This window comes from Pedobacter xixiisoli (assembly GCF_900215335.1).
Taxonomy (GTDB): Bacteria; Bacteroidota; Bacteroidia; order Sphingobacteriales; family Sphingobacteriaceae; genus Pedobacter; species Pedobacter xixiisoli.
In genome coordinates this window covers 1-115,343 of record NZ_OCMT01000005.1, presented here as the reverse complement: position 1 = coordinate 115,343, position 115,343 = coordinate 1, and the positions used below count along the sequence as shown (strand labels likewise).

At 36.5% G+C, this 115,343-nt stretch carries 92 protein-coding genes (1 of these 92 running past the window's edge); 37 read left to right on the top strand and 55 right to left on the bottom strand.

Annotated features, from left to right (window positions below):
* From CRO54_RS20085 to CRO54_RS20070, 4 genes are all read left to right on the top strand, one after another.
* On the top strand, nucleotides 1-2,188 hold the 3' end of the coding sequence (locus CRO54_RS20085) for a BspA family leucine-rich repeat surface protein (RefSeq protein WP_171047978.1). 3,917 nt of this gene lie to the left of the window's left edge; only the last 2,188 of its 6,105 coding nucleotides appear in the window; its start codon lies beyond the left edge, outside the window; the stop codon is at nucleotides 2,186-2,188.
* Nucleotides 2,189-2,472: 284 nt separating this feature from the next.
* Nucleotides 2,473-3,252: an SDR family NAD(P)-dependent oxidoreductase gene (locus tag CRO54_RS20080; RefSeq protein WP_097133901.1), complete on the top strand. Its 780-nt coding sequence runs from the start codon at nucleotides 2,473-2,475 to the stop codon at nucleotides 3,250-3,252.
* Nucleotides 3,253-3,321: 69 nt separating this feature from the next.
* On the top strand, nucleotides 3,322-5,298 hold the full coding sequence (locus tag CRO54_RS20075; protein ID WP_097133900.1) for an alpha-ketoacid dehydrogenase subunit alpha/beta: 1,977 nt from the start codon (nucleotides 3,322-3,324) through the stop codon (nucleotides 5,296-5,298).
* Between the two features lie 269 nt (nucleotides 5,299-5,567).
* Complete coding sequence (locus CRO54_RS20070) at nucleotides 5,568-5,864, top strand: helix-turn-helix domain-containing protein (protein WP_097133899.1); 297 nt, start codon at nucleotides 5,568-5,570, stop codon at nucleotides 5,862-5,864.
* Here CRO54_RS20070 and CRO54_RS20065 read toward each other — a convergent pair.
* From CRO54_RS20065 to CRO54_RS19960, 22 genes are all read right to left on the bottom strand, one after another.
* Nucleotides 5,852-6,454: a SprT-like domain-containing protein gene (locus CRO54_RS20065; protein WP_240775178.1), complete on the bottom strand. Its 603-nt coding sequence runs from the start codon at nucleotides 6,452-6,454 to the stop codon at nucleotides 5,852-5,854. The genes CRO54_RS20070 and CRO54_RS20065 overlap by 13 nt on opposite strands.
* A 69-nt stretch (nucleotides 6,455-6,523) precedes the next feature.
* Nucleotides 6,524-8,650: a ferrous iron transport protein B gene (gene feoB / locus CRO54_RS20060; RefSeq protein WP_097133898.1), complete on the bottom strand. Its 2,127-nt coding sequence runs from the start codon at nucleotides 8,648-8,650 to the stop codon at nucleotides 6,524-6,526.
* A 1-nt stretch (nucleotide 8,651) separates the two neighbouring features.
* The gene (locus tag CRO54_RS20055; RefSeq protein ID WP_097133897.1) at nucleotides 8,652-8,867 is read right to left on the bottom strand and encodes a FeoA family protein; all 216 of its coding nucleotides are present in this window, start codon (nucleotides 8,865-8,867) and stop codon (nucleotides 8,652-8,654) included.
* Nucleotides 8,868-9,113: 246 nt separating this feature from the next.
* The gene (locus tag CRO54_RS20050) at nucleotides 9,114-11,906 is read right to left on the bottom strand and encodes an outer membrane beta-barrel family protein (RefSeq protein WP_097133896.1); all 2,793 of its coding nucleotides are present in this window, start codon (nucleotides 11,904-11,906) and stop codon (nucleotides 9,114-9,116) included.
* A 266-nt stretch (nucleotides 11,907-12,172) separates the two neighbouring features.
* On the bottom strand, nucleotides 12,173-12,583 hold the full coding sequence (locus CRO54_RS20045) for a VanZ family protein (protein WP_097133895.1): 411 nt from the start codon (nucleotides 12,581-12,583) through the stop codon (nucleotides 12,173-12,175).
* A gap of 1 nt (nucleotide 12,584) precedes the next feature.
* Entirely contained in the window at nucleotides 12,585-12,965 is a 381-nt protein-coding gene (gcvH, locus tag CRO54_RS20040; RefSeq protein ID WP_097133894.1) for a glycine cleavage system protein GcvH, read from the bottom strand.
* A gap of 111 nt (nucleotides 12,966-13,076) precedes the next feature.
* Nucleotides 13,077-20,249, bottom strand: coding sequence for a T9SS outer membrane translocon Sov/SprA (gene sov, locus CRO54_RS20035; RefSeq protein WP_097133893.1), 7,173 nt, complete (start codon nucleotides 20,247-20,249; stop codon nucleotides 13,077-13,079).
* A 10-nt stretch (nucleotides 20,250-20,259) separates the two neighbouring features.
* Nucleotides 20,260-20,844, bottom strand: a complete 585-nt coding sequence (gene ruvA / locus CRO54_RS20030; protein ID WP_097133892.1) for a Holliday junction branch migration protein RuvA — start codon at nucleotides 20,842-20,844, stop codon at nucleotides 20,260-20,262.
* Nucleotides 20,845-20,936: 92 nt separating this feature from the next.
* Nucleotides 20,937-23,246 carry an NADP-dependent malic enzyme gene (locus CRO54_RS20025; protein WP_097133891.1) on the bottom strand — a complete coding sequence of 770 codons (2,310 nt, stop codon included), beginning with the start codon at nucleotides 23,244-23,246 and terminating at the stop codon, nucleotides 20,937-20,939.
* A gap of 406 nt (nucleotides 23,247-23,652) precedes the next feature.
* Nucleotides 23,653-24,054, bottom strand: a complete 402-nt coding sequence (locus CRO54_RS20020; protein ID WP_138765876.1) for a hypothetical protein — start codon at nucleotides 24,052-24,054, stop codon at nucleotides 23,653-23,655.
* A 13-nt stretch (nucleotides 24,055-24,067) separates the two neighbouring features.
* Nucleotides 24,068-25,468, bottom strand: coding sequence for a LysM peptidoglycan-binding domain-containing protein (locus CRO54_RS20015; protein ID WP_097133889.1), 1,401 nt, complete (start codon nucleotides 25,466-25,468; stop codon nucleotides 24,068-24,070).
* A 62-nt stretch (nucleotides 25,469-25,530) separates the two neighbouring features.
* On the bottom strand, nucleotides 25,531-26,982 hold the full coding sequence (gene gatA / locus CRO54_RS20010) for an Asp-tRNA(Asn)/Glu-tRNA(Gln) amidotransferase subunit GatA (protein ID WP_097133888.1): 1,452 nt from the start codon (nucleotides 26,980-26,982) through the stop codon (nucleotides 25,531-25,533).
* Between the two features lie 30 nt (nucleotides 26,983-27,012).
* On the bottom strand, nucleotides 27,013-27,207 hold the full coding sequence (locus CRO54_RS20005) for a Sec-independent protein translocase subunit TatA/TatB (RefSeq protein ID WP_097133887.1): 195 nt from the start codon (nucleotides 27,205-27,207) through the stop codon (nucleotides 27,013-27,015).
* A gap of 26 nt (nucleotides 27,208-27,233) precedes the next feature.
* On the bottom strand, nucleotides 27,234-27,599 hold the full coding sequence (locus CRO54_RS21640) for a Sec-independent protein translocase subunit TatA/TatB (protein WP_097133886.1): 366 nt from the start codon (nucleotides 27,597-27,599) through the stop codon (nucleotides 27,234-27,236).
* Between the two features lie 49 nt (nucleotides 27,600-27,648).
* Complete coding sequence (locus CRO54_RS19995; RefSeq protein WP_097133885.1) at nucleotides 27,649-28,926, bottom strand: murein hydrolase activator EnvC family protein; 1,278 nt, start codon at nucleotides 28,924-28,926, stop codon at nucleotides 27,649-27,651.
* A 19-nt stretch (nucleotides 28,927-28,945) separates the two neighbouring features.
* Nucleotides 28,946-29,740: a lipoprotein insertase outer membrane protein LolB1 gene (gene lolB1 / locus CRO54_RS19990; protein ID WP_097133884.1), complete on the bottom strand. Its 795-nt coding sequence runs from the start codon at nucleotides 29,738-29,740 to the stop codon at nucleotides 28,946-28,948.
* A complete protein-coding gene (locus CRO54_RS19985; protein WP_097133883.1) occupies nucleotides 29,718-31,409 on the bottom strand; it encodes a tetratricopeptide repeat protein in 1,692 nt (563 codons plus the stop codon). The genes lolB1 and CRO54_RS19985 overlap by 23 nt, the downstream gene beginning before the upstream one ends.
* Before the next feature lie 67 nt (nucleotides 31,410-31,476).
* Entirely contained in the window at nucleotides 31,477-31,911 is a 435-nt protein-coding gene (gene dut, locus CRO54_RS19980; protein ID WP_097133882.1) for a dUTP diphosphatase, read from the bottom strand.
* A gap of 46 nt (nucleotides 31,912-31,957) precedes the next feature.
* Complete coding sequence (locus CRO54_RS19975; RefSeq protein WP_240775177.1) at nucleotides 31,958-33,445, bottom strand: lipopolysaccharide biosynthesis protein; 1,488 nt, start codon at nucleotides 33,443-33,445, stop codon at nucleotides 31,958-31,960.
* A 117-nt stretch (nucleotides 33,446-33,562) separates the two neighbouring features.
* Complete coding sequence (locus CRO54_RS19970; RefSeq protein ID WP_097133880.1) at nucleotides 33,563-33,847, bottom strand: acylphosphatase; 285 nt, start codon at nucleotides 33,845-33,847, stop codon at nucleotides 33,563-33,565.
* A gap of 213 nt (nucleotides 33,848-34,060) precedes the next feature.
* Entirely contained in the window at nucleotides 34,061-35,008 is a 948-nt protein-coding gene (locus CRO54_RS19965; RefSeq protein WP_097133879.1) for an NAD(P)H-dependent flavin oxidoreductase, read from the bottom strand.
* A complete protein-coding gene (locus CRO54_RS19960; protein WP_097133878.1) occupies nucleotides 35,008-36,171 on the bottom strand; it encodes an amidohydrolase family protein in 1,164 nt (387 codons plus the stop codon). Before CRO54_RS19960 ends, CRO54_RS19965 begins: the two co-directional genes overlap by 1 nt.
* Before the next feature lie 228 nt (nucleotides 36,172-36,399).
* Between CRO54_RS19960 and CRO54_RS21295 the strand changes: the two genes are divergently transcribed.
* The 3 genes from CRO54_RS21295 (at nucleotide 36,400) to CRO54_RS19940 (ending at nucleotide 39,538) form a co-directional block, all read left to right on the top strand.
* Nucleotides 36,400-36,969 carry a hypothetical protein gene (locus CRO54_RS21295; RefSeq protein WP_179747352.1) on the top strand — a complete coding sequence of 190 codons (570 nt, stop codon included), beginning with the start codon at nucleotides 36,400-36,402 and terminating at the stop codon, nucleotides 36,967-36,969.
* Between the two features lie 596 nt (nucleotides 36,970-37,565).
* Nucleotides 37,566-38,141, top strand: a complete 576-nt coding sequence (locus CRO54_RS21290; RefSeq protein ID WP_179747351.1) for a hypothetical protein — start codon at nucleotides 37,566-37,568, stop codon at nucleotides 38,139-38,141.
* 77 nt (nucleotides 38,142-38,218) lie between these two features.
* A complete protein-coding gene (locus tag CRO54_RS19940; protein WP_097133877.1) occupies nucleotides 38,219-39,538 on the top strand; it encodes a sigma-54-dependent transcriptional regulator in 1,320 nt (439 codons plus the stop codon).
* 63 nt (nucleotides 39,539-39,601) lie between these two features.
* On the opposite strand, the gene CRO54_RS19935 is transcribed toward CRO54_RS19940, so the two are convergent.
* Nucleotides 39,602-40,390, bottom strand: coding sequence for a Cof-type HAD-IIB family hydrolase (locus CRO54_RS19935; RefSeq protein ID WP_097133876.1), 789 nt, complete (start codon nucleotides 40,388-40,390; stop codon nucleotides 39,602-39,604).
* Nucleotides 40,391-40,518: 128 nt separating this feature from the next.
* Complete coding sequence (locus tag CRO54_RS19930) at nucleotides 40,519-42,996, bottom strand: hybrid sensor histidine kinase/response regulator (protein WP_171047977.1); 2,478 nt, start codon at nucleotides 42,994-42,996, stop codon at nucleotides 40,519-40,521.
* Nucleotides 42,997-43,122: 126 nt separating this feature from the next.
* Here CRO54_RS19930 and CRO54_RS19925 point away from each other — a divergent pair, with 126 nt between their 5' ends.
* The 6 genes from CRO54_RS19925 to rlmN all read left to right on the top strand — a co-directional run bounded on the left by CRO54_RS19925 (nucleotide 43,123) and on the right by rlmN (nucleotide 49,302).
* Nucleotides 43,123-43,812 carry a helix-turn-helix transcriptional regulator gene (locus CRO54_RS19925; protein ID WP_097133874.1) on the top strand — a complete coding sequence of 230 codons (690 nt, stop codon included), beginning with the start codon at nucleotides 43,123-43,125 and terminating at the stop codon, nucleotides 43,810-43,812.
* 429 nt (nucleotides 43,813-44,241) lie between these two features.
* Nucleotides 44,242-44,739 carry a DinB family protein gene (locus tag CRO54_RS19920; protein ID WP_097133873.1) on the top strand — a complete coding sequence of 166 codons (498 nt, stop codon included), beginning with the start codon at nucleotides 44,242-44,244 and terminating at the stop codon, nucleotides 44,737-44,739.
* A 202-nt stretch (nucleotides 44,740-44,941) separates the two neighbouring features.
* The gene (gene rluF / locus CRO54_RS19915) at nucleotides 44,942-45,928 is read left to right on the top strand and encodes a 23S rRNA pseudouridine(2604) synthase RluF (RefSeq protein ID WP_097133872.1); all 987 of its coding nucleotides are present in this window, start codon (nucleotides 44,942-44,944) and stop codon (nucleotides 45,926-45,928) included.
* Between the two features lie 136 nt (nucleotides 45,929-46,064).
* Nucleotides 46,065-46,631 carry an NfeD family protein gene (locus CRO54_RS19910; RefSeq protein WP_097133871.1) on the top strand — a complete coding sequence of 189 codons (567 nt, stop codon included), beginning with the start codon at nucleotides 46,065-46,067 and terminating at the stop codon, nucleotides 46,629-46,631.
* A gap of 3 nt (nucleotides 46,632-46,634) precedes the next feature.
* Nucleotides 46,635-48,170 carry a flotillin family protein gene (locus CRO54_RS19905; RefSeq protein ID WP_097133870.1) on the top strand — a complete coding sequence of 512 codons (1,536 nt, stop codon included), beginning with the start codon at nucleotides 46,635-46,637 and terminating at the stop codon, nucleotides 48,168-48,170.
* Between the two features lie 82 nt (nucleotides 48,171-48,252).
* Nucleotides 48,253-49,302, top strand: a complete 1,050-nt coding sequence (gene rlmN / locus CRO54_RS19900) for a dual-specificity RNA methyltransferase RlmN (RefSeq protein WP_097133869.1) — start codon at nucleotides 48,253-48,255, stop codon at nucleotides 49,300-49,302.
* 84 nt (nucleotides 49,303-49,386) lie between these two features.
* On the opposite strand, the gene CRO54_RS19895 is transcribed toward rlmN, so the two are convergent.
* The gene (locus tag CRO54_RS19895) at nucleotides 49,387-51,330 is read right to left on the bottom strand and encodes a PQQ-binding-like beta-propeller repeat protein (RefSeq protein WP_097133868.1); all 1,944 of its coding nucleotides are present in this window, start codon (nucleotides 51,328-51,330) and stop codon (nucleotides 49,387-49,389) included.
* A 763-nt stretch (nucleotides 51,331-52,093) separates the two neighbouring features.
* Between CRO54_RS19895 and CRO54_RS19890 the strand changes: the two genes are divergently transcribed.
* The 7 genes from CRO54_RS19890 (at nucleotide 52,094) to CRO54_RS19860 (ending at nucleotide 57,910) form a co-directional block, all read left to right on the top strand.
* On the top strand, nucleotides 52,094-52,684 hold the full coding sequence (locus CRO54_RS19890; RefSeq protein WP_097133867.1) for an REP-associated tyrosine transposase: 591 nt from the start codon (nucleotides 52,094-52,096) through the stop codon (nucleotides 52,682-52,684).
* Between the two features lie 337 nt (nucleotides 52,685-53,021).
* On the top strand, nucleotides 53,022-53,519 hold the full coding sequence (locus CRO54_RS19885; protein ID WP_138765875.1) for a hypothetical protein: 498 nt from the start codon (nucleotides 53,022-53,024) through the stop codon (nucleotides 53,517-53,519).
* Nucleotides 53,520-53,617: 98 nt separating this feature from the next.
* Nucleotides 53,618-54,169, top strand: coding sequence for an REP-associated tyrosine transposase (locus tag CRO54_RS19880; protein WP_097133865.1), 552 nt, complete (start codon nucleotides 53,618-53,620; stop codon nucleotides 54,167-54,169).
* A 104-nt stretch (nucleotides 54,170-54,273) separates the two neighbouring features.
* Entirely contained in the window at nucleotides 54,274-54,870 is a 597-nt protein-coding gene (locus tag CRO54_RS19875) for an SH3 domain-containing protein (protein ID WP_097133864.1), read from the top strand.
* A gap of 5 nt (nucleotides 54,871-54,875) precedes the next feature.
* Nucleotides 54,876-55,541, top strand: a complete 666-nt coding sequence (locus CRO54_RS19870; RefSeq protein WP_097133863.1) for a hypothetical protein — start codon at nucleotides 54,876-54,878, stop codon at nucleotides 55,539-55,541.
* Between the two features lie 208 nt (nucleotides 55,542-55,749).
* Nucleotides 55,750-56,448: a ComF family protein gene (locus CRO54_RS19865; RefSeq protein WP_097133862.1), complete on the top strand. Its 699-nt coding sequence runs from the start codon at nucleotides 55,750-55,752 to the stop codon at nucleotides 56,446-56,448.
* Nucleotides 56,449-56,524: 76 nt separating this feature from the next.
* Nucleotides 56,525-57,910: a hypothetical protein gene (locus CRO54_RS19860; protein ID WP_097133861.1), complete on the top strand. Its 1,386-nt coding sequence runs from the start codon at nucleotides 56,525-56,527 to the stop codon at nucleotides 57,908-57,910.
* A 113-nt stretch (nucleotides 57,911-58,023) separates the two neighbouring features.
* Here the strand turns inward: CRO54_RS19860 and CRO54_RS19855 are convergent, their stop codons facing one another.
* Both CRO54_RS19855 and glyA read right to left on the bottom strand, forming a co-directional pair.
* Complete coding sequence (locus tag CRO54_RS19855) at nucleotides 58,024-60,783, bottom strand: PAS domain S-box protein (protein WP_097133860.1); 2,760 nt, start codon at nucleotides 60,781-60,783, stop codon at nucleotides 58,024-58,026.
* A gap of 27 nt (nucleotides 60,784-60,810) precedes the next feature.
* Nucleotides 60,811-62,082, bottom strand: coding sequence for a serine hydroxymethyltransferase (glyA, locus tag CRO54_RS19850; RefSeq protein ID WP_097133859.1), 1,272 nt, complete (start codon nucleotides 62,080-62,082; stop codon nucleotides 60,811-60,813).
* 184 nt (nucleotides 62,083-62,266) lie between these two features.
* Between glyA and dxs the strand changes: the two genes are divergently transcribed.
* Nucleotides 62,267-64,195: a 1-deoxy-D-xylulose-5-phosphate synthase gene (gene dxs / locus CRO54_RS19845; protein WP_097133858.1), complete on the top strand. Its 1,929-nt coding sequence runs from the start codon at nucleotides 62,267-62,269 to the stop codon at nucleotides 64,193-64,195.
* Between the two features lie 221 nt (nucleotides 64,196-64,416).
* Complete coding sequence (gene fcl / locus CRO54_RS19840; protein ID WP_097133857.1) at nucleotides 64,417-65,343, top strand: GDP-L-fucose synthase; 927 nt, start codon at nucleotides 64,417-64,419, stop codon at nucleotides 65,341-65,343.
* Between the two features lie 145 nt (nucleotides 65,344-65,488).
* Here fcl and CRO54_RS19835 read toward each other — a convergent pair whose 3' ends face one another.
* The 22 genes from CRO54_RS19835 to CRO54_RS19730 form a co-directional block, all read right to left on the bottom strand.
* A complete protein-coding gene (locus tag CRO54_RS19835) occupies nucleotides 65,489-67,108 on the bottom strand; it encodes a gliding motility protein RemB (protein ID WP_097133856.1) in 1,620 nt (539 codons plus the stop codon).
* A gap of 6 nt (nucleotides 67,109-67,114) precedes the next feature.
* Nucleotides 67,115-68,989 (bottom strand): polysaccharide biosynthesis protein, encoded by a 1,875-nt coding sequence (locus CRO54_RS19830; RefSeq protein ID WP_097133855.1) that lies wholly within the window; start codon nucleotides 68,987-68,989, stop codon nucleotides 67,115-67,117.
* Between the two features lie 125 nt (nucleotides 68,990-69,114).
* Complete coding sequence (locus CRO54_RS19825; protein ID WP_097133854.1) at nucleotides 69,115-70,089, bottom strand: MraY family glycosyltransferase; 975 nt, start codon at nucleotides 70,087-70,089, stop codon at nucleotides 69,115-69,117.
* A gap of 73 nt (nucleotides 70,090-70,162) precedes the next feature.
* The gene (locus CRO54_RS19820) at nucleotides 70,163-71,107 is read right to left on the bottom strand and encodes an NAD-dependent epimerase/dehydratase family protein (protein ID WP_240775176.1); all 945 of its coding nucleotides are present in this window, start codon (nucleotides 71,105-71,107) and stop codon (nucleotides 70,163-70,165) included.
* Entirely contained in the window at nucleotides 71,076-72,104 is a 1,029-nt protein-coding gene (locus CRO54_RS19815) for a WaaS/CpsH family glycosyltransferase (RefSeq protein ID WP_097133853.1), read from the bottom strand. Before CRO54_RS19815 ends, CRO54_RS19820 begins: the two co-directional genes overlap by 32 nt.
* Nucleotides 72,105-72,108: 4 nt before the next feature.
* Nucleotides 72,109-73,242, bottom strand: a complete 1,134-nt coding sequence (locus tag CRO54_RS19810) for an NAD-dependent epimerase/dehydratase family protein (protein WP_097133852.1) — start codon at nucleotides 73,240-73,242, stop codon at nucleotides 72,109-72,111.
* A 16-nt stretch (nucleotides 73,243-73,258) separates the two neighbouring features.
* Nucleotides 73,259-73,849 carry a DapH/DapD/GlmU-related protein gene (locus CRO54_RS21635; RefSeq protein WP_097133851.1) on the bottom strand — a complete coding sequence of 197 codons (591 nt, stop codon included), beginning with the start codon at nucleotides 73,847-73,849 and terminating at the stop codon, nucleotides 73,259-73,261.
* A 65-nt stretch (nucleotides 73,850-73,914) separates the two neighbouring features.
* A complete protein-coding gene (locus CRO54_RS19800; protein ID WP_097133850.1) occupies nucleotides 73,915-74,904 on the bottom strand; it encodes a glycosyltransferase family 2 protein in 990 nt (329 codons plus the stop codon).
* A gap of 4 nt (nucleotides 74,905-74,908) precedes the next feature.
* Nucleotides 74,909-75,994, bottom strand: coding sequence for a glycosyltransferase (locus CRO54_RS19795; protein ID WP_097133849.1), 1,086 nt, complete (start codon nucleotides 75,992-75,994; stop codon nucleotides 74,909-74,911).
* Nucleotides 75,995-76,028: 34 nt separating this feature from the next.
* Entirely contained in the window at nucleotides 76,029-76,973 is a 945-nt protein-coding gene (locus CRO54_RS19790; protein WP_097133848.1) for a nucleotide-diphospho-sugar transferase, read from the bottom strand.
* A 32-nt stretch (nucleotides 76,974-77,005) separates the two neighbouring features.
* A complete protein-coding gene (locus tag CRO54_RS19785) occupies nucleotides 77,006-78,085 on the bottom strand; it encodes an EpsG family protein (protein ID WP_097133847.1) in 1,080 nt (359 codons plus the stop codon).
* Nucleotides 78,086-78,991, bottom strand: a complete 906-nt coding sequence (locus CRO54_RS19780; protein ID WP_097133846.1) for a glycosyltransferase family 2 protein — start codon at nucleotides 78,989-78,991, stop codon at nucleotides 78,086-78,088.
* 4 nt (nucleotides 78,992-78,995) lie between these two features.
* Nucleotides 78,996-80,090 (bottom strand): glycosyltransferase family 4 protein, encoded by a 1,095-nt coding sequence (locus tag CRO54_RS19775; protein WP_097133845.1) that lies wholly within the window; start codon nucleotides 80,088-80,090, stop codon nucleotides 78,996-78,998.
* The gene (locus CRO54_RS19770; protein WP_097133844.1) at nucleotides 80,087-81,580 is read right to left on the bottom strand and encodes a lipid II flippase MurJ; all 1,494 of its coding nucleotides are present in this window, start codon (nucleotides 81,578-81,580) and stop codon (nucleotides 80,087-80,089) included. Before CRO54_RS19770 ends, CRO54_RS19775 begins: the two co-directional genes overlap by 4 nt.
* Entirely contained in the window at nucleotides 81,581-82,684 is a 1,104-nt protein-coding gene (locus CRO54_RS19765) for a Wzz/FepE/Etk N-terminal domain-containing protein (RefSeq protein ID WP_097133843.1), read from the bottom strand.
* Nucleotides 82,685-82,708: 24 nt separating this feature from the next.
* Nucleotides 82,709-83,761, bottom strand: coding sequence for a Gfo/Idh/MocA family protein (locus CRO54_RS19760; protein WP_097133842.1), 1,053 nt, complete (start codon nucleotides 83,759-83,761; stop codon nucleotides 82,709-82,711).
* Between the two features lie 20 nt (nucleotides 83,762-83,781).
* On the bottom strand, nucleotides 83,782-84,360 hold the full coding sequence (locus CRO54_RS21630; protein ID WP_097133841.1) for an acyltransferase: 579 nt from the start codon (nucleotides 84,358-84,360) through the stop codon (nucleotides 83,782-83,784).
* Complete coding sequence (locus tag CRO54_RS19750; RefSeq protein WP_097133840.1) at nucleotides 84,350-85,486, bottom strand: DegT/DnrJ/EryC1/StrS family aminotransferase; 1,137 nt, start codon at nucleotides 85,484-85,486, stop codon at nucleotides 84,350-84,352. Before CRO54_RS19750 ends, CRO54_RS21630 begins: the two co-directional genes overlap by 11 nt.
* Nucleotides 85,473-86,750, bottom strand: a complete 1,278-nt coding sequence (locus tag CRO54_RS19745) for a nucleotide sugar dehydrogenase (protein WP_097133839.1) — start codon at nucleotides 86,748-86,750, stop codon at nucleotides 85,473-85,475. Before CRO54_RS19745 ends, CRO54_RS19750 begins: the two co-directional genes overlap by 14 nt.
* A gap of 2 nt (nucleotides 86,751-86,752) precedes the next feature.
* Complete coding sequence (locus CRO54_RS19740) at nucleotides 86,753-89,185, bottom strand: SLBB domain-containing protein (RefSeq protein ID WP_097133838.1); 2,433 nt, start codon at nucleotides 89,183-89,185, stop codon at nucleotides 86,753-86,755.
* A 41-nt stretch (nucleotides 89,186-89,226) separates the two neighbouring features.
* Nucleotides 89,227-90,363, bottom strand: a complete 1,137-nt coding sequence (gene gmd, locus CRO54_RS19735; protein ID WP_097133837.1) for a GDP-mannose 4,6-dehydratase — start codon at nucleotides 90,361-90,363, stop codon at nucleotides 89,227-89,229.
* A 462-nt stretch (nucleotides 90,364-90,825) separates the two neighbouring features.
* Nucleotides 90,826-91,344 (bottom strand): 5' nucleotidase, NT5C type, encoded by a 519-nt coding sequence (locus CRO54_RS19730; RefSeq protein ID WP_240775175.1) that lies wholly within the window; start codon nucleotides 91,342-91,344, stop codon nucleotides 90,826-90,828.
* A 500-nt stretch (nucleotides 91,345-91,844) separates the two neighbouring features.
* Here CRO54_RS19730 and CRO54_RS19725 point away from each other — a divergent pair, with 500 nt between their 5' ends.
* The 3 genes from CRO54_RS19725 (at nucleotide 91,845) to CRO54_RS19715 (ending at nucleotide 93,743) form a co-directional block, all read left to right on the top strand.
* Nucleotides 91,845-92,420, top strand: a complete 576-nt coding sequence (locus CRO54_RS19725; RefSeq protein WP_097133835.1) for a 30S ribosomal protein S16 — start codon at nucleotides 91,845-91,847, stop codon at nucleotides 92,418-92,420.
* 111 nt (nucleotides 92,421-92,531) lie between these two features.
* A complete protein-coding gene (rimM, locus tag CRO54_RS19720; protein ID WP_097133834.1) occupies nucleotides 92,532-93,059 on the top strand; it encodes a ribosome maturation factor RimM in 528 nt (175 codons plus the stop codon).
* Between the two features lie 90 nt (nucleotides 93,060-93,149).
* On the top strand, nucleotides 93,150-93,743 hold the full coding sequence (locus CRO54_RS19715; protein ID WP_138765874.1) for a hypothetical protein: 594 nt from the start codon (nucleotides 93,150-93,152) through the stop codon (nucleotides 93,741-93,743).
* Here the strand turns inward: CRO54_RS19715 and CRO54_RS19710 are convergent.
* Complete coding sequence (locus CRO54_RS19710; RefSeq protein WP_097133832.1) at nucleotides 93,740-96,967, bottom strand: chondroitinase-B domain-containing protein; 3,228 nt, start codon at nucleotides 96,965-96,967, stop codon at nucleotides 93,740-93,742. The genes CRO54_RS19715 and CRO54_RS19710 overlap by 4 nt on opposite strands.
* Before the next feature lie 139 nt (nucleotides 96,968-97,106).
* Between CRO54_RS19710 and trmD the strand changes: the two genes are divergently transcribed.
* The 4 genes from trmD to CRO54_RS19690 all read left to right on the top strand — a co-directional run bounded on the left by trmD (nucleotide 97,107) and on the right by CRO54_RS19690 (nucleotide 100,799).
* Nucleotides 97,107-97,781, top strand: a complete 675-nt coding sequence (gene trmD / locus CRO54_RS19705) for a tRNA (guanosine(37)-N1)-methyltransferase TrmD (RefSeq protein WP_097133831.1) — start codon at nucleotides 97,107-97,109, stop codon at nucleotides 97,779-97,781.
* Between the two features lie 150 nt (nucleotides 97,782-97,931).
* The gene (rplS, locus tag CRO54_RS19700) at nucleotides 97,932-98,279 is read left to right on the top strand and encodes a 50S ribosomal protein L19 (RefSeq protein ID WP_097133830.1); all 348 of its coding nucleotides are present in this window, start codon (nucleotides 97,932-97,934) and stop codon (nucleotides 98,277-98,279) included.
* A 150-nt stretch (nucleotides 98,280-98,429) separates the two neighbouring features.
* Nucleotides 98,430-99,656: a Glu/Leu/Phe/Val dehydrogenase dimerization domain-containing protein gene (locus CRO54_RS19695; protein WP_097133829.1), complete on the top strand. Its 1,227-nt coding sequence runs from the start codon at nucleotides 98,430-98,432 to the stop codon at nucleotides 99,654-99,656.
* A gap of 3 nt (nucleotides 99,657-99,659) precedes the next feature.
* The gene (locus tag CRO54_RS19690; RefSeq protein WP_097133828.1) at nucleotides 99,660-100,799 is read left to right on the top strand and encodes a mechanosensitive ion channel family protein; all 1,140 of its coding nucleotides are present in this window, start codon (nucleotides 99,660-99,662) and stop codon (nucleotides 100,797-100,799) included.
* A 343-nt stretch (nucleotides 100,800-101,142) separates the two neighbouring features.
* Here the strand turns inward: CRO54_RS19690 and CRO54_RS19685 are convergent, their stop codons facing one another.
* The gene (locus CRO54_RS19685) at nucleotides 101,143-101,802 is read right to left on the bottom strand and encodes a phosphatidylserine decarboxylase family protein (protein WP_097133827.1); all 660 of its coding nucleotides are present in this window, start codon (nucleotides 101,800-101,802) and stop codon (nucleotides 101,143-101,145) included.
* Nucleotides 101,803-101,908: 106 nt separating this feature from the next.
* On the opposite strand from CRO54_RS19685, the gene CRO54_RS19680 reads away from it, so the two are divergent.
* Nucleotides 101,909-102,886 (top strand): Fic family protein, encoded by a 978-nt coding sequence (locus CRO54_RS19680; RefSeq protein WP_218840077.1) that lies wholly within the window; start codon nucleotides 101,909-101,911, stop codon nucleotides 102,884-102,886.
* Here the strand turns inward: CRO54_RS19680 and hpt are convergent.
* Together hpt and CRO54_RS19670 are read right to left on the bottom strand one after the other, a co-directional pair.
* On the bottom strand, nucleotides 102,883-103,422 hold the full coding sequence (gene hpt, locus CRO54_RS19675) for a hypoxanthine phosphoribosyltransferase (protein WP_097133825.1): 540 nt from the start codon (nucleotides 103,420-103,422) through the stop codon (nucleotides 102,883-102,885). The genes CRO54_RS19680 and hpt overlap by 4 nt on opposite strands.
* Nucleotides 103,412-105,571 (bottom strand): transglycosylase domain-containing protein, encoded by a 2,160-nt coding sequence (locus CRO54_RS19670; RefSeq protein ID WP_097133824.1) that lies wholly within the window; start codon nucleotides 105,569-105,571, stop codon nucleotides 103,412-103,414. Before CRO54_RS19670 ends, hpt begins: the two co-directional genes overlap by 11 nt.
* A 151-nt stretch (nucleotides 105,572-105,722) precedes the next feature.
* On the opposite strand from CRO54_RS19670, the gene CRO54_RS19665 reads away from it, so the two are divergent.
* From CRO54_RS19665 to CRO54_RS19635, 7 genes are all read left to right on the top strand, one after another.
* Nucleotides 105,723-106,802, top strand: coding sequence for an Mrp/NBP35 family ATP-binding protein (locus CRO54_RS19665; protein WP_171047975.1), 1,080 nt, complete (start codon nucleotides 105,723-105,725; stop codon nucleotides 106,800-106,802).
* Between the two features lie 35 nt (nucleotides 106,803-106,837).
* The gene (locus CRO54_RS19660; protein WP_097133823.1) at nucleotides 106,838-107,083 is read left to right on the top strand and encodes a NifU family protein; all 246 of its coding nucleotides are present in this window, start codon (nucleotides 106,838-106,840) and stop codon (nucleotides 107,081-107,083) included.
* 69 nt (nucleotides 107,084-107,152) lie between these two features.
* On the top strand, nucleotides 107,153-107,794 hold the full coding sequence (locus CRO54_RS19655; protein ID WP_097133822.1) for a peptidase associated/transthyretin-like domain-containing protein: 642 nt from the start codon (nucleotides 107,153-107,155) through the stop codon (nucleotides 107,792-107,794).
* A 701-nt stretch (nucleotides 107,795-108,495) separates the two neighbouring features.
* Nucleotides 108,496-109,059 (top strand): RNA polymerase sigma factor, encoded by a 564-nt coding sequence (locus tag CRO54_RS19650; protein ID WP_097133821.1) that lies wholly within the window; start codon nucleotides 108,496-108,498, stop codon nucleotides 109,057-109,059.
* A complete protein-coding gene (locus CRO54_RS19645; protein WP_097133820.1) occupies nucleotides 109,049-109,819 on the top strand; it encodes a HEAT repeat domain-containing protein in 771 nt (256 codons plus the stop codon). The genes CRO54_RS19650 and CRO54_RS19645 overlap by 11 nt, the downstream gene beginning before the upstream one ends.
* A gap of 8 nt (nucleotides 109,820-109,827) precedes the next feature.
* Nucleotides 109,828-110,835: a DUF4097 family beta strand repeat-containing protein gene (locus CRO54_RS19640; protein ID WP_097133819.1), complete on the top strand. Its 1,008-nt coding sequence runs from the start codon at nucleotides 109,828-109,830 to the stop codon at nucleotides 110,833-110,835.
* A 125-nt stretch (nucleotides 110,836-110,960) separates the two neighbouring features.
* Nucleotides 110,961-113,051, top strand: coding sequence for a family 10 glycosylhydrolase (locus tag CRO54_RS19635; protein WP_097133818.1), 2,091 nt, complete (start codon nucleotides 110,961-110,963; stop codon nucleotides 113,049-113,051).
* A gap of 33 nt (nucleotides 113,052-113,084) precedes the next feature.
* Here the strand turns inward: CRO54_RS19635 and def are convergent, their stop codons facing one another.
* Together def and CRO54_RS19625 are read right to left on the bottom strand one after the other, a co-directional pair.
* The gene (def, locus tag CRO54_RS19630) at nucleotides 113,085-113,642 is read right to left on the bottom strand and encodes a peptide deformylase (RefSeq protein WP_097133817.1); all 558 of its coding nucleotides are present in this window, start codon (nucleotides 113,640-113,642) and stop codon (nucleotides 113,085-113,087) included.
* A gap of 117 nt (nucleotides 113,643-113,759) precedes the next feature.
* Complete coding sequence (locus CRO54_RS19625) at nucleotides 113,760-114,989, bottom strand: M16 family metallopeptidase (protein ID WP_097133816.1); 1,230 nt, start codon at nucleotides 114,987-114,989, stop codon at nucleotides 113,760-113,762.
* Between the last annotated feature and the right edge of the window lie 354 nt (nucleotides 114,990-115,343).

Genomic DNA, 115,343 nt, shown 5'->3' with positions numbered 1-115,343 from the left:
TGTTCCTAACTTAGCAAAAGTGGCATCAATGGCCAATATGTTCCAAAATTGTACCAGTTTAAACAGCCCAAGTAATATTAATTCTTGGAATACCGCTAATGTAAGCGATATGTCCGGTATGTTTTACGGAGCAACGGTATTCAACCAAAGTCTCAATAACTGGAATGTTTCCAATGTTAGTTTGATGAACCTAATGTTTCGTAATGCTTCCGCATTTAACCAAAACATTGGGAACTGGAATACTATCAGCGTAACTAATATGGCTAACATGTTTCAGAATGCTGTTGCCTTTAATCAGAACATAGGAAACTGGAATACTGCTAATGTAACCGATATGGGAAATATGTTCAATGGAGCTACTGCATTTAATGAAAATATTGGTAATTGGAATACGGCTAGTGCTACCAATATATCCAGCATGTTTGCCGGGGCTACTGCATTTAACCAGGACATTGGTAACTGGATTACTACTAGCGCAACCACTATGGCCAATATGTTCAATGGGGCTACAGTCTTTAACCAGAATATCGGAAATTGGAATACCGCTAATGTGACCAACATGACCGGCATGTTTTACGGAGCAATTGCATTTAATCAAAACCTTAATACCTGGGATGTATCGAAAGTAGTTTTAATGAACCTAATGTTTCGTAACGCCAGAGCATTCAATCAAAACATTGGAAACTGGAATACCTCTAGTGCAACCAATATGGCTAACATGTTTCAAACCGCTGTTGTATTTAACCAGAACATTGGTAACTGGAATACGGCCAGCGTAACCGATATGGGAAATATGTTTAATGGGGCTATAGCCTTTAACCAGAACATTGGAAACTGGAATACCGCTAGCGCAACTAACATATCCAGTATGTTTGCCGGCGCTACAGCATTTAACCAGAATATAGGGAACTGGAATACTGTCGCCGCAACCAATATGGCTAACATGTTGAACGGGGCTACAGCATTTAACCAAAACCTTGGAAACTTGCAATTAGCAGCAACTGTTAACTTAACAAATATGTTAAATAACTCAGGCATGTCTTGCACCAACTACTCCAAAACATTAATTGGATGGAGCAGCCTATCGGTAACAGGACGTACACTTGGTGCTACAGGCATCAAATATGGTACCAACGCAGATGTAGCTCGCACTACTTTAACTACTGCTACGGGCAGTGGCGGCAAGGGTTGGACAATTACAGATGCAGGCAGTAGCGGAGCTAATTGTGATAACGTGGCTAGTCCTATAGTAACAACTAGCGCAGGAAGCACAACTTATAATGCAACTGTTGATGTAATCATAGACAACACAGTAACAGTTACAGATGCAGACAATATCTCACTAGCCAGCGCCAAAGTGAGTATTACCAACAATTTTGTTGCCGGAGATGTCTTGACATTTACTGATGGTGCCGCTTATGGCAATATTACCTCAGCTTACAACAGTACTACAGGTGTATTAACACTCAGCTCGGTAGGTGTTACTGCAACCTTGGCAGAGTGGCAAGCGGCATTACGTTCGGTAACTTTTAGGGCAGCAAGCGGTACAACTACAAAAACAGTTAGCTTTGAAGCTTTCGACGGCGATATTTATAGCAACATTGCTACCAAAACACTAGAAGCAGAATCGGTGTTGTCGGTTAATTTGGTGAGCTTTACGGCTACAGCACAAACTAACAAAGCCCTGCTACAGTGGTCTACCAATGCTGAACTAAACAATAACTACTTTGAAATAGAAAGAACCACAGATGGGGTTAATTTCATTAGTATTGCTAAGGTTAATGGAAAAGGTACTACCAACCAAACCAGCAGATATAGCACATACGATTTGACGCCAATAAATGGCGTAAATTACTATCGCTTAAAGCAGGTAGATTTAGATGGTAAAGCTACCTTATTGGAAACTAGAGAACTTCGTTTCAGCTTAGATAAGCAACTAACAGTAACATTGTATCCTAATCCAGTTTCTGAAACAATCAACTTAGTGTTTTCTGGATATGGGGACATCAATACCAAAGTAGTAATCACCAATATCTTAGGACAGGTGGTGCATCAGGAAGATTTGAAAATAAATGCTGCACAAAGTGATTACAGACTAAATTTAATTAAAGCTTTAAACCCAGGACAATATATCTTAAGGGTAAATGGAAAAGGGTTAGCACAAACAATTAAACTTATTGCAAAATAGTTAATTAAGAAGACAAACTCTTCCATTACAAAACGCCGAGTTTATGCTGGTATCCAGCTAACTCGGCGTTTTTTTTATACATTAGCATTAACTACCTGAATTTGAAAGCAGTTAAAGCAGAACTACAAAATCTTTCAAAATTATGGTAGATTCTGTTCGTTGAGATTTGCAATCCCGATTTATCCAACCGTGGATTGTAATGCATTTTTCAAAAAACAAAAGTTCATACTAGCTAATTCCAACCACAATTATTATTTTGTAACTATAACTGATATCATCAAATAATGACTTTCGATTTTAAAGGAAAAGTTGCGCTTATTACTGGCGGAGAATCTGGGATTGGAGCTAGCATAGCTACGGAATTGGCCCATCTTGGCTGCAACATTATCATCGCCTACTTTAAAAAGTATGAATTAGCTGAAAAAGTTTTAGACCAGCTGAACAAAAATGGGCTTCAAAATTTAATGGTCAATTGTGATGTTCGAGATGAAACTTCAGTTATCAATCTATTTAGGCAGGCAAGAAATATATTTGGGAAAATAGACTTTCTCATCAATAGTGCTGGCATTAGGAGTTATGACAAGCCACTTATTGAACTCTCTTTTGCTAAGTTTAAAAACACTGTAGAAACTAATCTCTTTGGTGTGTTTCTGTGCTCCAAATATTTCATCAACCAAGAAGAACATATGATGGATGGTCGTATCATCAATATCACCTCCATACATCAAGATGTGGTAAGTGCAGGCAAAACGGATTATTGCGCTTCTAAATTTGGAGTTAAGGGTTTTAGTAAAGCGCTTTCTTTAGAACTAGCTGAGAAAGGCATCACCGTTAACTGTATTGCGCCAGGCATGATTTTAACGCCAATGAATGAAAAAGCAATGAACAATTCTGATTATCGCATTGAACAAGAAAAACGAATTCCCCTACAATATGCTGGCCTACCTAAAGATGTAGCAAACATGGCCGTTTTTCTATGTTCACCGCAAGCTAAGTATATTACAGGAAGCACTCAAATTATAGATGGAGGGTTAAGCCTAAATAGGTCTAAAGGTGCAAAATAAAAACTGACCACTGATTCCCAACGACTGATTACTTAATTACTATCTTTACTGTAAACCAATATTAAGCCCATGCAGTTCGACCGTAAGCAAAAAAGCGATTCAGAGTTATTGGATATCTATAAGCGTTTACTTTTCCCACGTTTGGTAGAAGAAAAAATGCTGATTTTACTACGACAGGGTCGAATTGGCAAATGGTTTTCGGGAATTGGCCAAGAAGCTATTGCTGTTGGTAGTACATTAGCAATGCAAAGCGATGAATACATCTTACCAATGCATCGAAACCTCGGTGTTTTTACTACACGAGACATTCCACTTAAAAAGCTAATGGCACAATGGCAAGGCAAGTTAACAGGCTTCACCAAGGGCCGGGATAGGTCTTTTCATTTTGGTACGCAAGAATATAAAATCATCGGAATGATTTCCCATTTAGGTCCTCAAATGGCATTGGCCGATGGAATTGCATTAGCGGATATCATTGCCGAAAAACCAAAAGCAACCTTAGTTTTTACTGGAGAAGGCGCTACCAGTGAAGGCGATTTTCACGAAGCAATTAACGTTGCCTCAGTTTGGAATTTGCCAGTGATTTTCTTAATTGAAAACAATGGCTACGGCCTTTCTACTCCCATCAATGAGCAATTTAAATGTAAGCATTTAGTCGATAGAGCTATTGGTTATGGCATAGAAGGTGTTCAATTAGATGGCAACAACATCTTAGATGTTTACGATAAACTAAACGAGCTTATAGGAGATATTCGCAAAAATCCTAGACCAATATTAGTAGAATGTTTGACCTTTCGGATGCGTGGCCACGAGGAAGCTTCGGGCACCAAATATGTTCCTCAACAGTTATTTGACGAGTGGTCGCAAAAAGATCCAGTAAAAAACTTTGAAGATTATCTTTTAGATGAAGCTGTCTTAACCGAGCAGCTCATTTCCGAAATCAGGATTAGTTTCAAAAAACAGATTGACAGTGAAATTGAAGCAGCTTTTTTAGAACCAGAACCCCAAGCAAATGCCGAGCAAGAACTGAATGATATGTATTATCCTTATGATGTTGCTCCAATTGCTCCAACTGCTGCTGCTAGCGAAAAAAGATATTTAGATGCGATTACAGATGGCTTGAGGCTAGCCATGCAACGTCATCAGAACTTGGTACTGATGGGACAAGATATTGCCGAATATGGTGGTGCCTTTAAAATAACCGAGGGTTTTGTTGCGGAGTTTGGTAAGGATAGAATTCGTAATACACCTATTTGCGAATCGGCTATTGTTGGCGCTGGTTTAGGTCTTTCTATTAACGGCTACAAATCTGTAGTCGAAATGCAGTTTGCGGATTTTGTAAGTGTAGGCTTTAATCAAATTGTGAATAATTTAGCCAAAACACATTATCGTTGGGGCGAAAAAGCAGATGTGGTAGTACGAATGCCAACGGGAGCAGGAACTGGTGCAGGACCTTTTCACTCTCAAAGTAACGAGGCCTGGTTTACTAAAACTCCGGGGCTAAAAATAGTTTATCCCGCTTTTTCTTATGATGCTAAAGGTTTGTTGTTAGCTGCAATTGAAGACCCTAACCCTATAATTTATTTTGAACACAAATACCTGTATCGCAGCTTATCTGGCTTGGTGCCTGAAGGTTTCTATACGATCGAAATTGGCAAAGCAAATACCCTACAGCACGGTGAGCAAATTACAATCATCACCTATGGTTTAGGCGTACACTGGGCACTAAACTATCTAAAAATACATCCAGAAATTTCTGCTACCTTAGTAGATTTGGTGAGCTTACAGCCTTGGGATAAAGCAACGGTGAAAGCTGCAGTAAAAGCTACTGGAAGGGTTTTGTTATTACATGAGGATACGTTGACAGGAGGTTTTGGTTCTGAAATTTCTGCTTGGATCAACGAAAATTGCTTTGAATTTTTAGATGCTCCAGTAATGCGATGTGCTAGTTTAGACACGGCCATTCCAATGAATAAGGCTTTAGAAGATGATTTTTTAGCAAAGGCCAGATTGGAAGAAAGCATCAACAAGTTGTTAGCTTATTAAGCGTATTTTTTTGAATCAAATAATATTCTTTTTGGGAGAATGTAGGCCCGCCAAGCCCGCAACATTTGAATACAGAGAGCGCTAATCAAATGATGGGGCTTTAAAATTTAAGCGTGAGAGCGCCTACGAGCGTTTATTTAAATGACGGACCTTAATTGTTAGGGCAAAATTATTCATTTACAGTGTTTAACGAGAAAATGTGACTTTTTTTCCCATTTTCTCTATTAATGAAGTTGTATCTTTAGTTGATTTACTACAAAAACGCTTTTATGAATGTTGGTAAAATCTTAAGGAAGCTTCGAAAATTAAAGGGAGTTACACAGGAAAACATTGCTACTTTTTTAAATTTGGAACGAACCAGTTACGCCAAGTTAGAAAAAGACAAAACTATGTTACGACTTGATACGGCTAAACTGATTGCGGTTTTCTACGGCTTTGAGTTACACTATCTTATTCTGTGTATGGAGTACGACCAATACGTAAATAATGCCACTACCCTTAGGTTAATCAAAGCTCAAAAAGAGAAAGAAGCACTATTTGAAAAACAGGAAGCTCACTCGGCATGAACTTCGGCCAGTGGATTAAATAGGTAAATTTTCCCGTTATCTAAGCAAGCACAACGATAACGCTTTCTAATCCTCTCCCCTTTTTGAAATTTCCTTCCATCTTTTAAAGTGAATATAGCATTTAACGGTAATTGCTCTACGTGTACGGTTTCTTCCTGCTGATCGTATTTCTTTAATGCTCTGGCCAAATGTAAATCTGTACAGCTAGAGGCCGCAGGGTTATTTAAATAAGCAGTAATGCTTTGATTTACATCCGGAGGGAAAACTTCTAAATCGAAGAAAGGCTTCATCATCCGCTTGAAATTAATTTTCCATTCAGCACCATGAGGTTTCACCTTATTTTTATGGTCATTCCAAGTTAGCAGATGTGCAAATTCATGCACAGTAGTCACTAAAAAGGCATAAGGATTTAAGTCGTTATTAACCGAAATTTTGTGTCCTTTTTCCTTAAATGGATGTCGATAATCTCCAAGTTTAGTGCTCCTATTTTTCGAAATCTTAAACTCACACTGAAAGTAATCTATCCATTTAGCAATAATAGGAGCTGCCAATGGAGGCATATATTGTGCCAGTACTTCTTTCTTGTCCAATGAATGAATAAGTTTTAAATGATTGAATATCCTTTAAGCAATTCAACAATAATAAAGCAATATAGCAATTTACTTTAAAAACTGATAAGCAATTAACGCAGCAACATAGGCCATTACGGTCATGTATACCAATTGTATTACCGGCCATTTCCATGATTTGGTTTCCCTGTAAACAATAGCGACCGTACTCATACACTGCATCGCAAAAGCGTAAAATAGCATTAAGGAGAATGCAGCTGCAAAAGTAAATATAGGCAACCCCGTTTCTGGGTCTTTGGCAGCAGCAATCTTATCTCTCAATCGCAATTCTCCATTTTCATCATCTACACCTTCTACACTGTAAATAGTTGCCATGGTACCAACAAAAGCTTCACGAGCCGCAAACGAAGTGATTAATGCAATACCTATTTTCCAGTCGTAACCCAACGGCTTAATAACCGGCTCTATTGTTTTTCCGATAATACCAGCATAAGAGTTTTCTAACTTCTCTGCCGACCTGTCTCGCTCCAAAGAAGCCAGCTGAACTGTATCAGTAGAGGTAGCTTCTATTGTGTCATATTTCTTATCAATGGCTTCGAAACGAGAGCTTGGGCCATAAGTAGACATTACCCATAAAATGATGGAAATGGCGATAATCACCTTACCAGCTTCAATAACGAAGGTCTTAGATTTCTCGTACATCGTGTATAATACGTTTTTCCAACGCGGCATACGATACACAGGCAGTTCCATGATAAAATATGAACGCTCTTTTGCTTTAATGATGAACTTGAAAACCAAGGCTACCAACACAGCGGCAATAATACTGATCAAATACATCGCCATCAAAGTTAAACCTTGAAGACTGAAGAAGCCCAAAACTTTTTCATCTGGTACAACCAAAGAAATTAACAAAGTGTACACAGGAAGCCTTGCCGAACAACTTACCAAAGGCGTTACCATAATAGTGATGATACGATCTTTCCAGCTTTCAATATTTCTGGCACTCATGATAGAAGGCACCGCACAAGCAATACCGCCAATCATTGGCACTACAGATTTACCACTTAAGCCAAACTTACGCATGATTTTATCCATCATGAAAGTAACACGTGCCATGTAGCCCGTATCTTCCAAAATGGAAATCAGTGCAAATAGAATAGCAATCTGCGGAATAAAAATCACAATTCCTCCCAAACCAGCAACCACACCGTCTAACAATAAATCGGTAAGTACGCCAGCTGGCAAATATTCATGTCCCCATTCGGTTAATGTTGCAAACGAACCTTCAATCAAATCCATTGGCATAGAAGACCAAGAGAAAATTGCATTGAAAATGAAAAATAAAATGAAGATAAAGATGATAAAACCCCAGACTTTGTGGGTTAGTATCGAATCTAATTTATCTGTTAATGTAAATTTCTTTTCAGCTCCCGTATCTGTAACTACATCGGTTAAAACCTTGCTCAAATGCTTATATCTAGCAACAGTTTCCTCACCTTGCAGCTTTACGGTATCAAATCCATTTCCTATTTCTATGGCTTCAATTTCTTCTTGCTCTTTTTCGGAAAAGAATGCCAAATGCTCATGCTGGTGCAAAACTTGCAAAGCATAGTAATCATTATCTGTACCTATTTTTTGTTTAACGGCATCAACAGCCGTTGGAGCTAAATCTTTAGCAGAAATACTGGTAGTTTGGGTCGCAATAGTGGTAGTCTGGGCAATGGCTTGTTTCAATTCGCTTAATCCCTCGCCTTTTCTAGCAGAGATATTTACCACTTGTACACCTAAACGTTCTGCTAATTTATTTGTATCGATATTGATGCCTTCTTTCTTAGCCATATCGGCCATGTTAAGCACCAATAGCATCGGAATACCTAAATCGGCAACTTGTGAGAACAACAATAAATTACGACGTAAATTGGTAGAATCTGCTACCAACACAATCATATCTGGATGACTGGCATTGCTTTCATCGGCCAAAACCTGAAAAACAATACTTTCATCTTTACTTTTTGGGTAAAGACTGTAAGTTCCCGGAAGGTCGATAATTTCGGCAGTTTTACCTGTTGGCAATTTGCTATAACCTGTTTTCTTATCTACGGTAATCCCTGGAAAGTTCCCGATTTTTTGATTTAATCCGGTTAGGAGGTTAAACAGGGTAGATTTTCCGGTATTCGGATTCCCAACTAATGCTACTTTTAAATCAGCCAAAATACTATTGAATTATAATTACCGCCGCTTCGGTTTTACGTAAACAAAGTTGATATCCAGCTACACGAATAGCGATTGGATCTCCAAGCGGCGCACATCTTTCTACTTCTACCACTTCGCCAGGAAGACAACCCATCTCCATTAATTTCACCGCCATTTCTGGATCAGTAAATGAAACGATTGTGCCTTTTTGACCAGGATTTAATTCAGAAAGTGTCATACAAAAATCTTTTATTTAAGGGTTAAAAACAACGATTTGCATGCCCCTTAAAACGATTGCAAGTTAGGCCTTATTTATATTAAATACAAATAAGATAGTGTAACAAAAAGGTAAAAGGATAATTCGAAAAGATAGCCAGAAGCTTATTTTTAAGCAATAAAAATTAGAGATATATGAGTTCAGGCAAATATTTAGGCATAAAAAAGGAACCAATCGGTTCCTTTTTTATTTCTACTGATTAAACTCTTACATTCTTCCTGGACCGCCCATTCTAAAATTGCCTGGGCCTCTTCCTTGTTGCTGCTGCGGGCTCATACCTGCAATAGTACTTAATGAGTAAGTGAACGAGAACATAAAGTAACGTTTCAACACGTTGAAGTTTTTATCTACGATCTCGTTAGCTGTCGCCGTACGTAAAACACCAGTATTTTCATTAAACAAGTCGTTTACAGACAATTTGAATGTACCCTTATTTTTAAAGAACTGACGGCTTATGTAAGCGTTTACTTGTGTATAGTCTGCGTTAGCTGTTCCTCTGCCTGTTAGGCTGTTGTAAGTAACATCTGTTTGCAAACGGATATTTCCTGGAAACATGTAACTAATATCAATATTTGGTGATATCGTATAGAAGTTAGTTTCTTGGCCAACTGTATATGTTCCATGATCCCATCTTCCAGAAACACCAGCGATTAAATCTAGTTTATCCATGTTAGAAACCAATTTATAACCATTTCTCACACCAAAGTTCTTTGTTACATTTTCTATACCTGCAGTAATGTTAGTGCCTTTACTTACGTTCACACCCCCATCAATTTGAAGATTTAGTTTATTGCCTTTAATAATTGGCAACCCTAAATTACCAAACAGGTTAGCGTTGTAATTCCCTTTCACATTAATAAAACCATTTTCAATCTTACCAAAATCGTCTGATGCTGCGTCTGTGATTACTCGTTGTGTGTTTCCAAAATCGTTGAAAGTTTGGGTAATGAATGCGCCTAAGAATAAAGTACGGTAACTCGCAAAATCAAAATTATTATAGAAAATCCTCAAATTATTAGAGAAAGACGGCTTCAAATCTGGATTACCCAATGGAATACTCCTAGTATTTGTATTATCTCTTACTGGTTGAATTTGATCTATACTCGGCTGATTTGTTCTACCATCGTAACGAATATTTAAACGTTTGGTGTTACTAAAGTTATACCTAAACTGTGCAGAGGGAGTAATGTTTACAAACTCTTGTTTCAACAGCTTGCCAGTAGTAAGATTATCGTTTTTACGATTGGTAAGTTGTCCCGCTACACCTACATTCCAATTATATTTCTTCTCATTTTTGTTGAAACTAAAGCCTACTGAATTAGTTAACGTTGTGTTTTCAAATTCGTTACTATAATCTAAATCAACAACATCATATTGCTGTGTTAGGGTATTGAAATCATAAACAAAACGCTTCCTATTATCTTTTGCATAACCATTTTGATAGTTCAACTCCAAGCTCAAAGTTTTAGAAAGAGGCTCTGTGTAAACCAGCCTTGCTGTATTACTAAATGAATTTACGTTATTATCATTTAGCTGATCTAAATCTTCAGTAGTAACACCTGTAGGCCTAGTTAGAGTCCATGGGTTTCTATTGAAGTTATTGGCATCACTATCATTAATATTTGTATTAACATTTAAAGATAAAGTACGCCCTCTACGTAAAAACTTTCTTCTAAGCAATAAGTTATTACTAATTGAAGGAGCCGTAGAACCTGTAATAGAACGCTGATATCCTACTTCCTTTCCAGCTACAGTGTTTTGCTCATATTCTTTTAAACTGTTTGCAGAATTATCAGTGTATGAAATATTCGGTTGAATTCTAATTGATGTTGCAGAATCCAACTTTGTATCAATCATGAAGTTTAAGCGATGATTTAAGCGCTTGGTAGTACTTTCAGTATTATCAAAACTGCTCGCAACATCATTACCAATAAAGCTTTGTGAATTTGTAGTACCTGTATTAAACAACGAGGTCTTGTTAAAGAAATAACTTCCGTTAAACTGCATGCCATCATCAAAAGTATCTGCAAAATCAATACCGGCAGCACCAGTGGTGGTGATACCTTGTTGCTGTTGTCCGCCACCAGCACCACCAAACATCTGACCACGACCACCGCCACCGCCGCCAACTCCGCCACCAAAGTTTTGCTTGTTAACGTTATTAAACTGCCCTAAAAGTGAAATCCTTTGGGAACCATCAAAACGATTTACATTGATATTTACATCATGACGTTCATCAGTACCATAGCCAAAGGTACTATTTCCCACATAGCCTTTATTTTTTACTCCATTCTTTGTTACGATATTCAAAATCTTCTCACGGTTGCCATCATCAACTCCCGAGAATTTTGATTGCTCAGACATGTCGTCGATGATCTGGATTTTATCTACCATATCAGCTGGCAAATTTCTGGTAGCCAACAAAGGGTCGTTACCCATAAAATCTTTGCCATCTACCCTCACTCTTTTGATGGTTTCGCCTTGTGTGGTTACTGTACCATCTTTAGAAACTTCTACACCAGGTACTTTTTTCAAAAGATCTTCAACTACCGAGTTTTCTTTAACTTTCAAAGTAGCTGCGTTGATTTCCAAGGTATCTTTTTTAACAACTACTGGCGGAGTTTCACCTTTAATCTCCACCCCTTTAAGCGTTACTCCAGTATCCTCCATTAAAAGTTCACCAAAGTTAATGCTAGGCTTAGCGGCAGTTAATTCGAAATCTTTGTTAACAGTTTTCAAACCTAAGTAAACTACATATAGCCTGTATTTACCTACTGGAATATTGTTAACAGAGAAAGCGCCACTTGCATTGCTCGAAGTAGCACCGGCTACGCTCGAGTCTGCAGTTAATTTTTTAATAGCAATAGAAGCGTAATCTATAGGTTGTTTATCTTTTTGACTCAATACTTTTCCGCTTACAGTTCCCTGCGCTTGCACAAAAGCAACATTGGCTATGCAAAACATGGCCAACAATAAAATTCTTTGTAAATGTTTGTTCATTCGATGTTTTAAAATATTTTTTTGAATTAACTATCAGACTTCAAAAAGCTATAAAGGTTTGTTAGATACGAGCAAAAGCGTGGTAACATTTTAAATACAACTAACTTTGTCGTTACAAAGCTTTATTGATTAAAAGTTAATTTTGAGATTGAAAACGTGATTATCTGCTCTTATAGCTAGAATAAGAGACTTTGGGGCATTTGCAGCTAGGTTTAAATATGCTACAAGATTGCAGCATAAAAAGAAGAAAAAAAATCAATATTAAATTAAACCTTAGTTTCATTGTAGTTTGATAAGTGTAAAAGGATATAACTAAATACTGCCATTAAACATCCAATCATGTCGCAAGCGAAATCCCACCACTCTGCAGAACGATAGGTAAACACCTTCCATTGCAAAAGTTCTATACCTCCGCCAACAACTACCGAAATCATGATGACCTTAAAGATCGTAAGAGAGCGAAAACTATAATTGTGTTGATATTTGATTTTTCCGTAAAAAAGTAAAATAGTAAGTACGTAGAAAAAACCTAAATGAGCAAGTTTATCAAAGCCATTAAAGAAAAATCCAGCACTACTTTCGCTAGCACTGGATAAATCTATATTGCAAAGCACTAAAGTAATTATCGTCCATAATATGGCCCAACCTTGGTATTTTAGTGCTTTGAACTGGGCCATATTATGCGCCTATTAAAGCTTTGTAATCGTCTGCACTTAATAGCGCATCTACGTCTGCAGCGTTAGCTAAAGTAACTTTAACCATCCATCCTTCTCCATAAGGATCAGAGTTTACCAATTCTGGGTTATCGTTTAAAGCCGAATTAAATTCGCTTACAGTACCTGCAACGGGCATGAAAAGATCTGAAACTGTTTTTACCGCTTCTACAGTACCAAACACTTCTTCAGCAGCAACTTCAGAACCTACAGTGTTGATGTCGATATAAACAATATCTCCTAGTTCTCTTTGTGCAAAATCAGTAATACCGATAGTGGCCTCATTACCTGATACCGATACCCATTCGTGATCTTTTGTGTACTTCAATTCTGATGGAAAATTCATTTTTATATAATTAAGTTTTTTTGTTGTTGATGAATTGCAAAGTCAAAGTTAATGATTTTTGTTGGGGCGGAAAATTTTGTACGGGCGAATTATTTTTCGCCCGTATTAAAATTAGTTTAACGTTGCTCTTAAGCTGAATCCGAAGTTACTGAACGACGTATTAAATGACTGCGACGTATATGGTTTAGTGATATTTGAATCGTAGAACAAACGCACATTAAAGCGTTGGTTAAGCACATAATCTACACTAGGTCGCAAAGTGATGTTTTTAGCGCCAGAAGAAACCTCTGCTTCAGTAATGTCTGCTCTGTAGATTACCGTTTTATTATCTCTAACCGATACATCTAACTTAAAGTCCATATTATTATCCATTTTCATTTGCTTAAACAAACCAAAAGGGAACCTGAATTTTGTAGTTCGATAACCCAAACCAAACACCACATTGTTTTCAGAAAGGTGAGCCAGTTGACTATTGGCTAAACTTAAACCAAGCAATCTCGTCTTATTGATTTCGAAGTTAAGCGTCATGTTATTTTTCAAGCGAGTATCTACACCAATCAATGGTGCAAACTGCTCGGCGATACTCACTTGACCAAATTGATACAATGGCAAGAAATTCCCGTTTACATCTTTACTATACGCAGCACCATTTCTTTCTTCATATTTCAACAAACTGTTAAATCCGTTAATGCTATAAGTAGAACGATAACCATGTCTAACACTCAATTCTGAAAAACGATCAGCAATAAAAGGATATTTGGTTAATCCAGAATAGGTTAAACGCCAGTTTGGCAAAGGTATTTTAGGCATACTGTTTAGGCTCGATGAATTAGCATCTTTACCAGTATAAGCTGCAAGGAATGCCAATACTGCAACATCTTGTGAGCTTTTATCATACCCTGCAGCATAACCACCAACAACTCCACCAGAGTTAGGATTTAATGCTCCCAAACGACGAGAAATTACCGCTCTATTGCTCATAAACTCAGTAAAAACGCTTGATAAAGTGCTACCGCTTTTGTCTCTAAACGCTGTACCAAAAGTGATGGTAGAAATACTGTAATCTCCTGTTGTGTTAGGGCTTAAATTAGTAAATCCTCCAGTAGGTGTATCGTACTTAAAGTTTGTAGAGTAATTTAACGTACGGTTTTTATTAGCAGTTAAGGTTACCTTCAAATCCTTAATTGGCTCTATCGTACTGGTTAGCTGGAAGTCTTCTCTAAGTGTATTTACATACAACTGCATCTGTTCTTCGTCTACAGTAATCCAGCCGTTATTAACTGCCATTAACCTAATATCTCGTTGACTACCGAACACGAAACCAAGACCTGGCGCACCTGTAAGTCCATCTATACCAAAAAACTTGGTTTTAGGCAAATACCCTGGCAAGAAAGTACCTTTAGTTTGTGTAAACGCTACATTGATATTCTTGATACTCGTTAACAAACCAACTGCGAAATTAGAAAATTTAAAAGTAGTATCTCTATTATTAAGTTTTCTTCTTACAAATCCAAACTTGTTGTACAACGAGGCCATGTTTAAGGTAGGATTTATCTGAACTGTTTTAGAGTTTTGGATGGTATTTCCTAGATCAATTTCTGAGCTTTGTAAGGTTGCCAACGGCTCTGTTTGCCAAGTAAAGGTAGTACCGTAAGTAGTGGCTAAGGTTACCCAATCCATTCCAGGTATTTTACCGATTGGCCAATTATACCTCACATTAAGACTGTGGTTATAATCAGTTGTACGTCCCAAGCTTTTCAAGTTATTCCATAAAATCTCTCTTTTGATTCCTTCTATTTTCCCTTCAGGTTCGTCAATAATAGAGTAGTTGGTAGCATCAAAATCTAAGCTTAACGACTTGGTCAAATCCCATGCAATGCCATAAACTCTGGTTACCTGAAAATTCTTATTGAATGTAGTATTAATTGGAATCGCATTCTGAGGGTCATTATTCCTCAATGTATTCTCCGCATAAAAACGATCAAAGTCTATTCTAAAGTTGATGGAATTAGGTAACAAAGAAAAATTGAAATCTTTCAATAGCTTCAAAGTATTCGACTTAATTATCTTTTCAAATGGCTGATAGCTTTTCGAATTATAGCTATAATTATAAGCTAAGGAAGCTTTGTAAGTATTTTGTATAGTTACCTCGTTAATAAAATCGCGGTGCGATAACTTACTTTGCGCATAAGAAACATTAAAGTTTTCAATATCCCAAAGCCTCACTTTTGCATCTTCTTTTACGCGGTCTTTACGCACATTTGTAAAAGCTAAGCTACTACGAGTGGTATAATCTTGCGCAAAATTAAGGATAGAGTCTCTTTGTGCTTTTGTAGAATTATCCAAAGCTTTTGACAGCTCGATATCTGGAGTACGTGGGTCAAATTGAGGTGTAGCAACTTGCTTAGAGTAACTTACAAACATTGGAATTTTAACACCACTTTTTTGAGGTAAAAACTTACCTAGTTCCATGTTCGAAGAAATATCGAAAGCCACATTATCAGCTCTGCTACGTTCACTTACTTTACTATCAATAGATCCAAAACCTATGGTTGATTTGGTTCCTGAAACATTTACATCTGCAAAATCAGCCAATTTCATGCTCACCCTTCCAGTTGCTGCCCAACCTCCACGTTCGTCAAACTCAGTTAGACGTAACTCGTTAAACCATGCTTGTGCAGATTTTTCGGCACCATCATCATTTGCTGGCGAGCCTAATGCGCCTTTTAATGGATTTTTTAAACCCAACATGTAAACCCTAACCTTACTCATATCAGGCTGACCTTTTACAATGATGGTGTTTACGCCATCGCTATATCTAAAAGGTTCATTAATAGGCCATGGCCCAGCACCTCTACGGGCATTGTTACGGGCAATTTTTGCTTTTTGGAACAACTCTAGTTCTATCACCATCTTGTTCTCTTCTGGCCAAATTGCATAAGGGTCGCTTGTACCCACGTTGGTTACTCTTAGAGGTTGGTTATATTCGTAATAGTTATCGTTATTATCTGTTCCAATCCTTAAAAAGGCATTTAGTTCATTATTCTCTAAAGGAAGATTTTCTAATGCCTCTAAATGGACATACATTTCTAACTTTTTATATGACCTAAAATCGTTAATGGCAGTTTTAAAGGCCGCCCTTCCATAACCATCTTTTAAGCCTTTAACAATTAAGGAAAGCGATTGCTCATTTTGGCGGGTATCTCCTCTATAATTACTAAAATCACGTTCTCTTTCAATACCTGGAGGTACTACGTAAGGAATAGGAACTCTCCTACCATTTTCTTCAATATTTACAGTTCCCAATTCCAACACCGAATTATCCGCCGGCGGCGCCAATCCTAAATCAAGGTCGGCGATAACTTTGTTGCTCTCGTTTTTAGCATTATATTGTCTCCACTCGCCTCTTACAAACTGTATTTTTGCGAACCTCAATACCGTAGTATCTGCAAAGTCCGTCATAAACATTCTTACAAAACGAATAGATTTAAAATCTTGGATGCCTCCTCTAGGCGATCCATCGTGTTGAGCTAAAGGAACCCTGATTTGATACCAAGTAGCATTTTGCGTTTGTCCATTGGCTAACTTAACCGCCGAAACCACCTTATCCGTTACAAAACCACGTCCCACTTCTAAATCTCCAGGACGCATAGATATTTTGTACTGAAAATACTCATCAGACTGGGTCATGTTATTATCACGGTTAATGTCTTCTCCGTCTGGCAAAGAAGTAGAGGCAGAATTTTCTAATCCCAGCTCTTGTTGAGATTGTTGCGAAGTTTTTGAATTGCCCTCCAATCCGTTAAAATTCATGTAACGCTTCAAGATACCGGCATTAGCCTGATCCAAATCACTACCTCTAAAATACGAGTAATCATCTGATGCAGGGTCATTGTCAAAAGCTGCTGCTGCACTCGGATTTAGTATTGCCTTAATTTGAGCTATATTGGGTGCAAAAAATTGATAAGTGCGCTCATCGGCACTAGAAAGTCCATCTAAACCAACATCTTGCGTTCTCCTTGCATTTGGGTCATTATCGAAAGACTGAATTACAGGCTGCAATCTAGCCACTCTCCCCCAAGTCTTTTCTTCATATTTTGATGGATCACCATTACCAGGCATTCCATTTTCAATAGATTTACGACCATCCTTTAAAATATCTTCTGAGATATTTCCAATATTAAAGTATAAATCCCCACCTTGTGAGCCTGGCTTGTACATGAAAGGATCTAACAACCACATCTCAATGTACTCGATATTTTGAGCTTCAAAATCATTCACATCTACCCTGCGCATTAAACCACCCCATCTACTTCTTGGATTTTGTAGCGTTCCATCTGGGTTGAAGCCAGTAGGTGTAAAATTGTACGGACCTCTTAACGTTGGGTAATAAGCCAAGTCTAACGTTTGTAAGGTGATTGCCTGTCCTGTACTAATTTGCTTAAATGGAAACACTTCTGTCTCCAAAACCTCTCTCACATAGTGATTAGAAAGTTCATTTTTATTATTAGTCAAATTACTTGGCAACTGTCCCTGTCCACCTCTACCGTAAAAAATAGGGTCAATATTATAAAAAGCTACTTTAGCACGGTTGTAACCATAAGCTAAGTCATCACTAAACTGATATTCTGGAAACATTTGTGGTGTTCCAGAAATTTGCCAAGCAATAGCACTTTTCAAATCTATTACAGAACGTGAAGCCTCAAAATCATCGATATAACTAGAGCCACCTCTACTACCTCCCATATTTAATGCCGAAGGATGACCTGGAATTAACTGCGCAAACTCACCATAAAAGGTAATATTAGATTTTTCCTTAGTGGATATAAATGGCAACTTATCCACCATCTTAGTTAAAAATCTAGACGAAGAAGTATAGTTCACATCCATTCCCCAAATAGAGTTGGATATTGGCTCTTCTCCGAAATTAACTTTCGGTGTAATTGGACGTTCGGTGAGGTTCATAAACGTACCTCCGATATTTAATTTATTGTTTACCCGATAATCTCCACGAACACCAAATAAAGAGCGCTGCTGCAGACCAAAGAGTTCATTGTTTTCAGTAGAAATACGGATAGACTGTCCAGAACTTAGTAATGCGGTATTCAAAATCTTCACACGCCCACTCATGTAATCAACCGTATAGTCATTTCCTTCCATTAAAGGAATGCTTCCCATAAATACTTTTACCGAACCTTCTGGTACGTTGATTGCATTTAAGCTAAACTCTGAGGATATCTCTGACTGATAATGACCTTTGATGATATACCTATCTTTACCAGGAAATAACTGTTGCGCATCAACTTTTGTGTCGCTATATAATTGAGGGTAAGTATATTTATCGATTAAGTTTGTTTCACCTGGTTGAAATTGAGCCGCTAAATCTTTACCAAATGGCTCTATTACTGGAAAAATAATACGTCCATTTTGTGGATCTATAGTAATATAGCCACTAACGGTATTGGTTAAAGATGTTGCCGAAGTACCCGTTCCAAAAGTTGGGTTGTTTGTGGTACCGATGTTGCTTTGTGAAGAAGCAAATGGACTACTTTGTGCCTCAAAATCAAAAACTCCATCTGGTTTTGGTTCTTTTTGAGGATTTAAACGGTCCAAGCCCAATGCTTGAAGCCAAATTCTATTGAGTGTATTAGCTCCTTCGGTTATTACCGCACGCTCTACACCTGCAGTTTCATCGACTCTAAGTACATCTAATCTAAAATTTTGATTACTGATTTGATACCCACCTATGTTATAGATGTTCTTCATCATCAAATTCCAAATTGGCAAATTAGGCTTAGTCGTTTCATTTTTTAACAACTTAGCAAATAATACATTAGGCGCAGCTTGATTAAAAGGCACATCAGTTGAAAACTCTCCCACCTGATACTCTGTACCTTTCTCAGTATAACGATAAGCTACTGCCAATAATTCATCTGTGTTTAGCTGTATATTTAAAGAGACATAACCCAACTGCGGATGTAGGGTAAATTCCCTATCGGTGAGTTTACGAGCATAAGTAATTTTAGCATAGTTATCTGTAGCGCCTGAGCTCGCAAAGAAATTTGCTAAAGCCGGATCAGTAGATAATCTAGCATTAGCTGGTATTTTACTTAATAAATCGTTAGACCAGCTAGGAAAATTTGGATTATCAAATGCCGAAGGTAAACTGTCTACTGGTCTGGTACGCACAAAATTACTATTGTAAGGTGCGTATTCCCCTAAATCCATAAAACCTACCACATCTCTAGAATCCGTGGTATTTCCTGTCTTATTAGTTACCCAAACCTCTATCTTCGTGATATTTACACCAGAACGAATTACTGGTGCTGTTCGTTGGGCTTTATTATACTGGTCTCTAAAGTATTGCGCTAAGAAATAATGCTTGTTGGCTTCGTACTCGCTACCACTAACACGGTAGTCGCTCTGCTGCGCACCATTGCTTATTTCTATTTGTTTAGATTGAGATTTTTGCTGCGTGAAAACAGTAGTTAAACCTAATTTACCGAACTGCAGTTGTGTTTTAATACCGAATAAAGCCTGCGTACCCGTAATTAAAGAAGTATTTAATGGCAAACTTACGTTACCCGCTTCAATCTTTCTAATGATATCATCTGGTCCGCCAGTGTAGTCTAATTTAATCTGGTTTTCAAAATCGAACTGCGCTTCGGTATTGTAGTTCATTTTGATTTTCATCTTGGTACCGATGTTACCTACCACATCCATTTGGATACGTTGCGTGAAATCGAAATTACTCTGAACTCTTTGACGTTCGTTAAAAAGCGGATTTTCGTTTTTGTTAATACGTCCCAAGAAGGTAAGCTCTGCCTCTCCGCTTGGTTGAATATCAATGGTAGTTCCACCAAAAATCTTTTCAAAAACACGGCTATTGATTTTTACCTCCGGAATAATTCCAGTTTTACGGATATCATCTATCTCTTGATTAGAGAATAAACGCCAGTTTTCACGCTTAATATCACTATTAACCAAGCGCAGATATTGCTCTACCGTTAGGTATTGCGGAGGCGTATAAAGTTTGTCACCAATACGTTCTGTAATGATGTAACGGTTGTTGTTGGCGTCGTACTCTACTTCCCGTTTAATATTTTCGGGAAGTTTAAAAAATGGATTGCTATAGTTACGTAAGCCCATCCATTGTTTTTCTTTTAGGTTAAATGTGTTTTTTGCAGAGTCTATTCTAGATCCTGCACTATTTACCTGTGAGAACGATTTTTGGCCCACGCATAGGCCTACCAATAAAACAAAATAGGTAAGTTTGTTTGTCAATCTGGTTTATTTATAAATTCTTCAAAGCTTGTTTGATCATTTGCTCGACAGTTAACTCACTATCAGCTCTTTTAATCACATTTTCTAATGCTTTATCTGCCACTTGTTTACCAAAGCCAAGCATGATCAAAGCTGATAACGCTTCATCTTTAATTGTATTGTGGATCGGCATAGAAATTAATGACTCTATACCCTCCTTTTTCAATTTATCTTGTAGCTCTAGCACAATACGTTGTGCAGATTTGGCACCTATTCCTTTTATTTTTTGTATCAATGCCACATCGGCATTAACAATAGCTTGTTGTATTTCTGCTGGAGTGATAGACGAGAGCATCATTCTGCAGGTGGTTGGGCCAATGCCCGAAACTGAAATTAAATGAAGAAACAACTTTCGTTCGCCTTCATCTGCAAAACCATATAACGTGTGTGCATCTTCTTTTACATGCAACCAAGTATAAATTTTACATCGCTCTGCGCTACCTAGGGCAGCGTAAGTGTTTAAAGATATATTGATGTGATAACCAACACCGCCTGCTTCGACAACAATAAAGGTTGGACATTTAAACGTGAGCTTACCATCAATATATGCGTACATAGTTCTAAGTTAAAATTAAAAAGCTAAAGGTAGTAAACAATTAGCTTTTTAACTTTCTTAGACTCAGAAATTCAACACGTAAAAGTGTTAAACTATTTCTTTTTGAATAAACCTTTCTTTTTTGGTTCAGCTTCTTCTTCTTTTGCTTGTACATCAAGCACTGCAATGGTCACCATGTTCACAATCTCTCTTACCGAGCTACCCAATTGTACAATGTGAACTGGCTTTTTAAGTCCTAACAAAATTGGACCTACTGCTTCTGCACCACCAAGCTCTTGTAAAAGTTTGTAAGCAATGTTTCCAGACTCTAGATTAGGAAAAACCAACGTATTTGCCGGTGCATCTGCTAACCTACTGAAAGGGAAATTATCTTGTAACATCGCATTGTTAATCGCAAAGTTTCCTTGCATCTCTCCATCAACAATAACTTCAGGATATTTTTCGTGAAGAATTTTAACCGCTTTTCTAGTTTTTTCTGGAACCACACCGTCGTTAGAACCAAAATTAGAGTAAGAAAGCATAGCAATACGAGGTGTAATGTTGAATCTTCTTACCGATTTCTCCAATAGCAAGGTCAAATCCACCAATTCTTCTGCAGTTGGGTCAACATTTACTGTGGTATCACCAAAGAAAACTGGACCTTTTTCGGTCATCATCATGTACATACCAGCCACACGTTTCACACCTTCTTCTGTACCAATTACCTGTAAAGCAGGCTTAATCGTAGTGGCGTAGTTTTTAGTCAAACCAGAAATCATGGCATCAGCTTCGCCAAACTCTACCATCGAAGAACCGAAGTAGTTCCTGTCACGCATCATTTTCGCCGCTTCAGCTAATGAAGTAACGCCTCTTCTTTGTCTTTTTTCGTATAACGACTTTGCATACTTCTGAGTTCTTTCTGGCTCTAATGCAGGGTCGATAATTTGAACACCTTCTAATTCTAGTGCACTTTCTTCAATAATTGCTTGGATTTTCTCTTTGTTACCCAATAAAATTGGAATAGCGATATTGTCATCCTTAACAATTTGGGCAGCTTTTAAGATCTTATAGTTATCCGCCTCTGCGAAAACCACACGCTTAGGATCTGATTTTGCCTTGTTGGTGATGGCACGCATAATCGCATCATCTGTACCCAAACGTTTTCTTAATTCTTCTGCATAAGCATCCCAGTCGGTAATAACTTTACGAGCCACACCACTTTCAATTGCCGCTTTTGCCACCGCCATAGAAACGTTGGTCATCAAACGGAAATCCATTGGTTTTGGAATGATATAATCTTTACCGAATTTGATATTTTTAGCATTATAAGCCATGTTTACCGCTTCCGGAACAGGCTTTTTAGTCAGCTCTGCAATAGCACGAACCGCAGCAATTTTCATCTCTTCGTTAATTGCCGTAGCTCTTACGTCTAAAGCTCCTCTAAAAATGTAAGGGAAACCCAACACATTGTTCACCTGGTTAGGATAATCAGAACGTCCAGTTGCCATAATGATATCCTTACGAGAATTGATAGCTAAATCGTAAGCAATTTCTGGGTTAGGGTTAGCCATTGCCATTACGATAGGGTTTTTCGCCATCGATTTTAGCATATCTACCGAAACGCAATCTGCAGATGAAAGACCGATGAAAACATCAGACTCTTTCATTGCTTCTTCTAAGGTATGTAAGTCGCGAGTGGTAGCAAATTCTGCCTTAATTGGATCTAATTTTTCACGGTCAGCACGAATTACACCGCTTCTGTCACACATCACGATGTTCTCTTTCTTAGCACCAATAGCTTCGTAAAGTCTCGAACATGAAATAGCCGCAGCACCCGCTCCATTTACAACAATCTTGATTTTATCTAGTTTCTTTTTCTGTAGCTCACAAGCATTAATTAATGCTGCCGCAGAGATAATTGCCGTACCATGTTGGTCATCATGCATTACCGGAATGTTCATTTCTTCTTTAAGTCTACGCTCAATTTCGAAACATTCTGGGGCTTTGATATCTTCTAAGTTTACACCACCAAAAGTTGGCTCCAATGCTTTTACGATTTTCACAAAATCGTCTACATTTTTAGTGTCTAACTCAAGGTCAAAAACATCGATATCAGCAAAAATCTTAAATAAAAGGCCTTTACCTTCCATTACCGGTTTACCAGCTTCTGCGCCAATATCCCCTAATCCTAAAACTGCAGTACCGTTACTAATTACGGCTACCAAGTTTCCTTTCGCGGTGTATTTATATACGTCTTCTTTGTTCTCTGCAATTTTTAAACAAGGCTCTGCCACACCTGGTGAGTAAGCCAACGTTAAATCTCTTTGCGAAGAGTATGGTTTAGTTGGTATTACTTGGATTTTCCCAGGTCTTCCCTGCGAGTGATAATCTAAAGCATCTTGTTTTCTGTTAATCTTGCTCATCTTTTAATGAATTTATAGCCGTCAAAGTTACAATCTTTTTTGAGGATACAGCTTGTTTTTTGTGAATCAACGCTGAAGGGTAACCAATTGTAGCGGCATTTAAAATAGTCTCTGTAAATAAGCGAAAGGACCGATAAATTTAATGCGATTGTCTAATTTTAAGAAAAGCTAATGCTAGCTACTATTTATGGGAAGCCCCTCTTTCGGCTGTAGTCCTCGCTCGCTGAAGCTCGCTGTGGGCTGCCGCCTCAATAGGGTTTAGAGAGCTAAAGCATTCCCACATGCACGTCATTTCGACGAGGTACGAGGAGAAATCTAACATGCTACTATAAATTTTCTTCGCCGCTACCACACTCACGTGGCGTGTACTGATAAATTAGTCTAACAAATAGAATAAGCGCATGCATTATTTCGAAACTTTTACTACTCGTCCTATGGCATAGGTCTTGTCGTATCGGCATTGATTTATTGAAAAAACAAGATGTATTTTGTCCTTTTCTGCAAATCTCTGACTATGCACCCCAATACGAGCTACATTATCCTGCTTATTAATTTCAAATTCCAATGCTTTTCCATTCAACTCTAATTTGGTTACTTTCAAGTTATCGTCTCCAAGGTTTTTTATCGTTATTGCTTCGCTCGTATTTACAAGTGATTTTGAAAAGAAAAGTTCAAAATTATTTCCATCGCATGTTAATTTATCATTCAGCGAGTTATTTAGCATATAAAGTCTTGGGGTGTCACAAGATAATAAGCAAATTACCAATTTAATTGCAAATATTTTCTTGGATATGATAATGGCTCTCATAACATCATTGAGCTTACATCACTTTCAACACCATTCCCTCAGTAATTTTAGCAGACTTTAAACCGTTAGCGGCTTTTAAACTTGCTACGGTAATGCCGTCAAATTTTTCAGCGATGCTAGATAAAGTATCGCCTTGCTTTACTTTGTAATTTGCAAAGCTAACTTTAGCTTTCGGTGTAAACTTAGCGACAACAGTGTCTCTATATACCTTCAACCTTTGTCCAGGAACGATAGTAGAAACTTTGAGTTCATTCCAAACTTTTAAATCTTGCACTTCTACTCCGTATTTATTGGCAATAGCATTTAGGCTTTGACCAGGCAAAACCTTATGCAATAAAATTTTTGAAGCAGCTTGTTTTTTTGGCAGCATCTTTTTCCTTAAATCCCTTACATCATCGGTAGACGCCAAGAAAATCTGCTTATCCATTTCTACATCATTATTTAAAACCTCAAAAAGTGGTTCGTAAAACTGCAATTCTGGTTTGGGAATAACGATGCGTTTGGGTAGCAAATCTGTTCCATTCACTATCTTTTTCTTATAACTAGGGTTTAATGCTAATAAAGTTTCTTCTTTATGATTTATCGCAAGTGCAACATCATTTAAAGCCACAAAATTTTTAACCAAAACTGTGTCCGTTTTAAAAGCAAAGTTGTTTGGTTTGATAGTAATTTGATGGTTTTTGGCATACTTCATCACGTAAACCGCAGCAATAAATGCAGGTACATAATTACTGGTCTCTTTAGGCAAAAACTTTCTGATTTCCCAAAAATCACGAGAACCAGCTTTATCAATTGCCCTATTTACATTTCCTTTGCCACAATTGTAAGCCGCAATGGCCAACAACCAGTCGCCAAGCTCTTCATAAGCATCTCTAAAATATGCCGCCGCCGCATAGCTTGCTTGTATAGGGTCTTTGCGTTCATCAACAAAGTTATCCATATTTAAACCGTAGGCTTTTGCGGTGCCAAACATAAACTGCCAGATACCCGTAGCGCCAACCCTAGAAACCGCATGTGGATTTAAAGAAGATTCTACAATCGCTAAGTACTTAATTTCGGTGGGAATGTTATAGCTCTTTAGCGCTTTCTCGAAAATTGGGAAGTAATACGAAGATAGCCCCAGCATATCGCCATACATACTTTTACGTTTAGTATAAATATCAATATAGCTTTGTACGTATTCGTTATAATCTAATGGAACGGTTTGTTTGATGGAATCTAACCGTAATTTATACAACAAACTTTGCCCGAAAAGCAAGGGCTGTTCTATTACGGGCATTGCAACAGTATCTGAGGGTAGAGCGGTGGTTAACCTTTTTAAAATGGTATCGCTTTGTATTACTTTAACAGGAATTTGAGCTTGAGCGCTTAAAATAACTACAAAACTCAAAATAGTAAGTATCAATTTTCTCATAAGCCGTTTTTTAACCACACAGAAACATAGATAACTTACCTAAACTTGTATTTTCTATGTGTCTATGTGTTATTATTTTTATGCGATGAATTCGCCTTCTCTAAAAAACTATGTGATAACGAGAGCAAAGCTTGCTCATTAAAATGCTTGGTCATTAACTGGATACTTAACGGCAAACCTGCTTTATTATTACCCAAAGGCAATGCAACCGCCGGAATTCCTGCTAAGGATGCCAATACCGTGTAAATATCTGCCATATACATCACCAAAGGATCTTGTACATTTTCGCCAATTTTAAACGCCGGCGTAGGCGCAACTGGACTAACCAGCACATCGTGAGATTGCAATAGCACCTCAATTTTTTCTCTAATTAAACGACGTACTTTTTGAGCCTTTTGATAATACGCATCGTAATATCCAGCACTTAAAACAAAAGCACCTAGCATGATACGACGCTTAACTTCTTCTCCAAAACCTTCTGCCCTTGAGCTTTTGTATAATTGGTTTAAGCTTTGTGCCTGCGTATTACGATAACCGTAATGTACACCATCGTAACGCGATAAATTAGAAGAAGCTTCTGCTGTAGTTAGAATATAGTAAGTAGGCACCAAGTATGCCAACAAATCGAAAGACACATAACTAACCTCGTGTCCATCTTCTTTAAATTTTTCGATAGCTGCAAGAATCGCTTCTTTGGTTTCTACATCCAATGCATCGCTTTCTATCGTTTCTTTTAAAACGGCAATTTTCTTTTTTGCTGTGGAAGATAATACTTCTGAATATTTAGGAACTGGCAACGAAGAAACGGTACTGTCGTTTTCATCAGCACCTGCTAAAACTTCTAACAACAAAGCGGCATCAGAAACTGATGAAGTAAGTGTTCCTACTTGGTCGAATGAAGAGGCATAAGCAATGACACCGTAACGAGAAATGCGTCCGTAAGTTGGTTTAAAACCAATATTACCACAAAAAGCAGCTGGTTGACGAACAGAACCACCGGTATCGGTACCAAGTGCAGCCAAACACATATCGGCCTGTACTGCAACTGCCGAACCGCCAGAAGAGCCACCAGCAACACGCTCTTCATCGGCAGCGTTTTTAACTGTTCCGAAGTACGAAGTCTCATTGGAACCGCCCATTGCAAACTCATCGCAATTTAAACGACCAATAATAATGGCATCTTCCGTTAACAACCTTTTAACTACAGTTGAAGAATACGGAGAAACAAAATTCTCTAGCATTTTAGAAGAAGCACTAACCACATGGCCTTCGTAGCAGATGTTATCTTTAATACCGATAACCATACCCGCTAATTTACCTGCCGAACCTTTTTCAAGTTTAGCTTGTATTTCTTCAGCTTGTTTCTTCGCAGAATTAAAAAACACCTCATTGAATGCATTGAGGTGTTGATGCTTTTCTATTTGGTCGAAATAGTATGCAATAAGTTCTTTTAAAGTTAGCTGCTTTTGCGCAAGTTCTCCCTGTATCTCTGTTAAAGAGCTGTATTTCTTCAAAATCTTAAAAAAAGCGTTTATAAATGCGGATTATTGAGGTTTGTTGGTGTGATCAGTAGTAGTTGAGTCAACTCCATCCTTACCATCTTTAAATTCCTTCATCCCTTTACCTAAACCACGCATTAATTCTGGAATTTTTTTACCTCCAAAAAGCAATAAAATTGCTACAATGATTAAGATGATTTCGGTTGTGCCTAGCGCAGCTAGCATTGGTGTTTGTAACATGACTGTTGTTTTATGTATTCAATTTCTTAAACAGAACTTTTAGGTTCCTTTTCTTCTTCTTTAGTATCTACGGGCTGTGCTTCGTTTTGGTTTTCCGCAGCAGCAGTAGGTTCATCGTGAATAGAGTGCGAGTTGTCTACTTCTGGTTCACGATACTTGCGATTTTCATCAGCCTTTCTGTCTTCTTCATCTGTATCAAAAGAATTGATATTGCGATGAATTTCTCTCTTTACACCTTCAGAAGCATCTTTAAACTCTCTTATGCCTTTGCCCAATCCCTTTGCTAATTCTGGTAATTTTTTACCTCCAAATAACAAAAGTATCGCAATTACGATGAGAATCATCTCGCTCCCTCCAATGTTCAAGAACTCTAATAATGGCGTATTGTACATTTTAAACTCGTTTTATACAAATATAGCTTTTATTTAAGCAAAATTGCGGTTAACGTGCTAACCAGCTTTCAGGATTTTGCGCTACAGCACCTCTGTGTATCTGAAAACCTAATTCTGGAACCCCGTCTGAAGTTCCCGCAGCTCCAATAGTCTGTTTAGTTGTAACTTTATCTCCCTTACTTACACTTACACTCTGCAAACCTTCGTAAACTGTAAAATATTCTCCGTGAATAATCATTACATAGTAACGTCCATATTGCTGGAAAACAGTACTCACCGTACCATTAAAAACAGCTCTAACAGCAGCACCTTCACTCGTTTGAAAAACTACACCGTTACGCATTGCTGTTGCTTGGTCTACCTTATAAGCACCAAACCTACCAGTAATATAACCTGTTGCCACCGGCGAAGGCAAACTGCCTCTGTTAGCTTCAAAAGCATCAGAGAGCTTGGCTGCTTCTGGAGTAGACCTTAAAGCTTCGTTAGCTGATTTAGGCTTGGTAGTGGCGGTGGTGGTTGGCGTAGGCTTATTTTCTGCTTTAGCTTTTGCGGCTGCAATTCTTTCTCTCTCTCTCGCCTCTTCTTCTGCTTTTTTACGAGCAGCAGCTATTTCTCTAGCAATGGCAGCCTGAATTTGTCTATCTACGGCAGCCTGTTGCTGTCTTTTTTTCTTAATATCTTGCTGAAATTGCTTTTCTTGCTTACTTAGCTTATTTAATACGACTGTTTGCTCGCTCCTGTTTTTATCAAGCTTAGTTTTCTCGTTCTGTTCTTCTTTTAATAGCGTACTTTTGCTTTTCAAGTTCTTATCAAGAACCACAATCTGATTGCTCAACTGTTTCTCAGTACCCTGAATATAAGCCGCTTGCTTTTTACGGTATTGACCAAATTGCTGTAAATATTTGATACGTTTATAAGCTTGGTTAAAGTCGTTCGCAGCAAAAATGAACATCATTTTATCATACGAATTTCTGTTACGTTGCGCAAAGCGAATCATCCCAGCATACTCCTTTTTCAAATCAGCTAAACGACCTTTAAGGTTTTGAACCTTGTTGGTATTTTCATGAATCTGATGGTCGAGATTTTTCATCTCCGAGTTGATGGTAGAAATTTTATCTTGCCTTAATCTAATTTGCGCTTTTATGGCATTGATTTGTCCTAGCGTTAGCTTTTTACCGCTGGCCGCTTTATTCAAATTTTTCTGAGCCAGCTCTATCTCTCTTTGTAAAGCTTCTTTTTTACGTTTTAATTCTTTACTCGATTGCGCAAAAGCATTGGCGCAAAGGCACAATGCAACAATTAAAAGTAGGGCTTTATTTAACTTCATTAACCAAAAGTATAAAAAATTAATTGATTACCTCGTAGTTCTTCGGAACCGAAAAAGGGAACTCTACAGCTACATTAGCATCGATTTTTACAAACTCAACGGCGATATTTATTTTTTTATTGCCTACTGCAGAGTTTATTTTTAAGCTGGATGGGAAGAGGCCATTATTTATTGGCGTATACTTATCATAAACCACCTTAAGTCCCTGAGCAGCTTGGGCATCATTCAGCGTAAGTTCGGTAGATTTCAATAAAGTATTGAATAAAACCTTATAAGCCAAGCCTTGCTCTGTTCCACTTAAGGCCCAAACACCATTTTCTTGGCTCAAGTCAGACTTTTCTGTCATCAAAGCCTTAATTGTATTTCCAGTTAAGATAGATTGCAACCACCCGAAGCTTACCTGTTTATTCGTGTAATTTTGAATGTAAGACAATGGTTTTCTGAGGATTGTTTTATCTGGAATTCGAGTCATCAAAAGCAAGCTATCTGGTGTAATCATTCCGCGGGCAGCTTCTATTGCTCCGCCCAAAGCAGTGATACTGAACCAAATCTTTTCATCTTTCTTAATGCGAATGTTAAGTGTTACATTTTTCACATCGCCATCAATATCTAAGTCTGTTTTTCCTTTTAAAGACAAGGTATTGTATTGAAGCTCTTTGCTCAATAAAGTGGCTAAATTCTCGGATTTTTTGTTGGCTACTTGAGTTGTTTCTGCAGCTGGTGGTGCTTTTACAATTTCCTTTTTAGGTCTACAGCCAACTACAGTCAAAGCGCAGGCTGCAATTAAAACGCTATTTAATATATTTCTTCTCATTGATTTTTCTATTTAATTTTTCGGACTGATTTCCTGCGGTTTTGGCTTTTTGCCATTGCACGACAGCATTTTCTTTATCTCCCTTCAAGGAAAGAATATCACCATAATGCTCTAAGTAAACAGGATTATCAGTATCGTTGTTTTGCAAGGCTTTCTGTATATACGTAAGTGCATCATCAATTCTATTTAACTTAAACAAAACGATAGCATAAGTATCCAAGATAGAAGAGTTTTGTGGCAATGCCGATGCCGCTTTAGAAGCTAATTTTTCTGCCTTTGGCAAGTCGTGGTTACGCAATGCCAAATAATAAGCGTAATTGCTCATGGTTAGGTAATTATTTGGGGCTAAAGCTACTGCTTTATCAAATGCAGCATCAGCCTCTTTTAGTTTACCTTGGTCAATCATTACTTCGGCTTGCAATGCTAAAATCATTGCTTTTAAATTATTATCTTCTGGCTCTAACTGCAATGCATTTTTTAATTCAAAAGCAGCCTCTGCATTTTGTCCGTTCCTGTGCAAAGCAAATGCTCGGTAATAGTATAAAATTGCCTGATTAGGATAAATGGTCAGTGCCTGCTCTCCCATCTTGATCGCTTCTGCATAGCTGCCCATCAACGTCTGCACACCTAGCAATTTCTCCCAAGCGATATACAGTTGCTCCGACAATTTAATTGCCGTTAAGTATTGCTCCCTTGCTCCACTTAAGTTCCCTTGCTGATATAGGATATCACCATAAAGCACGACTACTTTTGCATCGTCTTTATGACCGTTCAATGTGATCAAACCTAATTCTGTAGCATTTTTAACCACTTCGGGTTTACTAAAACGAAGCAACAGCTGGCTTAAAATTTTAACTTTAGTAGGTAATGGCATCTCTGTGCTAGAAAATGCCAATTTAAGTGATGTGAAGGCCTCTTGTGGTTTTTTCAGTGCATGATAAACATCGGCCAATGCCAAGTCTATTTCATAATTATCGGCATCCATATTTTTAGCCTTGAGCAGTACAGCTAAAGCCTCGTCATTTTGATTTTTTTCTAGTAATGTACCGCTTAAATCAAGGTAGTTTTTAACATCACTTGGATTATCCTTAATCAGTTTGTGCAAGTCATCTCCGTTAGTCAATTCGGTTTGGCTCTTGAAACGTTGTTTGGCTGCCGTAGAAGATTTAGTTACCCCAAACTTCTCTTCAAGCAAGTCGTAAGCTTTCTTAGATTCGTCTACCTTGCCCGAAATGTACAATGCATTTGCACGGTCAAAATAATAGTTCTCTGCTTCGGGCTCTAGTTTGATTAACCGATTAAAAACCTGCACCAAGGCATCCATGTTACCACTACGTTTATAAATTTCTGTTTGCAACTTTAAGTACCAGGTATTATTTGGCTGTACTGTTAGTGCTTTTTTTATAGACACCTCCGCATCCAATAACTTATTTTGACGCAATTGTATATTTGCTAGCTCGAAATGTGCGGCATTATTGTTGGGGTCAATAGCTAAAATTTTAGAAAAGCTACTACTAGCATCCACATAGTTCTCGGTCAGTTTTTCTTTTAAACCAGCGAAAAAAAGTTCCTTTATCGCATTACTATCTCTTACGGCAACAGGTGTTTGTTGCGCTTGTATAGTAAAGCACAACCCTATTAAAATCACTGTAAAAAATAGTTTATTCATTTTTTTAGTCCGAAGTTAAAGTCCGAGGTCCGAAGACATCTTCTCCAACCTATCAACAATTAAACAATTAACCCTTACCCGTATGTCCGTAACCACCAGCACCTCTATCAGTATTGCTTAATTCTTCTGTGCTTTCCCATACCACAGTTTCATGCTTTGCTACTACCATTTGCGCAATTCGTTCGCCATTATTTACCACAAACTCAGTATCTGATAAATTTACCAATAATACTTTTAGTTCTCCACGGTAATCTGCATCTATAGTGCCAGGCGAATTTAACACGGTAACGCCATGCTTGTAAGCCAAACCACTACGCGGTCTAATCTGTGCTTCGTAGCCTATAGGCAATTCGATAAACAAACCTGTTGGAATTAAAAAACGCTGTAATGGTTTAATTATGATTTGCTCTTCGATATTAGCTCTTAAATCCATACCGGCGGCATGAGCAGTTTCGTAAGCAGGTAATTGGTGTGTAGATTTATTGATGATTTTGATTTGCATATTATAAATGACTGAATTTTGACTGATTAATTAGCAAAATGTAACACTAACGTTTCAAAACTCTTCTTAACTCATTCTTTTCGAAGTAAAGCACAATCGCAATAAAAGCGACGAGTAAAGCATTACCGATGTAAATATTTCTGTTAAAGATAAAAAATGATGAGAATACAATGAGCGTAGAGCCTATTAAGTAAGCGGATATTTTTTTCAGGTTATAAGGTATTGGATAATACTTTTGACCTAAAACATAAGATAAAACCATCATTACAAAATAAGCAATCATACTTACCCAAGCCGACCCCATATAACTATACTTAGGAATTAGAACCATATTTAGAACGATCGTGATAATTGCTCCACTCACTGATATATACAAGCCAAAACGGGTTTGGTCTGATAAGCGATACCAGATGGAAAGGTTCATATAAATGCCTAAACAAACATAGCCCAATAACAAGTAGGGAACCGCAGGCAAACCTACCCAATATTCGGCAACGTGCGCCTTATCTCTACTGATAAAATATTTCAAGATTTCGATGTTAGCCACTAAGGCTACAAACAAAATAGCCAATGCAATTACAAAATACTTAAGAATATCAGCATAGGTATTTCTAGCGTTTTTCTCTTTCGCATAACTAAAGAAAAAAGGCTCGGCACCTAAGCGGAATGCCGTATTAAATATGCTCATGAAGATGGCAATTTTACAAACTGCGCCATAAATGCCCACCTGTGTTTCGGTAGAATATTTATCTAAAAGTATTTTATCTAGATTTTCGTTAACGATAAAAGAAAGATTAGCCACCAATATTGGCCAACTGTAAGAAAGCATCTTGGCAAACATACCTTTATCAAACTTCAGTTGGATTTTTAGGAACTCTGGCAAAAGGAAAACAAAAGTTAGTACGCTGGCTACCAAATTCGCAATAAATACATAGCCAACCCATTTTTCTCTGAACCAACTGGCAAAGAAACTAGCGGTTGGTAAATCATTTTTGATGATTGCAGGTATGCCATAAATGAAGAACAGGCACAAACAAACATAGGTAAGTATGTTTAAAAACTTGATGAGACTATACCTAAATGGCTTCCCATCGGCTCTCAACTTGGCAAATGGAATAATACAAATGGCATCAGAAAAAAGCAACCACACAAAATATTGCACATATCTTCTTTGGTCTGCAAAATTCGAGGTGTCGTTATTTACCAACCATCTGGTAATTGGGTCAGTAAATACCAATCCGGTAATTAGAAATAAGGTGGCGATGAAAGCAACCACCAAAAAAGAATTGTTATAAACCTGTTGTTTTTTGTCTTCGAATTTATTGAGATACCTGAAATAGGTAGTTTCCATACCAAAAGCCAAGATGGCATTAATAATGGAAGCCCAACTATACATTTTAGTAAAAACGCCATATACCGCAGCAGCATAAGTGCGTGTAAAAATTGGCGTTAAAATAAAATTAAGCAAACGAGATAAAATGGTACTGATACCATAAACCATTGTTTGACCTAAGAATTTTTTTAGTACAGACAAGTTGATTTTAGATTTGCGACTTTAGAATTACGATTTTCTAAAATCAATTTTATTTTAAAACCTATTAGATTGTGAAAGTCTAAATCGTAATTCGTCAATCTACAACCGTAAATTATATTACCACAATAAATTCTTTTTAATCACTACAAAGTTGGTATAATTCTGCAATTCTCCGTCTTCCACAATTACACTTTCTACAACTGCTTTTTCTGGTCCTTTATAACACCACTCCAAAAACATATCTAAAGTAATTTGGTCGGCCTCTGCTTCTATTACTACCGATCCATCTTTTTCATTCTTCACTTTCCCCTTAACGCCCATTTGGTCGGCTACGGCTTTGGTGCTTGCCCTAAAGAACACGCCTTGTACTTTTCCTATTACTTTTATATTGATATGCTTCATTTATGAGTATCGAGATATGAGTATTGGGTATCAAGACTTTTGAAACCTCTTGATGACAAAAGTAAGAAATTTGAACCACCTTAGACACCTAAGCACATTTAAGATAATAAATCGATGAAGAATATAATGTTTAATAAATTTTTAGCCAGTCTTTCCAAATAATTATACTTCAGAAAAAATTTAGGTTTTCTTAGGTGTCAAAGGCGGTAAAATTTAAAACTTTAATGCACTCAACTTATCTTTTTCTGACAAAAACTCTTCCCATATTTCATGCAAAATAATGGCAGCAGGTTTAATCTCATTCAGCATAGCTGATACTTGACCGATTTCCAACTCTCCTTCTGCTATATCGCCTTCAAACATTCCCAATTTGGCTCTAGCTCTTCCTAATAAAGTGGCGAGTTCTGTGGTGCTAGCTCCGTTTGCTTCGGCTTGCGCAACGGCATCGGCAAATTCATTTTTCAATAAGCGCACAGGCACTAGTTTTTTCATCCTCAGCTTGGTATCGCCTTCGGCGGATGAAATAATACGTTCTTTAAAATTTGGATGTGCGGACGATTCTTCGGCTACAGCAAATGCAGAACCTATTTGTACTGCATCAGCACCTAGGGAAAAAGCGGCTAACATCGATTTTCCACTTGCAATACCACCAGCAGCAATTACAGGAATTTTCACTGCTTGTTTAATCATCGGAATTAAACATAAAGTGGTCGTTTCCTCTCTACCGTTATGACCGCCAGCTTCAAAACCCTCGGCTACAATAGCGTCTACCCCACTCTGTTCTGCTTTTAAAGCAAATTTAGTATTGGCAATGACGTGAACTACCGTCATTCCTTTTTCCTTCAAAAAGCTAGTCCATGTGGCGGGGTTACCGGCAGAAGTAAATACAATCTTAACATCCTGTTCTACCAAAATATCCATGATTTCCTTAATGTTTGGATAAAGCAATGGTACATTTACGGCAAAAGGATGATCAGTTGCTTGCTTACACTTTTGAATATGCTCACGTAACACCTCTGGATACATTGAACCTGCACCAATGATGCCCAAACCACCTACATTGGAAACCGCGGCAGCTAAACGCCAGCCACTGCACCAAACCATGCCCGCTTGAATAATTGGATATTTGATATTAAATAGGGAAGTGATTACGTTCGCCATTAAATCAATCGCTTTACGTTTTTAGACTTAATGATTTTTGCTTCTCCCAACTCAATCAAATTTACCCCTGGTGTTTTTCCTGCTTCAAAGCTTCCGTATTGGCTATCGATACCTAGAAAAGCCGCACCGTTAATCGTAGCCCATTTCAACAATTCATCAAAAGGAACTCTTTTTTTCTGTTGTAGGGTTTGCATCTCTGCCAAAATAGATAACTGATGATTGCTTGCTAAACTATCAGTCCCTAACGTTACGATAACTCGAGAATCAAAAAACAGATTTACGTCCGGCAGGTTATTTTCTATATAAACGTTTGCGTTTGGACACAAGCACCAATATAAATCCTTATGCTGCCCCGAAGCAAAATCTATATCAGCTTTGCTGGTGAAAGTATTATGCACTAACAATGTTTTATTACTTGGCATTTGAGGTAAATGATAATGAATGGCATTTTTTCCAGTTCCGTGGGCTTCGCTTTTAGGTACGCCCATACGTTGATACATGGCTTCAAAATCTCCTGTTCCTCTTTCAAAAAACTCATTTTCTGCAGCAGTTTCCTGATTATGAATACTTAAAATATCGTGCGGACGGGTATTTTTTTCTATATACTGAAACAACTCGTCACTTACCGAATACGGTGCATGTGGTACAATAGAGGCTTTAAGTGGCCAATAGCTATCCCTTATTTTAACAGCTTCATCTATAATAGGCTGCGATGGCCGGTTAAAGCCAAAAACTTCCACAAAGGTGTGATAATATAAAGAACTGTGCTGTTTTACTTCTTTAGAAAGCAGCTGATTTGAAATATCGCCCACGGCTACAATTCCATTTTCGAGCATCTGCTTGTCGGCAACATCCATAGCAGCAAGTATAATTTCATCTGCCGCTGCTCGCTGTGCAACAATTTCTCTCACGAAAGCTGGCAAGCCTGTATGCTCGGGTATTTTGCCAAACATGTGCGACAGTTCTAAATGGCAATGTGTGTTCACAAATCCAGGAACCAGAACACCTTCAAATTGCTCTATTCCCTCTAAATTTCTTTGTTCTGCTTCTTCTGCAGTTAATATCGATATAATTTCACCCGTTATAGAAACTTCTAAAACACCATTTGCAATTGGCGCACTGGTTACTGGGTAAATCAATTCTGCTGATAGGTATCTTTGCATATTACAAATTAAGCGGAATACTAATTAAATTCGAAATTTAAAACTTTTTTGCAGCGTTGCGCAACAAGTTGTAGACTTTCTCCACAACCTCATTTTTTATCAAAAACAAACAAGCACCTGTTTTACAGCTATTTACATTTTGGTACGTTTAGATACTCGCCTCTGGCACCATTGTGAAGCATTACCTAGTATAATTCACAAAATGTATTAAACTTAAAAATAGATATTATGAAAAAGTTATTTGTAGCAGCTATCGTAGCATTCGCAGGATTCACAGCAACACAAGCTCAGGCTTCAGTTAATAAAATAGAAATCGTTTCAGTTCAAGACAGTGTGGTGAAAACGCCGATCGAAGTATCAGCATTACCAGATGCAATCAAAACTGTATTGGCAACTGATCCATATAAAGATTGGACTCCAACTGCGGCGTTCAGCGTAAAAGATGGTGACAAATCCTACTTCCAAGTGGATGTGAAAAAAGCAGAAGAAACAGCTTCATTGAAATTCGATGCAGAAGGTAAACCAGTAGAATTTGCAGGAGTTGCTTCGGCACAGGTTTCGATCAGCAATGAAGAAAATGTTTCAGTACAGGATAGCGTAGTGAAAACTCCAATTGAAGTATCGGCATTACCAGAGGCAATTAAAACGGTATTGGCAACTGACCCATATAAAGCTTGGACGCCAACTGCAGCATTCAGCGTAAAAGATGGAGATAAATCTTACTTCCAAGTTGACGTGAAGAAAGAAGAAGAAACTGCTTCGTTGAAATTCGACGCTGAAGGTAAACCAGTAGAATAATTAGATCATTCTAAAACTACATAATTTGAATAAGCCAGCCTTTGTGCTGGCTTATTTTTTGTGCAATTTTTCTTGAACTGCTAAATAGACCACAACAATTAGCTTTTCTAGCAACTATGAATGAACGTTGATATCAAAATTTTGGTAGTTCGGTCATCACTCTGCGCTCAAATCACTATTATCTCCAACTTCAAATCACTGACGTAGTACCGACGGTAGACGAACGGCAGACCGACGGTCAACCAGCCTACCCAAAACGACAAAATCTACAAATACAGACAAATAAATCAAATGCGCCAAAACCGACAAGACTCATCTAGCTATAGATGGGTATCCTCACTTACCCCATACTTTTACAGATTGAATTCTTACAAGGTCTAAATCAAGTTAATTCATTAATAATGCTACTACGATATTTGCCGCCTTTGGAAACAAGTTGTAGAGAAACTCCACAAAGTCATTTTCAGAAAAATAAAAACAATTAATTGATTTACAACAACTTAATATTTTGGCACAGTGCAAATTCTCTATTGGCACCATTGTGAAGCATTACCTAGTATAATTCACAAAATGTATTAAACTTAAAAATAGATATTATGAAAAAGTTATTTGTAGCAGCTATCGTAGCATTCGCAGGATTCACAGCAACACAAGCTCAGGCTTCAGTTAATAAAATAGAAATCGTTTCAGTTCAAGACAGTGTGGTGAAAACGCCGATCGAAGTATCAGCATTACCAGATGCAATCAAAACTGTATTGGCAACTGATCCATATAAAGATTGGACTCCAACTGCGGCGTTCAGCGTAAAAGATGGTGACAAAGCCTACTTCCAAGTTGATGTGAAAAAAGCAGAAGAAACTGCTTCATTGAAATTCGATGCTGAAGGTAAACCAGTAGAATTTGCAGGAGTTACTGCAACTCAAGCACAGGTTTCAATCAGCAATGAAGAAAATGTTTCGGTACAGGATAGCGTAGTGAAAACTCCAATTGAAGTATCGGCATTACCAGATGCAATTAAAACAGTGTTGGCAACTGACCCATACAAAGCTTGGACGCCAACTGCAGCATTCAGTGTAAAAGATGGAGATAAATCTTACTTCCAAGTTGATGTTAAGAAAGAAGAAGAAACTGCTTCATTGAAATTCGACGCTGAAGGTAAACCAGTAGAATAATCAATTATCTACATTTCTTAAAACTAAATAAGGGAAAAGCCAGTTATATAATACTGGCTTTTCCTATTTTTGTATATATGGCATCTGTTTTAATTATTGAAGACGACAGCACTTTCGCTCAGATTATTGAAGGATTTTTAACAAAGAACAATTTCGAAGTAACCACCGTTAGTAATGTTGCCAAAGCTCTCAAATTAATTGCTCACGAAGATTTTCAACTGCTATTAATAGATTACCGATTACCTGATGGCACTGGAATAGATGTACTGAACCATCGTCGTGAAACAGGATTGGCTGTTCCAGCTATTATCATGACCTCTTTTAACGACGTACGTACGGCAGTTAAAGCCATCCATTTAGGTGCAAGCGATTATATTACCAAACCCATTAATCCAGATGAGTTGCTCATGGTAATTAATAACGCACTACAGAAAAAAGAAACGCCTAAAACTACTGAAGACAATTTTATTAGAGGCAAAAGTGAAGTAGCCAATAGGTTATACCAGCATATTGATTTAGTGGCAGAAACTGATATGTCTGTAGTGATACAAGGCGAAAGTGGTACTGGAAAAGAATTTGCCGCAAGAACGCTACATCAACAAAGCAAGCGTAAAAGCAAGCCATTCATCGCGATAGATTGTGGCGCTTTGTCTAAAGATTTAGCTGCCAGCGAACTTTTTGGACACATTAAAGGTGCTTTTACAGGTGCGGTAAACGATAAAAAAGGTTCTTTTGAAGCTGCCAATGGAGGTACTATTTTTCTAGATGAAATAGGCAACTTAAGCTACGAAGTACAAGTTAAGTTACTGAGAGCACTACAGGAGCGAGTGATACAACCACTAGGTAGCAACAAACAAATTCCAGTGGATGTTCGTATCATCACAGCTACTAACGATGACCTAGCCAACAGCATGAAAAACGGCGAGTTCCGTGAGGATCTTTACCATCGTATCAACGAATTTAAAATTCAGTTGCCACCACTAAGAGAACGAGGCGTAGATTTAGAGCTTTTTATTGAACTTTTCATCAAACTATCTAATGAAGAATTGAACAGAAATGTAAAGGAATTAGATAAGGAAACTCGTAGCCTATTGCTTAAATACGATTGGCCAGGAAACCTAAGAGAGTTGAGAAATGTGATTAAGCGAATGGTTTTACTTACTGCGGGCAGCATTGCAAGCGCAGATAGTTTACCAGACGAAATGAAGATTGCCGTTGCTAACGAAGTGCCTTTGGACAACCCATCGGATTTAAAAGCGGTAAACGAGAGCAACGAAAAAACATTGATTACAGAAGCGCTGATTAAAGTGAAATACAACAAATCTAAGGCAGCGAAACTACTTAATATTGACAGAAAAACGCTTTATTCTAAAATGGAGCGCTACGGAATTGATTAGTTTTTAGAACTCCTCTTTTTTAAAAAAGCATAGTATGGGCGAAAAATTTTTCGCTTTAATATTTTAAAGCACTCCAAAATGCTTTAGCGCATTCCAAATCCCATCGCTATCCACGTCGTCGGTAACGTAATCTGCTATCGCCTTTACCTCCGGATTGGCATTTCCCATAGCTACACCAACATTTACGTGCTTCAGCATTTCAATATCATTCCCGCCATCGCCAAAAGCCATAGTTTCTGATAAATCAATTCCAAAGTGTTTGCAGAAAACATCAATCCCTACTTTTTTACTTTGATTTTTTGCATTCACATCTGCAAATAAAGGTGTCCATCTTGAAGCAGTAGAATTTGGCATTACCGCAGCCATAAAAGCACTTTCCTGCTCAGGGCCTAAGAAAATATTGGTTTGCAAAATTGAAGAAACATCCACATGATCTACATCAATAAGTGGTGGAACTGGAAGGTTAACATGCGCATACATTCCAGCAATTTCGGGAGTTACATCGTGAATACCAATTTCCTTCTCAGACATGAAAGAGAAACTCAACGTATTTTCTTTTGCATAAGCTAAAATCCCCCGAATATCATCAGCGTCAATGCACTGCTTAAAAAGCAACTCGCCATCTTTCGCAGTACAATAACCACCATTAAAAGTAATGTAGCCATCAAAATTTAAATATTTAATATGGTCTATACTGTTAATCGAGCGACCAGTAGATAAAATAGTTTTGATGCCTTTGGCTTGTAAATCAGCGATAGCTTTCTCTGTAGACTGTGCAACTTTATGTGTTTTGAAACTTAACAATGTACCATCTATATCGAAAAAAACAGCTTTTACAGTAGGATTTTGCATAAAACAAAGTTAAAGCAATTAATTAAATGGCATATTTATCTAAAGTCATTTAAACATTAAGAAATTTAGGTAGTCAAGCCTACCGTTTCTTAATGACACCTTAACTTCTTAATGTTTAATTAATAAAATTACAGCGAAGACTGAATGCGATTCGCCACAGTTTTTAATAACGACTGCAATTGCGCTAATGATGCATTTACTCGATCACGAATAGCTTCATCCAATATCTCAACCGCAGCAACTTCCTGCTCCAATTGCCTGAAAGCAGCGCCTAACTCTTTAGCACCAATTTGTGCAATCCTTCCTGCCAAACGGTGTACTACCAGCCTCGCTTCGGGCTGGTTCTGATTAGAAATGCTCTGCTTTAAGAGCGTTTCGTCTTCCTCGCAGTCACGGATGAAACTAGCCAAAATTTTCGCCATCATTTCTTGGTCACCCATGGTCATTTTTCGCAAGGAGCTATCGTCAAAATCGATTTCCTCGGCTACTGGCGAAATCGCAAATAATGCCAACAAATCTTCTGCCTTAAAAGGCTTGATAATCACTCCTTCAAAGCCTTGGTCCAATACCGCTTGTTGCTCATCGGGAAGAACTTGTGCCGTAATAGCATAATATTTCACATGATGAGGTAAACGCTTTTTAAGTTGTTGATGTATTTCGATGCCGGTAACCCCATCTTCCAAACGCATATCTACAAAAACATAATCCAAATTTTCGTCTATAGGCTCATTCAAAATGGCATCTGCTGTGCTAAATGTTTTATACGGAATTTGATGGGCAGAAAAAATCAACTCGCACAAATTAAGAATCAGATGATCATCATCAATTACCCAAACACCTTTAGTTTTAGTAACCGCTTTCTTATTTTCTATCTGTTTAGACTCAATAGGTGCTGCAGCTTGCTGATACTGCAAATAAACCACAAACGAAGTCCCTTTCCCTAGCTTACTTTTTGCATTAATTCTTCCGCCCTGCGCATCGATCAAAGTTTTCACAATAGCCAATCCTAAACCAGTGCCGTTCTGGTTCATCGATTGGTGGTCTGGATTAGTACCCTGTTCAAACTCCTTAAAAATCTTTTCTTGGTCTTCCTCAGAAAAACCAATCCCACTATCTTCTACTGTAAAATAACAGTGCATGTTTTGCTCTTGCTGCTTGCAATCAACAATGAGTTTTACATAACCTTTAACCGTAAACTTAATTGCATTTCCCAATAAATTATAAAGCACCTGTTTCAGCCTAAAAGCATCGCCTTTTACCCAATGTTGCTCTGCTAAATTAAAATTAGCCAACAGGCTGATGCCTTTCTTTTCCGCCAATGGTTTAACCGCATCCAGCACCTCTTCCAACAACTTCTGCAAATCAAAATCCTCTTGCTTAAAGCTAAATTCGCCCGAAGTAATCCTATTGTAATCCAGCACCTCATTTACAATTTGCAATAGATGAACCGACGAGCGGTGGATAGCTTCCACGTGCTTTTTATTGGGATTTTCCTGTTTGGCGATAAATTCGGAATATCCCAAAATCGCTTGGAGAGGCGTTCTGATTTCGTGGCTCATGTTAGAAAGAAAGCGCTGTTTTGCCCTACCATGATACTCTGCCTCTTCCTTCGCCTTTTCCAAGGCTAAACGATATTTGTTGTTCCTAGTGATATCCGCCAGAATAAGCGAACCCAAAACCATCGTAATCACAAAGAAAGCAATAATGATAATTTTAATCTGATAAACGCCCTCGCTCACCATGCTCTTAGCCTGCTCGCCGTTGAGGTCAATTTGCATTAAAGCTTCCGCTTCCACCTCACGCAGCACATTAAGCATTTGTTTGGTCAATGCGCTACTAGAGTTTGCCAATTCAGCTTCCTTCTTTAAAAAGCGATTACTTTTTTGGCGTTGTTCTGTTTCAATCGTTTTCAGCGAAGCTTCCACATTTCGCATCACACTATCTTCAACCTGCGGATTAAGCGTATCTTTTTTGACCTTATACTCTTCGTTAATGATTTTATAAACTTCTGCTTTTTTCTTACCGAACAATCGGCTTAAAAAACCACGAGATTTCTGTTCCTCTTCTGGTGCTACCGTTGTGGTAGAAGTAGACGTTTCGGTAGTAAAAACAGCGCTGTCTGCTTCCCTCGTACGTTGCGCAAACAGGTTATTTAGCTTTTCTACCTCTTCAGAAAACGATTGGGTATTCACCAAATTTTCCTTCACCTCTAGGTAAAGCAGAAATTGTTTGTCTCTATCCTTAAGCAAATCTTTTAACGTTTTTATCCGTTTAGTTTGCTCTTCATCGGTAACGTAAAGCGTATTTAAAGTATCTAAGGTTCTTCGTAATTTTTGGGTAGCAGCGAAAAAACTGACATTATTTTTAGGCTCCCTTTGCAATTGGTCTAACGAAGCAATTTGGTGCGAGAGCTTATTTACCAACCTTAACTTATCGTTGGGAGCTGATATCTTCTCCACCGTTCCTAAAATCTCTCCGAAAACAAACTTACTTACACCCCAAGCCAAAAACAGCGCCAAACCTGCGAATAAAAATCCGAGCACCACTTTACCTTTGGTGGCCCTAAAAAAATGTTTCTGAGGTTGAGCTGTTGATTTGATAGCCATATTTAATATATAACCACAAAACACGCACCGAAATAGTTTTAACCAAAGCAAAATTTTGTAACAATTGCCGTTCATTAAAGCAGGGCAAATATTTGCGGCACAACTTGCCTATCTTATCTTTGTGTCATGAACAGAATCGACAGGCTATTCGGCATCCTCATTTTATTGCAATCTAAAAAGCATGTAAGTGCCGAAACCATTGCCAGTCGCTTCGAAATCAGTGTTCGTACGGTTTACCGAGATGTAAAAGCATTGACCGAACAAGGTGTACCGCTAAGTTTCGAACCCAACAAAGGTTATTTTATCGTACAAGGTTATTTTCTTCCCCCAGTTTCATTTAATACTGATGAGGCAAGTGCACTATTGATGATGGAACGTTTTATTGAAGGTTTTGCCGATAAATCGATCAAACAACATTACCAAAGCGCATTAGATAAAGTTAAAAATGTACTGAAAAGCAACCAAAGAGAAGTGCTCGAAAATTTAAATGCCAATATCAGACTTCAGCTCCCAAAGCGTTTGTACAGCGATGTCGAATATCTTTCCTTATTACAAAATGCCATTGCCGATAAAAACATCGTCTCCATCAAATACAAAAATTATAAAGAAGAAATTTCTGAGCGCCGTTTAGAACCTATCGGACTTATTTTTTACGCTTTTTCATGGCATCTAATCGGTTATTGCCATTTGCGCAGTTCCTACCGCGATTTTAAGGTCAATAACATTTTACAACTCAACTGTTCTTCATTGCCGTTTACGCTAACCGAGCATATCAGTATTAACGATTATATGAAACAATTACCTGTAGATTATTAGTTTTAGAAAGTGAAAGCCATCCAATATTGGATATTTTAACCCCGCTTTTGCTACAATCTTTTTGCCCCACCTTTACAAACCTCATAGGTTTAATAAGCACGATGCAAATAAACCTATGAGGTTTTTCCACCGAAAAAAACAATTTCCGCTACAATCGGGCTTATTTAACAACGGTACTTTATCTGCTTTGCCTTCTTTGCGTAGCTCTTATTTCCTTTGTGTTAAAAAACGAGCGACTATAACCGCGAAGATTTTGTGAAGTAATCGCAAAGAACGCAAAGGAAACCGGCACTCCGTCATGCTGACCTGTAGCGAAGCGGAAAGCTACGGAGTAAATTTATTCAAAAAAATTCTTACATCAATTTCCGCACTGACATAGGGTTGTCACTTGTCCATATCAACTTTGTTCCAACAAAATATTTAAAAGCTATGGATATCATTAAATTATTACAAAACGAACTAACTCAAGAGGCTGCAACTACCCGTAAATTTTTAGCCTTAGTACCTTTCGACAAGCCAGATTTTGCACCACATGAAAAAAGCATGAAAATGATGGACTTGGTCACACACATCGCCGACTTAATGAGCTGGACAAAACTTGGTGTAGAAACTGATGAACTTGATTTCGCTACGGCACCTTACAATCCAACAAAAGTGGAAAACAATGAACAGCTCATTGCTATTTTAGACAAAGGTTTAGCAGAAAGTTTAGCAAGCTTAGCAGAAGTTGAAGAAGCATTTTTAGAAAAACCTTGGCTTTTACGCACTGGAGAACAAATCCACGCAGAAATGACCAAGTATGGTTTAATCAGAGTTTCGTTAAGTCAAATCATACATCATCGTGCACAGTTGGGCGTTTATCTTCGTTTATTAAACATACCAGTGCCTAGCTCTTATGGGCCAAGCGCAGATGAGCAAAGTTTCTAATTACACACCATATTATCACCACATAGACACCTAGTTTTAAACTAAAAAGCTTAAAGCTAACTCTAAATAACGATATATTTCTCTCTAAATTCTCCTTACTATGTGTCTATGTGGTTTTATTTTAAACGGTTTCTAAAACATCTTTTTAACAGATATTCGGATTAGAATTGGTTACTTTGTAAATTATTAACTCATACTAATCATGGATCACACCACACGTTTAAATAAATACATTAGCGAAAGCGGACTTTGCTCTAGAAGAGCTGCAGATAGATATATTGAGCTTGGCCAAGTATTTATCAATGGCAAAAGAGCTAAAGTAGGCGATAAAGTGCTATTTGGAGATGTGGTGAATGTAAATGGTCAAAGTATAGAGCCTCGTCAGGCAGAAAACTCAATTTTAATTGCTTACAACAAACCTGTTGGCATTACAAGTACTACCGAAGCAGGCGTTAAAGACAATATTGTAGACCATGTAAATCATAGCGAACGTGTTTTCCCTATCGGGAGATTAGACAAAGATTCGCAAGGATTAATATTCTTAACCAACAACGGTGATTTAGTTAATAAAATTCTACGTGCCGGCAACAACCACGAAAAGGAATATGTAGTGACGGTTAACAAACCTATCAACGAAACTTTTGTGGAGAACATGGGCAAGGGTGTTCCAGTTTTAGGTGTAATGACCAAAAAATGCAAGGTAAAGCAAGAAGGACCCAACACTTTCCGAATCACATTAATTCAAGGTCTTAACCGACAAATTCGCCGTATGTGTGAACATTTTGGTTTCGAAGTAACTAAACTGGAACGTGTGCGTATCATGAATATCACACTTAAAGGTTTACCCGTAGGAGATTGGCGTGAGCTGGATGAAAATGAACAAGCCGAAATTTTTAAAATGGTGGCAAAGTCTAGTTCAGAAAAGCCTGCAGCACCGAAGCAAGTAAACAAAAAGGCTAGCGCTGAAAAAGCAGAAAAACCCGCTCAGCGTTTTGCAAAATCTAAAGGCAAACCTGACCCTACCAAAGCAAACCCAGACAAAAGAAATGGCGCTGGTGCATCAAGAAATAGTAGCGCAGCCGCCAACGATTGGTTCAAATCTAATGGTCCCAATAAAAGAACAACTCGACCAGCAAACGGTAAATCGGGAGTGGCTAAAGTAAAAACCCGTAGCCCCAAAAGAAAATAGCTTCGCAAAGCCTTTTTTGCTAGAATACCACTTAAAACTGGTATTCTAACAACTATTTGGTTTATCATTTCCCTAGATTTTCTTGGCAAAATCGTCTAATTTCATTATATTAGCGAGAAACGCACAACAGTAATCTATGGACGCACTAAACAATCTCGAACCTTTACTTAGGGTCTTTTGGTATCTTGCAATACCTATCAGTTTTATTTTCATCATTCAAACGGTCATGACTTTTATCGGTGCCGATTCGGGCGATGGTCTCGACGCAGATTTTGATGGTGACTTAGATGGAGGTAACGCTCCGTTTCAGCTTTTCTCTTTCAGGAACCTGATCAATTTCCTACTAGGATTCAGCTGGACAGGCATCTCTTTCTACGGTTTAATTACCAATAGAGCAATACTCATTATCCTCTCGGTAATAATAGGAGCTGCTTTTATCCTCATCTTCTTCGTCATCATTAAACAAATTCAAAAATTAGCAGAAGATAATTCATTTAAAATCACTTCGCTATTGCATAGAAGTGGTTCTGTTTATCTACGTATTCCCGAAAAGAGAAGCGGTACTGGAAAAATACAGATAAGCGTAAACGGCTCGTTCAGAGAAGTGGATGCCATTACCAACGAAGAACAAATTGCCAGTGGCGCTACCATAAAAATAGTAAAAATTGAAAGTAACAACTTAGTACTCGTAGAAAAAATATAATATATGGAAAACCTCTTACAATCACCTATTACCCTAATTTTAATTGCCGTTGTCGTTATTTTCGTCACGCTCTCAGCCTTATTAGCACGTTACAAACGCTGTCCTTCCGATAAAATTTTAGTGATTTACGGAAAAACTGGTGGCACATCCGCTAAATGTATCCACGGTGGTGGTGCTTTCATTTGGCCAGTAATTCAAGACTTTGCGTATTTAGACCTTAAGCCAATTTCTATTGAAGCTAACTTGGTAAATGCGTTAAGTAGACAAAATATCCGTGTGGATGTTCCTTGTCGATTTACCATTGCAATTTCTACCGAAGCAGATAGCATGAACAATGCTGCTGAACGTTTATTAGGCTTAGCTCCTGCTGATATCCAAGAATTATCAAAAGACATCTTGTTTGGTCAGTTACGTTTGGTAATCGCAACCATGACTATCGAAGAAATTAACTCCGACCGTGATAAATTCTTAGACAATATTTCTAAAAACGTAGATACTGAGCTGAAGAAAATCGGTTTAAAATTGATCAACGTAAACGTAACTGATATTAAAGATGAGTCTGGCTACATTGAGGCTTTAGGTAAAGAAGCCGCAGCAAAAGCGATCAACGAAGCTATCATCAGCGTTGCTGAACAAACTAAAATCGGAGAAACTGGTAAAGCCATAGCTGATAGGGAGAAAGATGTTCAAATTGCAGAAACGCAACGTGAACGTGATGTTAAAATCGCTATTACCCAAAAAGATAGAGAAATCAGTATTGCATCGGCATTTAAAGATGAGGCCATTGGTAAAGCCGAAGCAGAAAGAGATACCCGTATCAAAACTTCGGAAGCCAATGCACTTGCGGTAAAAGGAGAAAATGAAGCTAAAATTAACATCGCAAACTCTGATGCGTTAAGAAGAGAAAAAGAAGCAGAATCTTTAAAAATTGCAGTTTCGGCAGAGAAAGTTCAACAAGCAAAAGCCTTAGAAGCCTCATACTTAGCTGAGCAAAAGGCGGAGGAAGCTCGTTCTGACAGAGAAAGAGCAACACAAATTGCAAACATTGTTATTCCCGCAGAAATTGCTAAGCAAAAAGCTATCATCCAAGCACAAGCTGATGCAGAAACCATCAGAGAGAACGCAAAAGGTGAAGCTGATGCGATTTTCGCAAAAATGGAAGCGGAGGCGAAAGGTTTATTCGAGATTTTAACCAAACAGGCTGAAGGTTACCGCGAGGTTGTTGCCGCAGCTGGTGGCGACCCAACCAAAGCCTTTCAATTATTATTAATTGAAAAATTACCCGAATTGGTTAAAACACAGGTTGAAGCCGTTAAAAACATTAAGATTGATAAAATCACGGTTTGGGATTCTGGCAACGGAGCAGGTGAAAATGGTGCTGGATCTACCGCAAACTTTGTGTCGGGCATGATGAAAACTGTGCCTCCTTTAAACGATTTGTTTAACATGGCAGGCTTAAACTTACCTACTTATTTAAAAGGAGAAGATACTGAAGCTACACCAAGTATTGAAGCAAACGACACCAATCCTAAAGCTTAATTTTAATTAGCTTTTATACATTTTTGAGGCTTCGGAATTAGGTTTTCGAAGCCTCAATCTTTTTAAGTAACTTTGTAGCCCAATGCAAAGTACAAAAAAGATAGACATTAGGTCATTAAGTCCAGAACAATTAGCCCAACATTTTAAAGACATGGGTGAACCTGCATTTAGGGCCAAACAAGTCTATCAATGGCTTTGGGAAAAATCTGCTCGTAATTTCGATGAGATGAGCAATCTCTCTAAAGATTTACGCAAGAAATTGAACGAAGGCTACACCATCAATACTGTTGAAATTAGTAATGCACAATTCAGCAACGACCATACCATCAAAAATGCTTTTAAGTTACATGATGGTAATATCGTTGAGGGTGTTTTAATTCCGACAGAAGAAAGAATGACTGCTTGCGTAAGCTCGCAAGTAGGCTGTAGTTTAACCTGCAAATTTTGTGCAACTGGCTATATGGACAGAGTACGTAATTTAAATGCAGATGAAATTTATGACCAAGTGGTTTTGATTGACAAGCAGGCAAAGCAAAATTACAATATCCCGTTAACCAACATTGTGTATATGGGCATGGGCGAGCCATTGCTGAATTATGCCAATGTGTTAAAATCTATCGAACGCATTACTGCTCCAGATGGGTTGAATATGTCCTACAAACGTATCACTGTTTCTACTGCAGGTATAGCCAAGATGATCAAGAAACTGGGTGACGACGGTGTGAAATTCAATTTAGCTCTTTCGCTTCATGCCGCTAACGACCAAAAACGCCACGAGATTATGCCAATCACAGAGCATAACTCCTTGAAGGCATTGGCCGAAGCTTTAAAATACTATTTCCAAAAAACGAAAAATCCAGTTACTTACGAATATATCGTCTTCAACAACTTTAACGATGAGATACAGGATGCGATGGAGTTAGCTAAATTCTGTAAGCATGTACCTTGTAAAGTAAATTTAATTGAATACAACCCTATTCAATTTGCAGATTTCGTTAATGCCGAAGGCGATAAAATAGATGCTTTCGCAAATTACTTAAAGAAACAGGGCATCACTACTAATATTAGAAGAAGCCGAGGTAAAGATATTGATGCCGCTTGCGGACAGCTGGCGGTAAAGGAAAAAGCTTAAACCCCTCAATAGACGAATATGGTAATTAATAATTAGAAGAATGATTTAGATTGATAATCCCTAAACCATTCTTCTAATTTATCCTTATCTATAAACTCTTATTTCATTTTCAGAAGCATAAAATATACCTCCAGTAACGGGATCAATTTCATATAAAGGCTTATTAGAACCTAAAGTTATTTTTTGCAATTCCTTCCCATCTCTTTTATTAACTTTTATAAGTTCAGCGCCATTTTCTCCTCGGGCCAAAATAAAAGCAAAATCTCTGTTTTGTTTCAAACCGTTAAAGCGATTCTTAACCTGCGACAATACAGCATCATCGATAAATGATGCAACTGCAGCTTGATTATCTGCCTTCTTATTTAATCTATCTTTGGTTTGCTTATCTAATAAATCAGATGTCTCTTCAACCAGATTTCCATTAGCATCTCTATATTTTACGACAACTTGTGCATTGGCAATTGCGGAATGCAGACTTGCCGCCGTTCCAAAGTAACCTTTTCCTATTATAGAACCTGTTTTCAACAATCTTCTACTAGCTTCTCCTGGCTCTTTATAAGTTTTTTGGTAAATCGTATTTCCATCATTGTCTAATCCAATCACGTCATTTTGCCCAACTATGCAAATTCCCCAATCGAAAGCCTCAATGCTAGAAATAGTTTTATCATTCTCTACATCCACTTTACCTTTTGGCTTAGGATCATCTTTAGTATTTGGATTAAAGGTATAGATCCTTTTATTGTTGTAAACCAGAAACTTAGTGCCATCAAAAGAATAAACAAGAGGTCTTTTTGGATCAAACTCTACATTCCTTTTCCAAATTTTCACACCTGTACTATAATCCACCATGTTTCCAAAAACATCTGTAAGATAGAAAACCCTATTATTTTCAACCTTGCCTAGATAAAGCACTTGGTCATCATCTTTATCTGCAATTTCAACAAATTTCTTCCACTTGTTTTTACCATCTTTATCTATTAAATTCATTTCTCTATCTGCAATGTAAAGGTAATCCTGATCAATCGGAATCACCTTCTTTATGGCATCTCCTTTTGCATCTTTTTTCCAAACCTTGTTACCATCGTTATATCCATAGAAGTTGAATCCTGAAGCATGCGCAACTAAAATCTTATCTACGTAATCTTCTAAATAAGTAAAATACTTAGTGGTGATATTTTCTTTCCAAAGTTTATTCCCCGTTTTTTTATCTAATAGATTAAGGTTTTGTTTAGATGACAATAAACCTCCAGAATTAGTAATAATCGCAACCTTTTCACCATTATTGCTTACAAAAAAATCGGAAATAGGATCTGCATAGCCCCAATTGATATTACCCGTTTTTCTATCTAATTGATAAAGTGAAGAATTTACGATTGTGTAAATATATTCATCTTTTACAGTCACTTTATTCTCATTTACTGAGGCTTGTTTTCCATCACCAAACAGACTCTTGTAAGCATTTTTAAGCTTTAAACCATAACTTTCAACTGATGCCAATTTGCTCTCCCAATCAATGCTCTTAGTTTTGAGATTGTATTTTTGAAAATAGATATTTTTATCTTTAGTTATCAAAAGAAGCATCGAATTTTCATCAGGAATCAGCAGGTTGCTCAATATTTTATTGTTCATTTTTGCGGCATTGTAGAGAACATTTCCATCTACAGTATTAATAATAACCTCATTATTATCAAAAACAACTTTAGCAAAAGGAGAGTTGGCAATAACTTCGATATCTTCATCTCCTGTAGACTGTTTTAAGAACTCTGCAGAAGATAATGAGGCTAAACTTTTACTAAAAGACTCTAGTGTAGACTGATCAGCCAATTCTTGCTTATTAATTTTCCAGATGATTTTGTTTTCTGATTGACTTATGCCATAAATTGTGTTTTTATCCTTTGTTAGGATATTTCCGGTGTAGCTTTCTAAATGAAGTGTTTGTATTTTTTCATTTAGCTTGATACTTTGGTATTGCTGAGCATAAATGTTAGCAGAAGCCGTAATTAAGGCTATGGTTAAGATTTTTTTCATAGAGCTGGTTTTTCACAAAAGGAATGATTTTTTATCAGATTTTATGATTTTACCACCAGAGGATGTAAGAAAGATTGTGTGATGATTATATTTTACTATTCTGTCTGCAATCCGCTCGCTTTTCAGGCTTTACAATCCCGAAGCCCTATCAAAATGACCCTATGCTTTACAAATGCAGAACATTGGCTTGTAGGCAAATAGCTGTTAAGGAAAAAGCCAAAAAACTTTCTAATCAACTAATAATTAGTAAATTACACAACGTTTACCTCAAAAAATTATACCAAAAATTTAATCAATCTGCTATTCCTTCAGCGATGCGGTTGTAGAAACAAAAGGTATTTGCCTTTTATTTACCCCTGAAAAATCAGTACAATTAGGAGTATCATTTTTCTTTCATTTTAGCTCTTACATACTTAAGTTTACTTGTCTTACCTATGAATAAAACTTATGCCAACATCATCATCTCAATTAACTTTAACATTTTTAAAGTTAATAGTCGTTTTACCGTGTAAAACTCTACTTATTAAGCCTTCAAAAGGACATCTAAATCATCAGACTTTAGCCTCTCCAAATAATTATGTATAACGAAAGCGCTAGTCTGTAGTTTTTGCGTATCATTTATTTGTGCTAATCACTTTGTTTTCTTAGTTCTACTCAACAGCTAAATCACCCCCCTAGTTTAAGTGTTCGCTTTTTCAGCGGCCACTTAAACCTAAAATGAGAACCGAAGACTTAGTCTGGAAATAGTAGCAGAAATAAAAATATGGCGACAAAATACAAGTTTGGAGACAACCGTTTGCCGCATTTTATAACATTTGCGGTGGTAAACTGGATAGATGTATTTACTAGGGAACGCTATAAGGAGTTGGTGGTTGACAGTTTAAAATTCTGCATTAAAGAAAAGGGGTTAAATCTGCATGCCTGGGTTATTATGAGCAACCATGTGCATCTCATTGCTTCTGCTAGGGAAAGCTTTGAACTGGTCAACATTATTAGGGATTTAAAGAAATATACAAGTAAAATGATTATTTCAAGTATTGAAAGCAACCAACAAGAGAGTAGGCGAGATTGGATGTTATGGCTCTTTAAACGTGCTGGGTTGCAGAACAGCAATAACAAGATTTACCAATTTTGGCAACAGGACAACCACCCTGTAGAATTAAGTACAAATAAAATGATAGAACAACGGCTAAATTATCTGCATGAGAACCCCGTAGAAAGTGGCTTGGTTACCGAGGCACAGTATTACAAATACAGTAGCGCAACAGACTATTACGAAGAAAAAAGTGGGCTTGTACCGGTATCGTTTATGCAGTGCTGCATTCCGGTCTGGAGACCTTGGTTTTCTAAATAGGTTTAAGTGACCTTTGGAACACTTAAACCAGAGGGGGGAAATTGCAGATTACGTTAATAACCTTGAATTGGAGATAAAATCAAAATATAAAAGTAAAAAAGTAAAAAAGTAAAAAAAACAGTAATAATTTCGGAAGAAAATGAAATCAATAATTAGTCTAAGCTTAATTTTTATAATAAGCATAAGTAGCTGTATAGCGCAGGAAAATAATACTAAAGGAGTTGCAAATTATTTAAAACACAATAATTTCCAGCTTAGTTTGTGCGATCTATCCTTCTGCACAGAGGAAATAATGCCAATGCTAGAAACTGATACAATTAGTAGAAAATATTTTAAAATGAATTTACAACAATCCTTTGACTCTCGTTTAGATAAGTACAATTTCTATTTTAATTATAACCAGGCACAAATACTATTTGATTCTTTAATGATTTTAAAGTACCAAAAACTCTACCCAGCAGCTTATCAATTTATTATTAGCTTAAAGAAAAACATGCCAAGTCTTAAGACCTCATTTAAAGACTACGTAGAGCTTTTCTTAAAGAGAATAGAATATCCAGAGGATGTGGATGATGCTTGCATCTCCTATTTGATCCTTTACAAAGAAGAAAAACCTTTTGATGATATTCTAAAAAATAAAAGCGCATTATACCGTTTCAACCAATGGTTAAGATACGGTTTTAAGGAATTTAGAGGCTATTCTTTAGAGAACACTCCCCAAAATGAAATCAGTAATAGAATTATACAGCGTATTAGAGAAAACCATGCCAACCCAAAAAACGAGTTGCTCAAGAGAACTTTGAAGATGTTTGATGAACTACAAAATATTAAATGATTTACCCCTCTGGTTTAAGTGTTCGCTTTTTCAGCGTTCACTTAAACCTAAAATGAGAACCGAAGACTTAGTCTGGAAATAGTAGCAGAAATAAAAATATGGCAACAAAATACAAGTTTGGAGACAACCGTTTGCCGCATTTTATAACATTTGCGGTGGTAAACTGGATAGATGTATTTACTAGGGAACGCTATAAGGAGTTGGTGGTTGACAGTTTAAAATTCTGCATTAAAGAAAAGGGGTTAAATCTGCATGCCTGGGTTATTATGAGCAACCATGTGCATCTCATTGCTTCTGCTAGGGAAGGCTTTGAACTGGTCAACATTATTAGGGATTTAAAGAAATATACAAGTAAAATGATTATTTCAAGTATTGAAAGCAACCAACAAGAGAGTAGGAAAGATTGGATGTTATGGCTCTTTAAACGTGCTGGGTTGCAGAACAGCAATAACAAGATTTACCAATTTTGGCAACAGGACAACCACCCAGTAGAATTAAATACAAATAAAATGATAGAACAACGGCTAAATTATCTGCACGAGAACCCCGTAGAAAGTGGCTTGGTTACCGAGGCACAATATTACAAATACAGTAGCGCAACAGACTATTACGAAGAAAAAAGTGGGCTTGTACCGGTATCGTTTATGTAGTGCTGCATTCCGGTCTGGAGACCTTGGTTTACAAAGAGATTTAAGTCGCCCTGCGGAAGACTTAAACCAGAGGGGAATTTGAATATGAAAATATTATCATCCATATGATAATCCGTCAAAACAAAGCGCTAGAAATCAAAACGTATACAAACAAAAAAGAAAGCCATTGCGACAAAGACTCCTTTTCCTATTTCGGCTTTTGGGATTATGAAAAACATGGAGATGAAGAACTAAAACATGTCTCTCAACTTGAAAAAAGTGGTAGTCGTATTTATTTTTATACTAAAAAAAATCAAAATGATGACTTATTAGAAACAACAAGAGACTGCTTTGTTACATTAAATGAAGATGACGACTCCACTATTCCTGATCCTGATTTATTAAGACTCTATGCAATTAATGGTACACCAAATGTATATGAAAAAATCAAACAAATACCCCCTACAATACTGAAAAGTCTAAAGAAGAAACCAAAAGACTGGAAAATCTATCTAGATTTTATGGGAACCGTAGAAAAAACCATTGCTGTTCCTAAAGCCTCCATCTTTAAAAATCCAGCAGCAACACAGCCTACAAAAATGTATCTGATAAAAGGCGACAAGGTAGAGATACTTAGCCAAGATGGCCAGTGGGTAAAAATTCGTTACTATGGTAAAGCTACAATAGAAGGTTGGTTGAGAATAGATGATATAGGCAAATAAACAACATGAATATAAATATATATGCAGCTATAGTTTTAAGCTTAATTAGTTTTAAAGGTAGAACTCAAGAAATACAAAATAATTCTATCAAGGATTTTAACGGAATTTTTATAGATATAAATAACGACAAGAGTTATCATTCATTTTATAATGGACATTTCCTCTTTTTTTACGTTGATGAATCTAATAAAGTTGATAATTCTTTAACTAGACATGGCTCATATGGTTTTTTATCTCCTAACGTAGACACAGATAACCTTATATCAATTAAACTGAATAATACAGGAAGTTTAAATGACAAATTCGGATTGAATTTTAAGAATGGTGGCGTTTTGGGATATGAATATGAATTAGGTGATAGAAGTTTAAATCTATACAATCAAAATGCATTTTTTTATGAAAAGTTATATACTTTATCCCCTAAGATAATAGCTGACCTGCGAATTAAAGTGAAAAATAAAAAAATCAACATTGATGATTTTATATATTCATACGAGACAGTAAGGTCATCTAGGGCAATTATATATGAAAAGCCAAATATTGCAACCAAAATGTATTTAATTAAAGGGAATAAAATTAAAATCATTGGAGAAAATCTAACCTGGTTAAAATTTGTCTATAATGGAAAAAAGACAATCACTGGCTGGATAAAGAAATCGGAATTAGAATAATACAAATTTATATACCGGATATACTTTGCCCATAGTTGGTGCACGACATCTGCTCTTCGAGATTTATAATCCCGAAGAACTATCAAAGAATCTGTGATCCGAACTAAATAAGATTATAAATCTTCTACATTAAAACTGAGCACTAATACTCGCAGTTAAAGAAAAAGCTTAAAATTTTCTAATCAACTAATATTTAGTAAATTGTATAATGTTTGCCTTGAAACGTTATACCGAAGATTTAATTAATCTGCTTTTCCCCGAGCTATGTAATGGCTGTGGAAAGTTGCTCTATCATGGAGAGAAAGACATTTGTACCAAGTGTCTGTACGATTTGCCTTTTACCGATTTTCATTTGTACGAAGATAACCTAGTGGCGAAACAACTTTGGGGCCGATTGCCAGTAAACGCCGCTATGGCGATGCTATATTTCAAGAAAGGAACCAAAGTGCAAAACCTTATTCATGGCTTAAAATATGCTGGTAAAACCGATATCGGCATTACCCTAGGTAAGCTTTTAGCCAATAAACTATCCAAAAGTGATGCTTACGCAGATATTGATATCGTTATTCCCGTTCCGTTACATCAAAAAAAATTGAGACTAAGAGGTTACAATCAAAGTGAGTATATTGCAAAAGGTTTGGCAGAAGAACTAGAAATATCGGTAAGCACAAAACATTTACTACGAAATAAATCTACCGAAAGCCAGACCAAAAAAGCAAGATATACCCGCTATGAAAATATGCAGGATGTTTTTAACGTTAAAAATGCGTATGATTTATTAGATAAACACATCCTTTTAGTTGATGACGTAATTACTACTGGAGCTACGCTAGAAGCCTGCGGAAACGTTTTGCTAAACCATGGAATTAAGAAACTGAGCATCGCTGCTATAGCATTTGCAGAATAATGAACCGTCAAAGATTTAAATTGATTTTCAATCTTTGTAAGCTCCATCTGACAAATAAAAATTTATAAAAAAACAGATGAAAAATGTAACTCTACTTATATTACTTACCATACTTACCTTCTCCTTTGCAGCTTGTAATAAAGATGAGGATATTGCTTTTGACCCCAATGCAAAGCTGAGTTTTTCTACTGATAGTGTTTTATTTGACACCGTTTTTACCTCTGTAGGCTCTACGGTACGTCGATTTAAAATCTTCAATTATAATGATAAAGCCATTAATCTAGATGAGATTAAAATTGGGGGCGGTACAAACTCTCCATTTATCATCAACGTTAATGGGAGGCAGATGGCAGAAGGAAAAAACGTAAAAATTAATGGAAATGATTCTATCAATGTTTTGGTAAAAGTAACCATCGACCCTACCTTACAAACCCAAACCTTTATTGTAGAAGATGCGATCTTGATGTCTTTCAATGGCAAACAAGAAAAAATACCTTTAGTAGCTTACGGTCAAAATGCCATCTTTCTTAAGAATGAGTCTATTAAAAACAATACCGTATGGGATAGTAAATTGCCCTATATCATTTCTAATTTGCTAACCGTAGAGGAAAATGCCACATTAACTATTGCTGCTGGAACCAAAGTTTTGTTTCATAACGGTTCCACAATGAATGTAAAAGGCACTTTAACTGCTGTAGGAACTAAACAAGATTCCATTTTATTTGCCAGTGACAGAACCGAGCGCATCTATGAAGAAGAACCAGGACAATGGAATGGCATCCATTTTTATGGCAGTAGCAAAAATTCTGTGATTAATCACGCTACCATTAAAAATGGCATTGCAGGAATCACAGTTGATTCGCTTTCTTCCAACAGCAATCCTAAGCTTATATTGGCTAACACGATGGTAAAAAACATGCAAGTGGTTGGGCTTTTGGGCTATCACACCAATTTAGTTGCCTACAACAACCTTTTCCATAATTGCGGGCAATACTTAGTTTACGGTATTGGCGGGGGCACTTATGATTTAGCTCAGAACACTTTTGGAGCTTACAATTATAGCTTTGCTCGCAGAACATCAGGAGTTCATCTGTCAGATTTTATTAGCGCTACGGAGTTTGCATCTCTAAATGCAACGTTAACCAACAATATTATTTGGGGCAGTTTAGAAGATGAGCTTACCATTGAGAAAAAATCTACTGCAGTTTCGGTGGTTAACCTTAGGAACAACCTAATTAAAACAACTAAAACTGAGTTTAACGGAAATGATAATATAATTAATATTGACCCTCTTTTTATCAATCCACGACAAGGAAACTTCAAAATTAGCGATACTAGCCCTGCTAAAAACAAGGGATTAAATCTCAGTTCTCATCCGTATTTCACCATCTATTTATCGAAGGACATCCTAGAAAAGCAAAGATTATTTCCTTCTGAATTAGGATGTTATGAGAATAACTAAAAAAACTTCAATCTTTTAAAAACTTTTTAATCATGCTTCTCGTTTATTATATCGAGAGCGTTAATTTAGATGGTAAGGGTCGATACTTCCTCAGGGAATATCGGCCCTTTACTTTATATCAGAAATTCAGATAACACCTTTTTAATCTCAGTCGGGCTGAAAGGTTTCAGCACATGTCCGTTCATACCACTTTCCTTAAATTTACTTTCCTCGTCGTGCAAAGTTGAGGCAGTAAGTGCTACAATAGGTAGGTTTTTATAGTGCTCCTCTTCCATCCCTCTGATGATAGTTGTAGTTTCAAATCCGGTAATACCAGGCATTTTGATATCCATAAAAACTAGATCGTACTTATTTTTGGTAATACACGCAATTGCCTTATAACCATCTGCGGCAAAATCAATACTCAATCCCCATTTCATTAGAATACGCTTAGCAATAAGAATATTAATTTCATTATCATCAACAACTAAAACTCGTTTTCCTTCAAAAACTACTGGTTTAAATGCTTTCTGAGTTTCTACTTGTGATATTTTATCAAAGCTAATTACAAATGAAAATGACGTCCCTTTTCCTTCTAAGCTGTCTACTTTAATTTCGGACTGATACAATTTGAGCAGTTTTTTAGTGATTGCCAAACCTAAGCCCGTTCCACCGTATTTACGGGAAATATCTGCTCGAGCCTGCGTAAAAGTCTCAAAAATATAGTCTTTCTTATCTGAAGGAATACCAATTCCATTATCTTTAACTTCGAAATAGATATCAATTTTCTCTGTATGTTCTTGTTGAGCCTTCACGATTAAATCTACCCGTCCTTTAGTTGTAAACTTAATGGCATTACCCAACAAATTCATTAGTATTTGGTAAAGTCTTGTTTTATCTGCCGACACCAAAGAAGGGATTTGTCCATCAAATTGTAGATTTAAATCATTTTGCTGTTTGGTTGCGTTAATTTGCAGTGAACTAATGATATCTGCACACAAAAGCTGAAGATTAACGGGCAAAAATTCCAAATGGAGATTACCCGTTTCTATCTTAGTAAAATCAAGTACATCATTGATGATACTCAACAAGTTCTCGCCAGAAAACTTTAGAATATTAAGATCGTCAGTTTGAGAAGGCTTAGGGTCATTTTCAATTAGTAAATGAGTCATCCCGATAATGGCATTTAGCGGCGTGCGTATTTCATGGCTCATCACCGACAAGAACATTTCTTTAGCTTCACTTAACTGCAAAGCTTGTTCTTTTGCTTCCAAAATATCTCGCTCTACTTGCTTACGTTCGGTAATATCAGTAATTAGCTCTATATACCGTTCTACCTTGCCGCTACTGTTAACTATAGGCGTATTAGACACTGCCAACCAAATAGAAGTGCCATTTTTTTTCTGTGCCAATACTTCAATAGAGAACGATTGCTTGTGCTCTGAAGCGGTTCTTGCTTTCAATATCACCTGTCGATCTGTTTGATCAGTGGAAAGCACATCACCCAACATTTTTCCTGAAAGCTCAGCAGAAGAATATCCTATCAATTTTTCTAATGCTTCATTTATCCAAGTGATTTCTCCATCTTGGTTACAAATACTGACACCTGTATTGGTTTTACTCGCCACCGTAGACAATACTGCCAATTCCTGCTCTGCCTTCTTCTTATCAGTAATATCAAGGATAATTTCTATTTCCGTTTCCACTTCACCATCAGCACTCAAAATGATACTACTGTAAATCGATAGCCATATTTTGGTCTTATCTTTTCTATAGGCAAGAATATCTACCGTAAATGATTTCTTTTCACTAGTTAGCTTTCTAGCCTCTTCAACAACCGACCAATCCGTTTCCGGACCTCTGATCAAATCTCCTAATGGCTTACCCTGTATATCTTCTAAAGTGAAGCCAGTAATCTCTGTAAAGGCGTCATTTGCCCAACTTACACGATTATAATCATCACTAATTACTACGCCATTATTTACTTTGCTGGCTACAAAAGACAAATGAGTTAGCTCTACATCTAAGCGCTTTTTCTCTGTGATATCCCTTCCATAACTATACCACCTATCTTCTTTAGCTACCATGCTCCAACTCAACCATTTCACCCTCTTAGCTTTATCAACAACTCTAAAATCTAAAAAGAATTGCTTTTCGCCTCTTATCAAGCCTTGCTCTATGTGCTTCGTAATTTTAATGATATCATCTCTATAACAAAAGCTCCACATGCTTTTTCCCAGAATTTCTTCCATGCTATAGCCCAACAATTTATTAGCCGCCTGATTGGTAAACAGGATATCGCCATCTCTAGTCAAAATACAGTGTATTTCTGGAGAAGCTTCAAAAACATTGATAAACTCTTCAGAACGTTTAGTTTGTGCTATTAACTGAAGGTTTTTCCTTCTCAAGGAGAGTTGTGCAACAATTTGTAGGGAAAGAGTTTGTAGTGCCTCAATTTGTAGAGAAGATAGATTTCCCTCGCAATCATCAACTACACACAAACAGCCCAAAGGAAAACCATCTGTATCAACTAATGGAATACTTCCATAAAACACCAAATTATCTTGAGAGTATAACAGCGGACTACCCTCAAAATCTTTGCTTATTCTAATATCTGGGATGATATAGATATCGCCATGCATTGCATATTGGCAAACACTCCCTTCTCTAGTAAAAATTCTTTCTTGAGTTAATAGACCATAAGTGGCCTTAAAGACCACATGGTCTTGATCCACAAAGCTGATATAAGCTTTTTTAGTGGATGCAATCTGAGCAGCAAGCTTAACTAAGTTGTCGAGCTCGCTCTCAAGCCCTTCTCCAAGAACATCATATGAGTAAAGTGCAGCTAACCGCTGCTCTTCCATTTGATAATATGGAGAAGGGATATTGAGCATATTTGTACAAATAACTACCTAATATAGCTATTTATACAGAGGAAAACGACTTACTAAGGCTTGAACTTTAGTTTTTACAGCACTTAATACTTGTTCATCTCCTGAATTAGTCAAAGCCTCATCGATAAGTTCAACAATATCAGCCATTTGCTCTTCTTTAAAACCTCTAGAAGTAATAGCAGCAGTACCTACTCTAAAACCTGAGGTTACAAATGGAGATTTATCGTCAAAAGGCACCATATTTTTATTCACTGTGATATCGGCTTTACCCAAAGCTTCTTCAGCTAACTTACCAGTGATATTTTTGTTTCTCAAATCGATTAACATCAAGTGGTTGTCTGTACCTCCAGAGATAATTCCATATCCTTTAGCTACAAATGCCTTAGCCATTGCTTGTGCATTTACGCCAACTTGTTTGATATAATCACCATACTCATCTGTTAAAGCCTCGCCAAATGCAATTGCTTTAGCTGCAATAATGTGTTCTAATGGACCACCTTGCGTACCAGGAAAAACAGCCATATCTAATAAATTAGACATCATTCTAGTTTCGCCTTTTGGTGTTTTTAAACCCCATGGATTTTCAAAATCTTTACCCATCATAATCATACCACCACGAGGCCCTCTTAAGGTTTTGTGCGTAGTTGTAGTTACAATATGGCAATGAGGAAGTGGATTGTCTAATAATCCTTTAGCGATAAAACCTGCTGGATGAGAAATATCTGCCAACACCAAAGCACCGATTTGATCTGCTACTTTACGGATAAAAGCGTAATCCCACTCCCTTGAGTAAGCAGAAGCACCGCAGATAATCAATTTTGGTTTTTCAGCTAAGGCTACTTCTTCCAATTTTGCATAGTCTATTTTACCATCTTCCTTTTTAACTCCATAGAACAAAGGCTGATATAATTTTCCAGAGAAATTAACGGGAGAACCATGAGTTAAGTGACCTCCATGAGACAAATCGAAACCTAAAATTTTATCTCCAGGTTGAATTACCGCTAACATTACTGCAGCATTAGCTTGAGCACCTGAGTGTGGTTGCACGTTTACCCATGCAGCACCGAAAAGTTTTTTTGCTCTATCGATAGCAATGTTCTCTATTTCGTCTACCACTTGGCAACCTCCATAGTAACGCTTTCCTGGCAAACCTTCCGCGTATTTGTTGGTTAATACCGACCCTGCAGCTTCCATTACTTGCTTGCTAACGAAGTTTTCAGAAGCAATAAGCTCTAATCCGTGTTCTTGTCTGTCTAGTTCTTTGTCAATTAAATCGAAAACTAATGTGTCTCTGTTCATTCTTGAAATTGGAAAATATGTGTTTGTTTCGGTAAAAATAACCAAAAATTTAGGTTATACAATGAACTAATGCGCATAACTAAGTCATTCTCATCAGCATTGGCTAAAGCATACTATCGATTTGAAACTTTTATTGATAAATTTATTAAACAAAATACCGTAATTTGTACTTTTATAACATTGCATGGAAGTTAAGACAGGAACTTTATTATCTACTATAAATTACCCAGAAGATTTAAAGAAATACAGTGAGGAGGAACTGGAGCAAATTTGTCAGGAGTTACGTCAATATATCATTGATGTAGTGAGCGTTAATGGCGGGCATTTTGGCGCAAGTTTAGGTGTGGTAGAACTTACCGTTGCACTGCATTACGCCCTCAATACGCCTTATGATAAGTTGATTTGGGACGTAGGCCACCAAGCTTATGGTCACAAAATCTTAACGGGAAGGAAAGACCAATTTCACACCAATAGGATTATTAACGGCATTAGCGGCTTTCCGAAAATTAGCGAAAGCGAATATGATACTTTTGGTGTAGGTCACTCTTCTACTTCCATTTCCGCAGCTTTGGGTATGGCCGTAGCCTCTCATTACAAAGGCGAAAAAGATAGACAACACGTAGCCGTAATTGGCGATGGTGCAATGACTGCAGGTCTAGCCTTTGAAGGTTTAAACCATGCAGGCATTGAAAAATCTAACGTTTTGGTGATTTTGAATGACAATTGTATGTCGATTGACCCGAACGTTGGTGCACTGAAAGAATATTTAACCAGCATCACCACTTCTAAATCTTATAACCGTTTTAGGGATGATGTTTTCAATGTGCTGACCAAACTTTCTGAGCTTGGTCCAAATGCACAGAAATACGTAAAGAAAATCCAAAAAAGTATCAAAGGCACTTTACTTAAGCAAAGTAACCTTTTCGAAGCTTTAAATTTTAGATATTTTGGTCCCGTAGATGGTCATGACGTGAAACGTTTAGCGGCAATCATCAAAGACCTGTCTGCTATTCCTGGCCCTAAGCTGTTGCATTGCGTTACGGTTAAAGGTAAAGGTTTCGCATTAGCGGAAAAAGACCAAACCAAATGGCATGCACCAGGCTTATTCGATAAAATTACTGGCGAAATTAAAAAGCCTGTAATTGATAAACCGCAACCTCCAAAATACCAGGATGTTTTTGGACATACGATGGTGGAATTAGCGGAAGCAAATAGTAAGATTGTAGGCATTACTCCTGCAATGCCATCTGGCTGCTCGCTAAATATCATGATGAAAGCAATGCCAGAAAGAGCTTTTGACGTGGGTATCGCCGAACAACATGCAGTAACTTTTTCTGCCGGTTTAGCTACCCAAGGTTTAGTACCTTTCTGTAACATCTACTCTAGCTTTATGCAAAGGGCATATGATCAAGTCATCCACGATGTGGCCATACAAAACTTGAATGTAGTATTTTGTTTAGATAGAGCAGGTTTAGCTGGCGCTGATGGCGCAACACACCATGGTGCTTACGATTTAGCCTTTATGCGCTGCATTCCAAATATGACAGTAGCTTCTCCAATGAATGAAGAAGAGCTACGTAACATGATGTATACCGCTCAGCTAGAAAACAAAGGTCCTTTCACTATTCGTTATCCAAGAGGAAATGGCATGTTACCAGATTGGAAACGTCCGTTGAATGAAATACAAGTAGGGAAAGGTCGTAAAGTATGCGATGGTGAGGATGTTGCAATCTTAACTATTGGTCACGTTGGTAATTTTGCTGTAGAAGCTTGTAAGGAGCTAAACAGCGATGGCATTAATCCTGCGCATTACGATTTACGTTTCGTTAAACCTTTAGATGAAGAACTACTTCACGATGTGTTTACTCGTTTCAAAAACATAATCACTGTAGAAGATGGTTGTTTACAAGGAGGAATGGGTAGCGCAGTATTAGAATTTATGGCTGATAATGGTTATAAATGTAATGTTACTAGATTGGGTATACCAGATGAGATTGTAGAGCATGGCGAGCAACCTGAATTGTGGGCACTTTGTGGTTACGATACTGCTGCAATTATCCAAGCAGCAAAAAAAATAGCAGTAAGCAGAACCACTAAAATAATGGCTTCTTAGAAAGAAATCGTCATTTCGACCGCAGCGCAGCGAGCGGAGAAATCTTTGAACTCACCTTTAAAGCGAACGGATAAAAATGAATAACTATCAAATTAGTAAAAATTCGATACTAAAATATCGGAATGGGAAAGTTTAGAGATTTAACTTCGTTGATTTTTAATTCTCCACTTCGGTCTAAATGACTAGAAGACTATATTATTCTTAATTGAAAAATTATAAAATTGGAAAAAAGTTCTAAAATTTTCGTAGCTGGTCATCGAGGGATGGTTGGCTCTGCCATTTACCGCAAACTTCAAAAAGAAGGTTATCAAAATATCATCACGAGAACTTCTAAAGAATTAGATTTACGTAACCAGCAGGCAGTAGCTGACTTTTTCGCTCAAGAAAAACCAGACTATGTTTTCTTAGCAGCAGCAAAAGTTGGCGGCATTGTTGCAAACAACACCTATAGAGCAGACTTTCTTTACGAGAATTTAGCTATCCAAAATAACGTTATTCATCAATCCTATTTAAATGGGGTTACAAAGTTGATGTTCTTAGGTTCGAGCTGCATCTATCCTAAAATGGCACCTCAGCCACTCAAAGAAGATTACCTACTTACTGGAACTTTAGAACCCACCAACGAGCCTTACGCTATTGCTAAAATAGCAGGAATTAAGATGTGCGATGCCTATAGAGACCAACACGGCTGTAACTTCATTTCGGTGATGCCAACCAATTTATATGGGCTTAACGACAATTATCACCCAGAAAATTCTCACGTATTACCAGCTTTAATTAGAAAGTTCGATGAGGCTAAAAATAATGGAAGTAAGGAAGTCGTAATTTGGGGAACAGGCTCACCGATGCGTGAGTTTTTGTTTGCTGATGACTTAGCTGATGCCTGCTATTACCTGATGGAAAATTACAGTGAGCCTACTTTGATTAACATAGGTACAGGAGAAGACCTTACTATCAAGGATCTAGCCTTAGCGGTTAAAGAAACAGTGGGATTTGAAGGGGAATTGGTATTTGATACGAGCAAACCAGATGGCACACCTCGTAAATTAATGGATGTCTCAAAACTACACAAGCTAGGATGGAAACATCAAATAGAGCTCAGAGAAGGCTTAAAATTAGCTTATCAAGACTACTTAAGTAAGAAATAAAAAAGTCCCGATTTGAATTCAAATCGGGACTTTTCTTTTTATGTATATAAACTAGACCTACGAAGTTTAACTTTCTTTAGTTATTGATTTTTAAAGTATCAGTTGAGGGCTTTGCCGTTTTGAAGCTTCTTCGTAAGAAGAAACATTAAAAATCGTAGTATAAATTTCTAAAACTAGTTCTCAATCCTAAGGTTACCATAGCAGTATTGTTTTTAATCAAACTATTTTTCTCCTGTCTTAATACACCACCTAATTCTAATCGGAGATTGTATTTTGGATTTAACAGATAGGCCACTTTTCCTTGCACCATATATAACTCCGTTAACAATCCCTGCCCAACGTGACTGCCATATTGCACTGCTCTAGTATCATAACTTTTGAAAATATCTTTACCATAATTAGAACCTGCTTCATCTAAACCGTACGAGGCATATAAAGCTTGTCCTTGGAAATCAAATTTCTTTACGCTATAGTTCAACAAACCTAAAAACTCTCTAAAGTTGGCTCCAAAAGGATGCGCCAAAGGCTGATTATAGTTAGAATAATTAGATAGCCTATCAAAGTGAGCATAGGTATAAGGGCGAGCCGTATTAAACTCAGCTAGATAATTTAAACGAGCAACTTTAAACAAATCAGAGCCTCTTAATCCTAATTGGATAGCCCATTTATTTGCCCAATATCCATTGCCCTTAAAAAATTCTTTTGCGGTAAACTCGTCAAACATAAACTGCCCGTAAAGAGCTGTTTTCTCTAACAGTTCGTACTTCACATTTAATCCCAATCTCATCTTATCCGGCGAAGTAGTATTTGTATTTTCTACTGGTCTAATGAACATAAACGGATGGATGTAATTAAAATCGAATCCTCTTTTGCCTTCAACTTCAGCATCAGCCCAAGTTACTGCTTGAAAAAAACCTATCGAAAGCCTGTTTGTAGCATTCCAGTCTAAATAATGTGCTGCCATCCATTTGCCTCTGTCGCCTAGTCTTCTATCCGAAGCTAATTTAGGTGCTCCAGGGTCTAACATGTAAGCATAAATAGTTTGATACTGTACACTTCCTAAACTGGCCCTCAATCTAAAAAAAGAATAGTTAGATGAATTATCCGAAAGCAGCACAGAGCGATAACCATCACCGATAAAATTCTTATCGTAACCTAACGCAAAATTAAGATACTTATTGGGAGTGTAAGAAAGCAAGGCAGTAACGTATGCCCAATCTTGTTTGTCTGTTGCCAGTTTTCCATATCCCTGACCCGGCACAACCTGATTGCTTACAATATAGTCGTTTACGTAATTTGCAAACTTACCTTGGTTTTCGAAACCATTTAAATAGAATGAGAATTTCTCTCCAACATTACCACCTACTTGAAAACCACGAGTATTTAACCAAGTACTTCTATCACCTTTAAAGTCTTTACCGATTTGAAAATCTGCCAATAAATCTGCGTAGATATTGTACTCTTCATTTTTAAATTCTATCAAATGCTCTTGAAACAGTTTTCGGTGTACCCAACTCCTTTTATTTAAGGTATCCACTCCATAACTCATCAATGAATCATAAGCAGTTTTTAATTTGGCATCATCTGAGTAAAATCCTCTAATCGAAGAATGGAATTTACTTTTTGTATCATATACCGAGCGGTTTAGCTTTTGGTAAAGTTGATAATCATGAAGTAGATTTTGATTAGCTGTATTAGTTTCTTGGCTAGATGCGCCAAAAACAAAAAAGGCCAAGAGGGTGGCCGTTAATAGATATTTTTTCATTAAGTATTATTCGTTTATAGCTCCATCTAACTCTTCAAATACAGAGTTTTTACTTTTAAACTCCACCACCAATTTCTTCATCCCCATCACCACCTGTCTATCATCATTGGCTTTGGCATATTTAAGTAGCGAATATATTTGAGCTTCTACCTCTGTGAACAGATATTCCCTCACCTTACCAATCATGATTTTCTCATGATGTGTAGGCATGGTATTTTCATTATCGTTTAGTAACTCTTCGAAAAGCTTCTCTCCTGGCCTTAACCCTGAGTATTGAATTTTAATATCTTGGTTTGGAATTAACCCAGCCAATCGGATCATTTTCTTTGCAAGCTCAGTAATTTTAACAGATTTACCCATATCAAATACGAATATCTCGCCACCTTTACCCATACACCCTGCTTCCAAAACCAACCTACAGGCCTCTGGAATAGTCATAAAATATCTCGTAATTTCTGGATGCGTTACCGTTACAGGTCCGCCTTTTTCAATTTGCTGCTTAAAGCGAGGAATCACAGAACCATTTGAACCTAGCACATTTCCAAATCTTGTGGTAATAAATTTGGTTATTGGCTTAACTTCAAGTTCATTGATATAGCTTAAACCATTGCTGTATATAAAATCCTTTTTGGATAACGAATTATTTAAAGACTGAACGTAAATTTCTGCAATGCGCTTAGTAGCTCCCATAATATTTGTTGGGTTAACTGCCTTATCGGTAGATACCATTACAAATTTCTGCACACCGTACTTTACAGATAAGTCAGCAATCATTTTTGTTCCTAAAACGTTATTTTTTATCGCTTCAGAAGGATTGTCCTCCATTAAGGGAACATGCTTGTAAGCTGCCGCATGATATACATAATGAGGCTTATACATTTCGAACAGGTGAATCATCCGAGTTTCGTCTTTTACATCACCAATAAAAGCATGGAAATTATTATGCTTATAGTTTTCTTCCAACTCTAAATAGATATTGTGCAAGGCTGTTTCAGACTGGTCACATAGAATTATCAATCCTACTTCGAACTTCATTAACTGCCTAACAATTTCACTACCTATAGAACCTGCTGCTCCTGTAATTAAAATTCTTTTATCCTTTAACTGACTTTGAAGTTCCTTTACATCAATTTCTATTGGTTTTCGATTAAGAAGATCCTCAATATTAATATTCTGTATTTGAGATTTGTTTAGCTTTCCACCCTCCCAAGCATCGGCAGGTGGTATATTCAAAACAGTTACTTCATGTTCAAGGCAAACGTCTACAATCCTGTTCTTTCTTTCAACAGGAATGGTGTAGGAAGCAAAAATCACTTCATCTATCTGATGTTCCTTTATTAGCTCTTCTAAGCGTTGAGCACTTAATATCTTGATGCCGTCTATTGCCTTACCAACTTTTCTCTCATCGTCATCCACAAAAGCCACTATAGCCTTATTTACTTTCCCATCATGGTCAAACGTTCTTTTGGTAGCCAATCCGGCTTCACCAGCACCATAAACAATTACTTTCCGTTTATCTAAGGTTAGATTTTTAATATACATAAAGAAATACTTTATCAGTACTCTATAAGTAATCAGTAATAGAAAAGATGTAAGTAAATTGATAATTAGAACCGTATTGGATATATACGGATGATAACCTAAGGCAGTAACAACAAAATTAAGAAAAGAAAAAACTCCATTGCTAATGATTACAGCAAAAAGAATCCTAAAAGTATCTTGGGCACTTGTGTAACGAATAATTCCTGCATAAGTTTTTACATTGAAAAACACTACGATACTAATAGCTGTAGTGATAAGTATATTTCTACTAAACTCTACGATATCAATCTCAGTGAGAGCTAAATTGAGTTTTACAGCATATGCAATAGTCAAAGACATTATGCAAATGCATAAATCAAGCAGGAAGATTATCCACCTAGGGACGATATTTATTTTACCAAACAAAGCAAGTAATTTGAACTAAGGTACAACAATAAATGTGCTATATCAAAATTATTACAGTCTTAGTGGTTGTAAGACACCATTAGTTTATTTTTCCCTTCTAATGAAAAACGCAACACCAGATAAATGGTAACAAATGCTAAAAATACGCCCCCAAAGTGCAAAATATTATCATTGACAAACACAACTAACGCAGCATTTATCAATAACTGCGCCAGCATGTAGAAAAACGTGACTAATAGGTGGGAATATTTTAAATGGTTGGAAAGATATTGGTAGAAATGGCTACGATGTGCTTCAAATATATTTTCCTTTCTTAGCTTACGAAAGAACACGGTAAAAGCAGTATCGGTACCGTAAACTAAAAGAAGTAAAATATAGAAAGGGTTTTGAGTCTTTAAAATTAACTGCCCAATAAAAAATACGATAATAAAAGCGATACTGACACTTCCTACATCACCAGCAAAACATTTTGCTTTAGTTCTAAAATTAAAAAAATTGAAAACAAGCAATGCCAAACCCACTACAAGTAAAAGCTCATCTGAAGTAAAATTTACCACACTTTTATTGATGTAATATAGGCTGCCTATGGTTAATAAACTATATCCGCCAGTAATTCCATTTATTCCATCCATGAAGTTGTAAGCATTAATGGTAGCAATCACGAAAACTAATGCTATTAGTAGCCAATACCAACTGAAACTGAACAAATCCCATTGCATAAAAAGCAATAATACCGAAGTTAAATGGATGCCCAAGCGCACTTTATTATTCAGTGTTAAAATATCGTCTAAAAAGCTTATGGTTGAGATTGCCAGCAGCCCAATAACAAAATAGATCTGCTGAAAATCGTTGAATAAAGTATATATCAAAACAGAAATAGGGAAAATTATTCCTCCGCCTCTTATCGTAATCGTTTGGTGAGAGCTACGATGGTTAGGTTTGTCTATAATATTGAAACGATCGGCTATTTTAAAATAAACGAGTTCTAGAACTACGAAAATGACAAAGTATAAAAGTAAAATTGAGTTTTGCATTAAGTTAAAATAAGATATCATTATGTAAGTAGATTAGAAAAATATGGTGCACTATCCCTACTTAAATTCAGCCTTAATCGAAGGAAGAAGTATTGAAAGATTTTGCTGTAATTTTTAATCCATTGGTAGCAGAAATTGGCAATTCGACACCTAATGCCTTTTTGATTTTCGCATTGCTTACAACATAGCTTTCTGTCAATTTCTGCAGGCGTTCGGTATTTAGAGGCAACTTCAAAACATTTCCAATTTTAGCGATTTTATTAATAATGCCCGAAGGAATTGACCAAAGTTTAGCTTTTCTATTTGAAGATGCTGCCAAAATTTGCACTACTGCGTTAGTTGATAAAGCTTCATCATCTGCTACGTTATATACTCCAGAAATAATTTCTCTACCTACCAACTGTTTTATTACAAAACATAAATTCTCGACACTTAAAAATGAACGTTTATTTTCATAAGCAGCTAAAGGATATGGAATACCTTTTTGCACAATTTTATACAGCAAGTTCAAATTCCCTTTATTGCCTGGTCCGTGTATCATACAGGGTCTAAGAATATAATAAGCTTTTCCTTCTGGAAGCTCTTGAGCTTGAATATATTCCTCTGCCATGAGTTTAGATTTGCCATAATCTGTTTGAGGATTAGGTTGATGAGCCTCATCTAAAACACCTTGAAGGCTATCTGCAGCAGCTTTAACAGAACTAATGAAAATAAATTTCTTAGCATCAGATTTTAGGAAAGCGTCGAATATTCGTTTGGTCAACTCAAAATTAACTTCGTAATATTCCTCAGGATTTGAAGTCTTCTTAAGATCGTGGGCTTTACCGGCAAGGTGAATGATAGCGTCACAACTGCTCAATTGTTCTACCGAGGGATTGCTTAATTGGTAGCGTTGAAGGACATCTACTTCATAACCTATCAAATAGTTAATAAGATTTTGTCCAACAAAGCCTGAAGAGCCTGTAATATTAACTTTCATATTAAACTTACTTGCATTGGTTCCAAAATTCCGCTTCATTATCTACAAATATGTTATAGAGCCAGCCTTCCAGTGTCAGTTTTTGATAAATTTCTTCATCTACTGGCTGATAATCACTTTTAAAAAAGCGCTCATTCAACTCCACGTTATCGCGGTTAATAATTTCTACATTGTTCTCTGAATAGAATGGGAATTTGGCAATTTCTTTATTGGTGGTAATTAATTTCTTTTTAGCACCAATTGCTTCAAAGGTTCTCATTGTTAACCCTTTCTGATGAGGGTGATTAATATCTAATACCACATTTGACTTCTGATACAGAGATACGATATCGGTGAGTGTTAATGAAGTAAAACTCAATTTCCTATAATCGAACTGCTTAAAGGTCTTATCAAACAATCTCTTGTAAAGATAAACAAACCTTCCATGCATATAATAGTAGCAAAACATAGTCAATTTATGTGCTACTGCCCAATTTTTTATTTCAGAGCTAATCTTATATCGATCGGAGTGTGCCGTACCTAAAAACAGAATATCATTTTCTATTTTTTCAGAACTCAGGTTTTTAAACGCATCTAGATAAAATAATGGCCTAAAATTGATATTGAACTTTGTTGCATCTTCGGGGTCAAAGGTTAACTTGCGATCAAAATGTTCTAATATCGTTGTTGGGTGTACATGGTTTGTAAACGAGTCCCATGTGTAAAATATAAACTCACAGTTGGCGTGAAGCTTCTTAAATTCCATTAGAAAAAAAGCTGGGATAACTTCGCCTCTATTCACAAACAGAAAATCAAAGTGTTCATCTTTAGTATCAATTAAAATTGATTTATAATAATTATCAATTTTTTTTTGATAGAGATCTCTTTTTAGTCTAATGATTCCCTTTGTAAAGTTACTATTAGATGGTCTTTCGTCAAAGTAGCTAACTTTGGCTCCTAACTCTTCTAGCTTACGCTTAATTTCCTTTTCTAAGTTAAATGTTTGTACGGAGAAGAAGATTATATTTTTCCCAGAAAGCTTATTTCCTAATGTCATTCTATTATTTATACAATCCTTTATTCTTCATCTCTTCGATAGATTTGGCATAATTATCTTCTTGCACTTCTTGTGTATTAACCCAAGTAGTAAATTGCTGAAGGCCCTGCTCAAAAGTAAATTTAGGTTCAAAAGCCAACTTGCTCTTAATCTTTGTTAAATCAGCGTAATTATGTCTAATATCTCCTAATCGGTAATTACCACTAATTGATATAGGAACTTCAACGCCATAGTTTTTAACTAATCCATTAGCTACCGTAATTACATCTGTTGGAACCCCAGTGCCCACATTAAACACCTCATTATTGGCCTCTTCTTTCTCTATACCTAAGATCGTAGCGTCAACAACGTCATCAATAAAAACAAAATCACGAGTTTCCTTCCCATCTTCAAAAATATTGATACCATTTCCATTTTTTATCTGAGTAGAAAAAATAGAAAGTATACCTGTGTAGGGATTTTTTAACGACTGACCAGGCCCATACACGTTTTGATAGCGAAACGCTACTGGCGCAATTCCTAACGTTGGACAAACCGTCATGATCATTTGCTCCTGATTTTGCTTAGTAATGCCGTAAACTGAAGATGGATGAATTTTAGAATCTTCGTCAGTTGCTGTCAATTCTAAAGCGCTTGAGCCCTCAAATTTCACATCAAAGTCTCCATTATCCATATATTCTGCTGTGCGGTGTTTTGGATAAACAAATCCCAGCTCCTTGCTTTTGTACTTGCCTTCGCCATAAATTGACCTAGAAGAAGCAATAACAACTTTCTTTACCTGATTTGGTTCGTTGGCTAATAAATCCAATAATATTGCGGTACCATTAATGTTAACGTCAACATATTTCTGTATTTCGTACATAGACTGGCCAGTTCCTGTCTCTGCGGCATAATGAACAATTACATCTTGTCCCTTAATTGCTTTTTGCCAGTCAGCTTTGGAGGTTACCGATCCTTTGATAAACTTAACTTTATCTTTTATACTTAGATAGAGAGGCGATGTATTTTCAGCATCGTCGCCGTGAATTTGTACTGAAAGATTATCAAGTACAGTAATTGTATAACCTTTGCTGATTAGCTTTAATGCTAAATTACTTCCTATAAAGCCAGCACCGCCAGTAATTAGTATATTATTCATTTTATATTTTATCGATTTAAATTTTTTCCCAACGCTGAGATTCAAAATTATATTTTTTTATAGGCTTAGCAGGAGATCCAACAGCAATTACATTTGGAGGTAAACTTTTTGACACTACCGAATTTGCCCCCACTATTGTTCCTTTACCAATGGTTACGCCTGGCAGAACGGATACAAATTCGCCCAACCATACATTATCTTCTATCGTTACAGGTTTTGCGTAAAGCGGTCTGTTGTTGGGAATAGACGTTGGATCTGAATCATTTTCGTCACCTGAGTAACTTCCATGCGAGCAGTCTGATATATATATCTTACTTGCAAGAAGTACATTATTACCTATAGTAACGTTCTCCATTGCCGTGATATGATTATAGTCGTTTATTTGAATATTGTCACCCAAAAATAGAGTTTTGAGATTTCCATTTTGAGGATAACACTCAATTCTATTCCCTACACCTGTTGTTAAGCCAATTCCCCATGATATATTTTTCTCATTCCTAATATCAATCGGAAATCTAACTAAACGCGATTTACTGTAAAGCAGCTTTGTCATTATTATATTTCTAAGCATTTTAATAGAACCCAGTAAACCGTAAGTACGTACCATTTTTATATTCTTTTTATTAAATTATATTGAAAATGAGATTTTAGCAAAGAAATAATTAATTACAATTATTGCATCCTATAGTTGAATGCCTTCATACCTTTTACCAAATACCAAACTAAATTATGTGAACTAAAAAATCTTACTACATTTTTAAATTTTGTAGGCAGTGCTTTTGACTTCAGCAAATCTTTCCAAATCTCAGATTGATAGATTGTTTTAAGGTTTTCGTAAAAATCTATTTTCTTTTGCGTACTGAAAGTTGATACCAATATCAATCTACATAAAACTCTTGTACAAAAAATCTCATAAGCTACATGATAGGTAGCACCTAATTCCTTTCTGATTAATTCTTTATAGAAAGTTAATAAGGATAGGGCATTAGTATAATGAAAATTATCAAATTTATTGGTGTAACTTTCCTTGTTATCCGAGATATGGTTGTATAATATTTTATTTAGAAAAACAATCTTATTTGTCTTAAGCAAGATTTCAAAGACAAATAGCGAATCTTCATTTGGTTCGAAATTAGAGCGGAATTTGATGTCGTTTTCTACTATGAAACTTCTACGATATATTTTATTCCATATTACATTTTTAACGGTACCTCTCTTCAAAAAGTCTTCCTTATAGTCATCGATTTTTACTGAATCGCCATAAGTGAATTGCAATAATGACTTATTATTATCATCAAAAAATTCATAGCCAAAACATGCAATATCAAATTGATTAGAATGTATCACATTAGTAACGTATTCAAGTGAATCTTGAACAAAAGTGTCGTCACTATCCAAAAACAAGATATATTCTCCATTTGCAGAATCTAATCCTGCATTCCTCGCAGACGACGCCCCGCCATTTACCTTATTTACAAGAATTATGCTAACACCTTGTACAGATTTTATATATTCTTCAACAACATTTTTGCAATTATCACGAGAACCATCATTAACAACTATTATTTCTACTTCTGCACTAAATTGCTGTTTAACAATAGAATTTAAACATCTAACTATTGTTCCTTCAGCATTATACATTGGTATTATTATGCTTATCATTTATTTAATTTAAAATTATATTCCATTGTTCCAATAACTTTTCATCATTCCAGTTATTACTAATCGTTAATGATTCATTCCCCATTTTTTCAAGTAGTTCTCGGTTATTCAATAAATTTACCACCATCTGCTCAAATATGACTTCATCATTTGGTGGCACTAAATAACCGTTTTCATTATTCTTGATAATATCTCTAGGTCCTGATGGACAATCGTAACTGACACAGGGCAGCCCGAATGAAATTGCTTCTAACAGAACCATTCCAAATCCTTCAGATTTAGATGTCAAAAGAAATAACGACGCTTGCTTATAATATTCTTCTACCGATTCTTTTGGAGGTTTTAAAAACACGTAATTCTGTAAGTTATTACGCTCGATATACTCTTCGAATTGATTTTCCAATTCTCCTATACCTACCAGAAACAATTTCCAATCTTTGATTTGCTTAACATTAACTAATGAGTTCCATAATCTAAGTAATGCTATTTGCTGCTTAACATCAGTGAACCTACCAATATTTAAAGCTATTTTTTCTGACAGGGAGGCCTTTTCATATTTCAATTTAGATTTGAAATGCGGCAAATATTGTGCAGGGAAGCCTAAATTTTTATAGTATTCTGTATCCTTAGTAGTTGGAACAACATAGACTTTTGCTTTAGGGTACAGCCAACTTTTAACCTTTCGATAAATTAAGTTATAAGCGGTTGATGCTCCGTGTTCAGTAATAACGGTATTGGTAGTAGTTACTCCTTTTGAAAAATGAAACTCTAAAACATTTAGTGGATGTGCTAAATAATAATAATCAAAATTATTTTGTTTTAAATACAGCTTTAAAGATTTCGAATTTTTATATACTGACTTCATTGCGGAGAAAACACGGCTTAACTGACTATTCATATTAAAGTTTAGCTCATTTCCTAAGCTCTCTAAACGAACTCTACCATCCAGCTTGTAGAAAGATATTGGTTCACCTTTAACCAAAATCGTAACCTTATATTGCTCACACAATTTATTAGCCACAGTAACAATCACTCGCTCAATACCTCCAGAAGGCTTTAAACTATTAAAATATAAAAGAATACTCTTCATTAAAAACCAAAGTTAAAATGCATTTTCTATCAGTCTACTTGAACTTAGCAATATAAAACTTCATTACTTTTTTATACAAACCTCTAAGTAAAACATATAATCTAAGCTTCATTAAAAGATCTTTAAATCTTACTCCTAAATATGCTGCTTTAAATTCTTCCCACAATTTTTCATTTAAGACCTGGTTATCTTCGATTTTGCTCGGATGCACCAAGTCATTAATTGACATTTCTCCATACTTAAAGAAGATGTTTTGGTTATTCATAGAATGTGCACCGTTGGCACCTATATTTGTTGTCAAATTTGCAAGTGGTGCAACTACACGGCCATTTTCGACCATGATCATATATAACATTTGATAGTCCCATGTATCTAAGACACCCGCTTGAATTATATTCAGATTAAACTTTACACCTTCGATAGCAGCTTTATGATAGACTGACTTTACCTCCCGGCTTTCAAGCAACGACATATCCAAATTGTCAACTTTATAGTTAGACCATCTTGATTTCCAAGTTGCCCAGCCCCATGCATAAAAACCTCTGGAGAAATAGTAGGAGTTACTTTCTATATTTTGCCCAAATTGGTTAAATCCAGAAACTGCTTTGATGACATTTTCATTTCTATATTTTTCGAGCATAATATCACAAAACTCAAAAAATTCATTTTTAGGTATAATGTCGTCTTCCAGAATTATCCCTTCAGGTTCATTTTCAAAAAACCAGTCGATAGCAATAACTATAGCTGTTTTACAACCCAGATTTTCCTCTCTAAAAAGAGTTAAAACTTCACAATCCCAATCTACGTTAGTCGCAATCTTTCTCACAGCATCGCAAATTTCTCGCTCTCCATTTACAGCGTTTCTAGGGCCATCTGCTGCAACATACAATTTTGGTGGTTTGGCTTTTCTAATCGTTTCAAAAGATTCTTTGGTTTCATCTATTCGATTAAACACCAAGTACAAAACAGCACTTTTCATATTATAATTTGTATATTTTAAATAAACCGTATTTATTGGTCAATGAATGTTTTATAGGGATAGATGTAATTACCGCGAGTAGCCAATTCGTTTAACAGAACGAACATTGTATTTGCATATAATGCCAAAAGCGCTAAATACATCAAATATTTAAAAGGAAGTTTCTCGAAACTTAGATATTTCACGAAGTATATAATTAAAATAGCCTCTGGCCAAAAAAAGTACCACTTTATTCTGTAAGATAATTGTGGTATTCCATTAAGTACGGTAGCAAAAATTATTCCTGCTACGAATATATTCGTCAAAATATTTTTAAATTGTGCATTAGATTGCTTTTTATCGTTTAAAAAAATAAAGATCATTGCTAAAACTATCTGCTTTAGCGATACAAATGCAAAATTCTGTTCTGCACCATAAAATGCTGCTTTTCCCGCTGCAGCCTCAGGTAGAACGAATTTTTCTAATGCAAACTCTACTAGTCCGATTTTGATTTGAAGAATATTTATTACTGCACAAATCCCCACAATGCAGTATAGGTATATGCCCGAAATTTTTTTGCTGAAAATAAAGTAGCCAGGTAATAGCAAAAGAATAGAAGAGTGAATAAATGCACCTAAAACAATACATATTAGATAAGGAACGAGTCGCCTTTCTAATACAAAGACCAAACTACACATAAAAATAGTGATGGTTACCGCTTGTCTTATGGCTATGAAATCAAATAAAAAATAGATTGAAGTGAAGTAGACTAGAGAAGAAAATAAAAAGTTAGGGCTATGTTTATAGAAGAAAATTACTTTGGGTACAATAGCTAGAAAGGCCATTATAAACACTACTGCTTGAAACCCCAGACCTACTGCTTTAATGATATAATTCAGAAACAGATATCCGTGTTCTACTCCTTCGCCACCCTGGCTAAGATAAATACCAACATTATCGAACATCTCCTCATAATTGGCGTAATCAGGTTCTATGTTACCTCTTAAGCCAGCTAGTAGCGTAAGCGAACCAGCGGCTATAACAATTAGAAGGTATTTTAGTGTACGAGTAAGCTTGCTCTCGCTAAGAACTGCTAAAATGAATAATAAGATTAAGATTATCCAATAAATCATTTACTGCAGTCGTTTATATACATCTTTTTCTACTTTTATTGTAAGTGCCCAAGCATTTGATTTGTTTTCCTTACCCAAACATTTATATAAGATGTATCTCTGATAACTTGTTAACTTGAAAATTAATCGTAACAGTTTTTTTTTACCTTTTAGATTTGTTTTATTGATGTACTTGAATTTACTTTCGAAGGTTCTTCTTATAGAATTTTCCTTTTTTGTTTCAGAAGCTCCCTCTAAGTGAATAATCTTTGCATCTGGAACAGATATTACTTTTAACCCACGTAACCTAACCCGATAAGTCAATTCAGTCTCTTCATAATACATGAAAAAATCTTTATCAAAACCTCCAATTTCTTCAAAAAGGGCTTTCTCTATCATCAAGTCAGCACCAGTTATAAAACCATCTATTTCCAAAATGCGGTTGCTATAATTAAAATTGAGGTTTTTATTATACTTTATTTTTGTAAAAACATTAAAAAGCAGGTAATCCACATCACCTAACAAGCCTGGCATAGTTTGATAAAACGATGTATTTGGCTTCATTTCGCCATCATACAAATTTCCTCCAGCGATACCAGCATTTGGGTAAGAAAATAGCGACTCAAACAATATTTTTGCTGCATTATTAATGAGTAGTGTATCAGAATTTAGAAACCACACGTATTTTCCCTCCGAGTGTGCTACACCTAAATTATTAGCACGCCCGAAACCTACATTATCATTATTAGCAATTACCTTAACCGAAGGAAATTTAGCTCTAACCTTTTCTACTGACGAATCTGCAGATGCGTTATCTACTACTATGATTTCATAACTAATCTCATTGGTTTTTTCAATAATAGATGCTATGCAGGCCAATAGTAGATCTGCTGTATTATAATTGACTAAGATTATCGATACATCCATTGAATTACTTATAAAGAAATGTTTCAATTTTATTGTTGACTGTAGATAGTATGTTCGGCCAATAAAAATTTTCTTGATAAAAACTGCTTATAGCAGTAGAATTATTCTTAAGAAACTCTTCATTTTTAGCTAAATTAAGTAATGCTTCCTTCAAGGCATCTACATCGTCAACTGGAAATATACGCCCAAATCGACCGTTATTAGTAACATCATTGGCTGGAAGAATATCAGAGCTAACTATAGTACAGCCAGCAATTCCTGCTTCAAGAAATACAAGAGCGAACCCTTCCCACTTTGATGTTAGCACGAAAATTTTTGATTCATTATATTTAAGCATTAACTCTTTTCTATCAAATATTGGACCTGTAAAATTAATTCTTTCTTTCAAGTCAGGATGCTTGCTAAAAAAACTGGATATAAACGACTGGAATTCCTCATGTATAGGCCCAACGAGCGAGAGATTCCAAGATGGCAAAAGTTTTGCAACTTTTGCAAACGCATTCATTAGTACATCATTGGACTTCTCTGGAGAGCCTATACGCCCAACTGTTAAAAATATATTTTTTTTCGGTAATAAATATTTCGGATTTTTAGGATAGAACCCATTGGGTACATATAGAAGATTTTCAAATTCACGAACTAAAGGATTATAAATTGATGTATTTTCGATACTCAAAATATCTGCGAACCCCATCAGTTTGCGCAATATTTTTCTTTCCTTCATTTTAAAGATATCTTCTTTAGCATCGAGTTTTATATATACAACTTTTTGTCTTTTAAATCTATTCAACAACTTGAAGAATGTGGTAGTAATGCCTGTAAAAAAACTATAATGAAATCCTATTAATATATCAAATCTTCTGGCATGACGTAGTAAGAAGAAGACTGTATCTAAAGTCGCAACTCCAGTTATCTTTGGTATGCGTAACAACTTTAAACCTGGAGTATCGATTTCTAAATTCGGAAAAGGCCCACTACTATAGCAAGCTAATGTAGCATCATAATTATAAAATTTATGCATTATGAACGGTACCATTCCAACATCCTTGGTAAGATGTACATTTTCCGCAAGTGGAAATATCGTTAAGATTTTTCTCATTTCTTTTTTAAAAACAATTTTTTAAGAAACACGGCCTCTTCCATTTTAAACAAAACTAGCGCTACAATTAATGCCATCATACTTCCAAAAGAAACTGAAAGTACTTCTAGGTATACGTTTGTAAGATTTAACATTTTATCTATGCAAAAACACCAGGTAAGAGTCCAGATAAATATCCCGATAGCTTTTAATAAATTCTTACCGATATTATTTTCAGATACAGGAAAATAGTACAACATTATTCCGCCGCAGATTAAATGAGAAAAAAATAATGATAGGGGGAAAATAGATAACCCAAATTGCTTATACCCTATCCAATTTATTACAATATTTAAAATTTGAGCAACCATTCCAAATATGGCATAAATCTTTGATTTACCATACGTCATCAATGCTATCCCGCTAATAACATATACAAAAATAGGTAGAGCACCCCAAGAATAGAATGTGATTAATTTTGCTATCTGGTTACTATTTTCATAAGAAAGAGTCGGATAAACTATGGTAACAAATGCATTCGGCGAAATCGTAAAAACAGTAACCATTAAAATAATCACTAAAAATCCAAGCCTCAACATTTGTATAAATTGAGCTACATATTTTTCTTTCTCATTTTTGCTGTAGTGTAACGCCAAGACTGGAATAAGCATGGTTGTCAGTACGCTTGAGATTACTGTATTAAACGTTTCGGAAAATTTTCGAGCATAATCTATTGAAGAAATTGCCCCCACAAATAATTTACTAGCTAATGATTTTTCAAATAGAGTATTTGCTTGACCGAAAAAATAAGGTAAGAAAAAAGGCAAAGCAAAAATTAAGAAAGGTAAAAATAAAGTATTTGGTTTTTTGCTGAACAAATTGCGAATAATGTTTTTATTAAGCTTTTTAACGTAATACACTACTAAGCCTAAGAGTAAAAAAACACCAACATAATATGCTATAGCCAAAGAATACACACCATAGATAGGAGCAAGTATAACCGTTAGTACTATATTAAAGATGGAAGTTCCAAATGATGCAATTTCTGGAATAAAAAAAATGTCATAAGCATTTAATACACTAATGCCAATTTGGATAAGTTGGTTTATAAGTAATATAGGTGCAACGTAAATGAACATATTGCTCAGTTTGAGCAACTCATTCCCTTTGAAACCAGGAGCGACCGCTTGCGCCAATAAATCACTAAATAAAATTACTATTAATGTTATACCTAAAGAAACGATGCTGGTGAAAAGAAGTAATGAGTTCATTTTTTCTAATGCAACAGCTTCTCCTTCAAGTTCCCTTGTAGTTATATATTTAGCTCTGAAAGTTTCGTTAATAGGCCCCCATATAGCCATATCAACGACAAGAATAGTAGTTAGTGCTAATATCCAAATATCTCTATCCAGAGATACACCAAAATACTTAGCTGCTATGGTAAGGTTTAATATACTTAAAAAAACCTTAAGTATTCGAAGAAAAAACAATAAACTAGCTTTCTTTCTCATTTATTTTGGCAAATGAGAACTTATAACTCTCTTAACAATTAAAATGATAATTGTTAAGAAGCCAAAAGCTATACTTCCTATTAAAAGATAAATAATCTTGCTTTTTTTTGTCTTCAACAACGGATATACTGGGCCATCAATCACCTCGATAAGAGGAGCTTCCTTTAATAAGGACATTTTTGCCATTTCAAGATTCTGTATAAGAGTTCCCAAAATTGCTTTATTTGTTTCTGTTGAAACCTGCGCCTTCTGAATTGGAACAATTCGTTGTACCTGCCTCGTCGGGTTTAAATTTGGGGTCGCATCGGAAATAGCTACAGCGTTATATATAGCTCCATTCATCACCGCTCTGACAGAATCTGTTTTATGTTGCAGAATCGTCACATTAGCAAGTGATTTCTTAATTTTGGTCTGAATATAAAAATCATTTACATTTTTCACCAGCTCTTCGTTAAAGCGTTTTGAAAAAACCTCATCTCCAGATTTGACTTCTACTTGAATTTTGCTTAACAACTTGTTGGGCTTTAAAACATTTAAATGACCTTTACTTATATTTTGTGCAATGGCACCTATCAAGCTATCACAAATTCGTTGTTCTTTCGGATCTATCCATTTTTTTTTGTAATCGGTTACACTAAAGTTGATATCTTTTAATATAGGATCATTTTTCCAACCTTCTCTTAATTTATTAATGTCTATATACATTTCAATTAAAGGCTTTTTTGAAATACCATCAGTAGAACTAAATAATGTTTTCTCGATCATTTTACGAGATTGATATAAATCCAAGATATTATCTCGTTCAAACATGCCACCGCCATTTGGGCTTAAGTCAATTCCCATCATAGAAGCTACTCCAGAGTAAGCGCCTAATCCTCCGCTTTTTTCTCCTGAATCTAGTACGAAGGTGGTTGTGGCCGTATAAACTGGCTTTCTAGTATAGGCGTAGACAAATCCAATAATCCCTCCTAATAATCCTGCAATAATAATCGTCCATTTTTTGCTCCAGAAGTAGCTCCACCACTCAATAACTTTGAGGACAAACTCCCTTAAAGTGAGTTGATCTTTATCTGTCTGGTTATTTTTATCGACTTCGTTTGTCATTTTTCTTTTTTAACAATAATTATGTTACGTAGTTAACTGCTCTTTACGAAGAGGCTTTTTTGTTATTCTTGCGTCTCTATGCGTATAAATTCTATCAATGATATCTACAACTTTTAGACCATCTGACAAAGATACGTGTTGCTCTTCGAAACCATTGATGGATTTTATTACATTATCCACCACCAAATGATGATTAGATGCTGAACCTTTGTAAGCTCCATAGTCATTCATCATCTGATTATCCTTTAATATTGGTCTTTCGGCTCCTTTAATTAGACAGTATTCTAGGCTATTCATGTACTGTCCACCAATTTTGACTGTTCCATTTTGACCAACAACCGTTATACTGCTCTCAAAGTTGCTTTGGTAAATTGATGTAGAGTAATTAATAGAACCCATGCCACCTTTCAAAAAATCAAATGTTACAACTCCACTGTCTTCAAATTCGGTATTATGTTGATGGTTGAAATTAGAGAATCTAGCATTGATATTTTTTACATCTCCAAATATCCAATTCAATACATCAATAAAATGAGAGAATTGTGTGTATAAGGGTCCACCGTCGAGTGCTAAGGTTCCATGCCAGCCACCTTTAGTGTAATAATGTTCGTCTCTGTTCCAAAAGCAATTTAATTGCACCATGAAAATTTCTCCCAACCTGCCATCTGATACAATTTCTTTGAGCCATTTAACGGTTGATGAATAACGATTTTGAACAACAGGAAATGCGAACCTACTATTTTTATTGGCTGCCTCCAGGATTTTTTCTGCATCTGCCTTGTTTAGCGCTATAGGTTTTTCAATTACTACATGCTTACCTTGTTCTAAACATTTTATAGCTTGTGAGGCATGAAAACCATTGGGCGTACAAATATTAACTACATCAACACCGATATCAGATTTTAAAAAATCATCGATACTCGTAAAATGTGGCACCTTAAATTCCGAAGCTCGAAGATTAGTGCTACTGACAATGTCTATAGTGGCTACCAACTCGGCATCTGGATGTCGAGACACAAGCTCTGCATGCCTCTTTCCTATATGCCCGTAACCAAGTATTGCAAATTTTATTTTCATAGGTGTATGATCGATAGATTTTAATCTAATTTACAAATTTGGTTATTTAACAAAATATATTTTTGAGCACTTTCTGTGCACTCTGCTACTTCATTTGATGTAAAATCTAAAAGCTGCCCATATTGGCTAACCCAGCCAACATGTTTTGCTGGATTACCGATAACTAATGAATAAGGTGCAACGTCTTTTGTAACCACGGCACCTGCCCCAATCATTGCAAAATCTCCAATGTTACTTCCACAAACAATGGTAGCATTGGCACCTATAGATGCACCTTTACCTACGTTAGTTTGTAAAAATTGGCTTTTGCGATTAACAAAACTTCTAGGTATTTTAACATTCGTAAATGTTACCGAGGGACCTATAAATACATCATCTGCTATCAAAACGCCTTCAAATACAGACACGTTGTTTTGTATTTTAACGCCGTTTCCCACCACAACTTTCGAAGCCACCATCACATTTTGTCCGATAATACAATATTCACCAATATTTGCATTAGTCATTATATGCGAAAAATGCCAAATTTTTGTCCCTGTTCCGATGATAGCACCCTCATCTACCACAGCTGTTTCATGTGCAAAGTACCTAATTGGCATCGCTTATAAAGGTTTTCAGTTGGTTGATAATATAATGTTGCTGCTGTATATCTAGCGTTGGGAATATTGGCAATGCCAAAATACGCTCACATGCATTTTCTGATAAAGGAAAATCTCCCTCTGTACCTCCGCAAATTGAAAATGCTTTTTGTAGATGGGTCGGTTTAGGATAGTAAATCATCGTCGATATGCCGGCGTTTTTTAGGTATTCCTTCAACGCATCTCTAACCAATTTATTTTCTAAAAGGATACAATATTGATTAAAGCTATGGACAGTTTTGGGCGATTCAAAAGGAAGTTGTACCTTCTCTACATCTTTTAAATGTTCATGATATAAATTTGCGATGTTTCTTCTTGCTTCAATTGCTTCATTTAGCTTATGAAGCTTAACATTTAATATCGCTGCCTGGAGTGTATCCAACCTAGAATTGACACCAATTATTTCGTGTTCGTATTTCTTTATTTGTCCATGGTTGGCAATCATTTTTATCTTGCCTGCTAGGATTGCATCATTTGTAAAAACAGCGCCGCCGTCTCCAAAACAGGACAAGTTTTTAGTAGGAAAAAAAGAAGTACATCCAATATGTCCTAAGGTTCCAAGTTTTTGGTTTCGGTATTCACTTCCTAAAGACTGGGCAGCATCTTCAATGATATATAAATTGTGCTTTTCTGCAACAGTTTTGATTTCGTCCATTTGTGCGGATGCTCCGAATAAATGGGTAACCATAATAGCCCTTGTTTTAGACGTGAGCTTGCCCTCAATCAGTGAGCTATCAATATTGAAGTCATTTTCACAGATATCTACAAATACAGGAACTAATCCCAATAGAGCAACTGCTTCAGCCGCAGCAATAAAATTAAATGCAGGAATTATGATTTCGTCTTCCTTATCTAATTCTAGTGCCATTAAGGCTAAACTCAATGCATCTGTACCATTTGCACAAGGGACAACATGGTTTACGCCTAAATATGATGCTAGGCTGTACGAAAATAACTCCACCTCCCGCCCATTGATAAATGCACCTTTATCCAAAACATTTTGGATAGCCCTATCTATTTCTTCTTTTTGAAGGTGGTATGAGGCTGACGCATCAAAAAATGGAATTTGAATATTAGAGTCTGCCATCTATTATATTTCTATCCAAAAATGCTTTGGTGTCAAATATTACGGCGTTGGCATCTTGTTTTAAGTTGTTATAGTTGATTTGTAGAAATTGCTGGTGTGCTACAGCTAAAATAATAGAATTGTACTGTCCATTTATCTCGGATAGTAATTCTATTCCGTACTCTTCTAAAACCTGCTGTTTATTAGCTAATGGATCAAATACATCTACATCAACTCCAAATTGTATCAATTCACTATAGATATCAACTACTCTAGAATTTCTAATATCTGAGCAGTTTTCTTTAAACGTAACTCCAAGTACTAAAGCCTTAGAATTTTTGACATGATTTCCTTTATTGATGAGTAGTTTTACTACTTTATTGGCCACAAACATCCCCATATTATCGTTAACTTTTCTGCCAGATAAAATTACTTGAGGATGATAGCCTAAAGCCTGTGCTTTATGAGTTAAGTAGTAAGGGTCTACTCCAATACAATGCCCTCCCACTAAACCAGGTTTAAATTTCAGAAAATTCCACTTTGTTGCAGCCGCTTCTATCACGTCATTTGTATCGATGTTCATTCTATCGAAAATAAGTGCGAGTTCATTTACGAAAGAAATATTCACATCTCGCTGTGCGTTTTCAATAGCTTTGCTAGCCTCAGCTACCTTTATAGATGGGGCTTTGTGTGTTCCAGCAGTGATAATGCTTGAGTAGAGCTTGTCTACAAAATCTGCAGTTTCTGCTGTTGACCCAGAAGTTACTTTTTTAATTTTCTTTAGTGTGTTTATTTTATCTCCTGGATTAATCCTTTCTGGAGAATAGCCACAGTAAAAATCTTGGTTGAATACTAAACCAGAATATTTTTCGAGAATAGGTACGCAGTCTTCTTCTGTACAGCCGGGATAAACGGTGGATTCGTAAACCACCAAATCTCCTGGCATTAATACGCTACCTACTGCTTCACTAGCTTTAAATAAAAAGGTTAAATCAGGCTTTTTAAACCTATCAACTGGTGTTGGAACCGTAATGATATATACCCTTGCTTCTTTGATATCAGCAAGCTGGTCAGAAACTGTAAGTTGATCAGTTTTTAAAACGGCATTTAGTTCATTGGTTTCTACTTCATTAGTTGCGTCTAAACCATCTTTTAATTGTAATACTCTAGAAGTATCAATATCAAAACCAACAACTTGGTATTTTTCAGAAAATGCTACCGCCAAGGGCAAGCCTACATATCCTAGGCCAATTACCGCAATTTTTATTTCAGAATTTAAGTCCAAATCTACCTAAACAAACTCACAATTACCACTGCCAATGATGCAATTCCTGTACCAATTCCAACCCATGCTTGTGTATTCATTTTTTCTTTTTCTGCCTTAAAAGGAATTAGAATCTCTGCACCAGGTTTTACTTTAGGATAGTTATTGAAAAACAAAAATTTCTTTGCTGCTTCAGTAGATCCATTCGCATACTTAATGTAAGCTCTTTTTTTCAATGCAGAATTGGTAAATCCTCCTGCTCCATTAACATACTGCTTAAAATTTTTACCAGGTACATATACGATGCTATTTGGATTTAACACCTCTCCGGTCACTTTTACAGTTTGTAATTGCTTAGGCACACGAATAATGTCTCCTTCTTCTAAAATTAAATCTTGTCTAGATAAAGGTTTTTTCAAGATACTTTCTAAATCAATGCCAACTAAATCAGATTGAACTAATTTTTCATCAACTTTAACTGCTGCGTCGTCTTGAACTCTTTCTAAGTTTAAAAACTTCTTTTCTTCTTCTTCTGCATTATTGATAGCATTTTTATCTCCAGGATTAATTTTTTCAGCACCTGGTCTTTTTAATGAAGCTCCTTCTGGATAAGCATAAGTAGAAAGCCCACCTGCTTTTTTAATCAAATCAGAAATTCTATAGTCTTTACTTGTAATCGTGTACATTCCCGGGTACTTTACCTCACCTTCTATTCTTACTTGTTTTTGCACTGAATAACTTTCAGAGTTTCTAATTGTAATAATATCGAATGGTTTAAGCGCAAACTCATTGCCAACAATCCGTAAATTCTCATCAATATTAACTATAAATAATTCGGCTGTTCTAGAAGAGGAATCTGCTTTTGTTATCCTTCGAGAAACTTCTATACGATTTGGTGTAGCTCCTTCTTTGAAACCTCCCGCCATCTGTACTACATCTACCAAAGTTAGGTTTTCTGCAAAGTCAAAAGTTCCAGGAGCCCTAACCTCTCCTTGAATGGTAACCGAATATTCTTCTCTTAAATCAAATAACGAATTAATCGTCACCTTATCTTCCCTAGTTAAAAGAATATCTTTTTCTTCTCCAGAAAGTATTTTTGCAACATCAAAAGAGATAAAGTATTGTGTTTTATCTGGATTCAAACGATTAATATATCCACGATTTAGAAATGCATCTTCAGTAATACCATCTGCCTTTTTGATTAATCCAGAAAGCGTTAAACCTTTATCCAGTTCATATACGCCTGGTCTAAATACAGACCCAATAATTTCTACTCTATTTTCGAAACGTTCTAAAATAGCTTCAACTATAAATTTGTCTCCATTTTTAGGTTGATAAGTAGCATATTGCGCCGAAGACACGTCGCTAATTTTTCTTTCTCTATCCGTATTTTGAAATGACTTTATTTTAGCTGTATAAGCTTCTGAAGTGAAACCTTTTGCGAAATTAATTACATCTTGTAAAGTCTCAGTTCCCTTTACCTCAAAAATAGCAGCCTCTTTTACCTCTCCCGAGATTTCCACTCGCTTGCTGTAAGCAGGAATATTAATTACGTCTTGGTCCTGCAAACGAACGTTTCCTTGTTGCAGTCCTCTCAAAAGAAAATCGTAAACATCCACTACAGCAATCACCTTATTGTTACGGATTACCTGAATATTTCTAAATGTACCGTTGTTAGACGGCCCTCCAGAAACATAGAGAGCTCTATACACATTCGCTAAGGAAGGAATCGTGTAAGTTCCTGCCTTTATTGCTTGACCTGTAACGGTAACTTGAATGCTTCTGATATTACCCAGATTAATGGCGACTGATGTTCTACCAGTTTTCAATGCGGGATAAGTTTTGGCCATTACAGACTTTATTTTAGAGCTGGCTTGTTCGATAGTTAGGCCTCCTACAGAAATTCTGCCAACATACTCCATGCTGATTATGCCTTCTGGACTAACCTGAAGTTCATAACTTCTTTCGTTATCTCCAGTCAAATCTATGATTAGCCTATCATCAGGTCCAACAATGTAAGTCTTTGGTGTTGCTATTCGTAAGTTAGGTTCAAAAGTGATACTTCCATTTCTAAATAAACCAGCTCCAAAAATCTTGGGTTGAATCTCCGCATCATCTTCCTTTTTTGCATTAATTATGGATCCACCTCCAGTAGTTTCTGTATATTCCCTTCCTGCGCCAACCGAATGCTTACCTTCAGCTTGGGTCACCTTACCTTGTTTCTTTAATTTTTCTACTCTAGCCCTAAATTTAGCAATCTCTTCTTGCTTGATTCCTTTAGACATAGCAAACTGTTCTAATTGCGCATCACTAGTTTGCCCCATAGACTCTGCTTGCTTCATTAATTGCGAGATCTGGGCATCAGAAAGCTCATCTACATTAGTGGTCGCACCTATTTGAGCAAAGAGTGAAACTGAAATGGCAATCAGTAGTATTGATAAAAATATTTTTTTCATAAGCCGTAGCTGTATTTTTTGTTTTTTGGCAGATTGTTAAATTATTCGAAATAATTCAAAGTTTTATAATCTCCTTGTTTAAGGTACTCATCTTTCTTCATCAAATTCAAATCTGATTGCATCATGTCCTCAACTAGAGCTTGTAAATCATATTTAGGCTCCCAACCTAACTGAGTTTTTGATTTTGTTGGATCTCCCAACAATAAATCTACTTCTGTTGGTCTAAAGTATTTAGGATCTACCCTAACTACCGTTTCTCCCAATTTGAGTGATTCTACATTCAATCCCAGCTTTAATGCTTTCTCCTGATCTACATCTATAATCACCCCTTTTTCTTGTTCATCTTTACCAGAAAACTCCACAGTAATGCCGAGCTCTGCAAAAGCCATACGTACAAAATCTCTTACCGTAGTGGTCACACCTGTAGCAATAACGTAATCTTCGGCTTTTTCTTGCTGAAGAATTAACCACATTGCTTCGATGTAATCCTTTGCATGTCCCCAATCGCGTTGTGCTGATAGATTCCCTAAGTACAAACAGCTTTGTAAGCCGAGGGCAATTTTAGAAGCCGCTCTGGTGATTTTACGCGTTACAAATGTTTCTCCACGTAATGGACTCTCGTGATTAAACAAAATTCCGTTACAAGCGAACATATCATAAGCTTCACGATAGTTAACTGTAATCCAGTAACCGTAAATTTTAGCAACAGCATATGGCGAACGAGGATAGAACGGAGTGCTTTCGCTTTGAGGAACAGCTTGTACCAATCCATATAACTCTGAAGTTGACGCTTGATAGATTTTTGTTTTCTTGGTTAGTCCGAGAATCCTAATTGCTTCTAATAACCTCAAAGTACCTATGCCATCTGCATTAGCTGTATATTCGGGCATCTCGAAACTCACCCTAACATGACTCATTGCTGCCAAATTATAAATTTCATCTGGCTGAGTTTCTTGAATTATTCTAATTAAGTTGGTTGAATCTGTAAGATCTCCGTAATGTAGCTTAAACTTAATATCTTTCTCGTGTTGGTCTTGATACAAGTGATCGATTCTATCCGTGTTGAAAAGCGAAGACCTTCTTTTTATCCCATGTACAAAATATCCCTTTTTTAACAAAAATTCTGCTAAATAGGCACCATCCTGGCCGGTCACCCCCGTTATAAGTGCAACTTTCATTTAATGTTTTAGTAAGATTAATTGTGCTAACGCACACAACATTTCCTTTTGTAATGAAAAAGTTGTAATTGCGAAACGCTTCAAAAATAGTATTTTTATTGAATTTAAATCATTCTAATTTGCTAAGAAGGCTTAAAGAAGTACGCAAATTGAGAATAATTAAACGAGGTTTTTTTAATCCCAAAATTGTTATGCACAACACCTAGCCGCTTAACTTTAGCTTAACAAGTGATTTAATTTTGAAGGCAAGCACTCATTGATAAATAAATACTTACACTTTTACAGAATAAGATCCTGATATCATTCTTAAAAACTAGAGAGCTCTATTCTTTTAAGGATAATAGAAACACTTGTATGTTATTTGTTATTAAGCGGTAATTTCCGGTACACTTGTAGCCGAGCAAGATAAAAATCTGCTCAGCAATAATAATTACTAAGAGAGGCAAAAAATCTGCTGAGCTATTAATACAATTTGTCTAACACCTGCTTCCAGTTGTCTACACGTTCGTATTCGGTAATGAGCAAGTTATGGGGAGAAGTGAAAAGCAATGGCCTTCCACTGAAACCTTTGAAGTTTTTAATTCTATCATCAATCATTACATCTACGTTAACGATTTTATCCCCACAGAACATGATATGCTTCCAATCGATGAATGGAAAATGATCCGCAAGCCAATCTAATTTATCCTCTAAAGAATTTCTAAACTCCATGGCCGCAGATACGATATACACCTCATGTTTTTCCTGTAATTGTTTTACTGCTTCTATTGCTCCGTCGATCACAGGCAAATCTCTAAAAAAACCTTTTTCGTTGATATACTCGAACCATTTATTGTTTACTTCTTCCGGTACGTTTTCGAAAAGCTCTGTACCTGGTTTAATAATTAGATCTAAAGGAACTTGATGATCTCTGTTGTAAAGTTGTATGAATTTATGGATGGGGTCGGCTAAAACCTCGTCCATATCTATAGCTATTCTCATTTAAATGTGATTGGATTTTTACACCTTTCGGCGCTGACAGACCAAATATCAGTAAAAGAGATTTCACTTTTGTAAGCTTAATCTAATTTTAATGAGGTAGAGATAGCTTTTTTATGAGAACCACATAGACACACAGTTTTAAGGGAGCAGATGTTTTTGTATGTGTAGTTATTTTGATTTTTAAACCATTTGCCAAAATGCACAGCCTTTGTTAGTTAAACCTGATGGCAGCGAAAATCCTTTTTGCAGGTTCCGTCCTTTTGTAAAATGCAGAGGCTTCGACAAGCTCAGCCTGACAATTATTAAAGTCACTGCCAACAAAAAGATTGCAGCGCACAGCAGGACTACAGCTTCCATGAAATGATGTTTTTGATTTTCAAACAATTATAACCAACTATAATTTTTAACCTTTTTGCTAATTACCAACATATTGTTTACTTTTGCAGCCCCGCAACACGGAGTTCCGGGAACTATGTTGAATACATAAACTATAAAAAAGAATGGCAACTAAAATCAGATTGCAAAGATTCGGTAAAAAAGGAAAACCTTTTTACCATGTGGTAGTAGCGGATGCTCGTGCTCCAAGAGACGGAAAATTCATTGAGCGTTTAGGTTCTTACAACCCAAACACTAACCCTGCAACTATCGAATTAAACTTCGATAAAGCTGTAAACTGGGTATTGAATGGTGCTGAACCTACTGACACAGCTCGTGCTATCCTTTCTTACAAAGGTGTTTTATACAAAAAACACTTAGAAGGCGGTATCAGAAAAGGTGCTTTAACGCAAGAACAAGCAGATGCTAAATTTGCTACTTGGTTAGAAACTAAAGCTGGTCAAATCTCTGGTAAAACAGAAGGATTAGCAAACACTAAAGCAGAAGCTCGTAAAGCAGCTTTAGCGGCAGAAGCTAAGAAAAACGAAGACAGAGCAGCAGCTATTGCAGCTAAGAACGCACCAGTTGCGGAAGAGGTTGTTGAAGAAGAAGTAGCTACTGAAGAAGCTCCAGCGGTAGAAGCTGAGGCAGCAACAGAAGCTCCTGCTGAAGAAACTCAAGCAGAAGATAAAGCTGAATAATCAGTTTTACTTTAAAAGAAATAGCGTTTCGGGTAAAATCGGGACGCTATTTTTATTAGCTAATTAGCCGATTTGATAATTAGCTAATCAACAAATCACCACATTTCCAGCATGACAAAAGAAGAATCATTTTACATCGGTTACATCACTAAAACAAAAGGCCTAAAAGGCGAACTTCAACTTTTTTTTGAGTTTGAAGATTACCAAGACTTAGACCTTGATGTGGTTTTTCTAGAAGTAAACGGCAAATTGGTGCCTTTCTTTGTCTCTAGTCATAAACTGTACGACAACAAAACCGGTCTTTTTTATTTTGAGGATGTAGACCATATAGATAAGGCACAACCTCTAGTGAAGAAAAAGGCGTACATGCCTTTGAATAAAAAACCAGAGCGTGATGAAGATGAGTTCTACTATACCGACCTGAAAGGTTTTATTGCTGTAGATGAAACCTTAGGGGAACTGGGCGAAATCATTGAAGTAAATGAATATCCACAGCAATTTGTGGCAACTGTACATTATAAAAATACAGATGTCCTATTTCCTTTGAACGAAGATTTTATTGTGGAAATAGATGATGAAGAAAATATCTTAACCTTAGATTTACCTGAGGGATTGCTAGACATCTATCTAAATCCTTAATTCCATCGCAAACAAAAGCGAATCATTTCAGTTTTTATAGTCATGAAATGGTTTAATGTTTTTTGCTTTAGTATTTTAACTGTGTTGCTGTTGAGCTGCAATAATACCGATAAGCCAGCAGACTCAACATCGTCAAAAGATACTGTGGTAATTCATAAACCAAAGGATACCGCTACTGTTGACGAGGGAACACTGATCACCATTGCAACAGAAATCCTCACTGCACTTAAAGCCAAGGACTATAAAGCTTTTGCAGCTTATTTTCATCCAACAGATAGCGTACTATTTTCGCCTTACGCATTTATAGACACGAAATCTGCTAAAAAATTAACTAAAGCTACTTTTACCAAGCTGATAGAGGAACGAGGTTCGGTAAATTGGGGCAACTACGATGGATCAGGCGAAACCATCAGATTAACTGCACAAAAATACCTAGAGAAGTTTGTGTACAATGCAGATTACCTACATGCCGAAAAAACTGCTTACAACCGAATCATCGGCAAGGGGAATTCAATAAACAACCTTAGCGAAATCTATCCAAAACACCCATTTCTAGAATATTACTTTAGCGGGTTTGACAAAAAATACGAGGGTATGGATTGGACCAGCCTTCGATTAGTATTTAAAGAACATCAGGGCAATCATTACCTCGTAGCTGTAATTCACGACCAGTGGACAACCTAGTGCGAAACAATAACTGGCAATGAAACCATTTTCTTTTCAGCATTTATAAATTGTACAAAATACATTCCTTGGGCAAGCGTACTAACTGGAATTTGACAAGAAGAAACTCCCGACACTACTTGTTCATACACACTACTACCTAACACGCTAACCATTTTCACCTTTACTGAACCCGTTGCAGTGTAGCCAAAATCTACCGTAAACGCTTTGATAGCTGGATTAGGATAAAGTTTTGCCAATTGGCTACTCAATACACGCACTGCTTTTTCTTCAAAAAAATCTACATCTCCGTTTTCATCCACGGTTTTAAGTCGGTAATAATTATTGCCTACAATTGGAGAAGAATGTTTTGCGATGTAGTTAAGCTGCCCTTGCACTGGAGATAAATCAGCCACTGCTTTAAAATCAGAAAAATCTGTACGCCATTCTACCTCATATCGTTTTACATTTTCTTGCTTTGCTACATTCCACTTCAACTCTACTTGCTGGTTACGGTAGGCCGCATCAAATGAAACTAGTGTAATTGGCAACACATCAAAATAACTGTAATTAAAAGCTACAGCATTGGGGCCAACATTACTTTCATCTAGCGCACTAACCTGCACCATATTGTTCCTATCGTACTCATCAGCACCAATATCAGCCAATCCAACCCTACTTTGTTTTTCGTAGTCTGTGGCTGCATAGCTAAAATTACCTGTTGAGGCATTAATAGCTGGACTTGATGCACTTAAACGCAATACCTCATAAGCTTTTTGCTGCTCACAACCCGAACCATTACAGACTGGCTGCTCAAGCAAAGGGTCAATATTTTGGATTTGTGTATTAGCAGCAGAAATACCTATAGTTGACGTACCTGTAGGATACATGATATTATTGCTAAAATTAACGCCTGCTAAAGATTCAGCACTGTAAGATTTTATGATTTGTGTTGCATTTTCCTTCACAATATTATTTGCAATCAAACAGTTGATAGGTGCCTTATCATACTTATAGCCTATTTCAATATTCGATTTATTGTTGACAAAGGTATTGAACACGACTTCTAAGTTTTCGGGCACATAGTGTTTAGCCAAATCTGTTGGATTAGCCACATTGTAGGCATCACCATTGGTAATCGTAATAGCTGCATCAAAGATACTTCCCGTTAATCCAGAAAAATAGTTGTTAAATATTTTGTGCCCCTTACCATAAACCCTTACTCCGCCTGCACCAATTGTACTAGAATTTCCGTTTTCATTGGTATAGATAGCGGTTTTTCCTTCTCCAAAAAAGTAGTTGCCTTCTACAATGCTGTTGTTTCCCTGACGCAAACAAACCGTACCCAAGCATCTTCTAAAAGTATTATACCTCACTGTGTTTGCAAAAGATTTTACGGAAACTATTTCTGGATCTCCATCACAGTCTTCGAAAAGATTATATTCTACTACAGTATAACCATTACTTTGCGAAAGTGTACTTACGCCAATCCTAATGGTCTCTTTTTCATTTTCTTCTCTCGGTCCGTTGTTTCTGAATACATTGTAGGCGATTGTGTCATACTGTGTTTGCTGGTTAATATTCCCATCTAGCAGTATAAATTTACCAGATTTAGTTTTCCCTTCAAACAAGTTATAGTCAACTCTATTATGTCCCGATTTTAAAGGTGCTGTGCTTCCAAAAGTATCGCCAATGTACAACCAGTTGCAAGAGTTGATGTTTGTTTCATCTAACTTAAAGCTGTTTCTCGTAATTCGAACTCGACTACAATTCAACATCTTGATACCCGTTCCCACATTTGCACTTCTGAATGAAAAACCTTGTAAAGTCACATATTGCAAACCATCTAAAACTAATGCAGTAGCGCCATTTAAAATTGCTTGACCTTGATTTTTAGCTTTAATCACTATCGGTCTATTGGGGCAAGCAGAACGATTGACAGTTAAACTGCTTAGATCATAACTTCCATCTTCAACTGAAATTATGTCTCCAGGATTCATTGCTGCCAGAGCTGCCTTAAATTCAGTAACCGTAGTCACATTTCTAGTAATTCCAGGTGTTGTATTGATGGCAATCTCCGCTCCAATAGACATATCTCCGCTAACGGCAAAGGTTTTTGACACTTGTGTGCCGCTTAAATTTCCAGTCCAGCCATTGAATTGGTAGCAAGACGCTACGTTAACAGTAGCCGTAACGGTAGTTTCACTTAAATATTTACCATTGGTAGGCGCCGGCGACAAAGTAATCGTCGCATTTGCAGGTTGAGTAACTGCTACCGTGTATTCTGCTGGCGGCGCAGTGTTATCTACCGTAACATTGGCCCCAACAACCATATTATTGGTGATATTGAAAGTTTTTGTCAACTCCGTCCCAGACAGATCGCCAGTCCAACCATTGTTTAGATAACCTTGTGGCAAGGTTAATGTTGCCGTAACTTGGTCATTCACTTGATAACTCGCTTGCGCAGGATTTAAGCTGATGCTTCCGTAACTTGGCTGTTCTACGTTGATAATTCTTGCCGTAGGCGATGCTAAAAATGAAATATCTGGAATAGGATTTTTGCCTATATAAAGGTCATCTACTGTAAAATTAGAACTAGCTACCTGCGTGTCTGAAGTGTGATTAATTCGCAACGAATGAAATTCTTTAATCGTAGCTGCCCTACCCATACTTGCAGTTGGCGTATAAGCTTCTCGTAAAGAAAACTCCGCAGGATTTAGTACACCATTGATTGCAACTTTAAATTTTCCCAATACAAGATCTGTCTTAATTGACAACCGAAACCAGTCATCCTGAATCCATGTTCCAAGCTCTGTATCCGTACTGGAGCTACCTGTAGAAACCTTTATTTTTTTATCTACCGTAAGCTCAATAGCATAAATACGTTTTGCATTACTTGCATACTGATCATACGCAATAATCTGAATTCCCTTGGTTGCAAAAGACACAGGATTGACCCACATATCTGTATAAAAAACATCCCTAATTCCAGTTACAGAACCACCATAGGCATTATAATTTACTAGTAAAGCTGATGATGCATTGTTAAAACTTAAACCATTAGTGCCAGTTTTGGCTTTTGTAGCACTTATAGCGGCATTCCCAACTACCGTCCATGAGTTTTGAGAATTAATACTACCTGCAGTATATATTGGACTTTCGAATGATGTTTTTATTGCAGTTTGTGCCCAAGAAGACAATTGCGTTAACAGCAGTCCCGCTACAAAGTAACTGATTAGTTTCATGAAGTTTATATTTGGTGTACCAATTTTTGGTTAACCAAATATAAATGAGTTTATTTCAAAAACAAATTATTATGAATTAAAAAAATCTCATGACAACTCGATAGATTTTAAACTGCCATTAAAGCCTTATATTTGTAGCATGCGTTTTGACATCATCTCCGTACTACCTGATTTACTGACCAGCCCTTTTGCTCATTCTATTTTGCAGCGTGCACAAAAAAAAGGCATTGCTGAAATTGTGGTGCATAATTTAAGGGACTATGCCACCAACAAGCAAAAAAGTGTTGATGATTATCCTTATGGAGGTGGCAGCGGTATGGTAATGAGCATTCCGCCATTTGCGGCCTGCATAGAAAAACTACAGGAAGAGCGAAGCTACAATGAGATTATTTTCATGAGTCCTGATGGGGAAACATTGAATCAAACTATTGCCAACGAACTTTCTATTAAAGGAAATATCATCATTTTATGTGGGCACTACAAAGGTATAGACCAACGTATCCGTGATATTTATGTAACACGAGAAATTTCTATTGGCGATTATGTACTTTCTGGTGGAGAATTACCAGCTGCAGTATTGGTAGACGCCATCATTCGATTGATACCTGGGGTTTTAAACGACGAAACTTCTGCTTTATCAGACAGTTTTCAAGGTGAATTGTTAGATGCACCTGTTTACACCAGACCTGCAGATTGGCGTGGGCATAAAATACCCGACATTCTGTTGAGTGGGCACGAAGCAAAAATTAACGAATGGCGCCACGAAGAGGCCTTAAAACGTACGCAAGAACGCCGTCCCGATTTATTAAAATAATAAGATAATTGGTTGATTTGATAATTAGCTAATAGGCAAAATATTAAATCATCAAATATTTTTAAAATTCGCTTTTATTTTTAAAAAATATTCCCTAATATTGCAGTCCGATTTTAAACGTTACAAAAATCGGCTTAATAGCTTAAAATCATGGATTTAGTAAAATTTGTAGAAGAACAGGTAAGCACTCAAAAAGAATTTCCTTCTTTCAAATCTGGAGATACTGTAAGTGTTCATTATAAAATTCGCGAGGGTAATAAAGAACGTGTTCAGATTTACCAAGGTGTTGTTATTCAACGCAACAGCGCTGGCGCTAACGAAACTTTCACTGTTCGTAAAATCAGTAATGGTGTTGGTGTAGAGCGTATCTTCCCTATCGGTTCTCCAAATATCGAGAAAGTAGAAGTTAACAGCTATGGTAAAGTACGTAGAGCTAAATTGTTCTATTTACGTAGCTTAACTGGTAAAGCAGCTCGTATCAAATCTTTAAGAAAGTAATTTTCTTTCTATAGAAAAATATAACCCCGACTAACCGTCGGGGTTTTTTTGTTTATATCTTTGCGCAACCAAATAGAATCTGATGATGAATAGCCAGAGTTCATCTTAAAATACTCATGGCAACTCATTATTTATAAAAATGAATCCCCAATGAAAGAACTTTTAAAAAAGTACGAAGAAAAACAACCCGAGATCGTTTTTGAATGGAAAGACAAAGAATCTGACGCCGAAGGATGGGTAGTGATCAATTCTTTACGTGGCGGTGCTGCCGGAGGCGGGACTAGAATGCGTAAAGGATTAGACAAACACGAAGTAGAGTCACTTGCCAAAACTATGGAAGTGAAGTTTACGGTTTCTGGCCCTCCTATTGGTGGTGCAAAATCGGGAATCAACTTTGACCCTGCCGACCCCCGTAAAAAAGAAGTACTAGAGCGTTGGTACAAAGCAGTAATGCCTTTGCTTAAAAACTACTACGGTACCGGTGGCGATTTAAATATCGACGAAATTCACGAAGTGATTCCAATTACCGAAGGTTACGGCTTATGGCACCCACAAGAAGGTGTAATTAGCGGTCACTACCAAGCCAGAGAAAACGAACGCATTCACCAAATTGGCCAATTGCGCTATGGTGTTTCAAAGGTTTTGGAAGACTTAACCTATACACCAGACATCAAAAGAAAATATAAAGTAGCTGATATGATTACTGGCTACGGTGTATCTGAATCAATTAGACACTTCTACGAAATTTGGGGTGGCAACATCAAAGGAAAAAGAGCCATTATACAAGGCTGGGGCAATGTGGCTGCAGCGGCAGGATATTATTTAGCTCAGCAAGGCGTTAAGGTGGTTGGTATCATCGACCGTGTTGGCGGGCTAATCAATCCAGAAGGTTTTAGCGAGGAGGAAGTGGCTGCCTTATTCAACAACCGTGTAAACAACACTTTGGTTGCAAACAACTTGCTTTCCTTTGAAGAAGCCAACGAGAAAATTTGGAGTATGGGTGCAGAGATTTTTGTACCAGCTGCCGCTTCTAGATTGGTAAAACAAGCCGAAGTAGACCAAATGATTGCCAATGGCATGGAAGTAATTGCTTGTGGTGCCAATGTGCCTTTTGCAGATAAAGAAATCTTCTTTGGTAGCATTATGGAACACGCCGACAATCATTTAGCGGTAATCCCTGATTTTATCGCTAACTGCGGTATGGCCAGAGTATTTGCTTATCTAATGCAGCGCAATGTTGAAATGAGCGACGACGCTATTTTTACCGATGCATCAACGATTATTGGTAACGCATTAAAAGCCGTGTATCAAACATCAAATAAGAAGACAAATTTATCGAGTACTGCTTTTGAAATTGCATTAAAGCAATTAGTATAATCTATGGACATTAACTTTTTCGAACAAATTTTCTGGGGAAATACCTTGAAACAATATGCCATTTTGGGCGCCATTATTGTAATTGGCCTTTTATTCAAAAGAATTGTTTCTCGCTTACTGAGTAAACTTATTTTCAAGTTATTCAAGAACTTTGCCGACCAAGTTAACTCAGAAACTTTTATTGCGCTACTTTTAAAGCCAATAGAATTTTTCATCAGCATTTTTACGCTTTATATTGCCATTAAGCAATTGAAGCACCCGCTAGATGTTACATTTTTCAATTACAAAAAAACAATAGATAAGGTTAAAATAAATGAAGCTTTTACTATTGGGGAATTGGTAGATAAGGTTTTTCTTTTCTTAATTCTGTTGTCCATTTTCTGGATTGTATTAAGGATTATCGACTTTGTTACTCATGTTTTACTGGTTAGAGCAGCCAAAACGAAAAATAAAGCCGATGACCAATTAGTGCCTTTCATTAAAGAGCTATTAAAGTTTCTAGTTTCTTTTATAGGCTTTTTTGTATTGCTGGGCTACGTGTTCGAAGTAAATGCGGTTAGTTTAATTACAGGTTTGGGTATTGGCGGTATTGCCATAGCTATGGCTGCTAAAGATAGTTTGGAAAACCTTTTAGGCTCTTTCCTGATCTTTATGGACAAACCTTTTACCGTAGGCGATGTAGTAAAAGTAGATGGTATTGAAGGCACCATAGAACGTGTAGGTTTTAGAAGTACGGTTTTGCGCAGTGCGGATAAAACTACTTATGTGATACCTAACCGCTCTATGATTGACGGTGTATTGGAAAACTTGACGATGAGAAATGCTCGCCGTGTAAAGTTTGATATTGGCTTAACTTACGAAACCAGCAATGAGGTACTTAAAAAGATTATTGCCGAAATTGGTGAGTTTTTAAAAGAGAATGCAAGTACTACAGATGCGGTGGTAGCTCTCGATTCCTTCGGAGATTCTGCCTTGAATATTCAAATCATTTATTTGGTACCGATGAACAAAGAGTTTGATTTGGCTAAAGTTAAAGAAGCGGTAAATTTCAAGGTAATTGAGATTGTGCAGGCTAACGGTTCTGAGTTTGCCTATCCAACGCAACGAAGCGTCGGGGAAAGTACTCATAAAGAAGAAAAATAAGTACGCTTTAAAATAATTTGAAAAGCAATTACATTAGCCCGATTAATATTTAGTCGGGCTTTTGCTGCAATTCCCGATGAAAAATCGGGATATTTACGCGTCAATCCCATTTTATTTAACCCACAGTAATCATTCTATCTTAAACAATCTAGACTTGCCATCTCTCCCCGTCATTCCCGCGTAGGCGGGAATCGTAAAGCGATCGCATTAAGATACCCAATCGTGTTGGGTATGACGACCAACAACAAACCTGTAACACAAAAAAGCCTTAAAAGTTCGACACTTGCAAGGCTTTAATTTATGCTTTGAGCTTTTAAAGCTTGGGCTTTATACTTTTAACTGACTAAGCTAGTTCGCCTAAAACAGTAATCCCACCTTTAACCACTTGGTTCAATTCTAAGTTCACTTTAGTTCCTAAAGGCAAATAAATATCTACCCTAGAACCAAATTTGATAAAGCCGAATTGCTCGTTTTGCGTTACTTGGTCGCCTTCTTTCACATACCATACAATACGGCGTGCCAAAGCGCCAGCAATTTGGCGGAACAATAAAGGCGCACCATTTTTATGTTCAACTACTACGGTAGTACGTTCGTTCTCCGTGCTCGATTTTGGGTTCCAAGCAGCTAAATATTTTCCTGGGTGATATTTAAAAAACTTAACAACTCCTGAAATTGGGTTACGGTTAATGTGCACATTTACAGGTGACATGAAGATAGAAACCTGTAAACGTCTATCTTTAAAGTACTCTCCTTCTTCAGTTTCTTCTATTACTACAACTTTACCATCAGCAGGGCAAATGATCAAATTATCGCCGTTGGTAAACGTACGTTTTGGGTTTCTGAAAAACTGTAATACCGTAATAAATAATGCGAAAGACAAGATATAAACAAACCATCTCAATATAAACACATCCGCAAACCTGTATTCTACTACAGCATTGATAATGAATATGAAAAGTACTGTTAGGGCGATAGAGGTATATCCTTCTTTATGTATGGTCATTTGATTTTTAAATTATGATTTTAAAGCTGATTTTTATTACTCTGCAAAACTCGTAAAATTATATGAAAAACAAATATTTATTACTAAAACAAATAATTTCTTATTTTTGATACTATCATTTGATACTATCATGAAGCCTACTTACGAAATCACTTCAGAAATATTAAGACTTATTATGGCCATTGCTCAAAAAATAGGAGAAGTAAATGCCAAATATTTAATTAAGCAAAATCCAACACTGAGGAAACAAAATCAGATTAAAACCATTTACTTCTCCTTAAATATAGAAGGTAACACCTTATCTGAGGAGCAAATAACTTCTATTATCGAGAACAAAAGGGTGGTTGGCCCAGAGAAAGATATCCGAGAGGTAGTTAATGCTATCGAAGTTTATCAGAAAATTAAAAGTTATAATTACCAATCGGAAAAACATTTTTTAAAAGCCCATCAAACTTTACTAGATCACCTCATTTTAGATAACGGAAAATACAGAAATAAAAGTGTAGGGATAGTAAAGGCAAGTAAGGTAGCTCATTTGGCACCGCCTTATACTAATGTCCCTTATTTAATGAAAGACCTTTTCGAATACCTAAAGGACTCCTCCGAACTAACACTAATTAAAAGCTGTGTGTTTCATTATGAAATGGAATTCATACACCCTTTCATAGATGGAAACGGCAGAATGGGAAGGCTTTGGCAAACACTAATTTTAATGAGCGAATATCCTGTTTTTGAGTTTCTACCTTTCGAAACGCTCATTTCAAAAAATCAATCGGATTACTACCAAACATTATCGATGTGCGATAAAGAGGGAAAATCAACAAAATTTATCGAATATATGCTAAATATCATTGACCTGTCTCTATTAAGGCTATTGGAAAATTCAACTAAAAGATTAAATACGACGGAGAGATTAGCCTTATTTTTAGAAAACTATACTACAGTATTTACTAGAAAGGACTACATGAAATATTTTAGTGAATTATCTACTGCAACTGCCAGCAGAGATCTTCACCATGGAGTGGTAATAGGTGCGTTGAAAAAGATAGGAGATAAAAAAACAAGCATCTATCAAAAAAACTAAACAGCTCTATAAATTTGATTCAAGTTTCTGCCCAAACCATCGTAATCTAAGCCATATCCCACTACAAATTCATTAGGGATTTCGAAACCAATATAGTTAAGCTCATTGATTTCTTCTTTCAATGCATCTGGCTTAAATAATAAAGTGCAAACGGAGACAGACGCAGGCTCTTGTTCGTAGATTTTTGAGAGAATGTATTTCATGGTTAAACCACTGTCGATAATATCTTCGACAACAACGATATCTCTGCCTTTGAGATTTTGGGGCATACCTAAGGCATCTTTAACCATTCCAGTACTGCTTGTACCATGGTAAGAAGCTATTTTGATGAATTCAGTTTCGCAGGCTAAATCTATTTCTTTCATCAAATCTGCCAAGAAAAGAAAACTGCCATTAAGCACCCCAATAAATAAAGGGTTTCTGTTTTCGTAATCTACATTAAGCTGTATAGCCATTAAGCGAATACGTTTGGCGATGGTTTCTTCTTCCAGAAAAAGCTCGAACTCTTTGTTATGAACGCTGATGTTAGTTTCCATTTTTCTCTTGCTCCTTCTGTCTTCTGCGCTCTTCGCGGCGTTCTTGTCTCAGTTGTTTTTTTTTTTTTGTAGTATCGGCAGCTGGTTGCACTTTAGTGGTATCTTTTTTTGCTGCGCCTCCAAACAGTCTATCGAACAAGTTTTTCGACTTATCCTGCATACCTTCTGGGGTCATCATATCATCTTCACCAATATCAACTGCATTGGTATCTATGGTAGTAGAATCTGGCAGCAAGTATTGCCTTAAACCTTCACGCAAGCGCACGTTATAAAACCCATAACCTGTGCTATCTGACGTTGCCAATCCACGACGAGCCATGATGTTACCAATATATCTAAAATAAGGTAACAGATAGCCTTTTAGCGAACCATTACTCATAAATTTGTAAAGCGCTACTTTCGGTTTAGGCACAATGTTCGCCAAGAAAATACCTTCACCTATAGTTAATTCTGATGGACTTTTACCGAAGTAATGTCTTGATGCCTCTCCAATACCATACACATTGTTGCCCATCTCAATAATATTAAAGTAAACCTCCAGCATCCGAGACTTGCTCACCAAACGGTTATTCTCTATGAGCCAAACAATCAGGATTTCTTCTGCTTTACGTACCAATGTTTTCTTTCTACTTAGGAATACATTTTTAACCAACTGCATAGAAATGGTACTTCCGCCTCGTTTAAATTTTTTCTCCTTAAAGTTTACTGCGATAGATTTACGGATTGATTCTTCCACAAAACCCTTATGCCTGAAAAACGAAGGGTCTTCGGCGGTTAACAAAGCGTTTTTAAAGTTCGGAGAAATATCATCCAGCCTCGTAAAATTAGGATTAGATGGACCGATGGTGATGTTCCTCATCGGTTTGCCATACTCGTAAGGTGTGTAAACGAAATCCGAATTGATTTTGGTAAGGTCTGTTTTTCCGAAATGAAGTACCTTAAAATCTGTCGGCGTTAGCGTAGAACTAAACTTTACACTATCGGGTAATGTCGTATCTAAATAAAAATCGAGATTGTATTTTAACTTTCCTTGTACTTTAATGCCATCTAAAGACTCGAACAAACCTACTGGAAAAGAATTAAATATAGCCTGTGCATCTTGCTCGGGAGCGTTCAGTTTCATCTCATAAATTTTATTAGGAGATAGCGTATATTTCAAGTAAGGATGAACTGAAGCATCACGCAGAAAAACCGTAGAAGTGCTATCCAGACATACAAAATTCGCCCCAATCAGCATATCAGCTTCAACCCTAGCATCAGGCACTACGATATCTTCCGCAGAAATACGAGGTTGGTTAATCAGTAAATTTTTGATAGCCCAAGAACCAGATATTTTATAATCTCCACCACTAAAACTAGCATCTTTCATCTGCGTTTTTACAGTATCGAAATTAACTTTAGTATGCAGTTTATTCTCCAGATACGGCAGCTCAACTTTCCTCCCATCTGCAAATAACATGACATCCAACTGCTTATCACTTGGGTCTAAATTTCCGTTAATATGCCAAACTGCTGCAGTATCATTTACTTTAATAGTCGATTTTAGCTCTCCGCCATCAATAGTTGCCGTAGTAGTTAAAAACTTTACAAAAGCAGTATCGTTATCGTTCAACTGCATCATGAAATTCTTGATTTCCATGTCATCGGGTATCTTGTAGAAAACCTGATTTAATAAGTTGTTAGCAATCTCGCTTAAATCGACTTTGCTTTTAGTGGTACTGCTGTCTTTCTTCTTTCTTTTAAGTATAAAATCGATGTTGGTTAGGGTATCTCGCAGTACGACATTCAGTTTACCTTCATTCAAAGTCACTTCTGATAATTTCACATCTCCAAACAATAGAGGCAATAGCTTTACTCCAACAGTGATGTCGTTGATCGTAGTTAATGTATCTCTGTCTTTAGGTACAACAGAAACTTTGTTCATGTGAACACTACTTAAACCGTTGAAACCGTATTCGCCGATTTTAACGTCCAATCCATAGTCTTTTTCGGCTTTAGCGATAGCTTTGGCTACCATTTTATTTAACAGTGCCTCTCGCTTACTATAAGCTATAGCTCCACCAGCCACGAACAAAAGCGCTAATACGCCTAAAACCCAGGCGCCAATTTTTAAATATTTCTTTGGTATCTTAATCTTCGGTAGCTGCATAAACCATCTCAAAATTACTGCTTTAACGCTCTAAAATGCGCCTCTAACATTTTCTAACAAACGCAAAAAACAATTGTTTATTCCGTGTTAAAATTACAACAAAAAGCTAGATACAAAATTATTTATAGTTATTGTTTAGTAATTTTGCGGAATGATAATTACCGAAGAAAATGTTTTAGCTGCACTTAGCCATGTAGAAGACCCAGATTTGAAAAAAGATCTGGTGACTTTAAAGATGATTAAGGACGTTAAAATTGAAGATAAAAAGGTTTCTTTTACGCTTGAACTAACTACTCCCGCCTGTCCGATGAAGGATATGCTAAAGAATGCCTGCATTAACGCAGTAAAGCATTTTGTAGATACTGAAGCAGAAATAGATATCAATATTACTTCGAAAGTAACCAAACCAGTGGATACTAGTCAGCTAAAAGCCATTAAGAATATCATCTTAATTTCTTCGGGTAAAGGTGGTGTCGGCAAATCTACCGTATCAAGCAATTTAGCAGTCACTTTAGCTGCAGACGGTGCTAAAGTAGGTCTAATTGATGCAGACATTTATGGTCCTTCGGTGCCAATTATGTTTGATCTAGTGGGTGCTAAACCTAGCGCTAGAGAAACCGAGGATGGAAAAACTTTAATTCTTCCGATAGAGAAATATGGCATTAAGTTGCTTTCTCTTGGCTTTTTCTCAGACCCAGACCAACCTGTGCCTTGGCGTGGCCCAATGGCTTCCAATGCAATTAAGCAACTTTTTAATGATGCCGACTGGGGAGAACTAGACTATTTACTGATTGATTTACCTCCAGGAACTGGTGATATACATATTACTATTTGCCAAAGTTTTCCAATTGCTGGCGCCGTGATTGTAACTACGCCGCAACAGGTTGCTCTTGCCGATACCACAAAGGGATTAAAGATGTTCAGCATGCCAGGGATTAATATTCCAGTTTTGGGCGTCGTGGAAAACATGGCTTATTTTACTCCAGAAGAGCTACCAGAAAATAAGTATTATATTTTCGGTAAAGATGGAGGCAAAGAATTAGCGCAACGTTTTGATGTGCCATTTTTGGGAGAAATACCATTGGTGCAAGGCATTACCGAAGCTGGCGATAAAGGTGCACCGATATCTTTGCAGACAGACCATCCTCAAGCCATTTCATTTAAAGAAATTGCAGGAAAAATTGCGCAACAGATTTCTATTCACAATGTGCAACCAATGGCTAATTGCTAAATTTTTACTACTTTTATATTTTAAAATATTACAACATGGATTTAACAGCACGAGTAGAGCAAGCTTTAGAAACTATCAGACCTTATTTGATAGCTGATGGGGGAAATGTGGCTATTGAAGAAATTACGGCAGACAACATTGTAAAAGTGAAATTATTGGGTAACTGTGGCTCATGTAAAATGAGTTTCATGACTATGAAAGCGGGCATTGAGCAAGCAATCATAAAAGCAGTACCTGAAATTAAAGCGGTAGAAGCAGTTGATTTAGCTGAGCAAGCGTAACACTTTTAACACATTTTAACCAAATAGAAACTCCATAGCATATACATTTGTTCTATTATTGTATTACAGATGAGATATTCGTTAGCCATCATATTATTGTTTTTTGTTAGCTCGGTTTTTGCTCAAGTTAAAAGCCCGCAAAACAAATTGGTTCAGTTTTCTGGTATTGTTACCGATGCTGATAGCAATATCGTTGTGCCCTATGTAACCATTACCAATCTTAGTAATAAGTTGCAGAAATATGCAGCCAATTATCAGGGTTTTTTCTCTTTTGTAGTTAATCCTGGTGATACGGTGATGTTTTCGGCTGTTGGATTTACCAGCAAAACATTAGTACTTCCTACTAATATTACCGACAATAAGTATACGGCGATGGTTCAAATCAAATCTGAAATTGTTTACTTGAAGACCGTAAGAGTTAATCCTTGGGCAACGGTGGAGGAGTTCAACAAAGATTTCCTTTCTTTAAAAGTAGCTGATGACGACATGGCTATTGCTAAGAAAAACCTTTCTCGTCAGAGTATTAATGGCATGAAACTAACCCTACCTAGGGATGCTGGAGAAATTAGCAACGCCAACTATCGTTATAATTTCGATAGAATGATGAACGTCAATATGCGCCAAACCAATCCGCTATTGAACCCATTTGCTTGGGGCAGGTTGATGCAGGAAATCTTCAATGGCGATAAAGCCAGAAGTTCTGAACAATAAAGCATCTCAAAAATGATTAAAAAGCTCTCTATCTCCATTTTTTGTTTTTCAGTTATAATTTTAAGTTTTTACGCTTGTAAAAAAGACGAACCTATCGAAAAAAGATTGACTGGTACTTGGGAGCTAAATAGAATATCTTTTTTGGAAACCAATGTTTCTATCCGTTAGATTCGTTCAGAAATTTAATTAATGTAAATCTTACATTGAACAGTGATTTTTCATTAACGAAACTGAAGATTTTGGAAAGTTTAGCTTCGGGCCTTTAGGTAGCGGTATTGTAGAAGATTATACAAATCCAAGAAATAACAACGCTCGATATTTAATAACCAGAAATTACGAAAAATACCATTATACTAGATATTCCATTTCTGGAGATTCTCTATCTTTCTATTTCAAATACCAGTACGCCAATTCATTAAGCGAAGAAAGACATAATAGAAAATACGTTTTAAAAGGTGATAAAGAACTCGATATTGAGCGTAGAGACTTATTGATTATCAATAAAAACATCCCAAATACTGGATATTCTCGAATAAAGTTATCTTATCTAAAAAGATAACTCTCTAACATTTTCAAAATATTTTTATTTCTCATGCAACAAAACTAAAGCTTTGCCGACTATCATATAGTTAGCAACAAAAACTATACGATTTATTTAATTCATATAGTTTTAAGAAATTAGTAGAATTAAGTTTTAAACCTTGCATCTGAGTATCTCTATAAACGAACAAGAATTGGTAAAACAATGTGTAGCCGGCGAAGAAAAAGGCTATGCAATGTTATACAACAAATATTCAAAGCGTATTTATCATGCTGTTTTTAGGGTGATGGGCAATACTGCCGAAAGTGAAGACATTGTACAAGAGGCTTTTTGCACTGCTTTTGAACAGATTGGTAATTTAAAAAACCAGAACAATTTTGAAGGTTGGGTAAAACGGATTGCTTTAAATCAAGCTATATCTGCCCTTCGGAAGAAAAAAATGGTTTTCGCAGATGACAGCCAATTAGAAACTGTTGCAGATGAAGAGGTCGATATTAGCGAAGAATTGCTTTTTCAGTGCCAAGTTGATGACATTAAAAAAGCAATAGCAGATTTACCCGATGGCTATAGAACAATTGTTTCCTTGCACTTATTTGAGGATATTGGGCAAGAAGAAATAGGCAGAATGCTCGGAATCAACCATACTACCGTACGTAGTCAGTACCACCGAGCAAAGAAAAAAATTTTTACAGCATTAAAAGATAAAGCATACTATGGAACGTGATTTTTTTAAGCAATACATCCAAGAGCACAAAGATGCTTTTGAGAATGAAGCTTTGCCTCCAAACATGCTAGGCAACATTCTAGGTAATTTAAAAGAGCGTGAAGAACTTAAGCTTCAAGCGCAAAATAAACGTAGGCTTACCTATACTTGGTTAGCGGTTGCATGCTCGTTGTTTCTGGCATTAGGTGCTTACTTATTTGTTTCTCAAGAGACCAAAGAATTAGCGCAACCTAATACACAGATTGCAACCAACATTCCAAATGCGATTGAACAACCTATAGTTTCTAAGAACGAAGAAGCTCCAATTATAGAAAATACAGCAGTTAAATCAACTAAACAGTTTGCGGCTCATCAGCCGACAGTAAATCCACATCAGGCAATATATGATGGCTTAGCAGATAGTCTTTCGGTTGCCAGTAGATTAGATGCGATTATCAAAGCTGGAACCTTAACATCGCTAAACGATAAATTGAAAACAGAATTATGTAGAGCCTTTGATAATGATGGAAATGACAATGTGAGATTGGCAGCGTTAGAAGTACTATCGAAATTTTCAAACGATAAATATATTCAAGAGCAGTTAATGGCTGGATTAAGCAAAGAAAAAGACCCAGTGGTACAACTAGAACTAATCAAGATAATGGGTAATAACAGCAACCCAGAAACTACCAATAAATTGATTGCAATGGCCAACAATCCTTTTACTGTAGAAGCTGTTAAAGAGCAGGTATATTATGCCTTATTAACGAACAATAATTAAACAAACAAATGAACAAGATAACATTTATAGCTTCAGCATTGCTTTTAACAGCAGTTCAAGCATTTGCCCAAAAAGAATTCAAAGTAGCAAAGAGCGGTGGAAAACTAGTCATAACCAACATTTCTAATTTAAGTGTAGAAGGTTACGATGGCAAGGATATTATTTTCTCTGCAACCAGCAAGGAGGAAAATAAGAACGATCCAAGAGCAGCGGGTTTAAGCGCACTAAGTAACGTTGGTTTCGATAATACAGGAATCGGCCTTAGCGTGACAGAAAAAGAAAGCATAACCTTAGTTTCCTCAATAGAAAAAGACCTTACCTTGAAAGTAAAACTTCCTAAGAATGTAGCCTTATCTTTTAAAACAACAGGTTTTGCTAATGGAGACTCCACCGTAATCACGTTAAGTAATATTCAGAGCGAAGTAGACGCGTCTACACAATACGAAAATGTTTCTCTTAAAAACGTTACCGGCCCCATTAGCCTTAAAACACTTTATGGCAATATAGAAGGGAAGCTAATGCCGTCTTTCAAAGGTCCAATCTCTTTGGTTTCTGTATATGGTTTTATTGATGTTACCGTACCAGAAAACACGAAAGCAGACATGTCCATAAATACTACTTATGAAACGTTGTATGCAGCTAAGGATCTTAAATTAGTAGTTGATGATAACCAACCTAAAGACATCAGTTCTTTACTTGCAGCTGTGGACACCAAAAGTGCATTAGTAATCACTACAGATGGTTCTTCGCCTGCAAAGGTTAAAGGCACGGGTTTTACCACAACTTCTACAGAAGCTTCAGCTACTGCTCCTTCTACCACCACGCTTACTGGAAAAAATAGCCAGTTAAAAAATAAAACAAATACCGTTACTAGTGATTATTCGTATACCTATACAACTAATGCTCCTTTATACTTCGGGTCTAGCAAAGGTACAGTGGTGAATGGAAAGCTAAACGGTGGCGGAGAAAAAATAATCCTAAAGTCTACTTACGGAAAAATCTATTTAAGAAAATAATTAAGCATACCAAACCAACTATCGGAAGATAGTGTCGAAAGGCAGCTAGCTTTTTTATTATATAGACATGCGCAAATATGCGGTTTTTTGCTTATCTTGTTTAAAAAACCTAACCAAAACCGCATATGAAAAAAATTTTACTCCTCGCAGCTATATTTTTACTGCAAATTACTGCATTTTCACAAAATCCAAAAAGAGAATTACGAGCCGTTTGGCTCACTACCCATCTCGGTTTAGATTGGCCTTCAAGCAGTAATTCATTGGCAAATCAAAAGGCTGCACTTAAAGCCATTCTAGACAGGCAAAAAAGCTTAGGAATGAATGCCATCTATTTTCAAGTAAGAAATATTGCAGACGCAATGTACCCATCAACTTTAGCGCCTTGGTCCAATACTTTCATGGGCACTTATGGTGTCAATACAAAATGGGGCAGTGAAGACCCTTTAAAGTTTGCTATAGATGAATGTCATGCAAGGGGAATGGAATTCCATGCTTGGTTAAATCCGTATAGAGCAGCTACTGCGGCAGCCAATATAGCTAGTTATCATAGTAGCCACAAAGCCGTAACGAACCCAGATTGGCTTTTAAATGAAGTCAATAGCTCTTCTACTTTAAGATACTTTAACCCTGCATTAAGTGATGTAAGAAATCATATAGATAATATTGTAAGAGAATTGGTAACAAATTACGATTTAGATGGAATACATTTTGACGACTATTTCTATTATGCCGGCATTGGAACTCAAGATGATGCTCAATTTGCCTCAGATTCTAGAGGATTTACAAACAGAAGTGACTGGAGACGTGATAATGTGACGTTACTAATACAACAAGTCAGCAATTCTATAAAGGCACTGAAGCCTTGGGTAAAATTTGGCATATCACCTTCCGGGATATATAGAAATAAACACAATTCAAATTTTCCGGAAGGGCCTGCAACTACTGGAGCAGAACATTATGTTACTCAACATGCTGACACAAAAAAATGGATGCAAGATGGCACTATAGATTATCTTATGCCACAAGTGTATTGGGCTTTCACCACTACTGCAGCTCCATTTGTAACAGTAAGTAATTGGTGGAACTCATATGCTTATCAGAGACATATGTACATCGGGCTAGCTACTTACAGAACCGCAGATGGCACGCCTTCCGCTTTTTCTGCAAATGAAATTTCTAATCAGATTAACCATCTACGGCAAAATGTACCGAACATTCAGGGGGTTGGGCATTTTAGAGCAAATTTCATCGTTCCTACTGGAGGAAATGGTGTAGGAGCTATGCTGCTAAGTAACCAATACAGCACTTTATCATTACCTCCTGTAATGCTTTGGATAGACAATAATGCCCCAGTAGAACCTACCAATTTAACATCAAACTTAGCTGCTGGAAAAACTCAACTCACTTGGACTGCTCCGGCAGCAACTACAGACGAACTACAAAAAGTGGTAAGGTATGCCGTTTATCGCTCTACTTCTCCAACCATAGATTATAATAATTCCTCCAACTTGATTGCAATTTTGCCAAGTACGGCTGTCAATTATACTGATAATACTGTAACGCCAGGCAGCGGAATAGCTTATTACTATGCAATAACATCTTTAGATAGAATTAGCAATGAAAGCGTTGCTAGCAATGTAGTACCAGATGCAGTTACGTTGCCTGTTAAATTGATCAACTTCGTAGCGAAGAAAGACAACAACCGAGTAAGACTTGAATGGTCTACTGCCAGCGAAATCAATAGTGACTATTTTCTAATTGAAAAAGCTGGATCCAATGGGATTTTCAATTACTTAGACAAACATAGTTCTGATTTAGAAAATACTACAACAATTAAAAGCTATTTAGCAATAGATAACAATCCTTTCAATGGCACCAACTATTATCGCCTAACACAAGTTGATAAAAATGGTGATATGTCTAAGCCTAAGTTTACTTCGGTAGATTTCAATGAACTAGTCGTAGTAAACGCAAAAGCATTTCCAAATCCTACGCAAAAAGATATCCACTTTAGTTTAGAGAATTTTAATGGAAAATCTATTAAAACAAAGTTGATTAATCTATATGGACAAATAGTTCACGAAGAAGAGTTCTACACACAAAATGGCGCTAATCAATACCAGTTGGGTATAAAAAATGAATTACCTAAAGGGCAATACATTCTAAATTTATCAGACAACAGGTTTAAGAAAAATATAAAACTAATTGTTCTATAATGCAAAAAGCCCCGATCAGTTCGGGGCTTTCATTTATCTTTTTTTATTCTGTCTCGGGTACTTCATCTTATAATCTCCTCGTATTTCTCCTTTAGAGATTTTATCCAGCTTACCTTTAATTAACTGTTTACGCAACAAATTAATTTTCTCAGTAAATAATTTCCCTTCGATATGATCATATTCATGTTGGATTACACGAGCTGCAAAACCAGAAACTTCCTCTTCATGTTTTTGCCAGTTTTCGTCATAGTAGCTAATCAAAATATTAGGTTTTCTGAACACTTCTTCTCTAATTTCTGGAATACTTAAACAACCTTCAGTAAATCCCCAAGGTTCGCCAGTCTCTTCCAAAATCTGCGCATTGATAAACACCTTTTTATATCGAGGTTCATCATCATTATCACTCGTATCAACCACAAACAATCGGATGGGCAAACCAACCTGAGGTGCAGCCAAACCGACGCCACTAGCATTATACATGGTTTCCCACATATTCTCTATTAGCTCATTCAAATTTGTATAATTTTCGTCTATGGGTTCGCAAACCTTCTTTAAAACTGGATCGCCATAGGCTACAATCGATAATTTCATTGTTTGTTCTTATATTTTATTCTATGGATGAGATAGGATAGACTTTAAAATCTCATCTTATATTACAAAGGTACTAATTTAAGGGCTAAGGTAAAATAACCGAAGCTCAGGAGAATGTCAATCTACGGGATTAAAAAGCAAACTAGTCCATTTACTTTCGTCAAAAACATCGTTGATAATCTCGGACATCTCCGAAACTGAAACCTGTCTTATTTTATCAAAAACAGTATTTAAACTGTCAATCTGATTATAATCAAGCAAGCTTTTAGCCATAGCGATAATCAACCCAATTCTATTTTCTTCTCCCAGAGCAATCTGCCCTATAAATTTATTTTTTGCCTTATGTAATTGTACTTCTGTTAAAGGCTTTTGCTTTAGTTTATTCATCTCCTTCTGAATAAGCTTCGTCGCCTTTTCTGTCTTCTCTTTATCTGTCCCAAAGTAAATAGCAAATATTCCAGTATCAGATAATGGACTATAAGCAGATTCAATCGTATACGCAATTCCATACTTCTCTCTCAATTGTAGATTTAATATAGAACTCATGCCATTGCCTCCAAAAAAATTATTTAGCAATAGCAGACCTGTTTTATGAGGATGATGTAGCGAATAAGTCTGCGTTCCCATCATACAATGACTTTGCGCTATTTGTTTATCCCTAATCTCATGCAAAGAAGGATTAACTATTGGAACTATCCTATTGATTAAACCTGTATTCTCGGGCACTTCAGAAAAATGTCTTTCTCCAATCTTAACAAGCTTGTTTAGCGAATAATTACCAACTACTGCTACTACAATTTGGTCTGTTTTATAGTTATTCTTAATGAAAGATTGAATATTTTTCTTAGACAAATCAGAAACTGTATCTGGCGTTCCTAAAATATTTCTACCAAATGAATGACCTCTAAATAAAATATCTTCAAAGTCATCATTTATTGCTTCTTCTGGTTGGTCCAAATAAGAGGCAATCTCATCAAGCACTACTCCTTTTTCCTTTTCCATTTCTTCCTCTGGAAAAGTAGAGTGAAAAACGATATCATTAAAAAGCTCTAAAGTCCTATCCAAATAGGGATGTAGAAATGATGCGTGAACACAAGTATACTCCTTGGTGGTGTAAGCGTTTAAATCCGCACCTACACTTTCCAATCTATTTAAAATTTGTGAGGTATTTCTTTTCTCAGTACGCTTGAAAATCAAATGCTCTATAAAATGAGCTAAGCCCATTTGCGCATCTTCTTCATCACGAGAACCAGCATTAATTAGTATACAAGCATGTGAGATTGCCGAAGCTACCGGTACATGCAATATACGTATGCCATTTTTAAGTGTATGTACGTTGTACTCCATAGAAGGCGCAAAGATACATATTGTTTTATCGTTAAAACGTTGAAATAATGTAAGGATATCCCTACATATTAATTATATATCCTCGTTGAAAAAGTAATTTTAAAGTGATATAACGAGGACTTTGTTAGAAACATAATATTAAGGGTTCAATTTTCTAGAGGCTTTATATGTACCCGCTCTTGAAATAGGGAAAACTAGTGCTAACAAGATGTTAGGGACATCCCACATCTGGCAGGGATTCGAATCTGTTATTTTCGGATCCACAAAAAAAGCCCCCCGACATTTCTGAAGGGGGGCTGTAGGTTTAGGCACCGACCTACTCTCCCACGTGTTACCGCAGTACCATCGGCTCGG

Coding starts and splice junctions, on each gene's coding strand:
- CRO54_RS19750 (WP_097133840.1), bottom strand. CDS start 85,486: ATGGCAGACTCTAATATTCAAATTCCATTTTTTGATGCGTCAGCCTCA.
- CRO54_RS21640 (WP_097133886.1), bottom strand. CDS start 27,599: ATGTACAATACGCCATTATTAGAGTTCTTGAACATTGGAGGGAGCGAG.
- CRO54_RS19765 (WP_097133843.1), bottom strand. CDS start 82,684: ATGACAAACGAAGTCGATAAAAATAACCAGACAGATAAAGATCAACTC.
- CRO54_RS20045 (WP_097133895.1), bottom strand. CDS start 12,583: ATGGCCCAGTTCAAAGCACTAAAATACCAAGGTTGGGCCATATTATGG.
- CRO54_RS19865 (WP_097133862.1), top strand. CDS start 55,750: ATGTTTGCCTTGAAACGTTATACCGAAGATTTAATTAATCTGCTTTTC.
- lolB1 (WP_097133884.1), bottom strand. CDS start 29,740: ATGAGAAGAAATATATTAAATAGCGTTTTAATTGCAGCCTGCGCTTTG.
- CRO54_RS20005 (WP_097133887.1), bottom strand. CDS start 27,207: ATGTTACAAACACCAATGCTAGCTGCGCTAGGCACAACCGAAATCATC.
- CRO54_RS19710 (WP_097133832.1), bottom strand. CDS start 96,967: ATGAAACTAATCAGTTACTTTGTAGCGGGACTGCTGTTAACGCAATTG.
- CRO54_RS19725 (WP_097133835.1), top strand. CDS start 91,845: ATGGCAACTAAAATCAGATTGCAAAGATTCGGTAAAAAAGGAAAACCT.
- CRO54_RS19925 (WP_097133874.1), top strand. CDS start 43,123: ATGAACAGAATCGACAGGCTATTCGGCATCCTCATTTTATTGCAATCT.
- CRO54_RS20070 (WP_097133899.1), top strand. CDS start 5,568: ATGAATGTTGGTAAAATCTTAAGGAAGCTTCGAAAATTAAAGGGAGTT.
- CRO54_RS19825 (WP_097133854.1), bottom strand. CDS start 70,089: ATGCAAAACTCAATTTTACTTTTATACTTTGTCATTTTCGTAGTTCTA.
- CRO54_RS19875 (WP_097133864.1), top strand. CDS start 54,274: ATGATAATCCGTCAAAACAAAGCGCTAGAAATCAAAACGTATACAAAC.
- CRO54_RS19920 (WP_097133873.1), top strand. CDS start 44,242: ATGGATATCATTAAATTATTACAAAACGAACTAACTCAAGAGGCTGCA.
- CRO54_RS19885 (WP_138765875.1), top strand. CDS start 53,022: ATGAATTTACAACAATCCTTTGACTCTCGTTTAGATAAGTACAATTTC.
- def (WP_097133817.1), bottom strand. CDS start 113,642: ATGAAATTATCGATTGTAGCCTATGGCGATCCAGTTTTAAAGAAGGTT.
- trmD (WP_097133831.1), top strand. CDS start 97,107: ATGCGTTTTGACATCATCTCCGTACTACCTGATTTACTGACCAGCCCT.
- CRO54_RS19810 (WP_097133852.1), bottom strand. CDS start 73,242: ATGAATAATATACTAATTACTGGCGGTGCTGGCTTTATAGGAAGTAAT.
- CRO54_RS19860 (WP_097133861.1), top strand. CDS start 56,525: ATGAAAAATGTAACTCTACTTATATTACTTACCATACTTACCTTCTCC.
- glyA (WP_097133859.1), bottom strand. CDS start 62,082: ATGAACAGAGACACATTAGTTTTCGATTTAATTGACAAAGAACTAGAC.
- gmd (WP_097133837.1), bottom strand. CDS start 90,363: ATGAAAGTTGCACTTATAACGGGGGTGACCGGCCAGGATGGTGCCTAT.
- CRO54_RS20075 (WP_097133900.1), top strand. CDS start 3,322: ATGCAGTTCGACCGTAAGCAAAAAAGCGATTCAGAGTTATTGGATATC.
- CRO54_RS19655 (WP_097133822.1), top strand. CDS start 107,153: ATGAGATATTCGTTAGCCATCATATTATTGTTTTTTGTTAGCTCGGTT.
- CRO54_RS19625 (WP_097133816.1), bottom strand. CDS start 114,989: ATGGAGTACAACGTACATACACTTAAAAATGGCATACGTATATTGCAT.
- CRO54_RS19730 (WP_240775175.1), bottom strand. CDS start 91,344: ATGAGAATAGCTATAGATATGGACGAGGTTTTAGCCGACCCCATCCAT.
- CRO54_RS19830 (WP_097133855.1), bottom strand. CDS start 68,989: ATGTCTTTGACTATTGCATATGCTGTAAAACTCAATTTAGCTCTCACT.
- CRO54_RS19960 (WP_097133878.1), bottom strand. CDS start 36,171: ATGCAAAGATACCTATCAGCAGAATTGATTTACCCAGTAACCAGTGCG.
- CRO54_RS19760 (WP_097133842.1), bottom strand. CDS start 83,761: ATGAAAATAAAATTTGCAATACTTGGTTACGGGCATATAGGAAAGAGG.
- CRO54_RS19880 (WP_097133865.1), top strand. CDS start 53,618: ATGGCAACAAAATACAAGTTTGGAGACAACCGTTTGCCGCATTTTATA.
- rlmN (WP_097133869.1), top strand. CDS start 48,253: ATGCAAAGTACAAAAAAGATAGACATTAGGTCATTAAGTCCAGAACAA.
- CRO54_RS19645 (WP_097133820.1), top strand. CDS start 109,049: ATGGAACGTGATTTTTTTAAGCAATACATCCAAGAGCACAAAGATGCT.
- CRO54_RS20050 (WP_097133896.1), bottom strand. CDS start 11,906: ATGAACAAACATTTACAAAGAATTTTATTGTTGGCCATGTTTTGCATA.
- rimM (WP_097133834.1), top strand. CDS start 92,532: ATGACAAAAGAAGAATCATTTTACATCGGTTACATCACTAAAACAAAA.
- rplS (WP_097133830.1), top strand. CDS start 97,932: ATGGATTTAGTAAAATTTGTAGAAGAACAGGTAAGCACTCAAAAAGAA.
- CRO54_RS19665 (WP_171047975.1), top strand. CDS start 105,723: ATGATAATTACCGAAGAAAATGTTTTAGCTGCACTTAGCCATGTAGAA.
- CRO54_RS21635 (WP_097133851.1), bottom strand. CDS start 73,849: ATGGTACGTACTTACGGTTTACTGGGTTCTATTAAAATGCTTAGAAAT.
- CRO54_RS19775 (WP_097133845.1), bottom strand. CDS start 80,090: ATGAGAAAAATCTTAACGATATTTCCACTTGCGGAAAATGTACATCTT.
- CRO54_RS19780 (WP_097133846.1), bottom strand. CDS start 78,991: ATGGATGTATCGATAATCTTAGTCAATTATAATACAGCAGATCTACTA.
- CRO54_RS19970 (WP_097133880.1), bottom strand. CDS start 33,847: ATGAAGCATATCAATATAAAAGTAATAGGAAAAGTACAAGGCGTGTTC.
- CRO54_RS19940 (WP_097133877.1), top strand. CDS start 38,219: ATGGCATCTGTTTTAATTATTGAAGACGACAGCACTTTCGCTCAGATT.
- CRO54_RS21295 (WP_179747352.1), top strand. CDS start 36,400: ATGAAAAAGTTATTTGTAGCAGCTATCGTAGCATTCGCAGGATTCACA.
- CRO54_RS19800 (WP_097133850.1), bottom strand. CDS start 74,904: ATGATAAGCATAATAATACCAATGTATAATGCTGAAGGAACAATAGTT.
- CRO54_RS19895 (WP_097133868.1), bottom strand. CDS start 51,330: ATGAAAAAAATCTTAACCATAGCCTTAATTACGGCTTCTGCTAACATT.
- CRO54_RS19740 (WP_097133838.1), bottom strand. CDS start 89,185: ATGAAAAAAATATTTTTATCAATACTACTGATTGCCATTTCAGTTTCA.
- CRO54_RS19660 (WP_097133823.1), top strand. CDS start 106,838: ATGGATTTAACAGCACGAGTAGAGCAAGCTTTAGAAACTATCAGACCT.
- CRO54_RS19685 (WP_097133827.1), bottom strand. CDS start 101,802: ATGACCATACATAAAGAAGGATATACCTCTATCGCCCTAACAGTACTT.
- rluF (WP_097133872.1), top strand. CDS start 44,942: ATGGATCACACCACACGTTTAAATAAATACATTAGCGAAAGCGGACTT.
- CRO54_RS19985 (WP_097133883.1), bottom strand. CDS start 31,409: ATGAATAAACTATTTTTTACAGTGATTTTAATAGGGTTGTGCTTTACT.
- CRO54_RS20020 (WP_138765876.1), bottom strand. CDS start 24,054: ATGAGAGCCATTATCATATCCAAGAAAATATTTGCAATTAAATTGGTA.
- CRO54_RS19995 (WP_097133885.1), bottom strand. CDS start 28,926: ATGAAGTTAAATAAAGCCCTACTTTTAATTGTTGCATTGTGCCTTTGC.
- CRO54_RS19670 (WP_097133824.1), bottom strand. CDS start 105,571: ATGCAGCTACCGAAGATTAAGATACCAAAGAAATATTTAAAAATTGGC.
- CRO54_RS19820 (WP_240775176.1), bottom strand. CDS start 71,107: ATGAAGCGGAATTTTGGAACCAATGCAAGTAAGTTTAATATGAAAGTT.
- ruvA (WP_097133892.1), bottom strand. CDS start 20,844: ATGTACGCATATATTGATGGTAAGCTCACGTTTAAATGTCCAACCTTT.
- CRO54_RS19965 (WP_097133879.1), bottom strand. CDS start 35,008: ATGGCGAACGTAATCACTTCCCTATTTAATATCAAATATCCAATTATT.
- CRO54_RS19935 (WP_097133876.1), bottom strand. CDS start 40,390: ATGCAAAATCCTACTGTAAAAGCTGTTTTTTTCGATATAGATGGTACA.
- CRO54_RS19695 (WP_097133829.1), top strand. CDS start 98,430: ATGAAAGAACTTTTAAAAAAGTACGAAGAAAAACAACCCGAGATCGTT.
- CRO54_RS19790 (WP_097133848.1), bottom strand. CDS start 76,973: ATGAAAAGTGCTGTTTTGTACTTGGTGTTTAATCGAATAGATGAAACC.
- dxs (WP_097133858.1), top strand. CDS start 62,267: ATGGAAGTTAAGACAGGAACTTTATTATCTACTATAAATTACCCAGAA.
- CRO54_RS19770 (WP_097133844.1), bottom strand. CDS start 81,580: ATGAGAAAGAAAGCTAGTTTATTGTTTTTTCTTCGAATACTTAAGGTT.
- CRO54_RS19855 (WP_097133860.1), bottom strand. CDS start 60,783: ATGCTCAATATCCCTTCTCCATATTATCAAATGGAAGAGCAGCGGTTA.
- CRO54_RS19640 (WP_097133819.1), top strand. CDS start 109,828: ATGAACAAGATAACATTTATAGCTTCAGCATTGCTTTTAACAGCAGTT.
- CRO54_RS19890 (WP_097133867.1), top strand. CDS start 52,094: ATGGCGACAAAATACAAGTTTGGAGACAACCGTTTGCCGCATTTTATA.
- CRO54_RS20055 (WP_097133897.1), bottom strand. CDS start 8,867: ATGACACTTTCTGAATTAAATCCTGGTCAAAAAGGCACAATCGTTTCA.
- CRO54_RS19690 (WP_097133828.1), top strand. CDS start 99,660: ATGGACATTAACTTTTTCGAACAAATTTTCTGGGGAAATACCTTGAAA.
- CRO54_RS20080 (WP_097133901.1), top strand. CDS start 2,473: ATGACTTTCGATTTTAAAGGAAAAGTTGCGCTTATTACTGGCGGAGAA.
- CRO54_RS19795 (WP_097133849.1), bottom strand. CDS start 75,994: ATGAAGAGTATTCTTTTATATTTTAATAGTTTAAAGCCTTCTGGAGGT.
- CRO54_RS19910 (WP_097133871.1), top strand. CDS start 46,065: ATGGACGCACTAAACAATCTCGAACCTTTACTTAGGGTCTTTTGGTAT.
- CRO54_RS19635 (WP_097133818.1), top strand. CDS start 110,961: ATGAAAAAAATTTTACTCCTCGCAGCTATATTTTTACTGCAAATTACT.
- CRO54_RS21290 (WP_179747351.1), top strand. CDS start 37,566: ATGAAAAAGTTATTTGTAGCAGCTATCGTAGCATTCGCAGGATTCACA.
- CRO54_RS19870 (WP_097133863.1), top strand. CDS start 54,876: ATGAATATAAATATATATGCAGCTATAGTTTTAAGCTTAATTAGTTTT.
- CRO54_RS19815 (WP_097133853.1), bottom strand. CDS start 72,104: ATGACATTAGGAAATAAGCTTTCTGGGAAAAATATAATCTTCTTCTCC.
- CRO54_RS19930 (WP_171047977.1), bottom strand. CDS start 42,996: ATGGCTATCAAATCAACAGCTCAACCTCAGAAACATTTTTTTAGGGCC.
- CRO54_RS19785 (WP_097133847.1), bottom strand. CDS start 78,085: ATGATTTATTGGATAATCTTAATCTTATTATTCATTTTAGCAGTTCTT.
- CRO54_RS21630 (WP_097133841.1), bottom strand. CDS start 84,360: ATGCCAATTAGGTACTTTGCACATGAAACAGCTGTGGTAGATGAGGGT.
- gcvH (WP_097133894.1), bottom strand. CDS start 12,965: ATGAATTTTCCATCAGAATTGAAGTACACAAAAGATCACGAATGGGTA.
- hpt (WP_097133825.1), bottom strand. CDS start 103,422: ATGGAAACTAACATCAGCGTTCATAACAAAGAGTTCGAGCTTTTTCTG.
- dut (WP_097133882.1), bottom strand. CDS start 31,911: ATGCAAATCAAAATCATCAATAAATCTACACACCAATTACCTGCTTAC.
- CRO54_RS20015 (WP_097133889.1), bottom strand. CDS start 25,468: ATGAGAAAATTGATACTTACTATTTTGAGTTTTGTAGTTATTTTAAGC.
- CRO54_RS20025 (WP_097133891.1), bottom strand. CDS start 23,246: ATGAGCAAGATTAACAGAAAACAAGATGCTTTAGATTATCACTCGCAG.
- CRO54_RS19905 (WP_097133870.1), top strand. CDS start 46,635: ATGGAAAACCTCTTACAATCACCTATTACCCTAATTTTAATTGCCGTT.
- CRO54_RS19835 (WP_097133856.1), bottom strand. CDS start 67,108: ATGAAAAAATATCTATTAACGGCCACCCTCTTGGCCTTTTTTGTTTTT.